Below are 114413 nucleotides of genomic sequence, written 5' to 3'. Positions count from 1 at the left end.
GGTCGAAGAACTCGCCCAGGCCGCAGCCGTGGTAGGTGTACAGGTGATGCGGCAGTTCGGCCACCAGTTCGGGCGGCACGGCCACCGTGCACGAATCGCCGTAGCCGGTCGTCACGCCATACACGTTGCCGTCCTCGCGCAGCAGGCGGTCGAGGAAGTCGGCGCCGCGCGCGATGGCGGCACGGAATGCCGGGTCGGGCGACAGCTCGGCGTTGGCGCGGCCCTGGGCGATATCGACGATGTCTTCGATGGTCAGCCGGTCGCGGTCGAAGCGGACGGTGCGTGGCGCGGCGTGCAGCACGGCAAAGTGTTCAGCGAGTTGCATCGTGGTTTTCCTGAAGTTCTTCCTGGGTGCGCTTCTGGGTATCGTGCTGGCCGGGACCAGCATCCGGCAGGTGCCAGAAGTCGTAAAAATTGAACCACTGCAGCGGCGCGCGCGCGGCATGGTGTTCCAGCCGGGCTGCGTAGCCCTGCGCCATCGCGGCCAGCGCCTCGGTGCGCCCCTTGCGCGGCAGCCGCACGCCATCCCGGAAGCGCTCGATATGCACTTCGGTCACGCCGTTGACGCGCACGGTGAACAGCAGGTACACCGGGCATTGCAGGATGCCGGCCAGCAGGTAGGGCCCGACCGGGAACGGCGCCGGTTCGCCCATGAAGTCGGCGGTGGCGACGTGTTCGTTTCCGGTGACGGGAACGCGGTCGCCGGCGATGACGACGAACTCGCCGCGGCCGATGCGTTCCGACAGCATCATGGCCGTGGCGGGCGTCATTTCCGTCACCTGCAGCAGGTTGGTCTGGCTTTCCGGATTGAGCTTGCCCATCAGCCGGTTGAAGGCCTGGGCGTGCTTGGTGTGCACCAGCACGGTGGACTTGATGTCGTCGCGCTGGCGCGACAGCAGGCGCGTAAGCTCCACATTGCCCAGGTGCGAGCAGACCAGCACGCCGCCGGTGCGCCGGGCGATAGCCTCCTCGATCACGTCGGCGCCATGGAACTGCACGCCGTCGAGCCGGTACAGGCCGCCCCACAGCAGCAGCTTGTCGAGCAGGTTTTCGCCGAAGCAGGCGAAGTGCGCCAGCACGCCGGCGACCGGCTTGCCCGTGTGGGCGCGCACGCGGCGCAGGTAGTCGCGCGAGGCGCGCCGTGCGCGGCCCTGCGTGAGCAGGTACCATGCCAGCACCGGGTACAGCGCCACGCGGAACGGCCAGCGGCCGAACATTCGGCAGATCCAGAACAGGAAGCGCATGCCGGCGACGAAGCTGACCTCGTCGATCGAGGCCCAGTGGCGGCGGCTGTCGTCCGCGGCCGTCGTCTTCGCGGCTGCCTTCGCGGTGGTCCTTGCGCTGCTCACCGGCGCCTCCACTTGCGGGCCAGCAGCAGCGGAATGCGCGGCAGCATGCCGAAGAACAGCGCCGTGTGCATGGCCGAGATCAGCACGTTGTCGCGCCAGACCAGGAAATGCGATACGCCATCTTCCGGGTAGCGCACGCGCGTGGGCAGGTTGACGATGTCCACGCCGCGCCAGTACAGCCGCACCAGCACGTCGGTATCGAAATTCATGCGGCGCCCCAGCTGCCTGCGCGCCGCCAGCGCATTGATCGCCGCCACCGGGTAGACGCGGAAGCCGCACATCGAATCGCGGATGTCGAACGAGAGCGTGTTGATCCACACCCAGACATGGGTGGCGTAGCGGCCGTACAGCCGCGCCTTGGGCACCGACGCGTCGTAGACCGGGCAGCCGCAGATCACCGCGCCGGGCCGCGCCCGGCCCAGCTCCAGGAAGCGCGGCACGTCGTTGGTATCGTGCTGGCCGTCGGCATCGATCTGCAGCACGTGGCTGTAGCCCAGCTGCGTGGCGCGGGCGATACCGGCCATCACGGCGGCGCCCTTGCCGCCATTCTCGGCCAGGCGCACCAGCGTGACGCGGCGCGGTTCGGCGGCGGCGATCCCGTCCAGCACGCGCGCGCAGGCGGCCGTGCTGCCATCGTCGACCAGCACGCAGTGCAGCCCATGCGCCAGCAGCCGCGCCGTGACGGCGCCGATGGCGCCTTCATGGTTATAGACCGGCACCACCACGCAAGGATTGAACAGGGCGTCAGCCATGCGCGGCCTCCGGGCGGAACAGGATACGGCCGCTGGCATGCTGGCCGGACGGCGAGCGGAAGGCGAACGCCAGCTGGCCCTTGGCCGGGTCGTGCAGCAGTTCCAGCTCCACCGGCTGGCCGGGCTGGATCACATGCTGGAACTTCAGCGCGTGCATGGCGCGAAACACGGGCGGCAGCGAAAAATGCTCGCGGCCATAGCGGATCGCCCATTCCACCTGCGCCACGCCGGGCAGGATCGGCGCCTGCGTGAAGTGGCCGTCGAAGTACACCAGGTTGGCGGGCGCGACGATTTCCAGCAGCACGCGGCGGCCATCGCCATCGCGCGCCAGCTCGCGGACCTGCGGCAGCCGTGGCGCGGCGGCCGGTGCCGGCAGCGGATCGGCAGGCCCCACATTCAGCAGCGCGAGCAGCGCGGCCACGGTGGTCTTGCCCTGGGCGTTGACGGGCAAGGCGTCGAGATAGCGCCAGCGGCGCGGCAGCGCGACCGCGTCCACCACGCCCGCCAGCACGGCGCGCAGGCGGGCGTTCAGCGCCAGCTTGCCTTCCTGCTCGAGCAGGCTGCGCCCGGCCGGTGTCGGCACCACGAAGGCAGCCAGCACCTGCCGATGGCCGGCATCCGGTTCGCACAGCGCCACGCGTGCTTCCGCCGCCAGGCCGCAGGCCAGCAGCGCCGCCTCGATGGCGTCGAGCGAGATGCGCTTTTCCTCGATCTTGGCGATGCGGTCGCCGCGGCCCAGCAGCTGGAAGCGCCGGTTGCCGTCGTTGCCCAGTTCCTGGGCATGGTCCGCCAGCGGCAGCCAGGCGTCGTCGGGCAGGTGCGGCGAGCGCACTTCCAGGAAGTTCTCGCGCAGGCGCCAGGCCACGGTGGGGAACGGCGTCCAGCCATCGTCGCCGATGGCCGGCATGGCGGCGCGCTGGCGCCATGCGATGCCGCCCGTTTCCGAACTGCCGAAGACTTCGACCGGCACGCAGCCCAGCAGGCTGCCGCAGGCGTGCGCCGTGTCGGCCGGCAGCGGGCCGCCGGACGAGAACACCGCGGCCACGTGGCGCCGCGCGCCCTGCCAGTCCAGGTGCGCCGGCAGGCGTTTCAGGTGCGCCGGGCTGGCGACCAGCACGCAGCGTTGCGCGGCCAATGCCGGCGCCAGCGCCTCCGGGAAGGCGATGCTGGCGGCGTGGATCGCCCGGCCGGTGTTCAATGCCCAGAGCACCTTGAACAGCAGGCCGTAGATGTGCTGGTGCGACACGGTGGCGATCACCGCGGCGTCGCCGGCAGGGGCGCCGAACAGCGTCTCCAGGGTGGCGACTTCGCTGGCCATCTGGCGCAGCTTCTTGGGAATGGCCTGCGCCGCGCCGGTACTGCCCGAGGTGAACACGACGAGCGCGTCGGCTTCGGGATCGAGTTCCAGCCATGGCGCGGCGTTGCCTTCCAGCGTGGCATCCACAGTGGAATCCACGGCGGGCACCAGCGGCGCGCACGCGGCCGGGAATTCGCCGAGGAAGCCGTGCACGTGTTCGCGCAGGTTGGCGCAGGTGGCGTCCAGGGTATCGGCGGCCAGCCAGACGGTCTTGCCGGCGTGCCAGGCGCCCAGCAGCGCTGCGGCGAATTCGATGCTGTCGTCGAGATACAGCGCGAAGCGGCTGCCGGGATGCCCGCCCAGCAGGGCGCGCCACGCCTGCGCGCGCGCCAGGAAGGCGGCCGTGCCGACAGCGGCGCCGGCGCGCACGCCAACGGGAATGGAAGGCGGCCGTGCGGCGAGCCGCACGGCCAGCGTGGTCAGTGAGTCAGACATGATGCAGCCGCTTGAAGCGCATCCGCACGAGGAATTCCCCGCCGAACAGCACCCCCATCAGGATGTAGGAAACCAGGCCCGTATACAGCGACCAGACCGCGTCGCTGGCCCACAGTGCCGTGCCCAGCGCCATGGCACCATTGAAAACAAAGAAGCCGCACCACACTTGCGTGACGGTGCGCATGTAGGCGCTGGCGACAGGCGGAAAGTCTCCCCCCGACAGCCGGGCCATCCGCTCGATCGCGGAGACGGGCGTGGCGAGGCTGGCGCCGAACGCGCCCAGCAGCGCCAGGTTGACCAGCACCGGGTACAGTTTCAGCGGCAGCAGCAGGTTGCTCCATACCGCGCAGCCGACCAGCACCAGGGCGCCGGCCACCGACCAGCGCGCCGGTGCCGAGATCTTCAATGCCGGCAGGCGCGCGGCGGCCGCCAGCAACAGCAGCAGCGCGAGCCAGCGCGGCTCGAACCGGCCATGGCCCAGCCAGATGGCCAGCGGATACAGCACCGTGAGGGCCACGGCCACGACATTGCTCAGCATCCGCTCAGGCCACCGGCTCCGTCATGCCGGCCAGCGCGTCGACCACGTCGCCGATCGTGCGGATCGTCTTGAACACTTCCGGCTGCAGGCGCTTGCCCGTCAGCTGCTTCAGCTTCACGGCCAGGTCGACGGCGTCGATGCTGTCGATGTCCAGGTCTTCGTACAGGTTCGAGTCGGCGGTCAGCGATGCCTTGTCCAGCTCGAACATCTCGGCCAGCAGGTCGATCACCCAGCTCTGCAGCTGTTCGCCGCTCATGGTGGTCAGGTCAATCATGTGCACTCCTCATTGCTTGCGATTGGTTTCGATCATCGCCGCCAGGGCCCGCACGGAGGCGAAATGGCGGCGTGTATCTTCCGAGTCTGCCGAGAGCGAAATGCCGTATTTCTTCTGCAGGGCCACGCCCAGTTCGAGCGCATCGATCGAATCGAGGCCCAGGCCGTCGACGAACAGCGGCGCGTCCGTGTCGATGTCCTTCGGGCTGATATCCTCCAGCTGGAGTACGTCGATGATCAGTTCTTTCACTTCTTGTTCAAGCATGGCCTTGGTACTTCCCCGTAAAATAGTTCTGTAAAAATTCCGTCAGCCGGCGCGCCGCCATTACGTCGCTGCTGTCGTGGATGAAGGGTTCCACCGCCACGTCGTCCTGCACTTCCAGCGAGAAGCGCACGCGGCGCGGCGGTACCCGCCACCATTTTTCGCCCTTGCCCAGCGTGGGCGGATCGCAGCGGATCACCACCGGCGTGATGGCGCGCGCGCCGCGCACCGCCACGTTGGCGGCGCCCCGCTTCATGCTGATGACGCCATTCGCAGGGGTGCGCGTCCCTTCCGGGAACACGATCAGGTTGTTGCCGCGCTCCAGCGAAGCGATGCAGGCCTTCACCAGGCCATCGCCGTCGCCGCCGCTGGTGCCGCCGCTCTGGCCACCATCATTGCTGATGTAGCCCGCGGCGCGTACCGGCCCCCGTGTAAACGGGTTGTTCCACAATGCGCCCTTGACGATGCAATCCGCATTGCGCACGAACGCCATCAGGAACACCGTGTCGATCAGTGTCGGGTGGTTCGCCAGGATCAGCAGACCGCGCCGCTCCAGCTTTTCCAGCCCGCGCACTTCATAGCGCAGCACGCCCAGCGCGCGCATCACGTCCACGTAGGCCCGGAATGCCAGGCGGATGATGGCGCGCGCCGCCGTGACGCGCCGCTCGCGCCGCCAGACCAGCAGGTACAGCAGCGGGAATACCACCAGCCGCAGCAGCAGGCCGCCCACGCCGAACAATGCGAAGGACAGGCCGGTGGCGCCTACGCGCCAGGCCCGCCCCAGGCCTTCAATCACCGCGGCTCCAGCGCCAGCGCCGCCGGCCGGCGACCCGCTCCAGCTGCGGCGCCCCGGCGGCGTAGAAGCGCAGCACGTCGAGCGTGCCGGGCAGGCCGCCATGGTCTTCCGCGGCATCGCTGGCGGCCCATTGCAGCGACAGGCGCTCCGTGCCGCCATCGGCCGCCATCAGCCATGCGAAGGCATGCGGCTGTTCGGCGCGGTCGGCGAACGGCGCGAACGCCTCGGGCAGCGGGCAATCGGCGGCCACCAGCAGCACCGCCGGTTCGCCATCGGCCAGCAGGCCGCAAGCCTCGATCACCGCGTGCTCCAGCGTGCCGCTGCCGGCCGCGAGCGCGATGTGGTTGGCCTGGTCGCTCCGCGCGATCGAAAACAGGCCGGCATTGGCATTGTGGACCGACATGCCGAACGCCGTCGGCGACAGCGGCACGCCGCGCGCCAGGTCATCCAGCAATGCGATCGCCCGCGCCGTTTCGCCGTGGCGCGAACAGAACACGGTGGGAACGCCGGTACGCTCGCCCAGCGCCGTGTAGGCGACATCGAGCGCCATCTTGCCCAGCTGGCCAAGGCGGCGCCGCAACATCGGCGGCATGGCGCGCACGCCCGGCTCGCCCGCATGGGCGATCGGTGCCGGCGCAGGCGCCGCGGCCCAGGCTACCCATTCTTCCGCTGCGGCCAGGCCAGGCGCCCAGGCGGCATGCCCGAGAATGGAAAAACTGACCCCTGCCCTGTACATTGACTATCCCCGTCGCGGTGGTGAAACTCTTTCGTGCGCCACTGCGAGTTATTCTGTGGCAGGAGTTAAGCGGAAATTATAAGCGAGCCCTGCAGCAAATAACAAAACTATCGGCCGTTGAGCGTTGCGTTTGGGTCATCCGCACCGGACTGTTGCTTGGATGAACCAGAGAAGCGGGAGTTTAACAATGCCCGGGCACTTAAAAGTCAGCGAATTGTCACCAACCCTGCCTTTTTTTGTAACAACGGGCCGTAAATGCGTGGATTCGCGTGGATTCTCACCAATTGTCACGCTATGATTCGCCCCCGCGCCTTGCAACCATGCCAGATTATTAATATCGGAAGAGCTGGTTATAATTGCTCGGCGGAATTGCAAACACTGTCACCTGAGCAATAAAGCAACAGCTCGGCAGTGAATTCAACTATTATTACTTGGTTAACATTCTCCGCGAGTGCCGCCCTTGCCAAAGCTATCGTTCCGACTGCTGTCGCTGATCGCCTTCCTGCTGATTGCGGCGCTGCTGAGCGCCACGTCGGTGCTCGCGCTGCTGACCCTGAACCAGCTTGCCGAGCATAGCCGCGAAACAGGCAACGACGCCATCGCCCTGACAGCCAATGCGCAGCGCGTGGCCGAACGCAGCGTGGCGATGGAACGCAGCGCGCGCCAGTACCTGGTGCTGGACGATGTGGCCTTCCTCGACCGGTTCCGCGAAGCCTGGCGCGATGCGCTGGCGGCGCTCGATGCGATCGCCGCCGAGCTGCCCGGTGAAGCGCCGTCCGCGTTCGCCGACTGGCGCCGCAATGGCGAGGCGGCGCGCGCCGCGCTGGGCATGCCGACCACCCACCGCGGCGCGGCGCAATTGCGGCTCGATGCCGCGCTGGCGCAACTGCCGGCGATCAACAGCGAACTGGCGCACCTGGCCCAGGCCGAGGTGGACCGCCGCAATGCCGCGATCACCGAAGAACTGGAGACCCGCCGCAACGTGCTGCGCGGCCAGCTGGCACTGTCGATCGCGCTGGCCGCCGTGCTGTCCATCGCGTTCGGCCTGTGGCTGGCGCGCCCGCTGCGGCAGATCGAAAGCGCGATCGGGCAGCTGGGCGGCAACCGCTATGACACGCCGATCGACGTGGCCGGCCCGGACGACCTGCGCCGCATGGGCCGCCACCTCGACTGGCTGCGCCAGCGGCTGGCCGACCTGGAAGCGGACAAGGCACGCTTCCTGCGCCATATCTCGCACGAACTGAAGACGCCGCTGGCGGCGATGGTCGAGGGCGTGGCCCTGCTGGAAGATGAAGTGGCCGGTCCGCTGGCGCCGAAACAGCGTGAAATCACCCACATCCTGCGGCAGAATACGGCATCGCTGCAAAACCAGATCGAGGACTTGCTGCGTTACAATGCCGCCAGTTTCGACGCCCAGCACCTGCTGCGCGAGCCGGTCGACATGGCGGCGCTGGTGCGCCGGGTGGTCGACAGCCAGTGCCTGCAATGGCAGGCGCGCAGCCTGCTCGTGATGGTCGAGGGCGGCGCACCGGATATCGCGGTGGATGCCGCCAAGCTGGTGATCGTGGCCAGCAACCTGCTGTCGAACGCCGTGCGGTTCTCGCCGGAAGGCGGCACGGTGCGCTTCATCGTGGCCCGGGAAAACGGCATGCTGCGGCTGGACTGCATCGACCAGGGCCCGGGCGTGGCGCCGGCCGACCGGCAGCGCGTGTTCGAACCCTTCTACCAGGGCGAACGCCAGCCGCCGGGCGCACGGCGCGGCAATGGCATCGGCCTGTCGATCGTGCGCGAATACGTGATCGCGCACGGCGGCACCCTGCAACTCCTGCCCTCCTCGCCCGGGGCCCACTTCCGTCTCGAACTGCCTTATGAAAACTGATCCAAGTCCATTTCGCGCGGCGGCGCCGTTGCCGCCATCGCGGCTGCTGCCGCTGCTGTCCCTGTTGTCCCTGGTACTGCTGCTGTCGGCCTGCGGCACGCAGCACGGCGTGCTGACGCAGACGCACTACGGCGCCCCGCTGGCCGTGGCGCCGCTGCCGATCAAGGTGGAACCGGTGGCGCTGCCCGACGAGGTGATGCCGCTGCTGGTGTACCACCAGTCGCTGCGCAAGATGACCCAGGGCGAGTTGCTGAAGGAGCTGTCCGGGCTGCTGCAGCAGCAGCGCACGCCGAAGGTGACGCTGCAGACCGGCATGATCCTGATGCTGACGCGGGGCGGCGGCGACCTGGCGCGCGCCCAGGGATTGTTCGATGGCGTGGCGGCGTCGAACGAATCCGGCACGCAGGGGGTGCGCGCGTTCGCGCAACTGCTGTCGAGCCACTGCGCGGAAGCGCGCCGGCTGTACGACCAGGCCGACCGCCTGTCCACCCAGCTGAAGGAAACCACCCGCAAGACCGAGCAGCTGAGCGACACGGTCGAGGCGTTGAAGGCAATCGAGCGGGGCTTGCCGGTACGCCCGGCCAACGGCGCGAACGGCGCCTCGACACCGGGAGCACGCTGATGGCCGCCACGGGAGCCCACCTGCTGCTCGTCGACGACGACGATGACCTGCTGCGCCTGCTGTCGATGCGCCTGATGGCGAACGGCTACCGCGTGACCGCCGTGGGCAGCGCCGAGGCGGCGCTGGCCCGGCTGTCGATCGAACTGCCGTCGCTGGTGATCAGCGACATCCGGCTGCCGGACCGCGACGGCATGGCGCTGTTCCAGCAGATCCGCAACCAGCACCCGGCACTGCCGGTGATCCTGCTGACCGCGCACGGCACGATTCCGGACGCGGTCGAGGCCACTACGCTGGGCGCCTACGCCTACCTGACGAAACCGTTCGACGCCAAGATCCTGCTGGACCGGATCAGCCAGGCGCTGGCGCTGACGGCGCCCGCCACGGCCGGGCCGGATGGCGACGACAGCTGGCGTGCCGAGATCATCAGCCGCAGCCAGGCGATGGCCGAACTGCTGGCCGAGGCGCGGCTGGTGGCCGCCTCCGATGCCAGTGTGCTGATCCGCGGCGAGAGCGGCACCGGCAAGGAACTGCTGGCGCGGGCGATCCACCGGGCCAGCCGGCGCGCGAACGCACCGTTCATCGCCGTCAATTGCGGCGCGATTCCCGAGCAGTTGCTGGAGTCGGAACTGTTCGGCCACGTGAAGGGCGCGTACACGGGCGCCGTCAGCAGCCGCGAAGGCCTGGTGCAGGCCGCCGACGGCGGCACGCTGTTCCTCGACGAGATCGGCGACATGCCATTGCTGCTGCAGGTGAAGCTGCTGCGCGTGCTACAGGAACGCGTGGTGCGCCAGCTGGGCTCCGACGTGGGCCGGCCGGTCGACGTGCGCGTGCTGTCGGCCACCCACCGCGACCTGGACGCGGCGATGGTCGAGGGCCAGTTCCGCGAAGACCTGTATTACCGGCTGAACGTGATCACGCTGACCCTGCCGGCACTGGCCCAGCGGCGCGAGGATATCGGCCTGCTCGCCACCCGCTTCCTGCAGATGCTGGCGTCGAAGTACGGCAAGACCGTCAACGGCTTCGCGCCGGATGCGCTGGAGGCGCTGACGCGGGCCGCCTGGCCGGGCAATGTGCGGCAACTGTATAACGTGGTCGAACACGTGTGCGCCCTTGCGACCGCGCCGCTGGTACCGTTGACGCTGGTGCACCGGGCGCTGCGCGTGCCGACGCTGGAAGTACTCAGCTATACGGAAGCCAAGCAGCGCTTCGAACGCAACTACCTGGTGCAGTTGCTGAAGCTCACGGATGGCAATGTCTCCGATGCCGCACGGCTGGCCGAACGCAACCGGACCGAGTTCTACCGCCTGCTGTCGAAGTACGACCTGAACGCGGCCCAGTTCCGCGAAGGCGGCACTGTCGCTGAAGAGCGACAGGACTAATCCCATAAGAATCAAATAGTTGGCTTAGCTGTACCGGGGCCCTGTCGCCGTTTCACGACAAAACGGCCCCGAATTGTCTCGAATTGTAATTCTTGTCGGCAAGATAACCTTGCCTGAATCTCCAAGCCCTTGATTCTGCTCGATTTTTTTGAGCTGGCACGGCGCTTGCAAGTAGTAGCGCAACGTCACACGGCGTTCCTTAAACTACGATGGAGATTCATACCATGACGAACACCAAACTGATCGCCTCCCTGCTGGCTGCCGCTTCCCTGTCTTTCGGTTCCGCCGCCTTTGCCGCCGAGCCGCAACAGGATGCCGCCATGGCAGGAGCCGCCGCTGCTGCCGGCGACTCTGCGCTGACCTCGAAAGTCAAGGCTGCGCTGGCTGACCAGAAACAGATCGGTGTTTCCGCCAACCAGGGCGTAGTGACGCTGACCGGCTCCGTGCCGAGCACCGACGAAGGCACCAAGGCCATCCAGGCTGCTTCGGCCGTCGAAGGCGTCAAGGAAGTGAAGAGCGAACTGACCGTCGCATCCAAGTAATCACCAGGAGAGCATCACCGATTTTTCGGCCCCGGAGCAGGGGCTTGTATGGAGTAGTAGTACCGGTAGTAAGTAGCATCTGAGAGTAGCAGAAGTACCTCCCCTTCCAGCGGGCGCACGCAAGTGTCGCCCGCTTTTTTTTGCCTCTACCAAACATTTCCAAAAACCGGGGTCAGACCCCGATTTTTGGAAATGTTCCGCCAAGGCAAGAGTAAAAAAAAACGGCCCGCAGGCCGTTTTTTACTGGAAGAGAAGCCGGATCAGGCCAGGTTCTCGAGGCGGATCTTGGTCACGCTGCCCAGCACGGTCGGCAAGCCTTCCATGCGGGCGATGGCGGCCAGGACTTTCTTTTCCTGCGTCTGGTGCGTCAGCATGATGATGTCGGCCTGGACTTCGCCTTCACCCGGCTCCTTCTGCATCATCGCGTCGATCGAGATGCCGCTGTCGGCCAGGATGCGGGTCAGGTCGGCCAGCACGCCCGGCTGGTCGGCCACGCGCATGCGCAGGTAGTAGCTGGTGGTGATCTCGGCCATCGGCAGGATGGCGATATCGGCCAGTTCGTCCGGCTGGAAGGCCAGGTGCGGCACGCGGTGTTCCGGGTCGGCGGTGGCCAGGCGGGTGATGTCGACCAGGTCGGCGATCACGGCCGACGCGGTCGGCTCGGCGCCGGCGCCCTTGCCGTAGTACAGCGTGGCGCCGATCGCGTCGCCCTGCACCAGCACGGCGTTCATCGCGCCTTCCACGTTGGCGATCAGGCGCTTGGCCGGGATCAGCGTGGGGTGCACGCGCAGTTCGATGCCGTCCGCCCCGTCGACGCGGGTGCGCTTGGCGATGCCCAGCAGCTTGATGCGGTAGCCCAGCTCCTCGGCGTAGCGGATGTCGATGGCTTCCAGCTTGGTGATGCCTTCCACGTGCGCCTTGGCGAACTGCACCGGGATGCCGAACGCGATCGCCGACAGGATGGTAGCCTTGTGCGCCGCGTCCACGCCTTCGATGTCGAAGGTGGGATCCGCTTCGGCGTAGCCCAGCGCCTGCGCTTCCTTCAACACCGTGTCGAAGTCCAGGCCCTTGTCGCGCATCTCGGACAGGATGAAGTTCGTGGTGCCGTTGATGATGCCGGCCAGCCATTGCACGCGGTTGGCCGTCAAGCCTTCGCGCAGCGCCTTGATGATGGGGATGCCGCCGGCGACGGCCGCCTCGAACGCCACCATCACGCCCTTTTCCTGGGCCGCCTTGAAGATTTCGTTGCCGTGCACGGCCAGCAGCGCCTTGTTGGCGGTGACCACGTGCTTGCCGTTGGCGATGGCGCGCATGACCAGCTCGCGGGCGGTGTCGTAGCCGCCGATCAGTTCGACGACGATGTCGATCGACGGATCGTCGACGATCTCGAAGGGATCGGCCACCACCCGCACTTCGCCGTGGGTACGGGTCCTGGCGCGTTCCAGGTTACGGGCCGACACGGCCACCACTTCGATGCCGCGGCCGGCGCGGCGGCGGATCTCTTCCTGGTTGCGCTTCAGGACGTCGAAGGTACCGCCTCCGACATTGCCCACGCCCAGCAAACCTACTTTGATCGAGTTCATGTTTCCAGTTTCATTGCTGGCGCGCGGTTCGCCGCGCGCCGGGTTGATCGGTCAGCCGATGTCGTCAGTCGTCTCGCTCAGCCATGCCCGTGCTTGCGGCGGTAGCCTTCGAGGAAGCGCGCGATGCGCCCGAACGCTTCCGTCATGTCGTCAGTATTCGGCAGGAACACGACGCGGAAGTGGTCCGGCGCGATCCAGTTGAAGCCGGTGCCCTGCACGATCAGCACCTTGGTCTCGGCCAGCAGGTCGTAGGCGAACTGCTGGTCGTCCGCGATCGGGTAGATCTTCGGATCGAGGCGTGGGAACATGTACAGCGCCGCCTTGGGTTTCACCACGCTGACGCCGGGGATATCGGTCAGCAGCTGGTAGGCCAGGTCGCGCTGCTTGAGCAGGCGCCCGCCGGGGCCGACCAGGTCCTGGATGCTCTGGTAGCCGCCGAGCGCAGTCTGGATCGCAAACTGGCCCGGTGCGTTCGCGCACAGGCGCATCGAGGCCAGCATGTTCAGCCCCTCGATGTAATCCCTGGCATGCCGCTTTTCGCCCGAGACGACCATCCAGCCGGCCCGGTAGCCGCAGGCGCGGTAGTTTTTCGACAAACCGTTGAAGGTCACGCACAGCACGTCTTCGCACAGCGAGGCGATCGACGTGTGGCGGGCGCCGTCGTACAGGACCTTGTCGTAGATTTCATCGGCGTAGATGATCAGCTGGTGCTGGCGCGCCAGCTCGATGATCTGCAGCAGTACCTCGTCCGGGTACAGCGCGCCGGTGGGGTTGTTCGGGTTGATGACGACGATCGCGCGCGTGTTCGGCGTGATCTTCTTGCGGATATCGTCGATGTCCGGGAACCAGTCCTGCTGCTCGTCGCAGATATAGTGCACCGGGCGGCCGCCGGACAGGCTCACGGCGGCGGTCCACAGCGGATAATCGGGCGCCGGCACCAGCACTTCGTCGCCGTTGTTGAGCAGTGCGTTCATCGACATCACGATCAGCTCGGAGGCGCCATTGCCCAGGTAGACGTCGTCGATCGTCACGCCGGCGATGTTCTTGCCCTGCGTGTAGTGGACCACCGCCTTGCGCGGGGCGAACATGCCTTTCGAGTCCGTGTAGCCGGCCGCGTTCGGCAGCTGGATCTTCATGTCCTGCACGATCTCGTCGGGCGGATCGAAGCCGAACACGGCCAGGTTGCCAATGTTGAGCTTGGTGATCTTGTGGCCTTCTTCCTCCATCTGCCGGGCCTTCTCCGGCACGGGACCACGGATCTCATAGCAGACTTCTGCCAGCTTGTTCGATTTCTGAATCGGTCGCAAAATCATCCCCGGAAACGCGAGTGTTGCACGCAGCGCGAAATACCAATGCTGCATTGCGAAAATGACCCATTCTGCCGAATAAAGTTCGATTAGGCAACCGCGCCGGGCCGATGGCGATGGCAAAACGTTACAATAGCGTCTCTTTCGCGAATCCAGATGAACATGAAGCGGCGAGTCCCATGAAGCTCCATTCCAGCAACACCCAGCAATACCAGACCGTCACCGGTTATTTCGCCGGCGGCGTGGAAATCAATGCCCAGCCGTTCGACTACAGCCTGCTCGTGCTGCCTGAAAAGGCGCCCCAGCCATGGCCGGTGGCGCGCTTCGAGGACCTGACCGTGGCGCATTTCGAGCAATTGCTGGCCGAAGGGCCGGACGTGGTGATCCTCGGCACCGGCGAACGGCAGCGTTTCGTGCACCCGCGCCTGTCGGCGCCGCTGACCTCGAAGCAGATCGGCGTCGAGTGCATGGACACCAACGCGGCCTGCCGCACCTACAACATCCTGATGGGCGAAGGGCGCAAGGCGCTGCTGGCCCTCATCATCGAGAAAGACGCGCCCCGGTAAGGACCCGGCCCGGCATCGGGCCATCCCTTGATTTACCGTATGGCGCCGCCATATCAAAGCTGCATCGCCCGACGCCCGCGTCGCCGGTGCATACCAATGCTTCCAGGAGAACCAGCGTGGCCGATAGCCCCGAACAAACCGATGCCCCCGTGGTGGCCGTAGCGCTCGCCGCGTCACTTCCCGACGCATCCTTGCCCAATTTCAGCGCCGCGATGACGAGCGGCCAGACGTTCACGCTGTCCGGGCGTCCCGCTCGCGCCACCGTGCTGTTCTTCTACCCGAAGGACAATACGCCCGGCTGCACCACGGAGAACATGGCGTTCCGCGACCTGCATGAACAGTTCACGGCGGCCGGGGTGGAAATCTATGGCATCAGCCGCGATTCGCTGCGCTCGCACGAAAGCTTCAAGGCCAAGCTGGGACTGCCGTTCGAACTGATTTCCGATCCCGAGGAAGCGGTCTGCCAGGCCTTCGGCGTGATGAAGCAGAAGAAGATGTACGGCAAGGAAGTCCGGGGGGTCGAGCGCAGTACGTTTGTCATTGACGCCCAAGGCAGGTTGGTGAAAGAATGGCGTGGCGTGAAGGTACCCGGTCACGTCGATGAAGTGCTGGAATTTGTAGCGCGCCGGGGCTAAGTATCGGACTCGGTTACAAGCCCGGCATCAAGCCCGGCACCAAGCTCGGTAGCAAACCCGGGATCGAAGCAGGTCCCGAACCAGGTTTCGAACCAGTTCTTGGACCAGTTCTTGAACCAGGTTTCGGACCAGGTCCTGAACCAGGCATCGAGTGCGGCGCGCACATTCCGGTTAACCCTAACCGTAGTACGTGCAGCCAGATTTTGAGTCGACAGCGTTCTCCTCTCCTTGTTGTAACCACTCCGGTGGTTCCGCTATCCGGGCACCCTGCTGCCCTCTTGGCATCCCCTGTATTCCCCATCGACCTGTCTGCGTGGCCCATCCGGCCGCGCGGGACATTTTTTAAGACGAGATCCTGATGCCACTGCCAAAATTGCCCACCAAGCCGGCCACCCTGCTGCTGGCAAAAGATTACCCGAAGGCGAGCGGCGCCAACCCGGTACCGTTCCCCGAACATGACGAAGTGCCGAAGAAGAAATCCGCGCGCGGCAAGTCCGCTTCCGAGCGCAGCGAGCAATCGATTCCTGTGCTCGATGTCGTGACGCCGACCGTGCTGGCCGAGCCGCTGCCGCCGGTGGCGAAGAAGACCGCCCGCAAGGGTGCCGCGAAGACCGCGGCCGAAACACCCGCCGTGGCGCCGCCCGCCCCGGCCAAGGTGAACTACCCGGCGCCGGTCGCCGCCGCCCCTGCCCCCGCTGCTGCGCCGGTAGCCGCCGAAGCCGCGCCGGCAACGGCCAAGGCACCGCGCGCGAAGGTCACGCCGATCAAGGCCGAGGCACCGCATCCGGCCAAGCACAAGCCGGTCGAGGTGACGATCAAGTCGTCGACCAGCCGCCATGCCGACCAGATCGGCGGCACCAAGCTGTTCGTGCTCGACACCAACGTGCTGATGCATGACCCGACATCGCTGTTCCGCTTCGAGGAACACGATGTGTACCTGCCGATGATGACGCTGGAAGAACTGGACAACCACAAGAAGGGCATGTCCGAGGTCGCCCGCAACGCGCGCCAGGTCTCGCGCACGCTCGATGCGCTCGTCGCCAACACGGATGACGATGCGATCGAACAGGGCATCCCCCTGTCCAAGCTGGGCAACAAGGATGCCAAGGGCCGCCTGTTCTTCCAGACCCGCCTGCAGATCGCCGACCTGCCGGAAGGCCTGCCGCAAGGGAAGGCGGACAACCAGATCCTGGCCGTCGTCCGCTCGCTGGAAGCGGACCAGGAAGGCCGCGCCGTGGTGCTGGTGTCGAAGGACATCAACATGCGCATCAAGGCGCGCGCGCTGGGCCTGCCTGCCGAGGATTACTTCAACGACCACGTGCTGGAAGATACCGACCTGCTGTACTCCGGCATCGTGCAGCTGCCGGACGACTTCTGGAACAAGCACGGCAAGGACATGGAGTCGTGGCAGGAAAACAAGAATGGCTACAGCACCACGTTCTACCGCGTGACCGGGCCGTTCGTGCCATCGCTGCTGGTGAACCAGTTCGTGTACCTGGAGCCGAACAATGGCGAAGCGTCGTTCTACGGCCAGGTCAAGCAGCTGAACGGCAAGACGGCCGTGATCCGCGTGCTGCGCGACTACTCGCACAACAAGAATAACGTGTGGGGCGTCACCGCGCGCAACCGCGAGCAGAACTTCGCGCTGAACCTGCTGATGGATCCGGAATGCGACTTCGTCACGCTGCTGGGCCAGGCCGGTACCGGTAAAACCCTGCTGGCGCTGGCTTCCGGCCTGGCCCAGGTGCTGGAGACGAAGCTGTACAACGAGATCATCGTCACCCGTGTCACCGTGCCGGTGGGCGAGGACATCGGCTTCCTGCCGGGTACCGAGGAAGAAAAGATGGGGCCGTGGATGGGTGCGTTCGACGACAACCTCGAAGTGCTGAACAAGTCCGACAACGACGCCGGCGAATGGGGCCGCGCGGCCACCCAGGACCTGATCCGTTCGCGCATCAAGATCAAGTCGCTGAACTTCATGCGCGGCCGCACGTTCGTCAACAAGTTCCTGATCATCGACGAGGCGCAGAACCTGACGCCGAAGCAGATCAAGACGCTGGTGACGCGCGCCGGCCCGGGCACGAAGATCCTCTGCCTCGGCAATATCGCGCAGATCGATACGCCGTACCTGACGGAAGGCTCGAGCGGCCTGACCTACGTAGTCGACCGCTTCAAGGGCTGGGCCCACAGTGGCCACGTCACGCTGGCGCGCGGTGAACGCTCGCGCCTGGCCGACCACGCGAGCGACGTGCTGTAAGCACTCCCGCTCCATCCAGCCCCGCCCGCGCAAGCCGGCGGGGCTTTTTACTGCCCGCAATGTTTCTTGAAACCGGGGTCAGACCCCGGTTTTTGGCAACTCCGGCCATTTTAGTGACGGAAGGAAATTTTTCCAAGAATCGGGGACAGGAAGGAGTAATGCCATGCATGGCATTACCGCTACGCCGGCAAGGAGCGATGCTCCTAGAAACCCCGGCTACGCCCCCGGTTTTTGGCAACTATTTCGTCGATTTCAGGTAGGCACGCAGCCCATGGGTGAAGACCAGCGGGAAGACGCTGGCGTGGTCTTCGTCGGCGAACACTTTCACGGTGGTGGACAGGCCGCGGTAGCGGTGCGCGGCGAGCGAGGCCTGGAACTCGCGCAGGTCGGCGACCATGTCGGCCTGCTCCTTGCTGCGCGAGCGCGTCTTGCCGGGCGCCAGCGTTTCTCGGGCGCCGATGCCGAAGAAGACCGAGGCCGGCATCTCCTTGTGCGCGGCGGCGTAGGCCTGCTCGCGGTCGAACATCACGCCGCGGTCGAACCACAGCGACGGGCTGCCGAGGATGTAGTGCTCGAAGGTGCGCGGATTCGTCAGCAGCACCTGCAATCCCAGCAGGCCGCCGTAGGAGTGGCCGACGAAGATCTTGCGGCCCATGTCGGCCCGGTAGCCCGCCGCGATCAGCGGGAAGACGTCGCTGGCGATGAAGCGGGCGTAGGCGGCCGCCTCGCCGAATGCGGGGGCCCGGCCCGGCATGTCGGAGTGGTAGCGGGTGGCGCTGGCGCGCGGCACGCTCGGCGTGTAATCGCGGCCGCGGCTGTACGAGCCCGAGTCGCCCTGCGCATACGACAGCCCGACCACGATCGCCTCCTCCATGCCCGCATGCCTGTGCAATCGCGAGGCGATATTGCGCGCGACCGGGAAGGCGTAGTTGGCATCGACGACGAAGACGACCGGATAGCGCCGGGTCGAGGTGCGATACGAGTCCGGCAGCGCCACGAACACCTGGTAGTCGCGCTTGAGCGCGGTGGCATGCACGTCGCGCACCTCGGTGTTATCGAGCGTGTAGGGGATGGATGGGGCGGATGGGGCGGATGGGGTGGCCGACGCGGCGGCGCAGCTCCAGCACAGGGTGAGCAAAGCAAGCAGCGTTTTCAATGCAAAGTCTCCTTCATGATCGGGTCGCCGATTGTGCCGCGCCCTGCCCGCGCCGCCGAGCCGCGTGGGACGGATTGCGGCATGCGCGGGACGGCCGGCCCCGGCGCGCCGCGGGGCCGCTGGTATACTTTTCGCCAATGACCATGCAGAGCGCTTCCCCTTTCCACCTTCCCAGGCCCGCCGCGCGGACCGTAATCCTCAGCGCGCTGGTCTGGACAGCCATCAGCGCCCTCGGCGCGCTGCAGACCTACAGCGACAACCTGCGCACCGGCGTGGCCAGCCGCTACCCGGTGCTGCTGGCCACCTGGTTCATCGAATACGCGGTTCCGCTGATGGTGCTGTCCGCGGTGCTGGTCACCGCGCTGGGCCGCTGGCCCGTGCTGGTGGCCCGGCCGCGCAACGTGGTGCTGCTGTTCATCGGCCTGGTGCTGCTGTTCCAGCCAGCGCAATGGCTGTACATCGCCTGGCTGCGCGACTACCTCGACATCGCCAGCTTCGCCGACGTGCGCCGCCTGCTGATGAAGATGCTGCTGGTCGGCTGGTTCACCACCACCGCCACCTTCGCCGCCATCCTGGCGATCCACTACTGGCGCCAGGCCAAGGACCGCGAACTGGCCTGGCAGCGCGCCCAGAACGACATGCTGAACCTGCGCCTGCAGCTGGAGGAACAGCGCATGCTGGCGCTGCGCGCGCAGCTGGAACCGCACTTCCTGTTCAACGCCCTCAATGCCATCAGCGCCCTGGTCCGCGCCGGCGACAAGCCCGTGGCGCTGGCCGGCATCGGCCGCCTCAGCACCCTGCTGCGCTATGCGCTGGCGGCCAGCACGGACAACACGGCGACCCTGGCGGCCGAACTCCAGTTCGTGCGCGACTACCTCGACCTGCAGCGCCTGCGCTACGGCGACCGGCTGCGCGTGGCCATCGAGGGAGCCGGCGACGCGCTGCTGGACGAAGTCGACTGCCCGCCCCTGTCATTGCAGCCACTGGTGGAAAACGCGCTGCGCCACGACATCGATTGCCACGATGGCCCGGGCGACATCACGCTGTCCTTCGCCCGCGACGGCGACGCCATGGTCGTCACCGTCACCAACCGCGTGCCCGCGCAAGCGTCGCCGAACCCCGGCGCCGGCCTGGGACTGGCCAACACGCGCGACCGGCTGCAGCGCATCACGCCCGGCGCCGCGCTGCATGCCGGCGTGCGCGGCGAACGCTTCGTGGCCGAGCTGCGGCTGCCGCTGGCGAAGGAATGACATGCCGATCCGCTACCTGATCGTCGACGACGAGGAACCGGGCCGCGCCAACCTGCGCCTGGCGCTGGCCGACCATCCCGGCTGGGAACTGGTGGCCGAATGCGACGGCAACGGGGCGGCCCGCGCCAGCCTGGCGCAGCACGAGGTCGACGTGATCTTCCTCGACGTGCAGATGCCCGGCGAGACGGGGCTGGTGCTGGCGCGCGAGCTGTCGCGGCTGCGCGAGCCGCCGCTGATCGTGTTCGTCACCGCCTATGGCGCGCATGCCGTCGACGCGTTCGAAGTGCATGCGCTGGACTACCTGCTGAAACCGCTGGACGATGCGCGGCTGGCCCAGGCCGTGGAACGCGCCGCGGCGATGCTGCGCCAGCGCCAGCGCGAAGCCTATGGCGCCGCACTGCGCGACCATGCCGAGGCCGGTGCATCGCCGTACCCGGAGCGCATCGGCGTACGCTCGGTGGGCCGCATCGAGCAAGTCATCGTCGACGAGATACTGTGGATGGAAGCGGCGGGCAATTATGTCGAGCTGCATCTGCCGGCCCGCACGGTGCTGCACAGGATCACGCTCAACCGCCTCGAAGCCCTGCTCGACCCGGCGTGCTTCCTGCGCGTGCACCGCGGCGCGATCGTGCGGCGCGACCAGATCGCCAGCCTGGTCAGCGGCGGCGAAGGCAGCCACAAGCTGATGCTCCGCTGTGGCGGCGTGGTGCCCGTCAGCGCCAGCTACGTGGCGGCGCTGAAGGCGGCGCTGCAGGCTTGACCTTCCCCCCGTGGGAAGGGTTACAGTGGCGCCATCGTCAATCGAGGAGTCATCATGTACGAACTGCAAGTTGAAAATATGAGCTGCGGCCACTGCGTCGCCGCGGTCACGAAAGCCGTCAAGGCCGTCGACGGCAATGCCCAGGTCGATGTCGACCTGGCAGCCAAGGGGGTGAAGGTGCAATCGGGCGCGCCGCTCGACGCGGTGAAGGCGGCCATCGTGGACGCGGGCTACCCGGTCACGAGCGCGCGCTGACCGCTACTTCTCCAGCTCCGGATAGCGGCGGAAGATCCCGTCCTCGTTGAAGGGAATCCGCCGCTTCGACTTCAGGTACGCGGCGATGTTCGGCCGCGCCGCCACCTCGTCGCGCAGCGCCACCAGCCGCGGCCACTGCGGTTCGAGCTGCGCCATCGTCTTGGGGAATGCGTAGCGCAAGCCTTCGAGCAGCTGGAACAGCGACAGGTCCACGTAGGTCAGCCGCGCGCCGACGGCGAAATTGCCGCGCGCCGGATTGGCCGCCAGCACGTTCTCGAAATAGCCCAGGAATTTCGGGATCCGTTCCGCGCGAAAGTCCTTGGAACGGGCGCGCGCTTCCTTCTTCTGGTCCTCGTAATAGCTGTTCACCGAGATCGGGTGGTGCGAGTCGTGCGCCTCGGCCACGATGTCGGCGATCGTCAGCTGCAGCTGGTTGCACCACAGCCGGCCCTTCTCGGTGCGCGGCGCCAGGCCATGGCGGGCGCCGAGGAACAGCAGGATGTTGGTGGTCTGCCCGATCAGCAGTTCGCCGGCGCGCAGCACGGGCGGCGCGAACGCGGCCAGCGGCTCGCAGCGGAAGTCCAGCGACGCGCTCACCTGCGGCATGCCTTTCGCGCCGCGCGCCACGTCGCGGTAGTCGATGCCGGCTTCTTCCAGCGCCAGCCGCACGAACTCGCCGCGGCCCTGGATGGTGGGCCAGTAATACAGGGTATAAGGTTCCACAGCGCCTCCTTGGTCGGTTGGCGGCGATTCTAGCCCGGCGCGGCAGAGTACGGCGCCATCGTGACGCTACGTCGCTTCGGTCCCGGCCGCGATGCCGCGCAGGATCGGGCAATCGGGCCGCTCGTCGCCATGACAGCAGGCGGCCAGCGTGGCGATCGTGTCGCGCATTTCCGTCAGTTCGCGGATGCGCTCTTCCAGTTCGGCCACGTGGTCCAGGGCGATGCGTTTCACGTCGCCGCTGGCGCGGCTGCCATCCTGCCACAGCGACAGCAGGCCGGCGATGCGTTCCAGGGAAAAACCCAGCTTGCGCGCGCGGCGGATGAAACGCAGCGTGTGGATTTCCCTGTCGCCGTAGACGCGGTAGCCGCTCTCCGTGCGCTGCGCCGCCGGCACCAGGCCGATGCTTTCGTAGTAGCGGATCATCTTCGCCGTGACGCCCGAGGCGGCGGCTGCCTGCCCGATATTCATGCCTTTTCCTCCCGCGATGCCCCATGCCGGGTGCCGGGTTGCCAGCGGCCGGGTTTCCAGCGCTTGAGCAGCAGCGCATTGGTGACCACGCTGACCGACGACAGCGCCATCGCCGCACCCGCCATCACGGGGCTCAGCATGCCCAGCGCCGCCAGGGGAATCCCGGCCAGGTTGTAGACGAAGGCCCAGAACAGGTTCTGGCGGATCTTGGCGAAGGTGCGCCGCGAGATGTCGAGCGCATCGGCCACCAGCGCCGGATCGCCCCGCATCAGCGTGATGCCGGCCGCCTCCATCGCCACGTCGGTGCCGGTGGACATGGCGATGCCCACGTCCGCCGCCGCCAGCGCGGGGGCATCGTTGATGCCGTCGCCGACCATCGCCACCCGCGCACCTTGCGCTTTCAGTTCCGCGATGTGCGCGGTCTTGTCGGCCGGCAGCAGGTTTGCCGCCACGCCGCCGATCCCCACCGCCGCGGCCACGGCTTGCGCGCTGCCGGCGTTATCTCCGGTCAGCATCGAGGTGGCGATGCCCTGCGCATGCAGCCGCGCCACCGCCGCCTGCGCCGTGGCCTTCGGCGGATCGTTGAACGCGAGGAGGCCCAGCAACTGCCGCCCGCCCGCGTCGGCCAGCCAGGACACGGTATGGCCGGAGCGTTCCAGCGCATGCGCGTCGGCCAGCAGCGGCGCCAGGTCGACATGGCGTTCCTCCATCAGCCGGGTACTGCCCAGCACGAGGTCGCGCCCGCCCACCGCCGCCGCCAGGCCGCGGCCGGGCAACGCCGTCACCGCCTGCGCCGCCGGGACCGCCGGCAGATCCGGCGCGCGCTCCAGGGCCACATCGATCACGGCGCGGGCCAGCGAATGCTCGCTGCCACGCTGCAGCGCGGCGGCCAGCGCCAGCAATTCCGGTTCCGCGATGCCGTGCGCGCGCAACGCGGCAAGCACGGGACGGCCTTGCGTCAGCGTGCCGGTCTTGTCTAAGACCACGGTGGTGATGCCGTGCGCGGTTTCCAGCGCCTGGGCATCCTTGATCAGGATGCCGTGGCGGGCCGCCACGCCGGTGCCGGCCATGATCGCCGCAGGCGTCGCCAGCCCCAGCGCGCACGGGCAGGCGATCACCAGCACCGCCACCGCGTTGATCGTCGCCGTTTCCAGGTCGCCGGACGCCAGCCACCAGCCGGCCAGCGTCAGCGCGGCGATCGCCAGCACGACCGGCACGAACACGGCGCTGACGCGGTCCACCAGGTGCTGTACCGGCGCCTTGGCCGCCTGGGCATCCTCGACCAGGCGGATGATGCGCTCGAGCGTGGTCTCGGCACCGGTGGCCGTAGTGCGCACCAGCAGCAGGCCGGCGCCATTGATCGCGCCGCCCGTCACGCGGTCGCCCGGCCGGCGCGCTACCGGCAGGCTTTCGCCGGTGACCAGCGCTTCGTCGACGTCGCTGGTGCCTTCCACCACCTCGCCATCGATGGCGATCCGCTCGCCGGGCCGCACCACCACGAGGTCGCCGGGGCGCACGGTATCGACCGGCACGTCGCTGTCGATGCCGTCGCGGCGCACGCGGGCCGATTCGGGCCGCAGCGTGCGCAGGGCGCGGATCGCCGACGTGGCCTGGCGCTTGGCGCGCGCTTCCAGCCACTTGCCCAGCAAGACCAGCGTGATGACGACGGAAGACGCTTCGAAGTACAGGTGGGCGGCATGGCCGGCCAGCATCAGGTAGACCGACAGCCCATAGGCCGCGCTGGTGCCCAGCGCCACCAGCAGGTCCATGTTGCCGGCCCCTGCCCGCACCGCCTTCCACCCGGCCCGGTAGAAGCGCGCGCCGAACAGGAATTGCACCGGCGTGGCCAGCAGCCATTGCAGCCAGGGCGGCGCCATCGCGTCGACGCCCAGCGGGGCAAGCAGCATCGGCGCGGCCAGCGGCAGCGATAACAGGGCCGCCAGCAGCACCGGCAAGCCCTCGTTGGCGCCGCGCAGCCAGCGCAGCGCGAAATTGCCGCGATCCGGCGCCTGCTCGGCGGGAGCGGCCGCCGCGGCGACCGGCCCCGCTTCATAGCCCGCGTGCTCGACGGCCGCGCGCAGCGTGTCGAACGGCAGCGGCGCGTCGGTCTCGACACGGGCGGTTTCGGTGGCCAGGTTGACGCTGGCGCTGCGTACGCCCGGCACGGCGGCCAGGGCCTTTTCGACGCGGCCCACGCAGGCCGCGCAACTCATGCCGCCAATGCGGACGTCGTGGGAAAGCTGATTGCTCATCGGGATACTCCTGCTGCCATGATGTCGCCATCATCAAGTATCCCATGATGGGAAGGTCAAGGCATTTCTGCTGCAGCCGTTCGACAGGCTCAGCGCAAGGACAGGCTCAGCGCAACGGCCGGCTCAGCGCACCTCGCAGTCGACACTGTTCGGCGCCGCGCTGCCGGGTCCGCTGTCGCCTGGACCGATCGGACTGTTGAACTTGACCGGCGGCGTGAACTGGATGCCGGGATTGGCCGGCAGCAGCTGCGGCGGCCGGGTAATGCCCGGCACGTAGCCGAACTGGCCGGCGTTGAAAGCGGCGCCGCCGGCACCGTTGGCGACGAAGATCATGCCGTCCAGTACCTGCACGTACAGGCCCGGTGGACGCGCGGGTTGGGCGCCGGACGGTAACGCGGGCGCGGCGCCATCCGGTGGTGCAACGAACTCGGCGATGAACGTGGTGCCGCGGATGCCGATCGTGGCAGCCGGCGTCTTCATCTCGAACTTTTCCTTGCTGCGCTTGCCCAGCAGGCCGGTGACCGAGCGCAGCCCGCCCTTGACGAGGTTGAACGTCGCCGCGTCGCCTTCCGGGCGGTCGGCGGCGAAGCTGAAGTTCTCGATCGTCATCGTGGAGCCGGGGCGCAGCGTGATTTCACTGTTGTCGATGAATTTCACCATCGCGTAGGTGTTCTTTTCCGTCACCAGCGTGTCGCCGTTCTCGACCTCGGATTTCAGCGCGAGGATCTTCACGGCGCCGTTGGCCTTTTTCGCCAGCAGCGGGCCGGACAGGCGCACCACGATGCCGGCCACCGGCGCCGCCCACGCCAGCTGCGCGCAGCCCAGCAGCAGGCACAGCCACAGGACATGCCAGGGCGACAGGCACCACGGCGCCGGCGCGGGCCGGCGGCCGATGGCCGTGTCAGTTGCAATAGTTCTTGACCACGGGTTTGTCATTTCTGGATCCTTGTTGCGCGGTGGCATTGCCTCCGCCGGTGTCTTCTACATCCTCGGCCGGCGCCGCGTCGCCGCTGCCTGGCGCGGCAGGAACGGAACGCGCGTCGCTTTTCTTCACGTCGCGGGGGACGGTCGCGATGAACTCGTTCAACGCCACCTGCACGGGCTTGACCGGTTCGGCCGCCGTCGGCGGCGCGATGGCCTGGCAAGCCGGCAGCTGCGGCGCCAGCCGGCATTGATCCACCGACACCGGCGACGGTGGCGGTGGCGGCTCCGGCGACGGTGCCGGTGCTGGCGGCGGCGGAGGTTCCGGTACCGGCACCGGTGCTGGCGTTGGCGGGGGTTCCGGTACCGGTGCCGGGGGCGGCGGAGGTTCCGGTGCCGGGACCGGCGGTGGTGGCGGAGGCTCCGGTGCCGGCGCTGGTGGCGGCGGGGGCGGCTCCGGCGTCGGCGCTGGCGGCGGAGGAGGAGGAGGAGGCTCCGGTGCCGGCACCGGCGGGGGCGGCGGCTCCGGTGTCGGCACCGGTGGAGGCGGCGGTGGTAGCGGTGGTTCCGGCGGTGGCGGTGGTGGTGGTGGCGACGGGATATTCGTGTTTTCCTGCAGCGTGAGCGTCCCGCGCGTGGCCAGGGTGGCGCCAGGCGACACCGTGATCCGGTCGCCGGCCGTCAGCCGGATCCCGCCCGTGTCGGAAGTCACGCTGGCGGTGTCGCCCACGGTCAGCCGGTCGTCCGGGGAACCGCTGCGGGCAGCTTCCAGCGCGATGTCGCCGCTGCGCGACACCACGGTACCATCCACCGTGAGCGGGCTGTGCGCGGTGATCGCGATGGCGCCGCTGCCGGACTGCACCAGCCCTGCCGCGCCGATCGTCGTTGCGCCATAGTTGCGCAGCGTGATCGCGCCGCCGTTGCCCAGGTCGAGTTTCAGGCGGTGCACGGTCAGCGCATTCGCGTAGCCGGGGCGGTTGTTGGTGATGACGATCGGCATGCTGCCCTCGGTGGCGGTGCCGGCGATGTCCAGCAGGCCGACCGCCGTCAGCAGCGGTGCCCCGGCCGCGCCGACGCTGCCGCCGGCCGTGACCGCGAGCGTTTCGCCGGCGATCGTGCCGCCGGCCGACGCCAGCGAGCCGGTCACCGCGAGGGCGATATCGGTGCCATGGATGCCGTCGATGCCGGCCAGCCGCGCGATGGCCAGGTCGCCGTCGTTGCGGAAGCCGACACTGCCCGCCGATGCCACGGCCAGCTGGCCGACGTGGTTGGCGGCATGGTCCAGCGCCACGGCGGTGCCCGAAACCGCCAGCGTGGCGGCCTGGATCGGCGCCGATTGGGCGACAGCCCCTCCGGTGGCCACCAGCGTGACGCCGTCCTTCACGCGCAGCGCGCCGTCGATCGCCACGCTGGCGCCCTGCAGCGCCAGCATGCCGCCGGCGATCGGCGTGCCGGACAGGTCGAGCGCGCCGGTGACCGTGAGTTTGCCGCGGTAGCCGTCGCGCGTGCCGACCGCCAGCCTGCCCGCCTGCACGGTGTTCAGTTCGGCGCTGTCCAGGTAGGCGGCGCCCGCGCCCAGCGTGATCGCGGCCGTGTCGGAATAGGTATCGATGGCCACGTCGCCGGCGCCGATGCCGGCGCCCGGGTCGATCGCCACGTCGTCCGAGCGCAGGATGACGCGCTGGCCGGCGAGCGCGGCGCCCGCCCCCAGCACAATGCGGCCGGCCGAGGTGGTGTTGGCGAGGTACAGGGTGCCGCCGGTGCGCATGGCCGAGGCCACCGAGATGTCGCCGCGCGATTCGAGGAACAGCGCGGTGTTTTCCAGCGCGATGGCATCGGCGACCGCGATGCCGCCCGTGTGGGCGCTGTTGCCGACGTTGATTTCCCACGCGTCCACATTGGCCAGGCCGGCCTGCGCCAGCACCAGGCTCGATGCGTCGCCGCGGCCCAGCGCGATGGGCCGGCCGGCGCTGGCCGTGGTGAAGGACACAAAGCCGTTGCCGCCCGTGTCCACCTTGCCACCCAGGCGCACGTGATCGGCCACGAACGATACCTGCGGCATGGCGCCTGCATCGCCGCCGGCATGCACCAGGGTGCCCGCATCCATGGCGACCTGCCCGCCGGCGGCGGCCTTCAGCAGCACGCCGGCGCCGGCGTCGATGCGCGCCTCGCCGGTGAGCGTCACCTGCCCGCCCAGCACCTGGACGTCGCCCCCGCCGGGGCTCCGGGCACTGGTCACGCTGCCCGCTTCGAGCAGCGCCGTGCGGCTGGCCTTCAGCACGATCCGGCCGTTGGCGCCGACCGCCGCGCTGTCCGCGTTGACGGTGCCGCGCTGGCTCAGCAAGGCGCCGTAGATGCCCACGCGGCCGCCCGCGGCAACGATACCGCCCAGGTTCAGCGCCTGGTCTTCCGGCGCCGACACCACCACGTGCACCGCCGGGTCGTTCGAGTCCACCAGCTGCACGCTGCGGCCGGCGGCCAGCAGCACGTCGCCGTTCGGCGCGCTGATGATGCCGGTGTTGTGCACGTTCGGCGCGACCAGCAGCACCTGCCCGCCCTGCGGCGTGGTGATGGTGCCCTGGTTGACGACACTGCCCCCGGCGCCCTCGAAGATGTGCTTGCCGGCCAGGAAGTCCCCGTTCGACAGGTTCAGCGCCGATGCCACCAGGCCGTTGACGTCGACCCGCGCATCGGCGCCGAACAGCACGCCGTTCGGGTTGACCAGGTAGACCTTGCCATTCGACTGCAGCGAGCCGAGGATGGTGCTGGGGTCGCCCCCGGTGATACGGTTCAGTACCCGGCTGTCGGCGCTTTGCTGGATGAAGCGGGTGATTTCGTCGCTGCCCACCGAAAAGCTCTGCCAGTGGATGATCGTGTTCGGCGCGTTGGTGATCGAGAACACCTTGCCGTCCTGGCTGAACGCGGCCTGGCCGGCCACCACCTGCGGCAGCGTGGGATTGGCCTGCGCGTGATGGACAGCGGACAGCCAGGTGGCGCAGCAGGCGGCGATGGTGGCGGCCAGCAGCTTGCGCCGCAAGGGCGCACGGGAAATGATGTGGTTCATGGTGATTCCGTTGCCTCAGTAGGAAAGGCCGAGCCGCACATGCAGGCGGTTCGCATCGTCGCGGCCGGTGGCGCCGCCGCGCAGCACGTGGCCGTAATCCAGTTGCAGGTTGACGTGGCCGGGCAGCATCACGCGCAAGCCCAGGCCGGCGCTGGCGATCGCGGTGCTTTGCAGCTCGCCGGGCAGCGCATGGTTGCGCTTCACGTACGCGGTGTCGTAGAAGGCCAGCGCGCGGCACTGCCAGGCCAGCTTGCCGCACAGGTTCGGCGTGTACAGTTCCAGGTTGCCGCCGGCGCCCGCGTCGCTGGCGATCTCGCGCTCGGCGAAGCCGCGCACCGAGGCCACGCCGCCGGCACCGAACTGCTCGCCCGGCACCAGCGCGGCGCCGGTCAGCTGCGCGTTGACGATGGCGCGCGCCTGCCATTCGCCCGGCAGCAGCCGGCTGTAGCTGCCGGACAGGCGCAGCAGCGTGTAGTCATCCCTGGCATGGCTGCGCGCGCGTGTGAAATCGGCCTGGCTGCCGCGCGAGCCGCCCGGCACGTTGCGCACCAGCGTGGCCGAGCCGGCCAGCTCGCCGTCCGGCAGCGTCCACGTGCCCAGGTACGCGGCGCTGAGCGGGCGCACCGTCACGTCGTTGCCCAGTTCCTGCCCCAGCAGCACGATGCTGTTGCGGAACGCCTTGTAGTCGATGCCGAATACCAGCCGGGCATCGTAGCGGCCGCGCCGGGCCAGGGCGTGCGTGTAGCGGGCGCCGTACACCGCACCCTTGCCGCTGACTGCCAGGTCGAACACGCCGGCCGTGACGCTGCCCGAATCGATGTTCGAATAGCTGCCGAACACGTCGAGCGAGCCGCCCAGCCCATACAGCGGCACGTGGTAGCCGACGCCGTACACCTTGACGCGCCCCGGCCGCTCGACCGTGGTGGTGTACTGCAGCGAGAGCACGTGGTCGCGGTTGAACAGGTTGGCATGCTGCAGCACGAAGCCGGCATGGGTCCTGCCGGTCTGGCTGGAGCCGGTGTTGTCGAGGTTGGCCATGACTTTCCACGGCTGCTCGTCGGCCACGTCCAGCACCGCGTCCACCTCGTCGCCGGCGCTGCCGCCCTGCAGCTTCAGCGCGGTCTTCCTGGCCGGATTCTCGTTGGCCAGTTTCAGGCTGGCGGAAATGGCGGCGATGTTCGGCGTCTGCCCGCCCTGCAGGCCCGGCACGCTGCGGCGGATGTTGGCCTCGTCGAAATAACGGTTGTTCTTCACGGTGACGCGGCCGATCTTCGCCTGCACCACGCGCAGCCGCACGACGCCGCCATCGAGTTCCTGTTCCGGCAGTTCGACGGTGACCACGCTGTAGCCGGCCTGCTGGTACGCCGCTTCGAGCGCCTCCAGCGCGCGCTGCACGTCGCCGAAATCGCGCTCCTTGCCGGCATGGGGCGCCACCGCCCGCTCCACCACGGCGGCCGGCAGCAGCGTGTTGCCGGTGACGTCGAAGCGGTCGATCTCGAAGCGGAGCGGCGCGGGGCCGGTGTCCTGCATGGCGCTGGCGGTACTGGGCGCGCCGGCTGCGGCGGCAAGGATCGCGCCTGCCAGCAGGCGCGCGGAGCGGTGATTCATGGTGTGCGTTGATTCCGGATATGGCTGTCGGCCCGCGCAGCGCTGCGCGGCCGCGGTTGAGCGCGCATTATCCGGTATTTATACAAAGAAATATCAATTTCGATATAGCACTGACCGGAAGTGCAACGAAAAAGCGACAGATTGCCAGCGGTTGATAAAACCAAGGCAACGAGAACCAAGGCAACGTTGCCGGGACTGCGCGCACGCGCGCCGGCCTTGGCCGAACCAGGACAACGTTGCGGGCATTTCGCGCAGGGATGGCGAGCTCCCGCCGGGCACGCTGTAACCTTACTTGCTGTCGAACGTCGTCACGCCATCCCAGTCAGCGCCCGGCGGGTGCTGCCGGTAGCGCGCCACGCGGCTGGCGTACAGCGTGTACAGCGCGCGTTCCGGGAAGCGCGCGTGCAGGTCGGCAAGGCGCGCCCCGGCATCGTCCCAGCGCTGTGCGCGCACCAGCGCCAGCGCCTCGTGCCAGTCGGCCAGTTCGGCCTGGACGGAACCGTCGATCCCGTCCAGCGGCGCCACCGGTTCGTGGATCGCCACCGGCTCCTGCTTGCCCTTCACGCGCACCAGGTCCAGCTCGCGCCAGGCGAATTGCGGCGCGGCGGCGCGCGTGGCGGCGCCTGCGCAAATGCCCACGCCGTAGATCCTGGTCAGGCCTTCCAGCCGCGCGCCCAGGTTGACCGCGTCGCCCATCACCGTGTAGGCGCGGCGGATCGACGAACCCATGTCGCCCACGTGCATGGTGCCGCTGTTGAGACCGATGCCGATCGCCAGTGGCGGCCAGCCGCGTTCGATGAACTCGGCGTTCAGCCGCGCCGCCGTGGCCTGCATCGCCAGCGCCGTCGCCACGCCACGGCGCGCATGGTCGGCGAACGGCACCGGCGCGCCCCAGAACGCCATGACCGCGTCGCCGATGTACTTGTCGAGCGTGCCGCGATGGCTGTCGCGGATGTCGGCCGACATGGCTGTCAGGTAGCGGTTGATGTACTCGCGCAGCACCTGCGGCGCCAGGCCTTCCGAGATCGTGGTGAAGCCGCGCACGTCGGCGAACAGCACGGTCAGCTCGCGGCTTTCGCCCTCCATGCCGTAGCGCCGCGGGTCCTCGGCCATTTCTGCCACCAGTTCAGGCGCCACGTATTCACCGAAGCGCGCCACCAGCGCGCGGCCGCGCCGCACTTCGAAGAAGTAGCCCCAGGCCAGGTTCAGGATGAACAGCGCGAGGACCAGCAGCAGCGCCATCGACACGTCGAGCGCCATGTCATGTATCGCGTACAGGTGGACATTGAGCCACCCCGCCGCCAGCGCGGCGCCCAGCGCCAGCACGATGGACGGGGCCGGCGCCAGCACGGCCAGCGCGAACGACAGCAGCACGCCCAGCGCCAGCACCTGCAGCAGTTCGGCGGCCGGCGCATAGTCGGGACGGGCCTTGAAGCTGCCATCCAGGATCGAGCGGATCAGGTTCGCATGGACTTCGACGCCGGGATACACCGCCGAGACGGGGGTGGCACGCAGGTCGTTCAGGCCGACCGCCGTGGTGCCGACCAGGACGATCGCGCCTTCCAGCACCCCGGCCGGCACGGCACCGCGCAGCACGTCGGCGGCGGATACATAGCGGAAGGCGCCGCCGCGCGGCCCGCCCGTGCCGCGAAACTGCACGGTGGTCGTCAGGCCTTCGCCGACCGGGATGCGGACGCTGCCATGCGGGTGGAACAGCGCGATCGCATCGAGGCCGCCGGCGGCGCGGCCGGCCGCGGACAGCGTGTCGACCGTACCTTCCCACAGCGGCGCGATGGCGCGCGCGTCGAGTGCCGCGGCCACCGTGGCCAGCGACAGCGCCGGGTAATAGCCGTTGCCGATCCTTTGCAGCAGCGGTGCCTGGCGCACCACGCCGTCGGCATCCGGCACCACCGAGTAGATGCCGGCACCGCGCGCGGCCGATTGCAGCCGGGCGATGTTCGCCTCGTAGCCGGGGGCGCGGTAAGCGTGCAGGGTGCGCCCGTTCAGCGCTTCCTCGGTAAACGCCGGCCGCGGCAGCACGCCCTTTGCCTGGGTGCTGCCGGTGGCGTAGCCCAGCACCACCGGCTGGCCGGCCAGCGCCGCCGCCAGCTGGCCGTCGTAATCGAGCCGCGGCCGCAGCCGCGCCAGCTGCGCGGCCAGGCCGGGGACGTCGCGCAATTCATTCCGCGCCAGCCCCTGCAGCACTCCGTAGCCGGAACTGTTGTCCGGTTCCGGGAACGCGATGTCGAAGCCGACCGCCGTTGCGCCATGGTGCCGGGTCAGTTGCGTGACGAGCCGCGCCATCACGTCGCGGCTCCACGGGAAGCGGCCCACCTCGGTCAGGCTGCGGTCGTCGATGTCGACGATGACGATGCGCGGATCGAGTTCGGCCGGCTCGATGCGCATGCGCAGGCCGGCGATGAAGGTGTCCATGCGCGCCACCGTGTCGAGGTGCAGCCAGCCGCCGGCCTGCAGCGCCGCGCCCAGCGTCAGCAGCAGGCCGGCCAGCGTGCGCGCCGCATGGCGGCGCACGCGCTGGCGCACGCGGCCCAGCCTGTCAGCAAGGGCCGGCATCGTCATCGCGGGGTGCCGCACGCGGCATGGGGAGGCGGAAGGAAGGCATCGGACGGGCAGTGTAACGGCACGGCGCGGCGGATGTACATGGGTAAATGGGTGTAGAAATCCAACACGGGCGAGGAAACACCAGCGCGTGCGATTTTGCCAACAGGAAATGATCGAGCGCGACGGAAAGGCGCCAGAAGCGGCAAAAAAACCGCTATCATCCGTTGAGACTTGCCGGCACGGCCGGGCCGCAAGGCACGGGAATAAACACAGGAACAAGCACAGGAACAAGCACAGGAATGAGCACAGGATGAGATTCGGATGAAATTCAGATTCTGGGGGGTACGCGGCTCGATCCCCTCGCCGGGGCCGCGCACGGTGCGCTATGGCGGCAATACCACCTGCATCGAGATCCGCAGCGACGACGATACCCTGATCGTGCTCGATGGCGGTACCGGCCTGTTCTGCCTGGCCCAGGCGCTGGTGGCCGCGCCGCACCGCCCCATCGAGGCCAATATCTTCATCACGCACAGCCACTGGGACCATATCCATGGCCTGCCCTTCTTCACGCCGCTGTTCATCAAGGGCAGCCGCGTGCGCCTGCATGGCGCGACCGACCCGGATACCGGCAACGGCATCGAGCACGTGATGGGCGTGCAATTGCAGAACAGCTATTTCCCGGTCGGCGAGGCGCAGATGGCGGCGACCATCGAATACCGCACGCTGGCGGTCGGCGAGGCGCTGCCGGTCGGCGACGCGCTGGTGCGCAACGTAGTGATGAGCCACCCGGTGACCGACCTGGGCTACCGCGTCGACTGCAACGGCAAGTCGGTGTTCTTCACCGGCGACCATGAACCGCTGTTCAACCTGTATCGCGAAGACCAGCCGGAACACGCGGCGTTCGCGCAGCATGTGGCGCAGCGCACGGCCGCCATCGACGACCTGGCGCGCGGCGTGGATGCGCTGATCGTCGACTGCTCGTACACGCGCGAGGAATATCCGTCGAAGGTCGGCTGGGGCCACGGCACCTTCGACGGCGCGCTGGCGATGGCCGTGCGCACCGGCGCCCGGCGCCTGTATTGCACGCACCATGAACCGACCCGCAGCGACGACGAGCTCGAAGCCGTGTTCGCCGAGGTGATGGCGCGCCACGCGCCGCTGCCCGGCGGCCTGCAGGTTTTCCTTGCATACGAAGGCCTGGAAGTCGATCTGGGATGAACACGCTGGCCGATGGCGACACGCACATGCCGTTCCTGCAGGCGCTGGCCGCGGTGGTGGCACGGCTGCGCGATGCCGGCAGCCTGGATGAAGTGATGGCCGATCCGGCCGGTACGGTGGCCGGCCTGTTCGCCTGCGACCGCTTCACGCTGTACGCGGTCGATGCCGAAGGCGATTACCTGGTATCGAAGGCGAAGAGCGCGGCGGGCGCGTGGCGCGACGTGAAGGTGGCGATCGCGCCGCACGGCATTGCGGGCCACGTGGCACTGGCGCGCCGGGCCGTCAACATTGCCGATGCGTACGACGATGCCGAACTGGCGCGGATCGCGCCGGGATTGCGCTTCCCGCGCGGCGTCGACCAGCGCACCGGCTACCGCACGCGGCAGGTGCTGGCCGTGCCCGTGCTGGCCCCAGGGTCGGGCGCGCTGCTGGGTGTGATCCAGCTGGTCAACACGCGCGACGGCGCGCCGTTCCCGGAACACGCGCTGGCGGGCGCCACGGATTTGGCCACAGCGCTGGCGGAAGCGCTGGCAGGCGCGCAGAAGGAAGGGTCACGCAGGACACCGCCGCCACCAGCCGCGCCATCTACCCGCCCCACCCCGCCGGCGGCAGCGGATCGGCCGGTCGCCACGCGCGCGGTGGTGCCCGCGCCCGCCGGCGACGATGGGGCCCGGCTGCTGGCGCGGATCGTGGCCGATGCGCAGCGGCTGGGCGCGGCCGCGATCCACGTGGAGGCTGCCGGCCGCGCCGGCAGCGCGATCCGCCTGCGCCGCGATGGCGCGCTGGCGCCCTATGCCACCCTGCCGCCCGCCCAGGCCGCGGCGCTGGCAATGCACCTCGACGCCGTCGTCCACTGGAGCGGCGCAGCGGCGGACACTCTGGCCGATAACAAACCCCGGGATGGCAAGCGCCATGATGGCCGGCCCCATGATGACAATCTCCGCCACGGGCAGCCGCGCTACGGCACGCTGCGCGGCGGCGCGCATGGCTTGCCGGACATGGTGCTGCACGCGGCCACGCTCCCGTCGACGGCCGGCGTGGACATGGTGCTGCGCATCGCCGCGCCCAACGCGGCGGTGCCGCTGGCGCGGCTGGGCATGGCGCCGGACGATCTGTCCCGCCTGCGCGGAATGCTCGACGAAGCGCGCGGCCTGTTGCTGGTGTGCGCCCCCGCCGATTCTGGCAAGAGCACGACGCTGCATGCGCTGCTGGCTGGCCTGAACCACCCGGAGCGCAAGATCTGCACCGCCGAGGACCCGGTGACGCTGGTGCAGCCCGGCCTGCGCCAGGTACACGCCGGCCGTGCGTCCGGCCTGGCGGTCGCCGCCGCCCTGGAAGCGTTCCGGCAGGCCGACGCCGATGTGATCATGGTCGACGCACCGTGCGATGCTCCGGCGGCTGGCCTGGCGGTCGAAGCGGCGCTGTCGGGCCGGCTGGTGCTGGCGGCGCTGCCGGCGCGGAACGCGGTGGAAGGAGCACGGCGCCTGCTCGACATGGCCGCCGATCCGTTCGGCGCCGCCGCCGCGCTGGCCGGCGTGCTGGCGCAGCGGCTGGCCAGGAAACTGTGCACGGCGTGCCGCCAGCCGTATCACCCCGGCGCGGCGGAGCTGGACCTGCTGCTGACGGAGTACTGTGCCGAATTGCAGCCCGGCGACGATGCCGCCGCCGACAACGACGCCCGCGTCGCCGCCTATGTCGCCGCGAACAATGCCGGCTTCGCGCGCGAGGAAGTGCTGGCCCGCTGGCGCGAGCGCCATGCCGATGCCGGCGGGCGCTTCACGCTGTACCGCGCGGTGGGCTGCGCCGAATGCCGCGGCGGCTACCGGGGCCGCGCCGGGCTGTTCGAACTGATGGCGGTGGGCGAGCGTACCGCACGGCTGCTGGCACGGCGCGGCGCGCCCGCGCCGCTCGCCGCGGCGGCGCTGGAAGACGGCATGCGCACGCTGAAGATGGATGGGATCGACAAGGTGTTGGCCGGCATTACCGACATCGGCATGGTGCGCGCGGCGTGCGCGCGGCAAGGAAGCGCATGGACAAACTGAAAGGTACCGTGACCGAACTGCGGCGCGGCAAAAGCGTGTCGTACAACCCGAAGACGGGCACCAGCGTGATCCACGCGGCGGTATTCCGGCTCGATGGCCAGCTGGTGAAGATCGTCTCGTCGACCCCGCTCGTGATCGCCGAGGGACAGGACATCGTGGTGGTCGGCCGGCGCCGCGCCAAGGTGTTCGTGGCCTACGCCCACCGCAACCTTACCACCGGCCACGAAGGCCATGAAGGCTGGGCCACGCGGCTGCTGGTGACGATCTTCGTGGTCACCGCCGCGCTGTGGCTGGGCTCCCTGATGGGCGGCCAGTATGCGGTGGTGTCCGGCATCGTGTTCGTGGCGCTCGGCTTCGCGATGGCGTGGCGCTCGCTGGAAGTGGTGCAGGCGCTGGTGCTGCTGCGCCGCTGAACACCTGGCGCCGGGCGAGCCGGAATAGTGACCAGCCTCGCCCCGTAACTCAGCGCGGAGCGCCGATCACCGCCAGCGTGTTGGCGGTCAGGCGCCCGCTGCGCGGGTCGGACGACAGCCCGGCGTCGACCGCGATGTCGCCGGAATGCAGCAGGTTACTGCGGTAGAAGATGGCGCGGTTGAACTTCGCCTCGACGCTTGCGGTGCGTTCGAACAGCGCCGTGTCGCCGCGGATGTAGCTCAAGCCGCGTCCCGGCTGCCGCCTTGCTTCCTCCATCACTTCCCGTTTCAGGCGCGGCGCATAATCGGCGAGGCGCTGCCCGTCGATGCTGTCGAAACCGGTGCTGCGATGGCGGTAGAACGAGGTGCCGCCGAACCGTTCATCGCACAGGTAATGCACGCTGGCGATCCGGTTGCGCTCGACGCTGTCGAAATGGGGCACGCTCTGGATCGGCCGCAGTGCTTCCGGCGGCGTGGTGGCCAGCGACAGCACGCAGGACAGCGGCGTGATCGCCGCATCGCCGCCGGCGCCGAAGGTGGACAGCAGGAGCTCGCGCAGCCGGGCATGCACCGCGCTTGCATACGCCATGTCCAGGGGCTTGCGGACGCCCGGATAGAAATCGCCGTCCTGCCGCTGGAACGCCGTTCCCGTTTCCGCCCAGCGCACGATGGCCTCGGGATCGAGCAGCAGGCCGTCGACGATCAGCACCGGCTCCCGGTCGGCCCCGACATGGAGCACCTGGTGCGCGGGGGAAGGATGCAGCGCGAACACCGCGTCATTCATGGCCGCATCCATGGCTACGCCGCGCGCTCGAGACGCTTGTTGCGCCGGTCGATCATGGCGTAGACGTGGCCGAGCGACGCCAGCATGGTATAGGCCGGGCCGAGGAAGCCATGCGCGTGCAGGCTGGCGATCGCTTCCGCGTCGAGCTGCTCCAGGCGGGCGTCGTCGATGGTGTACAGGCCCTGCACCTGGGTCGACTCCTGGTTCCCGAACGTGATCTCCAGCTGCATCGGCACCAGCAGCTTGTAGTGCAGCAGCGTGTCGATGAATTGCCGTGTCGGCGCCTCGCCGTTGAGGAGTTCGGCCAGCCGCCCCTTGGCTTCCTCCAGGTACGCCGTTTCCCGCCCGTCGGCGTCGAAGATGCGCTCGCCGTCGCCGCCGATGCTGGCGTGCCCGGTGTCGATGCACACGACGAAGTGGTCGCCCTCGCCTGGCTTGTCGGCGGCTTTTCCGAGGAAGAACGGCTGGCGCGACACTTGCAGCGGGACGTAGATGGCGTCCCACCGTCCATCGTCGACGAACAGGTTCTCGTTGTCGTGGAAGCCGAACAGGGCGACGCAGGCGAAGCGTCCCGTGTCCTTGTCCTTGGTGAAGGCGATCGGGTATTGGACGACGAGCTTCAGGAACTCGGTCAATACCACCGGCACCATGTTCAGCGCCGCGCCGGCCGCTTCCACCCGGCGGCTGTCGACGCGGACCTGCCGGTGCGCCGTGTTGTCCAGTGAAATCAGATGTGCCATGCCTGTGTCCTGTGTTCTGTGTCCTGTGTTCTGGGGAAGATGGCCTATACCGCCGGAAGGCCGTAGGCGTGGATCTTGGCGATCAGCTCGCGATGGGCCGGCAGCATTTTCAGCGCCTTCCTGACGGCCGCGCTGTTCTGCGACAGGTGCTCCTGCGCCGCGCGCTGCTCGCCTGGCGACGGCCGCAGGAATTCCGGGTCCGTCCTGAAGCCCATGCCGTACAGGACATACTGATAGCTGGCGGCCGGGAACACCTCGTTATTGCTGGTGAAGTCGCAGTTGCCGGGCGGGCGATGGCGCCACAGCCGCATCAGGTCCTTCAGGCTGTCGGGAATGGTTTCCGGCGCCCGGTTATCGGTCCAGAACGCATTGTCGGTACGCTTGCTGAGGATGTAATGCAGCTTCAGGAAATCGATGATCCGGTCCCAGCGGTACAGGAAGGTCTCGTTGAAGCGCCGGGCGACGATGTCCATGGTGTCGCGGGTCGCGGGCAACTGCTCGGCGAGCATGTCGGCCGACAGTTCCACCAGCACCAGCGCCGAGGCTTCCAGCGGCTCCAGGAATCCGGCGGCCAGGCCCACCGCGACGCAGTTGTTTTTCCAGAACAGCTGGCGATGGCCGGAGCGGATCGGGATACTGCGCGTGCCGACCGATTTTCCCGCCGGCCCGATATAGGCGCGCAGCGCGGCTTCGGCCTGCTCGTCGCTCGTGTGCCGGCTGGAATACACGTAGCCGATGCCGCGCCGGGTCACCAGGCCGATATCCCAGATCCAGCCGGCGGCCTGGCCGGTCGAGATGGTGTGCGAGGCGATCGGCGCATCCTCGCGCTCGTACGGCACCTGGGCGGCGATGGCCTTGTCGATGAACAGGACGTCGCCCCGGTCGACGAAGGGCACGCCCAGGTGCTTGCCCAGCAGGAGCGAGTTGAAGCCGGTGCAGTCGATGAACAGGTCGCCCGCGATTTCGCCCTGCTGCGCGGTGACGATGGCCGCGATATCGCCATTGGGCGTGCTGTTGACGGCAGTGACGTCGCCCTGGATATGCGTCACACCCAGTTTGGTGGTGCAATGGCGCGTCAGGAACCCGACGAATTTGCCGGCGTCCAGGTGGTAGGCGTAGTTGGCCACCGACGCGTATTCCGGCGTGGTGATCATCTTCGGCGCCAGCCCGTGTTCGCAGACCTGCTCCTGCAGGCACACGGTGTCGGAAAACGAGCGGCCGGCGCAGGCGGTCTGCCAGTAAGGCACCAGGTCCAGCTGGCCGAAGCCTTGCGGCAGCATCAGCGGGTGGTAATAAAAATCGTCGGCGGTGCCGTCGACCCAGCGTGCGAACTTGGCCCCCTGCTTGAAGGTCGCTTCGCATTCGCGCATGAAGTCGGTTTCCGAAATGCCCATTTTCATCAGCGTGCTGCGCATGGTGGGCCAGGTGCCCTCGCCCACGCCGATCGGGCCGATGGTGGGCGACTCGACCAGGGTGACGGTGATGCCGCTGTCCCGGGCGTGCCGGGCAGCGATGCGGCCCGCGGTAATCCAGCCGGCCGCGCCGCCGCCGACGATGACGATGTGTTTGATGTGCTGGTTCATGTCTGCCTTATCGATGTTGGGCATGAGACAGTTGAAACGGCGGGGCGCCGGCGCGGTTTTTGGCCCGCATTTGACCCACTTTCCGGCGCCCCTCCCGTCACGTCAGAACTTGGCGATCAGGCCGAGCGCGAAACGGCGGCCGGAATCTTCCGCCAGCAGGAACTGGTTGGTGTAGCGGCCATACTTCTTGACCACCGCTTCGTTCAGGTTGCTTGCCTCGAACACCACCGACAGGTTCTTCGACACTTCGTAGCTGCCGCTCAGGTCCCATTGGCCATAGGCCGCCACCTGGGTCACGCCGTCGCCGTTTTGCTGGGTCAGCGATTGCAGGAACTTGTCGCGCCAGTTGTAGGCCAGGCGCAGCTGGTACGGGCCCCGTTCGTAGAAGCCGACGACGTTGGCCGAATCGCTGATGCCGGTCACCGCGAACTTCTGGTTGACGTCGCCCGGGTTCAGGTTGGAGTCGCTGCGCACGATGGTGCCGTTGACGATGAAGCCCAGGCCGTTGTCGAACGTGTGCTGCACGGCCAGCTCGAAGCCGTGTACCACCGCGGATGGCCCATTGCTGGGCCGGGTCAGGGTGAACACGGCCGGGCCATCGGCCGGATCGGGCTTGAGCTTGTCGGTCCCTGTGCTGGGGTCGGTCAGCACGCCGGTACTGGTGTTGAATTGCCGCGTCGTGTTGCTGGAAACGATGAAATTGCTGACGTCTTTCCAGAAGAATCCGCCCGAGACATAGCTGGCCGGCTTGTAGTACCACTCCAGCGACAGGTCGAGGTTATTCGACTCGAAGGGCTTCAATGCCGGATCGCCCGAGGAGGCGGTCAGCGTGCCGGGACGCGTCGTGACGATGTTGGTGGCGGGAGACAGATCGTCGAGGCGCGGCCGCGTCAGCGAGCGGTAGGCGGCCACGCGCACCATCAGCGTGTCCGTCAGCTCGACATTCGCGCTGAAGTTGGGCAACACCGAGTAGTACGAATTGCTGACGTTGATGGCCGACTTGGCGCCATACACGGCGCTGAGCTCGGTGGCATCGAGCACGTTCAGCCGCTCGATATTGCCCTGGGTACCCGAGACCTTGATATCGGTGTGTTCCAGCCGCGCGCCGGCGGTCATCCGCACGGGCCTGTCGGCCAGCGTGCCGGCGAAGGCCAGTTCCAGGTAGCCCGAGGTGGTTTTCTCCTCGACCGCATAGGAGTTGTCGCGCACCACGGCGTCGAAGTTCTTGCCGCTCTGCTGCTCGACGAACGCGAACTGCTTCTCGCCGTCGTGGCGCAGCCAGGAAGTCGGCGTGCGGCCGCTGCCGCTGACGCCCTTCAGGAAGTCGCTGCCCGCGTTGAACACGCTGAGGGTGCCGGCCGGAATGACCGGGGTATCGGCATAGCCGCAGTACGTGCAGTGAATCCCCACGCCCTCGTTGTCCCAACGGGTCAGCGCCTTGGTTTCCTGCGAGCGCTGGAGGCCGAAGCGGGCCGAGACCAGCCCTTCGCCGCTGCCCTCCTTCCAGACGCCATCGACCTTGTACTGGCGCACCTCGTCGTCGACGGCCCAGCCACGGCGCAGCATCACGTGCGCGCGGGCGTTGGCCGGGTCGAGGTAATTGCCGACGGAATGGGTGATCGGCCGGCCCTGGGCATCGTTTTCGTACACCAGCCCGGTCGCCGGGGTGGCGAATTCGCTTACCCAGGGCAAGGTGGCGGAATCGGACTGGAAGCGCGCGCGGTTCTTGTAGCCGATCAGCGAAAGCTGGTCGCCGCCACCGTTGTTGGGCTCGCGGGTCGCATCGGATTTCCAGGCGTCGAAGACGAAATTGAGCTTGTTCGAGATTTTCCAGTCGGCTTGCAGGCCGAACGACCTGGTGTTGGTCAGGCGGTCGAATTTCTTGGCATGGAAGTCCGTCGCCAGGCCGGTTTCCTGGTACAGGTCCGTGATGGTACCGTTGGCGTCGGTGCGGGCGCGCTCCACGTTCGGCGCGGTAAACCAGTGGCCGTAGGAAGTGGCATCGGTCTTGATGTCGAAGTCGGAATACAGCGCGTCGGCGGTCAGGGTCAGGCTGCTCGACGGCCGGTACTGCAGCACCAGGTTGGCATTGGTGCGGGTGCGCTCTTCGAACGTCACCTTGGTGTCGTAGTTGCGGGGTGAAAACACGTTGCCCGCGAATCCGGCGCCGTCATTGAGTTCGCTGGTCAGGATGCCGGCGTTTTGCAGCCAGCCATCGGTTTGCGCCTGGTTCAGGCGCGTCCTGGCCTTCTTGCGCGAGACCGCCAGCAGCGCGCCGAACTTGCCGTTGGCGAAGGTATCGCTGACGAGCAGCGAGTATTCCGGCGTGGTCTCGCCGCTGTTATCGTCGTGCAGCGCCTTGACCGACCCGGCCACCTTGAAGCCGCCCAGGTTCAAAGGCCGGGCCGTGGTGATGTTGATGGTCGAGCCGATGCCGCCCGACTGCTGGGTCGCGGTGCCCGTCTTGAAGACATTGATGCTGTTGACCAGGTCGGCCGAGACGGTATCGAAATTAAAGGCGCGGTTTTCATTCTCGGAGGCGACCTGGCGACCGTTCACCAGCACGGTATTGAAGTCGGGGCCGAAGCCGCGTACGGTGACCTGCTTGCCCTCGCCGCCCGAACGGTCGATCGACACGCCGGTGATGCGCTGCAGGGATTCGGCCAGGTTCTGGTCGGGGAACTTGCCGATGTCTTCCGCCGAAATGGCGTCGACAATGCCGTTGCCTTCCCGCTTGGTGTCGAGCGAATTGATCAGGCTGCGCCGGATCCCCTTCACCACCACGGCATTGATCTTTGCGCCTTCGCCGGCCGGTTCGGGCGGCACCTCCTGCGCCGCGCTGTGCTGCGCGGTTGTCAACATTGCCGTGAAGGCCAACACGGCATTGGAAACGTTTCTATTTTTCATCTCGCTCCTCTACTCCTTGTATTGTTGTGCTTTGGGGTGGGAAGACTCTCGCGCTGCGGACGACGCGAGCACAGCGGGCCGGCAAGGGGCAGGACAGGCTGACGCGTGCCATGTGCCGGTGAAGAGCGATGGTATGTCAATACTGCAAGTTTAGAAAAATATAATGCGGAGCTGATGTAGTTTTGGTACAGCTTGTTCCTTTTCGCGGGAAGTTATGTTAATGGTTACACGTATCTACGCTTCGATGGTCGGGCGATGGTTGCCGGAAGACTAGAACGCTCCTGGCTTCGTGCCGCGTAGTTTGAGGAAAGTGGCGCGAAATTCCGCATGGGATACCTGGGCTGGAGAGAGGCTCCCGGCTGCCGATGGATCGATATGACGGGCGGGCCGGCGAGGCGTGAACGATGGTCGCGCCGCGTGCCATGGCGTGGATCCGCAAGTCGGAGAAGCGTTCCTGGGGCGGAGCGCTGCGGCGGGACTTGATGCCCCGCCGGTGAAAGCGGTCGTGCCGGGCGTGCTACAGCCGCTTGCCGAAGCAGGCCGCGGCGTCGTTGCCGGCATACCTGCCGAAGTTCGGGATGCGCAGGTAACCCAGTCCTTCATAGAAGCGCACCGCGCGCGTATTGACCTTGCGGGTTTCCAGCCACAGGCCGTGGTAGCCCAGCGCGGCGGCCTGCGCCTCGAGGAACGCCAGCACGGCCGAGCCGACCGCGGCGCCGCTGCCGGGCCGCGCATACATCCGCTTGATCTCGGCGATCCCGCTGAACTCGCCATCCAGCGGGCGCAGCGCGCCGCAGCCGACCGCCGTGCCCGCGCCGTCGCGGGCGATCGCGAACACCGTGCAGCCGGCGGGATCGAACGATGCGGTGCCGTCGTCGCCGGTGATGCCGCGCAGGACGCCGGACAGTTCACGCATCAGCGCCAGCGCGTCGGCCGAGGCGGGATCGGCGCTGGCCAATTCGACGGCGGGGCCGAGCAGCTTGTACATGACGCGGGTGGCGCCGAGCGTGGTGCCGGACAGGATGGCGAACTGGGGAATGTCGCCGGCCGTACGGTAACCCAGGCCGGCATACAGGTGCTGGGCACCGCTGCCGACCCACGTGTCGAGCACCAGCAGCGTGCGGCCCAGCGCCCGTGCGCGCGCCTCGGCCGCCTGCAGCAGGCGCCGGCCCAGTCCCAGGCGGCGGCAGCGCGTGTGCACCAGCATCTTGTTCACTTCGGCGCGGTGGGCGCCGTTCGCGGGCGTGGCCAGCGCCAGTTGCACGGTGCCGCGCACCACGCCTTCGCCGTCGCGGGCCACGAACAGCGTGCGCGCGCCGGCATCGACCTGGCTGGCGACATCGAGCCAGAAACGGCGCGCATCGGCCAGCGTGAACGGCGGCAGGAAGCCGACGCTGGCGCCATGCGCCACGCAGTCATGCAGCACATCGGCCAGTTCATCGGCGACGGCGCGCACGCCGTCGCCCGACAGTTCAGCAATCGTGGTCATGGTTCGCAGATGGCGATCAGGTAGTGGGCCCCGTCCGGCCCGGGGCAGGAAAAACGCGTGGCGCCATGGAGGCGGAAGCGCAGGCAGTCGCCCGGCTGCAGCCGGTACGTGACGCCGTCGAGCGTGTAGTCGAGCAGGCCGTCGAGCATCCAGATGTGCTGTTCCAGGCCCGCCTGGGGCGGCTGCTCGTAGTCGATCAGGGCGCCGGCCGGCAGCCTCCCCTCGATCAGTTCGGCGCGCAGGCCTTGCGAGGGCGGCGACACCATGCGCCGCGTGAACCCGCTGGCGGGATCGGTCCAGGTGGCCTGGTCGGCCGCCCTGACCAGTTGCGCCCCGCCCTCCTCGACGGCGGCGATCAGGCGCGACATCGGCAAGCCGTAGGCCGCGCACAGCTTGCCCAGCAGCGCGGCCGTGGGACTGGTTTCGCCCCGCTCCAGGCGCGACAGCGTGGCGCGGCTGATGCCCGCGCGTTGCGCCAGCTCTTCCAGCGGCCAGCCGCGCTCCATGCGCAGGGCGGCCAGCCGGGCGACCAGCCTCGCTTCGAAATGTTCGTGATTTCCCATATCCGAGAATATATCCCGGATCTGAGAAGATGGGAAGATCAGTCGGCCGTCCGTTCCGCGAAGCGTTGCGCCAGCACGGAGCACACCATCAGCTGGATCTGGTGGAACAGCATGATCGGCAGGATGACCATGCCCACCGACGACGTGGCGAACAGCACCTTGGCCATCGGTACGCCGGAGGCCAGGCTCTTCTTCGAACCGCAGAACACGATCGTGACTTCATCCTCGCGGGAAAAGCCCAGCTTGCGGCTGGCATACATCGTCAGCGCCAGCACGATCGCCAGCAGCACGCAGCAAACCACGCCCAGCGTGACCAGCACCTCGGGCGACAGCTTGTGCCACAGCCCTTCGTTGACCGCCGCCGAGAACGCTGTATAGATCACCAGCAGGATCGAACCCTGGTCGACATAGCGCAGCATCGGCTTGTGGCGATCGATCCAGTGGCCGATCACGGGGCGCAGCAGCTGGCCTGCCATGAACGGCACGAGCAGCTGCAGCACGATGGCCAGCACCGCGTCGCCGGTGGAGCGTTCGGCGTGGCCCTGCACGACAAAGGCGGACACCAGCAGCGGCGTGATGAAGATGCCGAGGAAGTTCGACGCCGAGGCGCTGCAGACCGCGGCCGGCACGTTGCCGCGGCCCATCGCGGTCAGCGCGATCGACGACTGCACGGTGGATGGCAGCATGCACAGGAACAGCAGGCCGACATACAGCTCGGGTGTCAGCACCCGCAGGGCGATCGGCTTGAACGCCAGGCCGAGGATGGGGAACAGCACGAAGGTGCTGCACAGCACCAGCAGGTGCAGGCGCCAGTGCGTGATGCCGGCGATGACGGCCTGGCGCGACAGCTTGGCGCCGTGCAGGAAGAACAGCAGGCCGATGATGAAGGTGGTGAAGTCGCCGAGCACCACGGCTACCTGGCCGGTGCAGGGCAGCAGCGTGGCGACACCGACGGTAACCAGCAGGACCAGCGTGAAATTGTCGGGCTTGAATCTGGAGAGGGTAGCGAGAACGGAAGACATGCGGCATTCTAGCCGAATACAAAAAAGGGAGCCTTGGCTCCCTTTCTTTACCGCATCAGTCTGCTTTACCCTGCTTCTACCCTGCTTACAGGATCTGCGTGCCGATCCACCAGCCGATGGCGGCCACGAAGGCGGACGCGGGGATCGTGAAGACCCAGGCCCAGACGATATTGCCGGCCACGCCCCAGCGCACCGCCGACAGGCGCTGCGCCGAGCCGACACCGACGATGGCGCCGGTGATGGTGTGCGTGGTCGAGACAGGCACGCCCCAGAAGGACGCCATCAGCAGGGTGATCGCGCCGCCGGTTTCGGCGCAGAAGCCGCCCACCGGTTTCAGCTTGGTGATCTTCTGGCCCATCGTCTTGACGATGCGCCAGCCGCCGAACAGCGTGCCGAAGCTGATCATGCCGTAGCAGGACACGATGACCCAGGTAGGCGGCTCGGTCGCATCGGCGGCCACGTGGCCGGAGGCGATCAGCAGCATCCAGATGATGCCCATGGTCTTCTGCGCATCGTTGCCGCCGTGGCCCAGGCTGTAGGCGGCGGCGGATGCCAGCTGCAGGCGGCGGAACCACGTGTCGATGCGGCGCGGCGTGGACTTCACGAACACCCACGACACGATCAGCATGATCAGCGTGCCGAGGAAGAAGCCCAGCAGCGGCGCCACGACGATGAACACCACCGTCTTGATCAGGCCGCTGGCGATCAGCGCGCCGGTACCCGCCTTGGCGACCGCGGCGCCGACCAGGCCGCCGATCAGCGCGTGCGACGACGACGAGGGAATGCCGTAGTACCAGGTGATCACGTTCCACACGATGGCGCCGACCAGCGCGCCGAAGATCACGTGGTGGTCCACCACGTGCGGGTCGATGGTGCCCTTGCCGATCGTCGTCGCCACATGCAGGCCGACGACGAAGATCGCCACGAAGTTGAAGAAGGCGGCCATGGCCACGGCGGTCTGCGGCTTCAGCACGCCGGTCGAGACCACCGTGGCGATCGCGTTCGCGGCATCGTGGAAGCCGTTCATGAAGTCGAAAACCAGCGCCAGGGCGATCAGGAGCCCCAGCGCGTAGATGCTGATTTCTAAGGTCTGCATGTTATTGTTTTACCCGTGCGGACGCTTACGCGTTCTCGACGATGATGCCTTCGATGATGTTGGCCACGTCTTCGCAGCGGTCGGTCACGGTTTCCAGGATCTCGTAGATCGCCTTCATCTTGATCAGGTTGCGCACGTCCGGTTCGTCGCGGAACAGCTTGGACATGGCGGCGCGCATCACGTGGTCGGCGTCCGATTCCAGGCGGTCGATTTCCTCGCAGATGCCGACGATGTCGCGGGCATTGTCCATGTTCGACAGCAGGGCCACCGCTTCCTTGACCTTCTCGCAGCAGGCCAGCACCAGTTCGGCCAGGCGCTTGGCTTCCGGCGTGACGGCGTGCAGGTCGTACAGCGACACGGTCTGGCCGGCGTCTTCCATCATGTCCAGGATGTCGTCCATCTTGGTGATCAGCTTGTGGATATCGTCCCGGTCGATCGGCGTGATGAACGTCTTGTGCAGCAGGTCCACCGTGGTGTAGGTGATCTTGTCGGCCTGTTTCTCGATGCTTTCGATCGCATGCACGCGGTTTTCCAGGTCATCGAAATTGGTCATCAGGCCCAGCATTTCTTTCGCGCCCTTGACGCACAGTTCAGCATGCTGGTTGAACAGGTCAAAGAATTTGCCCTCGGTGGGCATCAGGCGTCCAAACATTTTATTCTCCGTTGGTTGATTCGGGGGTGCTGCCAGGGCCGTTGCTCTATACGGCCCCTCTTGGTGCTGCCGGGTATCAGTCGCCCTGGTAGATCGACAGGTTACCGGTGTAGTTGCCGAACTTGGTGTACATGCCCATCCACGTGAGTCGGATCGCGCCGATCGGGCCGTTACGCTGCTTGCCGATGATGATCTCGGCGGTACCCTTGTCCGGCGAATCGGGGTTGTAGACTTCGTCGCGGTACAGGAAGATGATCACGTCCGCATCCTGTTCGATAGCGCCGGATTCGCGCAGGTCGGACATCACGGGACGTTTGTTGGGTCGTTGTTCCAGCGAGCGGTTCAGCTGCGACAGCGCGATCACCGGGCAATGCAGTTCCTTCGCCAGGCCCTTCAGCGACCGCGAGATTTCCGAGATCTCGGCGGCGCGGTTGTCGCCCGCCTGCGAGCCCGTCATCAGCTGCAGGTAGTCGACGATGATCAGGCCCAGCTTGCCACACTGGCGCGCCAGGCGGCGCGCGCGCGCGCGCATCTCGATCGGGTTCAGCGCCGGCGTCTCGTCGATGTACAGCTGGGCTTCATTCATTTTCTGGATCGCGTGCGTCAGGCGCGGCCAGTCTTCGTCGTTCAGCTTGCCGGTACGCAGGCGATGCTGGTCGAGCTGGCCAACGGAGCCCAGCATACGCATCGCCAGCTGCGCGCCACCCATCTCCATCGAGAAGACGGCGACGGGCAGGCCCGCTTCGATCGCGACGTTTTCACCGATGTTGACGGAAAATGCCGTCTTGCCCATCGATGGGCGGCCGGCCACGATGACCAGGTCGCCGGGCTGCAGGCCGGACGTCATCTTGTCCAGGTCGGCAAAGCCGGTCGGCACGCCGGTGATCTCGCTGCCGCTGTCGCGGCTGTACAGTTCATCGATGCGCTCGACCACCTGGGTCAGCAGCGGCTGCACCGCGGTCCAGCCGGACGAGCCGCGCGCGCCCTGCTCGGCGATCGCGAAGATCTTCGACTCGGCTTCGTCGAGCATCTGCTTGACTTCCTTGCCCTGCGGGCTGAAGGCGTTGCCGGAGATTTCATCGGCCACCGTGATCAGCTGGCGCAGCACGCCGCGGTCGCGCACGATCTCGGCATATCGGCGGATGTTCGCCGCCGATGGCGTGTTTTGCGCCATCGCATTCAGGTATTGCAGGCCGCCCACTTCATCGGCCTTGCCCAGCATCGTCAGCGCTTCGAACACGGTGATCACGTCCGCCGGCTTGCCGGCATTGATCAGGCGGACCATCTGTTCAAAGATGATCCGGTGGTCGTAGCGATAGAAATCCTCCGCGTGCATGAAGTCGGCGATGCGGTCCCATGCGGCGTTATCGCGCAGCAAACCGCCGATCACCGATTGTTCGGCTTCGATGGAATGGGGCGGGATACGGAGGGAATCGACTTGCGGGTCGGATGGGGCATTCATGGCGCGCATTATACCTGCATAAGCAGGCCAAAGTTCATAATGGTTGGCAAGATCGCTGCCCTGCGGGCAGCTTTCGCGACGGCCTTGCAGCGGCCGTGCATCGTCGCTCTACCTGTCTGTTATAGCAGCCAAATGGCGGGCCTGTCGCCCTTCATGCGGCAGCGCGGACGGTGGCGAAAACGACACGGACGATGGTGGAGACAGCGCGAATGTGGTGGAAACAGGGCGAATCCTGGTGGAAACGGCACAGGCTTGCGCGAGGCGCTCCGGGTTCGCTCCGAAACGGTTCGTGGAAACCATTTGCGGTCGCGATTGGCGAATCTGCATGCGCGGTATCGCTGCGTGTTCCGGTGCAGCGCGGCGCATCGCGCGGCCTGTCACAGCATGACGGCTTCCGTGCATGCAATCGAGCCGATAACTGAGCCGATAAGCGGGCCGATAACCGAGCCGATAAGCGGGCCGATAAGCGGGCCGGCAATAAAAAAGCCGGGCGAACCCGGCTTTTTTACATGCACGACTGTCTTACCGAGGAAAAGATCCCGATAATTAAGCAGCTTCGCCCACGACGGCGACGGTCACGTCGACCACCACGTCCGTGTGCAGCGACACCGACACCGGGTGCTCGCCGGTGGTCTTCAGCGGGCCGTTCGGCAGGCGCACGGCGGCTTTCTCGACCGGGAAACCGGCCTTGGTCAGCGCTTCGGCGATGTCGAAGTTGGTGACGGAGCCGAACAGGCGGCCATCGACACCGGCTTTTTGCGCCACGGTCACGGTCATGCCGTTCAGCTTTTCGCCCTGGCCTTGTGCGGCAGCCAGCTTTTCAGCGGCGGCTTTTTCCAGTTCGGCGCGCTTGGTTTCGAACTCGGCCACTGCGGCCGTGGTGGCGCGGCGTGCCAGTTTTTGCGGGATCAGGAAGTTACGTGCGTAGCCGTCCTTGACCTTCACCACGTCGCCCAGGTTGCCGACGTTGATAACTTTTTCCAGCAGAATGATTTGCATAATGTTCTCCAGTTCTATCTGTACTGCTGCCGATTAGGCGTGGTGCAGATCGGTGTACGGCAGCAGGGCCAGGTAGCGCGCGCGCTTGATCGCGGTATCCACTTGACGCTGGTAGTGCGCCTTCGTGCCGGTCAGGCGTGCCGGCATGATCTTGCCGTTTTCCTGGATGAAATCTTTCAGGGTGTCGACGTCTTTGTAATCGACTTGCTCAACGCCAGCGGCGGTGAAGCGGCAGAACTTCTTACGCTTGAACAGCGGGTTCTGCTGTTTGCGCTTTTCTTTCAGCTTGGCTTTGTTTTTGTCGAACTTTTTACCGAATGCCATTTTAGGCTCCTGTATCTAAATATTGTGTCGCTCTCAGGCGGCACGAAAATCAATGATGTGAAAAACCAGGCTCTTGCTGTTGCGGCTTTTCCTGGCAAGGAACCCCGAAAATTCGTAGGCACCTCCCAGTGGCGCGGCGCTGAAACGGCCTGAAATCTCTCCCGCGGCGACCGCGGCGATTTCAAATTCCGTCTGGCGGGCAATGCCTGCCTCGACCTGCTGCGAACTGTGCTGCAATACTGCATTCACGATTGGCAGCCCGGCGGGGGTGTAGCGAATGACTTCCCGCTCGGCGATCAGGCCGGTGAACCTCAGCTCGTTCAGCAAGACTCCCCGGATTTAGGCTGCAGCTGCTGCAGGAGCGGCCGCGGCTTCAGCGCGGTGGCTCTTGGCGGCGTCTTCACGCTGGACCGACTTCATCATCGGCGAAGGAGCGGTTTCCGCTTTCTTCATCTTGACGGTCAGGTGGCGCAGCACGGCATCATTGAATTTGAACGCGGTTTCCAGTTCGACCAGAGTGTCGTTGTCGCACTCGATGTTCATGCAGATGTAGTGAGCCTTGGCCAGCTTCTGGATGGAGTACGCCATTTGACGGCGGCCCCAGTCTTCCACGCGGTGCACGTTACCGCCGCGCGAGGTCACGCTGGCTTTGTAACGTTCGATCATCGCGGGCACTTGCTCGCTCTGGTCCGGATGGACGATAAATACGATTTCGTAGTGACGCATGCAAACTCCCTTAAGGACTGTTGATAGCCCACCCTGGCGTCAAGACAGGTGTGGGAAGAGGTAAGCCCGCAAGCATAGCAGGAATTTTCAGCGATTGCTAGCCACCGGGAAGGCCCGCACCCCTGCCGCGGGGCCGTGAATGCGCGCTCCGCCGCGCTGCGCGGCAGGGCTGAAACCCCAGGGCAGGCGCCCTTTTTTCGACTATTTCCGCCGCTCACCGTGCCCTTCGGCCGGATTCCGCAAATATTTCATGTTCCAGCGGTGTTTTCCCTTGCATTCCCTTTAGCACTGTACAAAAATACAGACTGTTCATATCCACAGCTAATTTCACGGCTATTCGCATCATGATCAAGCTCACCGCTAGGCAGGAACAAATTCTCAACCTGATCAGGGATGCCATCGAGTCCACCGGCTTCCCGCCAACCCGCGCCGAGATCGCCGCCGAGTTGGGGTTCAAGTCGGCCAACGCGGCCGAGGAGCACCTGAAGGCGCTCGCGCGCAAGGGCGCGATCGAAATCACCGCCGGCACTTCGCGCGGCATCCGCCTGCTGGGCGATCGGGCGGCGCGCCCGGCATCGTCCACGGCATCAGCCGCGGCATCGCAGTCCGGCTTCGACTCCCTGCCGCAAGTGCCGGCGGCATTGCTGATGCAGTTGCCGCTGATCGGCCGCGTGGCCGCGGGCTCGCCGATCCTGGCGCAGGAAAACCTGGAAAAAACCTACAGCGTCGATCCGGCCCTGTTCTCGGCGAAACCGGATTTCCTGCTGAAGGTGCGCGGCGAATCGATGCGCGATGTCGGCATCATGGACGGCGACCTGCTGGCCGTGAAGAAGGTGGACAGCGCCAAGAACGGCCAGATCGTCGTGGCCCGCATCGGCAGCGAGGTCACCGTGAAGCGCTATCGCCGCACCGGCTCCACCATCGAACTGCTGCCGGAAAATCCCGACTTCAAGGTGATCACTGTGACGCCGGAAGACGAGTTCGCGCTGGAAGGGCTGGCCGTCGGGCTGCTGCGCACCTGGCATTGATGGCCACTGGGTGGCCGGGTATCAGTTACCCGGGCTGCCCTTCTCGTCCATCATCCGCTTGAACAGGCTCGTACTTGGACAGGCTCAGATTTGGACAGGCTGAGGCTTGGACAGGCTGAGGGTTGGACAAGCCGACGCTTGGACAGGCTGAGGCTGGGACAGGCTGAGGCTTGGACACGGTGAATACACTGCCCGGAAAACCCTGCTGAAGCACGGCGGCACCGGGCTGCAGCCGGCGCGACGGTTGCGGCATCCAGCCGCGGCCGTCGCGCCGGCGCATCATGCGTCCAGCGCCTGCCGGAAATCCTCGACCAGGTCGGCGGTATCCTCGATGCCGACCGATACGCGGATCAGCGATTCCGCAATCCCCATCGACGCGCGGCGCTCGGCGCCCATCTCGTAGAAGATCGTGTGCGCGACGGGAATCACCAGCGTGCGCGTATCGCCCAGGTTGGACGCCGGCACGGCGATCCTCAGGCGGTTCAGGTAATCGAAGCAGTCGATGCCCTCGCGCAGTTCAAAGCTGAACAGCGAGCCATAGGCCTTGAACAGGTCGGTGGCGATACCGTGCTGGGGATGCGACGGCAAGCCTGGATAGTGCACAGCCGCCACGCGTGGATCGGCCGCGAGCATGTTCGCCACGGCCACGGCGTTGGCGCAGGTGCGCTCCATGCGCAGCGCCAGCGTTTCCGCACCCACCGCGATGTGGTGCGCCGCCTCCGGCCCCAGCGAGGCGCCGAAGTCCCGCAAGCCCTTGGCGCGCACTTGGGTGATGCCCCACATCGCCGGCGCCGCCTTCTTGTAGTTCTCGAAAATGTTCGGGAAGCGCTGCCAGTCATAGGCGCCGGTATCGGTCAGCGCGCCGCCCAGCGCATTGCCGTGGCCGGCGATCGACTTCGTCAGCGAATTGACGACCAGGCCGGCACCCACGGTTTTCGGCTGGAACAGGTACGGCGTGGTCATCGTGTTGTCGACGATGTACAGGATGCCCTTCGCGGCGCACAGCGCGCCGATACGCTCCAGGTCGGCAATCTGGGTGCGCGGATTGGCGATCGTTTCCACGAACACGATGCGCGTATTGTCCTTCAGCGCGCTTTCGACATTGGCGACATCGGTCGCATCGACGAAATCGACGCCGACGCCCTGCCCCGCCACCGTCTGCCACAGCGAATTCGTGTTCCCGAACAGGAAGGACGACGACACCACGTGGTCGCCGGCACGCAGCAGCGCCTGGAACACGGCACCGATCGCCGCCATGCCGGTGGCGAAGCACAGCGTGGCCACGCCGCCTTCCATCTTGGTGATCTTTTCCTCCAGCGCGGAGACGGTCGGATTGCCCTGGCGGCCGTAGCGGAAGCCCGGCTCGCGGCCCTGGAACACCGACGCCAGCTGGCGCGCATCCGTATAGCCGAACGCCACGGACGTGTGGACGGGCTTGTGCAGCGAACCCTGCTCGATGGTTTTCTGGCGGTCGCCGTGCAGGATCGTGGTCGTGAAACCGTAGGTTTTTTTATCGTTCATGTCTCACCGGGATAGTTGCCGAAAACCGGGGTCTGACCCCGATTCCTGGAAATATTGCCAAATCTTGGGGTCTGACCCCGCCCTCCCCCGAATCGGAGAAAGGTTTCCGAAAAAAGGGGACTGTCCCCGATTCCTGGAAATATTTCCTGAAAAAGGGGACTGTCCCCAAATTCCGGAAACAAAAAAGTTGCCGAAAACCGGGGTCTGACCCCGATTTCTGGAAACAAAAAGGGCTCCGCGAGGAGCCCTGGTGCTTACGCTTCGGTGGTGGCCGCGTTCAGGTTCAGCTGGGTGCGCGCGGCGTCCTCGACCTTCACCTTGGGATTGTGCCGGGCGTGCTCGATGCGGTCGAGGTAGTCGGCCGATACGTCGCCGGTGATGTACTTGCCGTCGAAGCACGATGCCTCAAAGCTCGTCAGCGCCGGGTTGACGTCCGAGATGGCACGCTTCAGGTCGTCCAGGTCCTGGTACACCAGCGCGTCGGCGGTGATTTCCTTGCACACCTCCTCGACGGTGCGGCCGTGGGCGATCAGCTCGTCGCGGGTCGGCATGTCGATGCCGTACACGTTCGGATACAGCACCGGCGGCGCGGCCGAGGCGAAGATCACTTTCTTGGCGCCGGAATCGCGCGCCATCTGCACGATCTCGCGGCTGGTGGTGCCGCGCACGATGGAATCGTCGACCAGCAGCACGTTCTTGCCCTTGAACTCGTCGCCGATGGCGTTCAGCTTCTGGCGCACCGATTTCTTGCGCAGTGCCTGGCCCGGCATGATGAAGGTGCGGCCGATGTAGCGGTTCTTGATGAAGCCTTCGCGGTATTCCTTGCCGAGGCGCAGCGCCAGCTGGATCGCAGCCGGGCGCGACGAATCGGGGATCGGCATGACGACGTCGATGTCGTCGGCCAGGCCTTCGCGCTTGATCTTCTCGGCCAGGTATTCGCCCATCTTCAGGCGGGTGCTGTAGACGGAGGCGCCGTCGATCACGGAATCGGGGCGGGCCAGGTACACATACTCGAACACGCACGGGTTCAGCGTGGGATTGTCGGCACAGATGCGCGCGTGCAGCTTGTTGTCGGCATCGATGAACACGGCTTCGCCCGGTTCCACGTCGCGCACGAAGTGGAAGCCGGCGCCTTCCAGCGCCACCGATTCCGAAGCCAGCATGTATTCGGTGCCGTTCTCGGTTTCATTGATGCCCAGGCACAGCGGACGGATGCCGTGCGGATCGCGGAAGCCCAGCAGGCCGACATCGGCGATCTGCGCCACGGCCGCGTAGCCACCGCGCACGCGGCGGTTCAGCACGGTGACCGCGTCGAACAGCGTGCCGGCGTCCAGCGAATAACCGGTGGTGGCGCGCATGATTTCGTGGGCCAGCACGTTCAGCAGCACTTCCGAGTCGGAATCGGTGTTGATGTGGCGGCGATCGTTCTTGAACATCTCGGTCTTGAGCTGTTCCCAGTTGGTCAGGTTGCCGTTGTGGGCCAGCGTGATGCCGAACGGCGCGTTGACATAGAACGGCTGCGCTTCCTCTTCCGACGACGAGCCGGCCGTGGGGTAGCGGCAATGGCCGATGCCCGAATTGCCCATCAGCGAACGCATGTTCCGTGTACGGAACACGTCGCGCACGAGGCCATTGGCCTTGTGCATCGAGAACATGCTGCTGTGATTCGTTGCGATACCGGCCGCATCCTGGCCGCGGTGCTGCAACAGCAGCAGCGCGTCATACAGCAGCTGGTTGACAGGTTGATGGGAAACGACGCCGACAATGCCACACATATTGTGCTCCTGAACAGGGTGCTACTTGATGTAAGAAACTCTAAAATTGCACATGCTGCGCCACGGCAGCGGGAAGGAACGGTTTCACGGTGCGCACGCCCGTTTCCGCGATGGGGGAGAACATGGCCTCCCGCCAGAAGTCCTGCTGCGGGATCGACGTCATGCCGCACAATATGACGCCCGCCAGCACGATTACAAGGCCGCGCCCCAGGCCGAACAGGCCGCCCAGTCCGCGGTCCGCCAGCGACATGCCGCCCGCCTCGATCAGTGCCGACACGGCCATCGACAGCAGCCCCATCAGCATGCGCACGCCGATGAACAGCGCCAGGAACGCCACGATCAGCCGCACGATCTCGCCGGGAATCACGGCCGGCAACAGCACCGCCAATGCCGCGCTGTACGCATTGGCCACCACGAAGGCCACGATCCAGCCCAGCAAGGACAGCATTTCCTTGACCAGGCCGCGCAGCGTGCTGACGATGATGGAAGCGATCAGCACGAACAGCACCACGTAATCAAAAATCGTCACAGGAGCAATGAAAAGGTCAATGCCACGGCATCACGTCACGCCGGGCTCAGGCTGCCGGACAGGCCGATCTTCTGCAACTTCGCCTTGGCCTTCTCGGCTTCCTCGCGGCTGCCGAACGGCCCCACTTTTACGCGGGTCAATTCACCGGAGGGCGATTTCTGCGTGAACGACTTGATGCCCGCATCGCGCAGCTTGCCCTGCAATTCCTCGACCTTGTCCTTGGCGGCCAGCGCCGCCACCTGGATCACGTAGCGGCCGCTGTCGGCGGGCGCCGCGGCCGGCGCGGCCTTCCCTTCCAGCAGCGCCAGGGCGCGTGCCGCGTCGTCCGTCTTCGGCACCGGCTTCGCTTCAGGCTTGGCTTCCGCCTTCGGTTCCGGTTTCTTCGGTTCCGGCCTGGCCTCGGCCAGCTTTTTCGGCTCCACCTTGGGCTCGTCCCAGCCGGCCGCTTTCGGCTCGTGCTTCGGCTTAGCTTCCGGCTTGGGTTCGGGCTTGACTTCCAGCTTGGCCACTTTCGGCGGCTCGGTTTTCACCGGCACGGGCCGTTCTTCCAGCTTCGGCAGCGGCCGCGGCGGTGCGGCAACGACCGGTGTATGGTCTTCCGGCTCGACGATTTCCTCGCTCTGGTCGAGCGCCTCGGCCTGGGCGGTCTTGGCATCGGCCAGGGATTCTTCCGGTTCCTTGGCGTCGGCGGCGGCAGCGGCGTCCTCGGCTGCAGTGTCGTCCGCGGCGGCCTTGGCACTGTTGTCGGGTTTGTCGCGCGGCGGAATCTGGATGGCGATGTCGTTGTTCAGCGGCTTCGGCTCGGAATCGAGCACCATCGGCAGGCCGATCGCCACGGCCAGCGCCAGCGCGATCGCCCCCACCAGGCGGCGGCGCGCGCGCTTCTTTTCAGGCAATACGGGATCGGGAGCATCCTTGCGGGCGCGGCCACGGGTGGCGCCGGCGCTGTCGGCGGACGAGGCGCGCTTGGAGCGGGCCCGCTCCGTGATGGCGCGGTCATCCGCGGCGCGGTAGTAGCCGCTGTCTTCTGGGGACTGCTGCTTGTTTTTACCGAATTTCGAGAACAAGCCCATGCGTGATTTCAGTGAAGGGAAGATTTTCGGGCGGCCATGACGCCAGCCACCGTCAGGAACGAGCCAAAGACCACAATTCTATCATTCTCGCCCGCGCGGCTCATTGCATTTGCAAAAGCTTGTGCCGGGGTATCGAATATATGCACGGTTTTTTCATGCAGATCGGGCGCCAATGCCTGCACTTTCGCGGCAAGTTCCGATGCGCTGGCGGCGCGCGGCGATGGCAGCGTGGTCACGCACCAGTGATCGATGGAGCCGCCGATGGCCTTGATGACGCCATCGATATCCTTGTCGTGCATCGAGCCGAACACGGCGAACGTGTACGGGTGGAAGCCCATATTGCCCAGGTTCTGGTTCAGCGCCGAGGCCGCATGGGGGTTGTGCGCCACGTCGAGGATCACGGTGGGGCGGCCCGGCAGCACCTGGAAGCGGCCCGGCAGCTCGACGGTGACCAGGCCGTGTCGCACTTCCTGCGCGCCGACCGGCAATTCGTTCTTCAACACTTCCAGCGCGGCCAGCGCGGCCGAAGCGTTCAGCAACTGGTTGGCGCCGCGCAGGCTGGGGTAAGCCAGCGCGTTGCGGCGCTGGCCGCGGCCGCCGTAGTTCCACTGCTGCTTGTCGCCGGAATAGTTGAAGTCGCGCCCCATCAGCCACAGGTCGGCGCCGATCGCGGTGGCGTGCTCGACCAGCGCCTGCGGTGGCACCGGGTCGCTGCAAATGGCCGCCTTGCCGGGGCGGAAGATTCCGGCCTTTTCAAAGCCGATCTGTTCGCGCGTGCCACCCAGGTAATCGACGTGGTCGATATCGACACTGGTGACGATGGCCACGTCGGCATCGATGACGTTGACGGCATCGAGCCGGCCGCCCAGCCCCACTTCGAGGATCGCCACGTCGAGCGAGGACTTGCTCATCAGGTGCAGGATGGCCAGCGTGGTGAACTCGAAATAGGTCAGCGGCGTATCGCCGCGCACCGCCTCGACGGCATCGAAGGCCTCGACCAGCATGCTGTCGGAGGCCAGGTCGCCATTGACGCGGGCGCGCTCGTTGAAGTCGAGGAAGTGCGGCTTGATGTACAGCCCGACCCGGTAGCCGGCGCGCAGCAGGATCGATTCCAGCATCGCGCAGGTGGACCCCTTGCCGTTGGTGCCGGCCACCATGATCACCGGGCAGGTGAACTGCAGTTGCAGGCGTTCCTTGACGGCGCGCACGCGGTCGAGGCCCATGTTGATGACGGTTTCGGCGTGGCGCGATTCCAGCAGCGCGAGCCATTCAGGCAAGGTGGACGGGGTGGACATGTGAGTTGGAGAAAAGCGGGGAGTAAGCGCAAAGACGTGATTCTAGCGCACGACGCGAAACGGGGCCGGGTCCCTGCGGACCCGGCCCCGTTCACATGATGCCGCGGAGCGGCGGACTGCTGTCAGGCGGTCATGCCAGCACTTCGGCGGCCTGGTTCTGCAGCAGTGCCAGCAGGCGGGCGATTTCCTCGCGCATCTTGCGGCGGTCGACGATCATGTCGATGGCGCCCTTGGTCAGCAGGAACTCGCTGCGCTGGAAGCCTTCCGGCAGCTTCTCACGCACCGTGTTCTCGATCACGCGCGGGCCGGCAAAGCCGATCAGCGCTTTCGGCTCGGCCATCACCACGTCGCCCATGAAGGCGAACGAAGCGGACACGCCGCCCATCGTCGGGTCGGTCAGCACGCTGATGAACGGCAGCTTCTTTTCCGACAGCTTGGTCAGCATCGAGGTGGTCTTGGCCATCTGCATCAGCGACAGCAAGCCTTCCTGCATGCGCGCGCCGCCGGTGGCGGTGATGCAAATGAATGGTACCTTCTGCTCGAGCGCCACCTGGGCCGCGCGGGCGAAGCGTTCGCCGACCACGGAACCCATCGAGCCGCCCATGAATTCGAACTCGAAGCAGGCGACCACGACCGGCAGGCTCATGATCGAACCGCCCATGCACACCATCGCATCGGTTTCGCCGGTGGCTTCCATGGCCTGCTTCAGGCGATCCGGGTATTTCTTGCTGTCCTTGAACTTCAGCGTATCGACCGGCAGCGTTTCCTGGCCGATTTCATAGCGGCCACCGGCATCGAGCAGGGCATCGAGGCGCTCGCGGGCGCGGATGCGCATGTGGTGATCGCATTTCGGGCAGACATGCAGGTTCGACTCGAGGTCGGTACGGTACAGGACCGCCTCGCAGGAGGGGCACTTGACCCACAGCCCTTCCGGCATCGTCTTGCGGGCGGCGGCTTCCGAGCGCTGGATGCGGGGGGGAAGCAGTTTTTCCAACCAGCTCATATTTTCTCCTGTTGCTCTAACTGAGGGGCGAAGTGTAGCCGTTTATGCCAGTCGTGTCGAACATTCAAAATTGACAATTTTCCGAACGAACGTAAGCTTTCATGCGGCCTGCGCGCGAACGCCTGCGGAGAATTGATGAGCCCGTGTCATGGGGGGAGCGGGGAATTCGCGAAGCATGCTTCGCGCCCGCACAACGGTGCGGCCATGCAGGGCCGCACTCCCTCCAGGCACGCTGATACGGGCTAGGCAGCACGGCTTATTCGCACGGCTTATTCGTCCAGCGCCTGCCGGATGCCGGCGACGAACGCCTGCACGGCGGCCGGCGCCTGCGCGGGCTCGGCCGCCTCGATTTCCTGGATGATCCGGCTGCCGATGACGACGGCGTCCGCCACGCCGGCAAGTGCCTTCGCGGTGGCCGCGTCGCGGATGCCGAAGCCCACGCCGATCGGCAGGCTGACATGCCGGCGGATCTCCGCGATCCGCTCGGCCACCTCGGCGGTATCGATATGGCCGGCACCCGTCACGCCCTTCAGCGACACGTAATACGAGAAGCCGCTGCCGACCTTGGCCACTTGCGCGATGCGCGCCTCGGTCGAGGTGGGCGCCAGCAGGAAGATCAGGTCGAGGCCGGCGGCGCGCATCTTGGCGGCGAATTCTTCGCATTCCTCGGGCGGGTAGTCGACGACGATCGCGCCATCGGCGCCCACTTCGCGCGATTGCTCGACGAAAGCGTCGACGCCGATGCGCTCGATCGGATTGGCGTAGCCCATCAGTACCACCGGGGTGTGCTGGTTGGTCTTGCGGAACTCGCGCACGTACTCGAACACGTGGCGGATGCCGACGCCATGCACCAGGGCGCGCTCGCAGGCGCGCTGGATGACGGGGCCTTCGGCCATCGGGTCGGAAAACGGCACGCCGAGTTCCAGCACGTCGGCGCCGCCCGCCACCAGGGCATGCAGCAGTGGCACCGTGGATGCCGGCGCGGGATCGCCAGCGGTGATGAAGGTCACGAGACCGGTCTTGTTGTGCGCTTTCAGCGCGTCGAACGTCTGGGCGATACGGGACATATTATTCTCGGCAAATGTTTCTCAAATTCGGGGACAGTCCCCGATTTTTGGAAATGTTTCTTCAAATCGGGGTCAGACCCCGATTTCTGGAAACATTTCGCGGCGGGGACCGCCATGTTCAGGCAACGATCAGCCGAAATTCATGCCCATGCGCTCGGCCACGGTATGCATGTCCTTGTCGCCGCGGCCGGACAGGTTGACCAGCACGATCTGGTCCTTCGGCAGCGTGGCGGCCAGCTTGGCGGCGTAGGCCAGCGCGTGCGACGATTCCAGCGCGGGGATGATGCCTTCGATGTGGCAACAGTCGTGGAATGCCTTTAGCGCTTCCTCGTCCGTGATCGACACGTACTGCGCGCGGCCGGAATCCTTCAGCCAGGCATGCTCGGGGCCCACGCCCGGGTAGTCGAGGCCGGCGGACACCGAGTGCGTTTCGATGATCTGGCCATCGTCGCTCTGCAGCAGGTAGGTGCGGTTGCCGTGCAGCACACCCGGGTAACCCTTCGTCAGCGAAGCGGCGTGCTTGTTCGTGTCGAGGCCCTCGCCGGCCGCTTCCACGCCGATCAGCCGGGTGTCCTTCTGGTCGATGTACGGGTAGAAGATGCCCATCGCGTTCGAGCCGCCGCCGATGCAGGCCAGCACGTAGTCGGGCTGGCGGCCCGTCATCTCGGGCATCTGCACCAGGCATTCCTCGCCGATCACGGACTGGAAGTCGCGCACCAGCATCGGGTAAGGGTGCGGGCCGGCCACCGTGCCGATGATGTAGAAGGTGTTTTCAATGTTGGTGACCCAGTCGCGCATCGCTTCGTTCAGCGCATCCTTGAGCGTTTTCGAACCGGATTCGACGGGCACGACGGTGGCGCCCAGCAGTTTCATCCGGTAGACGTTCTGGGCCTGCCGCTTGACATCCTCGGCACCCATGTACACCACGCACTCGAGGCCGAAGCGGGCGCAGATAGTGGCCGTGGCCACGCCATGCTGGCCAGCGCCGGTTTCGGCGATGATGCGCGGCTTGCCCATGCGCTTGGCGAGCAGCGCCTGGCCGATCACGTTGTTGATCTTGTGCGCGCCGGTGTGGTTCAGGTCTTCGCGCTTGAAGTAGATTTGCGCGCCGCCGGCCAGTTCGGACCAGCGCTTGGCGTGGTAGATCGGCGATGGCCGGCCGACGAAGTGCTTCAGCTCGTAACGGAATTCTTCGAGGAATTCGGGATCCTGGCTGTAGCGGGCATAGGCTTCGTTCAGCTCGGCCAGCGCATAGGTCAGGGTTTCGGCAACGAAGGAGCCGCCGTACGGGCCGAAGTGGCCGGTCGCGTCGGGCAGCTGGTAATCGGTGGCGTGGAACAGGGGTACGGCAAGATCGGATGGGGAATTCATGGCGTTTTCTCGAAAGGGGAACGCCGCCGCCGTACCAGCCGAATACCGGTTGAACATCCAGCCTGGAACTTCGCGCCGATGAAATCAAGCCGAAGAGTCAGGCCGGGCATTCAAGCCGAGCATTCACGCAGGGCAATAAAGCCGAACGGGCACTAAAGCCGAACGGACAATAAAGCCGAACGGGCAATAAAGCCGGATGGTCGAACTATGCGTCGTTCCCGGGGGTCGCATCGCCAGCCTTCACCGCGGCAATGAATTGCGCGATCAGGCTGGCATCCTTGATGCCTTTCGCGGCTTCGACGCCGGAACTGACGTCAACCGCGAACGGGCGAACCTGCGCCACCGCGCCAGTCGCATTTTGCACGCTCAAGCCACCACTCAAAACGGCCCGATGCGCGAGTTCTTTTGGAATGACAGACCAATCGAAAACCTTTCCTGCGCCGCCATAGGCATCGACATAGGTGTCGAACAGAAGCCCGGCGAACAGCCGCGAAGAGGCGCGGCATTGAGCTTCGTATTCTAGCAGCTCGCTGCCGGTCGTGGACGGTTTTACCCGGAAGGCGCGCAGGTACGTGCGGTTGGCCGCGGCGGCGGCCTGGGCGCACTGCCCGGCCGTTTCATCGCCGTGGAATTGCAGCAGGCCCACCGGCGCCACGCGCACGATGTCCGCCACTTCCTCCGCCGAGGCGTTGACGAACAGGCCGACCGCCGTGACGAAGGGCGGCAAGGTGGCGATCAGTTCGGCCGCGCGGGCCGGCGCCACGTAGCGCGGACTCTTCGGGTAGAACACGAAGCCGATCGCGTCGGCCCCGGCGGCCACGGCGGCGGCCACGTCTTCTTCGCGGGTCAGGCCGCAGATCTTGATGCGGGTACGGTGCATGGTCATGTCCTCGATCGGGTCTCGGTGGTGCGTCAGAAAGCCGGCAGGATGCGCGGCGTTTCCTGCGGCAGGCCCCACTTGGCGTCGTATTCGATCTGCGCCAGGTACAGGCCGTCCGGCATGAAGGTGGGCGCGGCCAGCGTGCGGTTGCGGGCGGCCAGCAGTTCGCCCAGCCACCCGGTATGCTCGCGGCCCTGGCCCACGTAGACCAGCGAACCGACCAGGTTGCGCACCATGTGGTGCAGGAAGGCGCTGGCCCGCAGCGTGAACAGGATCATGTCGCCGTGGCGCTCGATGCCGATCTCGTACATGTCCTTGACCGGCGTTTTCGCCTGGCAGCCGGCGGCGCGGAACGCGGAAAAATCATGTTTGCCCAGCAGCGGCTGGACGGCTGCGCGCATCCGCTCCACGTCCAGCGGGCGGTGCGTGAAGCCGGCACGGCCGGACAGCAGCGGCGCCCGTACCGCATTGTTGTACAGCAGGTAGTGGTAAGTGCGCGACCGTGCCGAAAAGCGCGCATGGAAATCCTTGTCGGGCTGGAATTCGTCGGCACTGGACGGGTCGAACGGCGGCCCTACCTCGTGCAATTCCTTGGCCCAGCGAACGCCGATCGAATCGGGCAGGAAGGCGTTGATGCCGCGCACCCAGGCATGCGGCTCGCGCTGCAGGGGGGTATCGAAATGCACGACCTGCCCCAGCGCATGCACGCCCGCATCGGTGCGGCCGGCACAGGTGGTGCCGATGCGGACGCAGGCGAAACGCTCGATCGCCTGCTCCAGCTTGTCCTGCACGGTCTGGCCATGCGGCTGGACCTGGTAACCCTGCCAGTCGGCGCCGTTGTACTGGACGCCCAATGCGATGCGTTTCAATGCCTGCCCGATCATGATGAAAGAGCGGGCATTATAGCGTTCAAATGCGGCTGGCAAATATGGCTGGCGATGCCGCTGGCGATGCGGCTGGGACGGCAGCTGCATCACAGGCCCGGCGGCATGGCCGCGATGGCTACGCCGCCGCCGGGCGCCGTCAGCCCAGCTGCGCCAGCATCTGGTTTGCGCGCGCCACCTGTTCGCTGCTGCCGCCGCGCAGCACTTCGTCGAGCAGTTCGCGGGCACCTTCCTTGTCGCCGATTTCCTGGTAGGCGACAGCCAGGTCCAGCTTGGTGTCCATCTCCATTTGCAGCGGCGTCAGGGGTGCCGGGGTGTCGGCCGCTCCGCCTTGCGGCGTGGCCGTTTCATCCAGGTCCAGGTCGATGCCCGACAGGTCGAATTCCGGTGGCGGCGGCGCCGCGGCCGGTGGTTCCGGCAAGTCCGGCAGCGCCATGTCCGGTTCGTCCAGCGTGGGCGCCGCCGCGCTGGACGGCGTTGCGGCCGGCGGCGGCATGTCGAAGTCCATCAGGTCCAGCTCGGCCAGCGGATCGGCGCCGGGGGCCGCCGCGGCAGGCGGGGTCTTGTCGTCCGGGCCCAGGTCGAAGTCGAAGTCCGCGTCGGCCCGCGCCGCTGGCGCGGCTGGCGTGGCTGAAGCGGCAGGCGCATCGAACGCCAGGTCGAACGGGTCGGCTGCCGCATCGGCGCCCTTGTCGGCAGGCTTGTCGAGGCCGCCCGCGGCCGGCGGCGGTGGATCGAAGTCCAGGCCGCCCAGGTCGAAGTCGAGATAATGTTCCGCATCGGCCGTATCGCCCATTTTGGGCTGCGCCGGCGTGGCGGGCGGTTCGGCGGCCGCCACGTCCGGCTGGGCCGTGGCATCGCTGAAATCGAAGTCCGCCAGGCGGTCTTCCGCCACCGGCGGCTCCACCGCCGCCGGGGTATCGGCGAAATCGAAGTCGAGCGCGCTGACGGCCGCTTCCGGAGCAGGTTCCTGGCTCAGGTCGAGATCGAGCCCTTCGTGCGGGGCGGGCTCGGCGGCACGGGCGCGCGCGGCATCGTCCAGCACGGCGGAAAAGTCGGCCGGCGGCGCCGGGGAATGGACAGCGTCCGCAGCCAGCGCCGCGGCGCCCGCCGCCGCCGCGGTGGCCGCCAGCGGACCGGCACCGCCCTGCGCGCCATACAGCGGATTGCCCGGATCGAACGAACGGCCCAGCGCGGCGGCCTGCGCCCACTCGTCGCCCTGCCCTTTCGTCAGCGCATACAGTTCATTGGCCTGCCCCTCGAAGGCGCGCAGGTCCTTCCGGTTGGCGTAGATTTCCATCAGCTTCAGCCGCACCGCGTGCCGCTCCGGATGGGTGCGCAGCGCTTCCTTCAGGATTTCCTCGGCTTGCGCATCGCGGCCATAGGCGATATAGACATCGGCCTCGGCCACCGGGTCGACTTCGTTCATGTCGAGCTGGCTGGCGGAAGGCGCGAAGTTCGAATTGAACACGCTGTTGCTGGTGTCCACGCTCTGGCCGCCCGGTTCGGCGATCAGCGACTGCGTGGCCGGTTCGACGGGGGCGGCCACCGGCACTTCCCGCTCCACCACCGTGGCCGCGGCCTTGCGGCGGCGCGCCAGGATCAAAGCGGTGCCGCCGAGGATCGCCGCCAGCGCGATGCCGAGGGCGGCCATGTTGTCCTTGATCGCATCCATGATGCCGGGCTCGGCCGGGGATGGCGCCACTGTCGGTGGCGGTGCCGCCGGCTTCGCGGCCGGCCTGGCTGGCGGCGCTGCCGGCGCGGCGGCCGGTGCCATCGGTTGCGGCGCGGCCGCGACGGGCGCGCCCCGGTTGTCCATTTCCGGCACGGCGCCCTGCTGCGCTTCCACGCCGGCCTGGCTCTTCACCGCCATCAGCTTTTCCAGGTCGCTGACATTCTTTTCCAGTTCCTTGACGCGCGCGGCGGCATCGGCGACCTGCTGTTCCTTGGCGATCTTTTCCTCGGTGGCACCGCCCTGGCCAGCCTTGCCGGACGCTTCACCCGCCTTCGACAGCTTGAGCCGGTCCTGCGCTTCGTTGACGGCGTTCGGCCGCTCTTCGACCTGGGCGGTGATCTTGCCGCCGGCGCTTTGCTGCGGCGCCGGCGCCTGGGCCGGCGTGGCCGCTTCCACCTGGCCAGCCAGGCGATTGCGGTAGGCATTGAAGTCCGCCGCATGCGCGATGACGACGCGGCGCGCCTCGGAACGGTCGGTGGCGCGCACCGTGTCCCCGCTCGGCACGGACAGGATGCGGCCCGATTTCAGGCGGTTCATGTTGTTGCCGCTGAACGCCTCGGGATTGGCCCGGTACAGCGCGACCAGCATCATGTCCAGCGATACGTCGGCCGGCTTCACGTCGCGGGCGATGCCGGACAGCGTATCGCCCCGCTTGACGCGGACGTTGTCGGTCTCCGTTGCCGCCGGGCGCTCGCGCTCGGCCGTGGCGGGACGCTCGCGTGCCGGCGCGGGAGCGGCCGGGGCTGCCGGAGCGGCCGGGGTAGCCGAAGGCGCCGGAGCGCCGGCCTGGGCGGCGGCGCGGTTCACTTCCACCGGTGCCGCCACCTGCGGCGACTGCGCATTGCGCATCTCGGCCGGGTCGAGCAGGAACGTGTATTCGCGCACCAGGCGGCCGTTGGCCCATGACAGCTCCAGCAGCATGTCGACGAAGGGCTCGTTGACCGGCTGCGCCGACGTCACGCGGATGAAGCGCCGCCCGTCGCGCTGTTCGATGTCGAAGCGCAGGTTCACCAGGGCGGGGTTGAATTCGATGTTGGCCGCCCGGAAGGCTTCCAGCGGTGCCAGCTTGACTGCCAGGTCGGCCGCTTCTTCCGGGGTCACCGCTGTCAGCTCGATCTCGGCGCGCAGCGGTTGCCCCAGGGCGGACAGCACGGTGAGTTTGCCGAGGCCGGCGGCATGCGCCGGCGGGAGGATGGCCGCGCCGATGATGGCGCTGGCCAGTGCAGACAACGCGAATGAAGCAACCCTGGAGCGTTTTTGTACGGGCATATTTTATGGTGTTAAGTTGGCAACGGGCGTCCGGGGGTTTCCCGGGCATCCCAACATATCATCATGCCCCGGAGCATGCAAGCGACGCCCGGCTATGGGACAGGGCCGGCAAGGATGGCCCGGCAGCCGGCGGCCGGCACCTGGCCGCTTTCCGCGCCGGCCGCTTGCGGATCGCCAGTTGTATCCGCAATGCAACAAACAACCCGTGCTGGCCATCCAGGCATCACGCACAAAAATTCACGCACATAAATTCACGCGCATAAAAAAAGCCGGCCCTGTCGAGGGCCGGCTTCCTGTCGCCGGGACCGGGGCACGTGCCCCGTTTTTTTCCCAGGCGCAGCGCTTACTTGTCCAGCACGATGCGCAGCATGCGGCGCAGCGGCTCGGCGGCGCCCCACAGCAGCTGGTCGCCCACCGTGAAGGCCGAAATGTATTCCGGGCCCATCGACAGCTTGCGCACGCGGCCGACCGGAATCGTCAGGCTGCCGGTGACGGCGGCCGGCGTCAGGTCGCGCACCGACGCTTCGCGCGTGTTCGGCACGAACTTCACCCACTGGTTGTCGTTGGCGATGATGTCGTTGATCTCGTCCAGCGGCACGTCCTTGTTCAGCTTGATGGTCAGCGCCTGCGAGTGGCAGCGCATCGCGCCGATACGCACGCACAGGCCGTCGACCGGAATCGCTTTCGAGCCGAAGCCCTCGCCGCGGCCCAGGATCTTGTTGGCCTCGGCGCCGCCCTTCCACTCTTCCTTCGACTGCCCGTTGTTCAGGTCCTTGTCGATCCACGGGATCAGGTTGCCCGCCAGCGGCACACCGAACTGCTTGGTTTCTTCAGCCGACAGGCCATGCTGGGTAGCCAGCACCTGGCGGTCGATTTCCAGGATGGCCGATGCCGGGTTGTCCAGCAGCGGCTTGACGGAAGCGTTGATGGTGCCGAATTGCGTGAGCAGTTCGCGCATGTGCTGCGCGCCGCCGCCCGATGCGGCCTGGTACGTCATCGACGTCATCCAGTCCACCAGGTTGGCCTTGAACAGGCCGCCCAGGCCCATCAGCATGCACGACACGGTGCAGTTACCGCCGATGAAGTTCTTGACGCCCTTGGTCATCGCATCCTTGATGACGTTCAGGTTGACCGGATCCAGCACGATGACGGCATCCTTGTCCATGCGCAGCGTGGAGGCCGCGTCGATCCAGTAGCCGTTCCAGCCGGCCGCGCGCAGCTTCGGGAACACCTCGCTGGTGTAGTCGCCGCCCTGGCAGGAGATGATGATCTCGCAGCGCTTCAGTTCCTCGATATCGGTGGCGTCCTTCAGCGTGGTTTCGTTCTTTGCCATCGCCGGGGCCTTGCCGCCCGTGTTGGACGTGGAGAAGAAGACCGGCTCGATGTGCTCGAAATCGCCCTCTTCCTGCATGCGCTGCATCAGCACGGAACCGACCATGCCGCGCCAGCCTACCAGACCTACTAATTTCATGTGAATACCCTCGGATGTTTTGGATGTTCTATGGGAACGCGCCAGCGGCGCGTTCCGTGTACACGTTGTTTACTTCGCCAGCGCCTTGACCACGGCGTCGCCCATCTGCTCGGTGCCCACCTTGGTGGTGCCTTCCTCGTAGATGTCGGCGGTGCGCAGGCCCTGCGCCAGCACGGCCTTGACGGCGTTCTCGATCCGGTCGGCCTGTTCGGTCTTGCCCAGCGAGAAGCGCAGCATCATCGCCGCGGACAGGATGGTGGCCAGCGGGTTGGCGATGCCCTTGCCGGCGATATCCGGCGCCGAGCCGTGCGACGGTTCGTACAGGCCCTTGTTGTTCGCGTCCAGCGAGGCCGACGGCAGCATGCCGATCGAACCGGTCAGCATGGCCGCCGCGTCGGACAGGATGTCGCCGAACATGTTGCCGGTGACGATCACGTCGAATTTCTTCGGCGCGCGCACCAGCTGCATGGCGGCGTTGTCGACATACATGTGGTCCAGTGCGACGTCCGGATATTCCTTGTGCACGTCGGTGACGATGTCTTTCCAGAACTGGAAGGTTTCCAGTACATTGGCCTTGTCGACGGAAGTCAGGCGCTTGTCGCGCTTTTGCGCGGCCTGGAACGCCACGTGGGCGATGCGGCGGATTTCGCCTTCCGCATAGCGCATCGTGTCGAAGCCTTCGCGCTGGCCCTTGAAGGGGCCGTCCGGGCATTCGCGCACGCCGCGCGGCTGGCCGAAGTAAATGTCGCCGGTCAGTTCGCGGATGATCAGGATATCCAGGCCCGACACCACTTCGGGCTTGAGCGTGGAGGCGCCGGCCAGTTCCGGGTACAGGATCGCCGGACGCAGGTTGGCGAACAGGCCCAGGTTCTTGCGCAGGCCGAGGATCGCCTGTTCGGGGCGCAGCGGGCGGTCCAGCGTGTCGTACTTCCAGTCGCCGACGGCGCCGAACAGCACGGCGTCGGCCGCCTTCGCCAGTGCCAGCGTGGCTTCCGGCAGCGGATGGCCGGACGCTTCGTAGCCGGCACCGCCGACCGGGGCGGTCTCCAGTTCGAACTGTTCGTCCAGTGCGTTCAGCACCTTGACGGCCTGGGTGACGATCTCGGGGCCGATACCGTCGCCCGGCAGGATTGCGATTTTCATGGTTGTTTTCAGATCGAGTTGGCCAGCCAGGGCTGGCTTGCCAGATGACGCTCTTCGAAGGCACGGATGCTGTCGGCATGGCGCAGCGTCAGGCCGATGTCGTCGAGGCCGTTCATCAGGCAGTATTTACGGAAGGCGTCGACCTGGAATGGGTAGGAGATCTTGCCGTCCTGGGAGCGGATGACTTGCTGCTCAAGGTCCACCACCAGGCGATAACCCGGGAAGGCCTTGACTTCGTCGAACAGATGATCGATCTGCGCTTCGGTTAAGACGACCGGCAGCATGCCGTTCTTGAAGCAGTTGTTGAAGAAGATATCGGCGAAGCTGGGCGCCAGGATGGCGCGGAAGCCGTATTGCTCGAGGGCCCACGGCGCGTGCTCGCGCGAGGAGCCGCAGCCGAAGTTCTTGCGCGTCAGCAGGATCGACGCGCCCTGGTAGCGCGGCTGGTTCAGCACGAAGTCGGGATTGACCGGACGCTGGGAATTATCCATGCCGGGCTCGCCGTGATCGAGGTAGCGCCATTCGTCGAACAGGTTGGGGCCGAAGCCCGTGCGGCGGATCGATTTCAGGAACTGCTTCGGGATGATGGCGTCGGTATCGACGTTCGAGCGGTCGAGCGGGGCGACAAGGCCCTCGTAGATCGTAAATTTGTCCATGCTGCTCTCTTGGTGGGACGCGGCACCAGGCCGCGCCGCGGTGTTATTTTTTGCCGCCGCGTTCGACGGCCTGGCCAACCTTCTGTACGTCCTTGCCGAAGCCGGCAACGGTGTTGCAGCCGGTGAGGACGATGGTGGCGAGGGCGATGGCGAACAGGGTTTTCATGTTTCTGTCTTCTTTTGAAAGCGTTGAGGACTCATGCTTCAACCCCAGGTGCAAAACCTGGGGGCGGAGCAGGGTTTCGAGGAGCATGCTCCTCGCTGCGTAGCGGGAGGCGGCATACCTGCCATCTCCCGCTTCAGACCCTGCCCCCCCGGCATTTGCCGTTGGGGTCAAACACGTCCACGGCGCGCGATCAGCGCAGGCCGCGGATGTCGACGAAGTGGCCGGCGATACCGGCGGCGGCCGCCATGGCCGGCGACACCAGGTGGGTGCGCCCGCCCTGGCCTTGCCGGCCCTCGAAATTGCGGTTCGAGGTGGACGCGCAGCGCTCGCCCGGATCGAGGCGGTCGGCGTTCATCGCCAGGCACATCGAGCAGCCCGGCTCGCGCCATTCGAAACCGGCGGCCTTGAAGATCGTGTCCAGCCCTTCGCGCTCGGCCTGTTCCTTGACGAGGCCGGAGCCCGGCACCACCATGGCCAGCTTCACGTTCGAGGCGCGCTGCTTGCCGCGCACCACGGCGGCGGCGGCGCGCAGATCCTCGATGCGAGAGTTGGTGCAGGAACCGATGAATACCTTGTCGATGCGGATATCCTCGATCGCCGTGTTCGGCTTGAGGTCCATGTAGACCAGCGCCTTTTCCATCGCCTCGCGCTTGACCGTGTCTTTTTCCTGGTCGGGATCGGGCACGCGGCCATCGACCGGCACCACCATCTCGGGCGAGGTGCCCCAGGTGACCTGCGGCTTGATCTCGGCGGCATCGAGGGTGACGACCATGTCGAACTTCGCGCCCGGTTCGGTGTGCAGCGTGCGCCAGTACTCGACGGCGCGCTCCCAGTGCGGACCCGCGGGCGCGAACGGACGGCCCTTCACGTAGTTGATCGTGGTGTCGTCCACGCCGACCATGCCGGCGCGCGCGCCTGCTTCGATCGCCATGTTACAGACTGTCATGCGGCCTTCCATCGACAGTGCGCGGATCGCCGAGCCGCCGAACTCGATCGCGTAGCCGGTGCCCCCGGCGGTACCGATCTTGCCGATGATGGCCAGCACGATATCCTTCGCGGTCACGCCGGGCAGCAGGTCGCCGTCGACCTGCACCAGCATCGATTTGGACTTTTTCGCCAGCAGTGTCTGCGTGGCCAGCACGTGCTCGACCTCGGACGTGCCGATGCCGTGCGCCAGTGCGCCGAACGCGCCGTGGGTGGAGGTGTGCGAATCGCCGCAGACCACCGTCATGCCGGGCAGCGTGGCGCCCTGCTCCGGGCCGATCACGTGGACGATGCCCTGGCGCTTGTCGTTCATGTTGAAGTACGTGACGCCGTACTCCTTGGTATTGTTGTCCAGCGTTTCCACCTGCAGGCGGGAAACGGGATCCTCGATACCGTGCGAGCGGTCGGTGGTCGGCACGTTGTGGTCGGCCACCGCCAGGTTGGCGGACAGGCGCCACAGAGCGCGGTTGGCGGCGCGCAAGCCGTCGAAGGCCTGCGGGCTGGTGACTTCATGCACGAGGTGGCGGTCGATGTACAGGATGGCGGTGCCGTCTTCCTCCGTGCGCACCACATGCGATTCCCAGAGTTTGTCGTAAAGCGTCTTCATAATGCTGCTTGCTGCCTGTGTGTAGAAAGTTCCGTTTTGATTATGCCACAGTTTGTGCGCTGCAAAACAAGCCGACTTTCCGCCTCGTGGGCCGCTGTCCCTTGCATTTCCCTGCTGCGCGCCTAGGGCGCCGTGTTGCTAAAATTGCTCCGAAAATGGCGGTCCGGCGATGCGGCGGACCCCATTTCTCGGGAATGTTTCCTGAAACCGGGGTCTGACCCCGGATACAGGCAATATTCTAGTCGTAAAAAAAGCCTGCGATGCGGTCGCAGGCTTTTTTGGGTGACTTGCTTGGCGAACTTGTTATGCTGCCATGCGCACGCTGCTCCTGCAACCATCCATCAGGAACGATAGGCCGACCACCAGCACCAGCTCGCCCTCGGCCGAGCGCGCGGTACCGGTCACGCCTTCCACGGTCAGGGCCGTCATCGGCTTGATGACCAGGTCGGCGGTGCCATCCACGGCACCCACGGCCAGGATGTACGGCTGCGGCGCGTTGATGACGATGCCCACCCGTTCGGTCGACAGTTCGTAGCCCAGCGCATTGGCCAGCGAACGCACCGGCAGCGGCCGCCCCTGGTCCTTCATCACCGGGGCACCACCCACTTCGTTGAAGGTTTCCGGCAGTTCCACCACGCGCTCGACGACGGCCATCGGCAGCGCCAGCAGCGCGCCCGAGGTCGACACCAGCATGGTCGGCACGATCGACAGCTCGATCGGCAGGCGGATGGCGAACTTGGTGCCCTTGCCCAGCGCGGATTCGATGTGGATCGCGCCACGGTTCTTTTCCACCGCGGTCTTCACCACATCCATGCCCACGCCGCGGCCGGAAACGGACGAAGCCACTTCCTTGGTCGAGAAGCCCGGCAGGAAGACCAGCTGGTACGACTCGTCGTCCGTCATGTTCGCGGTCGGCGAGATCAGGCCCTTTTCACCGGCCTTGCGGCGCAGCGCGACCGGGTCCATGCCCTTGCCGTCGTCCTGCAGCACGATCATCACGCTGTTGGCTTCCTGCCACGCTTTCAGCAGGATGGTGGCCTTTGGATTCTTGCCGGCGGCCACGCGGGCATCCGGACCTTCCACGCCGTGGTCGAGCGCGTTGCGCAGCATGTGCACCAGCGGATCGTACAGGCTGTCGACAACCACGCGGTCCACTTCCGTTTCCGCGCCTTCGATGACCAGTTCGACTTCCTTGCCCAGGTCCTTCGCCAGTTCGCGCACCAGGCGCGGGAACTTCTGGAACAGGCGGCCGACCGGCTGCATGCGGGTCGCCAGCGTGGCGCGCTGCAGTTCGGTCGAGTAGCGCGAGGCACGCTCCAGCGTCTCGGTCAGGGCCGACATCAGCGTGGCGGCCTGGCCTTCGAACTTGAACTGTTGCAGGCGCTCGAGCAGCACGGCGGCCTGGTTGGCGGCCTGCACGGATTCGCCGGCCACTTCCAGCAGCGCGTCCAGCTTGACCGCGTCGATACGGATGCTTTCCTCTTTCGCCGGCGCCGCGTGGACGGCCTTGGCTTCATCGCGGCGCTCGACACCATCCCACTTCTTGGCGGGAGTGGCATCACTGGCAGGGGCGGCGGCCGGCGCTTCGGCAGCCGGGGCGGCGACAGGTGCCGCGGGCGTGGCGGGCACGCTGGCCGCGGCAGCGACCGGGGCCGGCGCGCTGGCCGCACGGCTGTACGTACCCGGCGGCACGACCGCCTCGTACATCGATTCCCAGTCGATACCGTCGGCCGAGGGCGCGCGCGGCGCCGCCGCGGCTGCCGGGGCAGCCACGGGAGCAGGTGCGGCGGGCGCAGGCGCGGGAGCCGGCGCAGCCTTCGCCGCCGGCTTGGCCGAGCTTTCCTTGCCTTCGATGGCCTGGTTCAGGATCGCTTCCAGGTCGGCCGGCATCGGCCCCATGCTGTCCGGCGACGCACCGTTATTCAGTTCCGCCAGCTGGTCGGCCACGAAGCCGGACGCCTGCAGCGCCGCCTCGATCGACAGCGGCGTGACGGGCGCGGCGCCGGTGCGCAGCGCGTCGAACAGGTTTTCCGTCAGGTGGCAGGCGGACACCAGCGCGCCGAGGTTCATGAAGCCCGCGCCACCCTTGATGGTGTGGAACGAACGGAACACGGCGTTCAGCGTTTCCTTGTTGTCGGGGTCGCGCTCGAGGCGCAGCAGGTGCTCCTCGACATTGACCGCCAGGTCCATCGCCTCGACGACGAACTCCTTGAGCATATCGTCCATCAGAACCCCAGGTCGGCAAGCAGGTCGTCCACGTTGTCCTGGTTCAGGGCCACGGACGGGGCCGACGGGCCACTCATCAGCGACACCTCCAGGGCCTCTTTCTGCGCAATCAGTTCGCGCTTGTCGGGCGGTGCATTATCCTTCAGCAACTGTGCCAGCTCCTGCTCGACCGTCTTGGTGATGATCACGACCTTCTTGATCAGCTGGCCCGTGATGTCCTGGAAGTCCTGCGCCATCATGATTTCCAGCAGGCGCGCCTTTTCCGCTTCGGTGGCTTCGGACACGGCATGCGCGAACGCACGCGAATCGCCGGCCAGCGCCTTGAATTCTTCAATGCTGAGCTTGCCTTCGAACAGCGCGGCCCAGCGGTCTTCCATTTCCTTCGACTTCTTCGACAGCACGTCCTGTGCCGGCATGCCGTCGTCGAGGGTGTTCAATACCTTGTTGGCGGCCTGCTCGGTCAGCGAAGCCACGTATTCCAGGCGGTCCTGGGCATCCACGATCTGGCTCGAGGCCTCGGTCAGCGCCTTGTCGTAGCCCAGTTCGCGCAACGAGTCGTGCAATAGCCGGACGATGCCGCCCAGGCGTTCGAACATCGTGCCATCCTGCGCACCCTCCTCGGCGACCGGCGCATCCGCGATCTGGGCAGCGGCCTGCGCTGCGGTGGCTACAGGAGCCGCGGTTCGGGTCGAGGCGATTTCGTCGAACAGATTTTCCAGGTCGTCATCGGCGGCGGCCGCGGCCGGCGCGGGGGCCGGAGCCGGTGCCGGTGCCGGGGTGGCGTTGGCACGCTGCGCGGACACTTCCTCGAATAATGCGTCGAAATCATCAGCGGCGTCGGTCATATCCCTGCTTCTCCATATTCAAAAAATGCTTTCGTATCAACTACCTGTGTGTCTTGCTTGATGACTCACGGCAATATTAACGCACTTCCGCGAGTGTAGCAGGGGCCCGTCCGCTTGTTCAATCTCGGTTGGTTCAATCCTGCGCGGCAACTGGAAAAAAAGGGTTTCTGTTGTATTTGGGTCGCGATGCCTGCCGCGATGTTTGTCATGTACAAAGATAGTATCGACAGCAATGTTGTGCCGAGCTCATCTCTCCCTCATCTCTCCATTGAGGAAGATCAAGTGTTTGCATCCAGACAAGGGCGTGAATCGGGACTACAATGCGGGTGCGCATGCATTCAAGGAGCGGGTATGTACCGGAAAATTCTGATTACCACCGATGGTTCCGCCGTGTCCCGGATGACTGCCTGCGCCGGTGTATCGTTCGCCCAGCAACTCGGCGCCGAAGTGCTGGCCCTGTTTGTCGCGCCCGAATACCAGTATCCGATCTATGTCGAGATCATTCCGCCCAGCTATCCCAGCGAAGAGGAATACCGTGCCGCGATGGGCCGCGCCGGCCGCGACCACGTGCAGTCGATCGTGACATCGTGCGACAAGAAAGGCGTGCCGTGCGAAAGCATGACGGCATTTTCCGAAAGCGCGGCGCTGAAGATCGTAGAAATCGCCGAACAGAAGGGTTGCGACCTGATCTTCATCGGCTCCCATGGGCGCAGCGGCTGGGGCCAGCTGTTGCTGGGCAGTGTCACGAACAAGGTGTTGTCCCACTCGAAGATCCCGGTGCTCGTGCACCGCCTGCTGAAAGAACCCCTGCCTGAATAGGTCTTGCAACACCCGCCACCGCCGCACTGAATGCTTTCGCCCCTGATGCCCTTGCCCTCGATGCCGTCTTGCCTGCCGCACCCCATGCTCGCGCGTGGTGTTGCGCCGCAGGGTGCCATCGGGATGACGATAAGCAATACCGGAGTGTCACCGAACCATCCATGATCAGAATAGTCATCGCAGACGACCATACCATCATGCGCGAGGGCCTCAAGCGCATCCTCGATGGCGCCCCCGACATCGACATCGTTGGCGAAGCCGTCGACGGCTTCGAGGTCCTGCGCCATGTGCGCCAGGGTGGCTTCGACCTGTTGCTGCTCGACCTGTCGATGCCAGGCCGCAGCGGTGTCGACCTGATCCGCCAGATTCGCAGCGAAGCCCCCAAGCTGAACGTGCTGATTCTCACGATGCACGAAGAAGAACAGTATGCCGTGCGGGCCATTCGCGCCGGCGCCCAGGGTTACCTGACCAAGGAAAGCGCCGGAACGCAGCTGGTGGGCGCCATTCGCAAGGTGGCCTCCGGACGGCCTTATATCAGTACCGAGGTCGCCGAGCAGCTGGCCCTGAATATCATGATGCCCAATGAAAGCCTGTTGCATAAACAGTTATCGGACCGTGAATTCGAGGTTTTTTCGCTGCTCGTTTCAGGCAAGTCGATCACCGAAATCGCCAATAGCCTGCACTTGTCGGTAAAAACCGTCAGTACCCATAAAACCCGGATCATGCAGAAAATGGGGATGAGTTCACTGTCGGAAATGGTTCAATACGCCGTAGCGCACAAACTGCTGTCTCCCTTCAAGTCCTGACCCTGCCTGGCCCCGCTCGGGGCCTCTTTCCCACTCTGACGCATGATATCGATCAGTAGGAATATTCCTACAGATCTGCGCCGGCTCCTACGAGCATATTCAGCGCATACCGATATCCTTCCCCACCCCTCGTTGGCATACTGAAACCATTCAAGGCGAGTTGCCGTACATCTACTCCGATTGAAGGCGATTTGAAGGCGATTTGAAGGCGATTCGAAGGCGATTTGAAGCCGATTTGAAGCCGATTGATAGCACGACCGATGGCGGCGGAAAAATATAACCGGCAGTTTCAAACCAGGGCCGGTTTCCTGCACACCTCGGAGAAGTCCCGGCAACAAGCCCGACAACAAGCCATAAAACAGGCCGCAAACGAGTTTTGAATAGCTGAAAACAAGCTGCAAACAAGCTGCAAACAAGCTGCAAACAAGCTGCAAACAAGCTGCAAACAGGCTGAATGCAAGCCGCAAGATAAGTTTTGAATAGTTTTAAACGAACCAAAAATTATACGTTTTTTAATCCGAACTACATGACCTGAAATCAGGAGATCAGCATGCTCCCTACGCAAATGTCCGAAGCCCGAGTCGCCGCCCCGGCCGCCCAAACACCCGCCATGGAGGCGGGTCGCCAGCGCCAGGGCCGTCTCTGGTCGAACCTGAAGGAAGTCTGCGACCTCCTGCACATCCCGGCGGCCTGTTCCGTCAACGCCGAAGAACTGCTGTTCCAGCATGTGCAGTTCAAGACCGGCCAGCGCATCCACACGATCGGCCAGCCGTTCGACACGCTGTACATCGTCAACTCCGGCTTCCTGAAAACCGTGCTGATCGATGAATTCGGCAACGAACAGGTGCTGAGTTTCCCGATGAAGGGCGACATGCTGGGCGTGGATGGCATCCACAGCCGCCATTACGCGTCGGAAGCGGTGGCCTTGTCCGATTGCGACCTGATCCTGCTGCCGTTCAAGAAGCTGACGGCATTGGGCCGCGTCCATGTGGAACTGGAACACATGATGTACGGCGTGATGAGCCGCGAACTGGTGCGCGAACAGGCGATGATCGGCATGCTGGGTGCGCTGAGCGCCGAAGCCCGCGTGGCGCGCTTCCTGGTGTCGCTGGCCGACCGCTTCGCCCAGATGGGTTACTCGAGCAAACTGTTCAACCTGCGCATGACCCGCCATGAAATCGGCAGCTACCTGGGCCTGACGCTGGAAACGGTGAGCCGCACGCTGTCCGCCTTCAACGAAATCGGCTTGATCACGGTCGACCAGCGCACGATCGGCATCAAGGATGCGGATGCATTGAAAACCCTGCGCCGCCTGCCGCCGTCCCGCTCGCGCAGCAAGGCCACCGCCAACCGGGCCAAGGCCGCCGCGGAAGCCGCAGCCACGCCGCCGGTGCAGCTCGTGGCCACGGTCTGACGTTCCACACCTGTTTGCCTTACCCAGCTTGGGCCCGCTTCGGCGGGCCTTTTTTTATGCCTCCGGCTTACCTTTTATGCCGCCGGCCTGGCACGCGCGGGCTGTCGATTTCCTGCACGCGCGGGCTGTCAATTTCCTGCACGCGCGGGCTGTCGATTTCCTGCACGCGCGCACCAAAAAAACGCTTGCATTTCTTACAGCCCTGACCAATAATGCAAATGCGAATCATTCTTATTTAAGGCAAAATGACCATGCAGACCCAAGCCAACCAATCGAAGCCGGTGCCTGCTGCCCGGCAGCCCGCGCCAGTACGCCGCCTGACCACCGCAGGCCTGATGCAGGACCAGCGTGAAGTCGAGATCGAGCATGCGGGCCGGATCTATCGCCTGCGCATCACCCAGCTGAACAAGCTGATTCTCACTGCCTGAACCTGAACCAGCGGGAAACCCGGCACCGATCGTGGCATGAAGGCGCGGCTGTCCTGTTCCTCCCCGCCAGTGTCATCGCAGGCACCCGGCATGGCTGGCTCTTCCGCGGCGTTCGCCCGGCCAGCCCGAGGAACGATCGCCTCATCCGCCACGCTGTCGCCAGGCACCCACTCATCATCCCAGCCAGCCGCCGCCAGCTGATCGTTTCCGAGGAGAGTACGATGGCTTTCGACCATACCGACCCGATCTACCTGGCGCCCACCACCGGCGGGCAGCAGCCGGAACTGATGTTGTCCGCCGTGCTGCACCTGATGTCCCACTACACGGCCGACGGCAAGGGCTGCGTGAAGCTCGCTTCCGTCATCGAACGCCACCTGAAGGCACTGGCCGGCCTGCCGGGCCTGTCGCCCGTGCTGGCCGCGACCTGCCAGCAGTTGTCCGAACAATGGGCCGTCGTTGTCGAGCGTTCGCTGCCACCGCCGAAGAAGGACGATGGCTTCCTGGCCCGGCTGATGACCAGGGGCCGCGCGGCGCCACAGGTGGTCTGACCATGTGCGACAAGCATGCCGCCACCGAGCCGCAGGAAGCGCAGACGTCGCGCCGCCGCCGCATCTGGGAACTGGGCCACACTTGCCACTGCCCGCTGGTCGGCGTTTCGCTGCCGATCGGCACCTTGCGCAAGCTGGTCGGCAAGGTTACCGGTGGCAAGATATTGGCCGACGACTATGAAATCCACGTGGGCGCCGTTAGCGAATGCGGCACGCGCAACCGGCTGTCCGAGGTGTTGCAGAAGGAACTGGAACGCCGCTACGCCGCGGTGATCACGCGTTTCCGCACCGCGCGCACCACGGAGGGCGTGGCCGAACTGTGGCAGGGCGCGGTGGCTGGCGGCGACGTTGCCGGCGCCTTCTGGGCGGGACTGACGCATCCCCGCTGCGCACCGGAACTGGAAGAACGGATGTGCCGCGACTTGCACATGATCCAGCACCAGGCCGGCGCCTGCGCCCGTGCCGACATCAACCGCTTCAATGCCGTCGTCGAGGAAAACGGGCAGCTGGCGCGCGAGCTGGCCAGGCTGCAGCAGCGCAGCGCCGCCATGCAGCTGGAACGCAACGCCGAACTGGAACGCGATGCCAGCGCGCTGATGCAGTTGCGCGCCCAGCTGGTCAGCCGCGACAGCATGATCGATGCGCTGCGCCTGGAACTGGAACAGTTGCGCGACTCCATCCCTGACCTGGCCTCGCGCGAGCGGCTGGCGCAGCGGCTGGAGCAAAGCGACGAGCGGGAGCGGCAGTTGCGCGAACAGGTGGCCGAGCTGCGCCGCGAACTCGTGCAGGCGCAATCGCAGCCGGCGCCGCGCGAGGAGGAACCGGCATCACCGGCAGCGGTCGAGCACATCATCCGCATGCCCATCCGGCTGGCGGAACGCAGCATCCTGTGCGTGGGGGGCCGCAGTGGCAACGTCGCTTCATACCGGACCCTGATCGAACGCGCCGGCGCCCAGTTCGCCCACCATGACGGCGGCCTCGAAGACAACGCCGGCAAGCTCGAAGCCAGCCTGGCCGCCGCCGACCTGGTGATCTGCCAGACCGGCTGCATCAGCCACAGCGCCTACTGGCGCGTGAAGGATTTCTGCAAGCGCACCGGCAAGCGCTGCGTGTTCATCGACAATCCCAGCATCTCCAGCCTGCAGCGCGGGCTCGAGGAACTGGCACCCTGAGTACTGAGTACCTCTCATCCGCAACCTCGCGGAACTCCCCAGCCCCGCCTCGCGCGGGGCTTTTTTTGTGAGTTGCCAGACATCGGGGTCAGACCCCGGTTTTGGGAAACATTGCCATACATCGGGGTCAGACCCCGGTTTTGGGCAACATTTGCTGGTGATGCGCGGCCCGGTACCGGGAAACGGTGGCCGGGGAATGGTAGCTGGTCAGTAGACGTCGCGACGGTAGCGCCCGCCAGCGGCCAGGGCCTCGACGGCGTCATCGCCGAGGATGCCGCGCAGCGCCTGGTCGACGCCGCCGGCCATGCCTTCCAGGCTGCCGCAGACATACACGGCGGCACCGTCGGCGATCCACGTGCGCAGCAGGTCGGCGGCGGGCGCCAGCAAGTCTTGCACATAGCCGCGCCCCGCCCCGTCACGGGAGAACGCGAGGTCCAGCCGGGCAAGCATGCCCTGCTCTTGCCAGGCCATCAACTCGTCGCCGTAGTGCAGGTCATGGGCGCGCTGGCGTTCGCCGAACAGCAGCCAGTTGCGGCCCTGGCCCGCCGCCACGCGGGCACGCAGGTGGCCGCGCAGGCCGGCGATGCCGCTGCCATTGCCGATCAGGATCAAGGGACGGGCGGCGTTGTCTTCCAGGCGGAAGCGGCGGTGAGGCCGCAGGCGCAGCGGCACCAGCGCGCCCTCTTCCGCGTGTTGGCAAAGCCAGCCGGAAGCGATGCCGGTGCTGCCGTCATCGTGCCGGTGCAGGCGCACCAGCAGGTGCACGCAGCCATCGGCCGGCACCGAGGCGATCGAATATTCACGCGGCCGGTCGGCCTGTGCCGGCGGCACCACCTGCACCAGGTCGCCGGACTGCCAGGCCGGCAGCGCACCGGCCGCGGGCTCCAGTTCGATGTGGTACACGGGCGCGCCGGCGCTGCCCGGATTCAGCACCCGCCGGCGGGCCAGCCGCCACGGCGTGAATGCCGGCGCTTCCCAATCCGGCGCATCGCTGGTGCCGGCCAGGTGGGAAAGCTGCTGGCGCCACGGCGCCAGGTCGGCCGTCGCCCCCCGGTCCACTTCCACCCGAGGGAACAGTGGCTGCGCACCCTGCGCCGCCAGCCAGCCGTCGAGGGCACGGCCGAAACCGCAGAAATGCGCATAGCTGCTGTCGCCCAGCGCCAGCACGCCATAGTGCAGGCGTGGCAACGGCAGCGACCGCGTCATCAGCTTGCCGGCAAACGCGGCACCGCCATCCGGCGCATCGCCTTCGCCGTAGGTGCTGGCGATGAACAGGGCCCGTTCGGCGCCCTGCAAGGCCTGCGCGGAGACATCGCCCAGTTCCATCACGCGCACGCCGATGCCGGCCAGCCGCAGCGTGGCCGCGGTCTGCTGCGCAAGTTCCTCGCCGTTGCCGGTCTGGCTGGCATAGGCGACGATCCAGCCTGCCGGGTCGGCGGTGCCGGCGGCGGCGCGCTTGCGGCGCATGCGCAGCCATGGCAGGAAACAGGTGACGCCGTAGGCGGCGAAACAGGCGGCGGTCAGCGCCAGCCGGGTCGTATCGTTGGTCAGGATCATGCTTGTTCGAGCATCGCCCGCATGTGCGAGCTCAGGTGTTCGACGAGGCCGCCGGCCGTGCGCACCACGAAGCGGGCCGCGATGCCGCGGCGTTCTGCCAGCGCCAGGCCATCCACGGGGCCCAGCACGGTCAGCGCGGTCGACCAGGCGTCGCACGCCATGCAACTGGCGGCAACCACGGTCACGGAAGCGAGGCCATTCTCGATCGGCATGCCGCTGCGCGGGTCGATCGTGTGCGCATGGCGCCGGCCATCGTGCAGGAAAAAACGGCGGTAGTCGCCGGAGGTGGCCACGGCGAGGCCGTGCAAGGCGGCGACGATGCCATCGTCGCCGGAAGGTGCATCGTCCACTCCTTCCAGCGCCACCCACCAGGGCTGACCATCGGGCTTCAGGCCGGCACCGCGCAATTCGCCGCCCACTTCCACCAGGTAGTCGCGGATGCCCTGCCCTTCCAGCCAGCGTGCCAGCCGATCGACTCCATACCCCTTGGCGACGGCGGACAGGTCGAGCTGCACGCCACCGGGCTGCAGCGCGCTGTGGCTGACGGGATCGAGCCGCACGCGCGCGGCCGGCAGCGCGCCATGCGCCTGTTCGGGCGTGGGCGCCGTGAAGCCCGGCTCGTCGTAACGGTTGACGGGGCCGAAGCCCCACAGGTTGACCAGTGCCCCGGCGCAGGGATCGCAGGCGCCGCCGCTGTCGCGGCAGACGTCCAGCGCAAACGCCAGCACCTGGAAGAACGCCGGCGGCAACACCTGCCAGGTGCCGGCCGGGGCGCGGTTGAAACGGCCCAGGTCGGAAGCGGGGTCCCAGTGGCTCATCTGCGCCACCACATCGTCCAGCTGCGCCTGCAACCCCACATGCAGGTCATCGGACAAATGCACAGCTGAATGTGCAGATGAGTGCGCAGATGAATGTGCAGCTGAATGTGCAGATGAGTGCGTAGAGAGATGCGCAGGCGGATGCGGCGCGGCGGCCGGCTGGGCCACCCGCGCCGACCAGCTCGTGCCCATGCTGAGGCCGCGGTACTCGCGCACCTGCGCCCCGGCGGGCGGCGGTTCGGGCGAGATCGCGTGCGGCAGCAGCGTTCGACGCAATCCCGGGCCCATTACTCGGGCAGCACTTCCACCGTACCCGAGTACGTCACGCGGCGTGCCGGCGGCTGCGCCTGTCCACCCTGAGCGCCCTGTGCCTGCGGCGCCGGCCAGCTGGCCGTGGCCACGTACATGCCGGCCGCCGGGATCGTGAACGTGATCTCGCCCTTGGCGTCGGTACTGAAGCGCACTTCGTTCAGCGTGCCGCGGTAGCGCACGCCGCCCGGGATCAGGCTGAACGGCAGGTTGGCGGCGGGCTTGCCATCCAGCAGGAAGCGCCAGGTGGCCTTCTCGCCGGCGCGCAGCTCGGTCGGGTTCGTCACCGGCACCAGTTCCAGGCCGCTGCCGGTCGGTTTCAGCACCGCGTCGCTGGGCTCGTTGGCCGTCACGAACGTCTCGATGCGCGAGCTGGTGCGCGTCACCTTCAGGTCTTCGGCATTGGCCGGCACTTCCTTGGCCATGCTGGCTTCGAGGCCGCGCCAGCGCTTCATTTCACCGTTGACCTTGTAGCTGGCGAACACGTTCTGGTTGACCAGCGCGATCTTGTAGGTACCGTTCTTGGCCATCTTCACGTCGAACGAATTGCGCAGCTTGCCGTTCGCCACATTCTGCGGCTCCAGCGTGGCGCCATCCGGGCCGATGATCGTCAGGCCATCCAGCTTCAGGGGCACGTGGTCGATGTCGAACAGGCCTTCCGAGATGGCGGCGTCGACCGTCACCCATGCTTCCCTGTCATTCTCGACGAACGTCGACGATGGCAGCACCCACGGCTTGTGCGCCTGGGCGCCGAATGCTGCGCCGGCCAGTGCCAGCGCGATCACGGTTTTTTGAATACGCATCATGTTTTCCTTATGGCTTGACCTGAACGACGACATTGCCCAGCTCTTCCTTGCCCTTCGCGGAGAATTCCTTGGCACCCTTCGGCGGCCATGCCACCGGCACTTTCACCAGCTCGCGGCCGCCCGCCTCGCGGGAAGCTTCCACCACCACCGTGTACTGGCCGGCCGGCAGCTTGCCCAGCGCATCCTTCGCGGCCGGGAACGTCAGCGTATGCTCGCCCGGCGCACGCGTCGCACCCGACACGCCATCCACCGGCATCGCCAGGTCGCGGCCGGACTTGCGCCACCACTGGCGCATGTCCTTCAGCCACTTCTCGCCGGCCTTGTCCTTCTTCTTCACGTCATACAGCACGGCCAGGTTCGTCACTACCTTCTGGTCGGCGTTTTCCAGCCACGCGGCGATGTAGGGCTTGTGGTACTCGGCCACGTTCAGCTGCGGAATGTCGAGCTTCAGGGCCAGGTCGGCGGCCATCGCCTGCGCACTGGCCAGCGGGATGCCGAGCGCGATGGAATAGCGTAATTTCATGGTATGCCTTTTTTATTAATGGATGAACAACAGGGCGATCACGATCGGCACCAGCATCCCCAGCCCGATCACCGGCCAGGTGGATGGCCGGTTGGCCGCGTGGAATTTCAGGATCAGGAAACCGGTAATGCAGAACACCAGGCAGATCACGGCGAAGATGTCGATGAACCAGTTCCATGCCGTGCCGGTATTGCGGCCCTTGTGCACGTCGTTCAGCCACGAGATCCAGCCGCGGTCGGTGTGTTCGAATTCGGCCGCGCCATCCTCGAAGCCGATGCGCACCCAGGCATCGCCGCCCGCCTTCGGCATCGGCAGGTAGACTTCATCGACAGACCACTCGGCTTCGCGGCCGCCGGCCTTGACCGACCAGGTATCGCGCAGCCAGCGTTCGGCCGCCTCGGGCAGCGGCGCTTTTTCACCGTCGCGTTCTTCGCCCAGCGCCTTCAACTGCGTGACCAGCGCGGCCGGCGCCTCGGCCTGCTTGCGCACGACGGTCGGCTTGGCCTCGATCTGCGCAGCATGGTTGAGCGTGATGCCCGTAATCGTAAACAGGAACATCCCGAGCAGGCACAGCGCGGAAGAAATCCAGTGCCACTGGTGCAATTGCTTCAGCCAGACAGCCCGGCCGGCATTTTTCGCCGTGGCTTGCAGGTCACTTTGCCGCGCTTCTTCCTTGGTGCTCACTTTTCCCCGCTGCCGTTTTGATGGTGTCATGCCTGTAGTAATCAGTAGATGATAATGATTATCATTTGAAGCGTCAACCGGCGCCCCCCTCCCCTGTTACAAACGAAACAAATCTCCGACGGCTTTCATGTACGGCAGCGAACAGAGAGGCCCGCCACGGACGGCTATGCTGTTGACTTGTTCAGGACAATCTTGAAAGGAGGCATCATGGACACGTTCACCACCGACGAACTGCACGATTTGCGCGACCGTATCAAGGATGTGAAGTTCGGCATGTTTACCACGCAGGATGCGCACGGCGCATTGACCAGCCGCCCGCTGACGGTCCAGCAACTGGATGACGCCGGCAACCTGTGGTTCTTCGTGTCGGACAAGGAAGCATTCACGCACGAGCTGCTGGACAACCCGTCGATCAACGTGTCCTTTGCCGATGTCGATGATCACCTGTACGTGTCGGTGTCGGGCCGGGCCGAGCTGCTGCGCGATCGCGTGAAAGCCGAGGAGCTGTGGAACCCCGCGGTCAAGGCCTGGTTCCCGCAGGGCCTGGACGATCCGCACCTGGCACTGCTGCGCGTGGACATCCATGGCGCAGAATACTGGGATACCGCTAACAGCAAGATGGTCACGCTGTTCGCCATGGCGAAGGCCGCGATCACCGGCAAGCCGCCCACCAATGTCGGCGAGCATCGTCACCTGGGGCATTGATCACGCGGCGCCTTCCGGGCGCCCAAACAAAAACCCCGGCACGCGGCCGGGGGTGTCGTCATACACCGGAACTGGCTTCCGGCCCAGGGGCACCGCCTTCGGTGCCCGGGGGTTCCCCGCCCTGGCGGGACGAGTAGTCTCCGCTTTGGCGCGAACCCTGGTCCGCCGTCTGGCGGTTGCCGGGAATTGGCTTGTCCAGGCGGCGTACTTCCGTCTCGGGCACATCGACATTGCCGATGCCCGGATGTTCCGTATCTACCAGAACGAAGGTGTCTTCACTGTTGTTCTTGCGGGAGTTGTCAGGTGGAGTCATGCAATATCTCCTGAGCCCTGTGGTTACCCTGCTGTTGCGGTGGAATCAGCCCTGGCGGTTTTCGCTGCGGCTGTCTGACTGGCCGGCCTGGTTGCCCTGGTCGCTGTCACTGTTGCTGGCGGCGCGCGAGGCGCTCTGGCGGTTGCCATTTTTATGGCTCATGGCACCGGCGCGGCGTGCCTCTTCCGAGGTGAACTCGTGCGCGGTACCCTTGGCATGCGCGGCGCGGCCACCTTCGGACGCGATTTCACGCTGGCGCTGCGGGTCCATCGATGCGAAGCCCCGGTTGCGGGTAGTGCTCTGCTTGTTTCCTTGTCCTTCGCCTTGTCGAGTGCCGCGATTGTTACCCTGATTTGAAGCCATGGTGGTCTCTCCTGAAGTGACGCATTGGGGGAACGCTGACGTGGGTACAGTAAGGAGGGATCCCGGTGCCCGAGCGGGATACCGACCAGCGACGATCTTTTGTAATAACGTTCGGGCAACAGGAGACTTCATGGTAGTGGAAGCACTGAACAGCAAATATAGGACGGCTACATGTCTGACTGTAGGAGAACGCCTACTGTAAGCTTAGCCTCGACTTATCTTCGACTTATCCCGGGCCGATAGCGAAAATCCGGTCCTCCGCGACGAGAAAAAAACGCTCGCCGGCGGAGGGTTCGACCGGGTGGCCGCCGGTGAACGCGCCGAAGGACGGCAAGATGGCACGCCGCGCGCCGGCCACGAAGCAAGGCAGGCGCAAGGCATCGCGGCGCCCCGCCAGCCGGTATACGGGATGCACATGGCCGGCCAGGACATAGGCTTCGTCCGCCGGCAAGTCCGGGTGGTGGCAGAACGCGAACGGCCCGATGCGGTGCGGTTCGTCGACCAGGTCGATCCGCAGCAGGCGCGACGGATCGCCGGCATGCTTGTCGTGGTTGCCCCGCACCAGCGTCAGCGCCAGCGCGGGGTGGCGTTCGCGCCAGGCCAGCATGGCCTGCAGCGTGGCGCTGGCATGCGCGGCCTTCGCATGCAGAAAATCGCCCAGGAACAGGATATGGCCGATATCGTGGGTTGCCAGCAGCGCGTCGAGGCCGGCCAGGTTCTCGCTTGTCGTCCCGCGCGGCACCGGCACGCCGAGCGCCCGGAACGAGGCCGCCTTGCCGAAATGGATGTCGGCCACCACCAGCATGCGCGCGCGCGGCCAGTACAAGGCTTTTTCCGGCAGCAGCAGCACGGCTTCGCCGGCCAGTTCGATGGCCATCGCCCCGCCTGTGCCACCTGCCTTGTTGTCCACCTTGGCGTCCGCGTTGTCATCCACCTTGCCGCTCATGGCCCGGCCGCCTTCTCCAGCTCGCGCAGCACGCGCGCCACCCGGTCCGACAGCTTTTCGGTACTGAGTTTTTCGCGGAACCGCTCCACCATCAGCGCGAAGCCGAACGGCGTGGCGCGCTTGGTTTCATGGTAGCTGACCGAGCGGGCCTGCAACGCTTCCAGCGTGGCGCGCAGGCGCTTCAGTTCCAGTTCCTGTTCCAGCACCTCGCGCTGCGCCTGCGTCAGCAGCAGGTTGCCGGCATCGTGCTTGCGGAACACCTCGAAGAACAGCGAGGACGAGGCCTGCAACTGGCGGTTGCTTTTCGGCTGCCCCGGATAGCCCTGGAAGATCAGGCCGGCAATCCGGGCGATCTCGCGGAAGCGCCGCTGCGACAGCTCGGTGGCATTCAGGCTGGCCAGCACGTCTTCCAGCAGGCCGTCGGTGGTAAACAGCGCCACGTCGCTGCCGGCCTCCGCATCGAACACGGACGCCCACGGCACCTCCTCCGCCGCCAGCAACTCAAACCCGTAATCGTTGACGGCGATGGAAAACGTGGCCGGCCGCAGCCGCCCCATGCGCCATGACAGCAGCGACGCCAGCCCGATATGCACGGAACGGCCAGCGAACGGATACATGAACAGGTGGTGGCCTTCACGGCTGTGCACGCTTTCGATGACGGTGCGCTGCGGTGTCGGCAGTGCGGACCAGCGCGCCTGGATTTCCAGCAGCGGCCGCACGGCTTCCATCTCTGGCCCGCGGAAGATGCCCTCCGTGGCCAGCCGCATCTGTTCCAGCGCCGCGTGCGCCAGCTCGGACGACATCGGCATCTTGCCGCCCTGCCAGCGGGGTACCGCCCCCCTGGCACCGGTGGCCCGCTTCACATAGGCCGTCATTTCATGCACGCGCAGGAATTCGAGCACGCGCCCGCCGAACAGGAAGTGGTCGCCCTTGTTGAGCCGGGCAATGAAGCCTTCTTCCACCGTGCCGATCCGCCCGCCGCTCTGGAATTTCACCTGGATCATGGCTTCCGACACGATGGTGCCGATGCCCATCCGGTGCCGCCGCCCGATCGCCGCGTCCGGCACGCGGTAGACGCCCGCCTCGTCCGGCAGCACGCGCCGGTATTCCGGGTACACGGTCAGGCTCTGGCCGCCACGGGCGACGAAATCCAGCGCCCACTGCCACTCCTCGGGCGTCAGGTCGCGATACGACCAGGCCGTGCGCACCTCCTCGTACAGCGCCGCTGACGTGAAGCCGCCGCCCAGCGCCACTGTCACCAGGTGCTGTACCAGTACGTCGAGCGGCTTGTCCGGCACCGGGCGCGACTCGATATCGCGGTCCTTCACCGCCTGGATCGCGGCGGCCGCTTCCAGCAATTCCAGGCTCTGCGTCGGCACCAGGGTCACGCGCGACACGCGCCCCGGGGCATGGCCGGACCGCCCGGCACGCTGCAACAGCCGGGCGATGCCCTTGGCGCTGCCGATCTGCAGCACCCGCTCGACAGGCAGGAAATCGACGCCCAGGTCGAGGCTGGAGGTACACACCACCGCTTTCAGCGACCCCTTCTTGAGCCCCAGTTCCACCCAGTCGCGCACTTCCTTGTCCAGCGAGCCGTGGTGCAGCGCAATCAGGCCGGCCCAGTCCGGCCGCGCTTCCAGCATGTTCTGGTACCACAGTTCGGCCTGCGAGCGGGTGTTGCAGAACACCAGCGTGGTGGCGTGCCGCTCGATCTCGCCGATCACCGGGCCGAGCATCTGGATGCCCAGGTGGCCGGCCCACGGAAAGCGCGACGGATTGGCCGGGATCAGCGTATCGATGACGATTTCCTTGCGCAGGCTGCCTTCGACGATCGTGCCGGCGGGTACGCCACTACGGCCCGGACCCAGCAGGACTTCCTGCGCCCGCTGCAGGTTGCCCAGCGTGGCGGACAGGCCCCACACCACCAGGCCGGGATTCCAGTGGCGCAGCCGCGCCAGCGCCAGTTGCGCCTGCACGCCGCGCTTGCTGCCCATCAGTTCGTGCCACTCGTCGACGATCACCATGTCCAGCATGGAGAATTGCTCTTGCGCGTCGGCCTTCGACAACATCAGCGACAGGCTTTCCGGCGTCGTCACCAGCGCTTCGGGCAGGCGTTTCGCCTGCCGCGCCCGGGCCGCCGACGACGTGTCGCCGGTGCGGGCATCGATGGTCCAGCCCGGCACCAGGTCGGCCGCCGAGTCGGACAAGGCCCGCAGCGTGTCCGCCGCCAGCGCGCGCATCGGCGTCAGCCACAGCACGCGCAAGCCGGCCGCCTTTCTCTTGTCCTTGCGCGCCGTTGCCGCCATGGTCCGCAGCAGCGCGGCGAACCACACGGCGTAGGTCTTGCCCGAGCCGGTGGTGGCATGCAGCATGCCCGATTCTCCGGCCAGCGCCGCTTCCCACACGGCGCGCTGGAACGGGAAGACCGTCCAGCCGCGCACGGCAAACCAGTCGTCGACCGCCGTCATGCGCCGGATGCCCCCGCCAGCAAGCCTTTCAGCATGTCGAGCGTATCGGCTTCCTCCACAGCCTTGTCGTCGCGCCGGCGCAGGATGCGCGGGAAACGCACGGCGATGCCGGACTTGTGCCGGGGCGAGGCCTGGATGCCTTCGAAGCCGATCTCGAACACCATGGTCGGCCGCACGCTGCGCACCGGACCGAAGCGCTCGACCGTGGTGCGGCGCACCGCGTTGTCCACCTGCGCGATCTCGGCATCGGTCAGGCCCGAGTAGGCCTTGGCGAACGGCACCAGGTGGCGGCCGCCGTTGCCGTCGCTGTCCCACACGGCAAACGTGTAGTCCGTGTACAGCGAGGCGCGGCGGCCGTGGCCGGCCTGGGCGTAGATCAGCACCGCATCCACGCTGTAGGGATCGATCTTCCACTTCCACCACGTGCCCACGTCCTTGGTGCGGCCCACGCCGTATTGCGCATCCTTCGCTTTCAGCATCATGCCCTCCACGCCGCGCATGCGCGATTCCTCGCGGATGGTGGCCAGCGCCTCCCAGCTGTCGGCCTTGACCAGCGGCGAGATGCGCAGCTGCGGCGAAGCCACCTCCGCCACGAGCTGTTCGAGCAGGGTGCGGCGCTCGCATTGCGGCAGCTTGCGCAGGTCCACGCCGTCGCGTTCCAGCAGGTCGTAGGCCACCAGCACGGCCGGGTACTCGGCCAGGAACTTGGGCGACAGCGCCTTGCGGCCGATGCGCTTTTGCAGGTCGGCGAACGGCGCCGGCGCATCCGCTTCGCCTTCGCCGCCGCGCCAGACGAGGATTTCGCCGTCGACCACGGTGCCATCCGGCAGCGGAAGCGCGGCCAGTTCGGGGAAGCGCTCGGTGATCAGGTCTTCGCCGCGCGACCATACCCAGCTGCCATCCCGGCGCACCACCTGGGCGCGCATGCCGTCGTATTTCCACTCGACTTGCCAGCGCTCCAGCTCGCCGAGCGTGGCGGGGTCGGCGTTGAGCTGGTGCGCCAGGAAGAATGGGTAAGGCTGGCCGCCGCGCTGCGCATGTTCGTCCGGCGATTCCTGCGCGATCAGTTGCAGGAACCCTTTCGCCGTGGGGCTGACGCTGCCATCGGTCCAGCCCATCAGCCGCTGCGCGATCAGCTTGGCGTCCACGGCGGCAATGCCGGACAGCGCCCGCGTCACCAGCAGCCTGGACACGCCGACGCGGAAGCCGCCGCCGATCAGCTTCACCAGCAGGAAGCGCTCGCCTGTCTCCAGTTCATCCCAGTACTGGAACAGCGCGGCGCGGATGGTTTCCGGCGCGGCGCCCCGCAGCGGCGCGATGCGCTGTTCGATCCACTCGGCCAGCCCCACGTCACTGCGGTGCTTCGGTTCAGGAAGGATGTGGGCAATGGTTTCGGCCAGGTCGCCCACCGCGTGGTAGCACTCGTCGAACAGCCATTCGTCGAGCATCGCGTATTCGGTGGCATATTGGCGCAGCAGTTTCACGGGAATCGCCTGGCGCGGCTTGCCGCCGGCCAGGAAATACACGGCCCACGCGGCGTTTTCCGGTGCCGCGCTGCTGAAATACGCCTTCAGGGCATCGAGCTTGCGGTTGGTGGCGGTGGTCTCGTCGAGTTCCGCGTACAGGCGCGCGAATTCACGCATCGCCTTCCTCCTCGCCGCCTGCCGCGCGCTCGCCGGTACCTGCTGCGCGGGCGGCCTCGGCTTTCTCGGGGGAGACCCAGCGTTTCGCATCCGGGTGCGGTTCCGGCGCACTGGGGGTGTCCCCTTCCGTCGCGGCGGCTTCCTCGGCCTCGTCGTCGCCGTATTCCGTATCGAAGCCCTTGGCATCGTAGCCGTTCTGGCACAGCCAGCGCACCATGATCGGGATCGACCCGTGCGTGACGACGACGCGTTCGGCGCCGGTGCCCTTGATGGCCGCCATCAGCCCCGGCCAGTCGGCATGGTCGGACAGCACGAAGCCCCGGTCGACGCCGCGCCGCCGCCGCGCGCCGCGCAGCAGCATCCAGCCGCTGGCGAACGCGTCGGAGAAATCGCCGAAGCGGCGCACCCACGGCGAACCGCCCGCCGAGGGCGGGGCGATGATGATGGCGCTTTTCAGGTCGGCCTTGTCCACCTCGCTGACCATCCGGGTCGGCGGCAGCGCCACGCCGGCTTCGCGGTACACGCGGTTGAGAGGCTCGACGGCGCCATGGCAGACGATCGGCCCGATGCTCGGATCGAGGCCGGACAGGATGCGCTGCGCCTTGCCGAACGCATAGCTCAGCATCAGGCTGGCGCGGCCCTGTTCGGCGTTGCGGCGCCACCAGGCATTCATGTCGTCGAAGGTTTGCTGCTGCGGTTCCCAGCGGTAGATCGGCAAGCCGAAGGTGGATTCGGTGATGAAGGTATGGCAGCGCACCGGTTCGAACGGCGCGCAGGTGGCGTCGGCCTCCACCTTGTAGTCGCCGGAAGCCACCCACACTTCGCCGCCGCACTCCATGCGCACCTGCGCGGAACCCAGCACGTGCCCGGCCGGATGCAGCGAGATGCGCACGCCGTTGTGTTCGACGGTGTCGCCGTACTCGAGCCCCTGCACGGTGATGTCGCCAAGGCGCGACTTCAGGATGCCGACACCGGGCGCCGCCGCCAGGTAGTGGCCATGCCCCACGCGCGCATGGTCGCCATGGCCATGCGTGATGACGGCGCGATCGACGGGCCGCCACGGATCGATGTAGAAATCTCCCGGCACGCAGTACAAGCCTTCCCTGCGCACCACGACCATGTCCCCGGCCATATGCATTCCTCCTTCAGGCCATTCTAGCCAGCCGGAGGCGGGTGCTCTGTCCGCCAGCGCACAAAGTCCGGCGGGCAAGGGTTTGACTGGATACGTGGCCAGGTCAACAGCGGGTCAGCCCCGCCATTTAGCTATGAGTTACACGACGCATTGAAAGCTGATGCATTCACCCCAACAGCGAAAGGCTGGGGTCAGGAAGGAGTGCTGGCCTGCATGCCAGCACCGTTCCGCAGGCGCGAAGCATGCTTCGCGAAACCCCTGCGTCACCCCGCCGGGGCGGAGTCGGGGTTTCAAGGAGCATCGCTCCTTGCCGACGTAGCGATACTGGCCTGCAAGCCAGTATTCCTCCCTGACCCCGGAATTTGCAGTTGGGGTGGACCTCAGACGGGTTGCACGAACTCCGCCATGAAGGTCTTGGTCGTGTTTTCCGGGAACTCGATGGTGATCTGGTCGCCTGCCACGGACAGTACGGTGCCGATGTCGAATTTCGGTACCTTGACCTGGCTGCCGACGGCGAACACGGGCAGCTGCGGCACCATCGGCCCGGGAACGTCCTCGAACAGCGGATCCTCATCCTCGACCGGCTGCACGGCCGGTGGCGACACGCAATTGTCGCAGCAGCCGCAGCCCCAGGAGCCGGGCGTACGCGCACCCGCCGCCGCCGCGGCCAGGGGCCTGGAAGAAGACTTGGCCGATGCGCCCTCCGCCCCGCCCTCCGCCACGCTGGCCGAATCGTCGCCGAAGTAATCGAGCAGCAGCTTCCAGCGGCAATAGCCGCTCTGCGCGTAGGCGACCATCTGTTCGAGCGCCTGCTGGTCGCGCTCCTGCTTTTCCTCGTAGATGGCGGCCAGCTGCGCGAAATCGGCGGCCTTCGCGTCGCGGGTCGTCAGCAGCCAGTCGAGCTTGCGGTTTTGCCGCAGCAGCTTGCCATCCTTGAGCAATTTCAGGCAGACCTTCAACTGGCTGTCGGGAATATGCGCCACCGCCTCGCAGATCACAGCCGCCTGGCATGGCACGCGCGCCGCGGCGGCTTCGTATACGTCGCGCAATTCCTGCGCCGTCGGGTAATGCTTGACGAGGAAGAATTGCTGCAGGCGCTTGTCGTCCTGGAAGTACAGCAGCGTGCAGTCGGCCGGTTCGCCATCGCGGCCGGCGCGGCCCGATTCCTGGTAATACGCTTCCAGGTTGGCCGGTACCTGCAGGTGGATCACGAAGCGCGTATCGCTCTTGTCGATGCCCATGCCGAAGGCGTTGGTGGCCACCATCACGCGCCGCTCGCCGGCCATGAACAGGTCCTGGTTTTCCTTGCGCTCCCTGGCGGGCAGCCGGCCGTGGTACAGCGCCACGCTTTCGCCGGCTTCTTCCAGCGCCGCGTGCATTTTCTCGGCGGCCTTCACGGTGGCCGCGTAGACGATGCCCACGCCGGCCGTCTCGCGCACCAGGCGCAGCGCCTGCGCGGTTTTCTCGGCCGGATTGGTGACCTGGATCACCCGGTAGCGCAGGTTCGGCCGGTACACGCCCGTGTTGATCACGTTCATGCGGTGCGCGCCGAGCTGCTGGGAGATGTCCTTGATGACATCCTCGGTCGCGGTGGCCGTCAGCGCCAGCACGGGCGGCTGGCCCAGCGCGCGCAGCGCGGCGCCGATCTCCAGGTAGGCCGGGCGGAAATCGTGGCCCCATTGGGAGATGCAGTGGGCTTCGTCCACCACGAGCAGCGAGATATGGGTTTCCTGCAGCACGGCCAGGAACTCGGGCGTGGCCAGCCGCTCGGGGGTGCAGAAGACAATGCGGCTGAGGTTGTTGCGTATGCTGTCCAGCGCCTCGACTTCTTCCTGGCGCGACAGGCTGCTGTTCAGCTGGGCCGCGCCGATGCCGATCTCCTCGAGCTTTTCCAGCTGGTCCTTCATCAGCGAGATCAGCGGCGACACCACCACCGTGGTGCCCTTGAAGATCGAGGCGGGAATCTGGTAGCACAGGGACTTGCCGCCGCCGGTCGGCATGATGGCAAGCGTGTCGCGCCCTTCCAGCACGCTGTCGATGACGCGCTGCTGGCCGGCGCGCAGGTGATCGACGCCGAACACGTTGTGGAGCAGGTTGCGGATGCGCCGGGTCAGCGCCGCCCCTGCCCGTTGTGCGCCGCGCAGTTCGCCGGCGCTCAGGTTTCTGGTAACCATGTGGATGTGCGCCCGAGGCGCCCGTGGACTATCGTAATCAGTACGATAGGAGCCTTACGGTCCAGCCGCCATAGGACGCCGCCTACTCTGCATGTAGGAGTGCCCACTTGGCCAATTTCAGGTAGTGCCGAGCAGCGCGTACAGCACCATGCCGAGCCCCACCATGGACACCAGCCACACCAGCGAGCGCACCATCGGCACGCCGAACGCATACAGCGGCAGGTAGACGACGCGGCCGCCGAAATACAGCCAGCAGCCCCACCAGGTGAGCGTGCCTTGCACGCCGGCGAGGTGGGCGGCCAGCACGGCGCCGATGAACAGCGGCAGGGTTTCAAACAGGTTCAGCTTGGCGCGCTCGAGCCGCGCCGTGATCTTGCCCGGCGGCGGCGGCTCGCCGTCGCGCGCGCCGGTATTGAATTCCGGGCCCGTTTCTCGAGAACGCAGCGTGGAGTGCAGCAGGATCTGCACGATCGCCAACACCAGGGTCCAGCCCAGCAATGCCAGTTCGGTTGTCATGTCGCTCCTTTCAGCCGGGGCGCGGAACGTTGTCCAGCGCCGCCTGCAGGTCCATCAAGTCGTAGGGTTTGCGCAGGCACGCGGCGGCGAATTCCAGGTGGTCCAGCGCTTCCTTGCCATAGCCGGTCGAGAAGATGATACGCACCGGCTTTTCCTTCGCCACCTTGCGCGCCAGGTCGATGCCGGACATGCCGGGCAGGCTCACGTCGGTGAACAGCACGTCGAATTCCTGGCTCTGCATCAGCTGCCAGGCCGACTCGCCATCGCCCACGCCGGACACTGTATGCCCCAGCATCCCCACCAGTTCGCACACCATCTGCAGCGAATCCTGGTTATCCTCCACCACCAGCACGCGCAGCGACGAATGGTGCAGATGCGCTTGCGCATGCTGCGGCTGCGGTTCCAGCAGGTGATGGCTGGCCGACTGCTGCCGCTCGCGCGCCTGGATCTGGTGCATGCGGTTGTTCAGCACGTGGCGCAGCTTGCGCGCCAGGTCTTCGCGGCGGTAAGGCTTGCTCAGCAGTTCCAGCCCGGCGTCCAGCCGCCCGCCGTGCACGATGGCATCCTGCGGATACCCGGACGTGAACAGCACCGCCAGGTTCGGCAGCACCTGCTGGGCGATGCGCGCCAGTTCCGGGCTGCGCAGCGGACCAGGCATGACCACGTCGGTGAACAGCAGGTCGACATGCTCGCCGGATTCGATGATGCGCAGCGCCTGTTCGCCGTTCTCGGCCGCCAGCACACGGTAGCCGAGCGCGGACAGCATGTCCAGCACCACGGTGCGCACGCCTTCGTCGTCTTCCACCGCCAGGATGGTTTCCGTGCCGCCGATGATCGAGCCATCGTGCCGGCCATCCTGGCCGGTATCGGCGGCTTCGGCCAGCATCGTGCGCGGCAGGTAGATCTTCACGCTGGTGCCCTGCCCGGGCTCGCTGTAGATGCGGATGTGGCCGCGGCTCTGCTTGACGAAGCCGTACGCCATCGACAGCCCCAGACCGGTGCCCTCGCCTTCCGGCTTGGTGGTGAAGAATGGCTCGAAGGCGCGCTGCAGCACCTCGGGCGTCATGCCGCAGCCGGTATCGGTCACCGACAGCATCACGTACTGGCCGGCCGGCACGTCGGCCAGCTGGCTCACGTAATGCTCGTCGAGCACCGCGTTGCCCAGTTCGATCGTCAGGCGCCCGGCGCCCTGCATCGCATCGCGCGCATTGATCGCCAGGTTCAACACCACATTCTCGATCTGGCCGGGATCGACCAGCGTATTCCACAGGCCGCTGCCGACCACCGTCACCAGGTCGACCGCCTCGCCCAGCGCGCGGCGCAGCAGCTCGTCCATGTTCGAGACCAGGCGGCCCAGGTCGGTGACGACGGGCTGCAGCGGCTGCCGGCGGGCAAACGCCAGCAACTGCGACGACAGCTTGGCGCCCCGCTCCACCGCGGCGATCGCCATGTCCAGCCGCCGGCGCACCGCCTCGTCGCCGCCCACCTGCTGGGCCAGCAGGTGCAGGTTGCCGGAAATGATCTGCAGCACGTTGTTGAAGTCGTGCGCCACGCCGCCCGTCAGCTGGCCCACCGCTTCCATCTTCTGCGCCTGGCGCAGCGCTTCCTCGGCCTTGTCGCGTTCGGCGATTTCACGGCTCACGCGCTGTTCCAGCGTATCGTTCAGGTCGCGCAGCGCCACCTCGATGCGGCGGCGCTCGGTGATGTCGGTCTTCACGGCGATCAGGGCCACCGGCTGGCCGGCCTCGTCGTCCAGCCGGCTCATGCTGCTGGCGATCCACACCCATTCGCCATCCGGCCGCGCATAGCGCTTCTCGAGCGTGAACGGAACCCCGGTTTCCTTCAGCCGGGCCACCTGGGCGCGGTTTTCCGCCAGGTCGTCCGGGTGGATCAGGTCTTCCATGTGCAGGCCCAGCAAGCCTTCCTCGCTGCGGCCCAGCATGTGGCACAGCGCGCCGTTGACGCGCGTGTAGCGCCCTTCCAGCGACAGTTCGGACAAGCCGACCGAGGCTTGCCCGAAGATCGCCGCCAGCCGGTCCTGGCTGGTGCGCAGCTGCTGCTCGATCCGCTTGCGCCCGGTGATGTCGAAGGCCACGCCCATGTAGCGGCGCTGCGCCGGCGTGGCGCCTTCGACCACTTCCCCCTGCCGGGCCAGCCAGCGCACTTCGCCGGTATCCGGGCGGCGGATGCGGTATTCGGTGTAGGCCAGCGGATTCGGGTCGCGGTCCAGCCGGTGCGGCCCCACGCGGTCGCGGTCGCGCGGATCGACCAGCGAGACCAGCAGCTGCTCGGTCACCTCGACATCCGGCCCCAGGCCCCACACGCGCCGGTATTCGGGCGAGACCACCAGCTTGCCGCTGGCGGGGAACCATTCGAAACTGCCGATGCCGCCGGCCTGCTGCGCCATGCGCAGCCGCTCCTCGGTGAGGATGTGTTCGGTGACGTCGACGCCTTCGACGAACACGCCCGTTACCGCGCCGCCGGGCGCGCGCAGCGGCTGGTAGACGAAATCGAGGTAGCGCGGCTCGAGCAGGCCGTCGTCGCCGAGCAGGTCGATCTTCAGCTGACGCCCCACGTAGGGCTCGCCGCTGGCATAGACCCGGTCGAGCAGGTCGACGATGCCCTGGCCGCGCACTTCCGGCAGTGCCTCGCCGACCGGCTTGCCGATGATGTCGCGCCCGCCCACCAGGCGCTGGTAGGGCCTGTTCGCCAGTTCGAACACATGATCCGGCCCGCGCAGCACGGCCATGAAGCCGGGCGCCTGCTCGAACAGCTCGCGCAGCAGGCCGGTTTCCTCGCGCAGGCGGCGGTTCTGCTGGTCCAGCTGCGCGCGGTCCTGCTCGCGCGCCCGTTCCGCCTGCACCCGCCGCGTCACGTCGACCACCGTGCACAGCACGCCGCCCACCGTACCGCAGGTATCGTGGACCGGCGTGTAGAACAGGTCGAACCAGACGTCTTCCGGCACGCCGTTGCGCATCAGCGTCAGCAGCTTGCCGCTGTGTTGCTGGGTTTCGCCGCGCAGCCCCGCTTCCAGGATCGCCCGGTTCCAGTCCCAGATCTCCGGCCACGTTTCCGGCACCGTGCCGCCCAGCGCCGCGGGGTGGCGCGCGCCGGCGATCTCGATGTAGCCGTCGTTGTAGACCATCACGTGCCGCGGGCCCCACATCAGCACCATCGCGATCGGCGAATTGAGCAGGATGTCGACGGTCGTGCGCAAGGCCGGGGTCCACCCGGCGAGCGGGCCCAGCGCGGTGCCGGCCCAGTCGAACGCGCGCACCAGGTCGCCCATGGTGCCGCCGCCGCGCGGCTGGTAGCCGGGCGCGGGCGCCATCGCCACGCTGCCCGCGCTCATGCGGCGGCCCGCGCGGCCGCGCGCGGCAGCGTCACAGTGACCACGGTGGTGCCCATTGCCTCGTCCGAGGCGATGTCGATCTCGCCGCCATGCGCGTGCACGAAGGTGCTGGCGGTGTACAGTCCCAGGCCGAGGCCCTGGCCGGCCTTGCGCGCGCCGTCGCGGTGCTGGTAGGGCTCGAAGATCCCGGCCAGCCGGGCGGCCGGGATCACGCCGCGGTTGCCGATCGTCAGGCGCAGCCGCTCCGGCGCCGTGCCGTCCACGTTCACCAGCACCGCGTGCTCCGGTTCGCCGTGCTGCAGCGCATTGCCCACCAGGTTGGCGATCACCTGCGCGAAAATGCCGGCATCGACCTGCGCCGCGGGATCGCCGCGCGCTTCCACCTGCACGCGCGCGGGCTTGTCCGGCACCGCGAACTCGTCGGCGATCGCGCGGCACAGCTCGGCCACGTCGCGGCTGGCCTTCTTCAGCTGCATGTCACCGGACCGGATGCGGGCCAGGTCGAGCAGCTGGTCGACCATCTGCGCCATCCGCTTCGCGCTGCCGCCGATGCGCTGCGCGGTGACGGCCACTTTCGGGTGGTCCGTCATCATCGGCAGCAGCATGGCGCCGTTCATCACCACCGACAGCGGCGTGCGCAGGTCGTGCCCCAGCACGGCCATGAACATCTCGTTCATGTGCAGCGCGCGCTGCAGTTCGTCGAGCTGCTGGGACAGCTGCTTGCGCTGCTGGTACAGCTCGACGAACACGTTGACCTTGCTGAGCAGCGCCTGCGCATCGATCGGCTTGAACATGAAGTCGACGGCGCCCGCTTCGTAGCCGCGGAAACGGTAGTTGGTCTCGCGCGAGGCGGCTGTGAGGAAGATCAGGGGGATGGCACGGGTACGTTCGCTGCCCCGCATCAGCTCGGCCAGCTCGAAGCCATCCATGCCGGGCATCTGCACGTCGACCAGCGCGAGTGCCACCTCGTGCACCAGCAACAGTTCCAGCGCCTCGGCGCCGGACGCGGCCTTCAGCAGCGCGAGGCCGGGCCGCGCGAGCAGCGCCTCGAGGGCGATCAGGTTTTGCGGAATGTCGTCGACGACGAGGATGTTGATCGGTGCGGTCACTGCGGTACGGTCATGTAGGGTCTATTCGGGCCGGAACGCGGCATATCAATAGCCATAATGCTACAACGTTTGCCAAAATGACAGCGCATAGTTGAAACGACAACACCGGCGCACCGGCTGCCCGCCCCCGGCGGCGGCGCGTTCGAACGGGTAGAATGCGCTCTTTGCCAGACAGGATCGCACGATGACTTTCTCCCTCTCCGACACCGCCTACCGCACCGACAGCCGTGAAGCCAAGGAAACCATGTACGCCGACCTGCGCTCGCAGCTGACCGGCCTGCTGCACGGCGAGACGGACTGGATCGCCAATACCGCCAACTTCAGCTCGCTCGTGTTCAATACCATGCCGGACCTGAACTGGGCCGGCTTCTACTTCCTGCCGACGCCGGACGAACTGGTGCTGGGCCCGTTCCAGGGCAAGCCGGCCTGCATCCGCATCAAGCGCGGCCGCGGCGTGTGCGGCAGCACCGTCGAGAAAGGCGAGTCGATCGTGGTGGCGGACGTGCATGCGTTCCCGGGCCACATCGCCTGCGATGCCGCTTCCCGCTCGGAGCTGGTGGTGCCGGTCTTCGTCGGCGGCCAGGTCGCCGGGGTGTTCGACCTGGACAGCCCGCTGCCGAACCGTTTCGATGACGTCGATGCGCGCGGCATCGAGTCGCTGGTGAAGATCCTCGAACAGACGCGCGCCTGACGCGGCCACGCCCGGGCGGTCAGGTCGACAGTCACGTTGACAGTCACGTTGACTGCATGGCCCGGGCCGGTCGGGTTGCCGGCACGAGTCGGCAAAAGGAATTGGCTACGCGAGTTAGTTGCGCGGGTTGATTCCGCAAGGTGACTATACGAGCAGAGCCGCGCTCATCGACTTGGCCTGATCGGCCGCCTCGTCCAGCAGCACGGCGATCTGCGGATGCTGTTCCAGGTAGCCGGACAATGCCGCGGTGCGCGCCAGCACGTGGTCCTGCGCTTGCGGCAGCGGCGACGGCACCGGGCACAGGTAGCGCGCCACCAGCAGCGTATCGCGCAAGCCTTCCGGCGGAATGCCCACCGCGCCGCCGCGCAGCGACACGATCGCCAGCGCCACCGGTTCGGGCACCTGCAGCTTCTTCATGATTTCGCGCGCGATGATTTCCTGCGCCGCGCCCATCCATTCTTCCGGATCGTCCAGCAAGCCGGGAATCGCATCGGCCCGGCCGAGCAGGTAGAAGCCGCCCACCTCGTGCATGATGCCCGCGAACAGCGCGGTGTCCGGCTCCACGCGGGTGATCCGGCCGGCGATCACATACGCCAGCGCGGCGACGTGCGCCGTATATTTCCACAATTGCTCGGCCCGCATTCGCAGCTGCGGATCGCGGATGCGGGCACCGAACTGGCGCACCACCATGGCCGCCGTGAGCGAATACAGGTTGCGGTAACCCAGCCGCATCACGGCCGTGCGCACGCCCGTCGCCAACGCCGCGCCATTGGAGCGGAACACGGCCGAGTTGGCCAGCGCCACCGCGCGCGCGGCCAGGATCGGCTCGGCCAGCAGCTTGCGGATCACGTCCTCGTCGTGGCAGTCCGGGTCGGCCAGCGTCATCTGCAGCGACAGGGCGGCATTGACGCTGGTGGGGAACACCAGTTCGCCACGCTGGGCTTCGGCGACGATCTGCGCGAAATCTTTGAGCTTTTCCATGACTGAACTATACCTGTTCCGGCCCCGGCACGGTGCGCACACTCCATCCACTCGGCAATATTTTGTGCTCTACGGATCAGTTCAGCGCGGTCTCGCCCACTTCCTCAGGCCAGCTTTGTCAGCCCAGCTTCCTCAAGCCAGCTTCGTCAGCTTCGCGATCTCGATAGTGGCCACGCCGCCGATCGCGGCCGCCAGCGTCTTGAAATGCGGCGTTGCTTCATGCTCCGTCAGCGCGGCCTGGCCGGTCCACTCTTCCAGCATCACGAACCGGTTCGGCGCGGCATTGTCGACGTGCAACTCATAGCGGCGGCAATCCGCTTCCGCACGGCTGGGCGGCACGACCTGCTCGAGCGCGCTGCGCACGGCGGCTTCGTGGCCCGCATGGGCGGTGATGGTGGCGACGACGATCAGGGCTTGGGTCACGTGCTGTCCTTTCTGGATGGGTGAAATGCATAGTGTAAGTGGGAACGGCGCATCGTGCAGGTGACCGGGGCAGCGACCCCGCACGCTGTCAGGCGGGGTGGCTATCCGGTCGATGGTCCGACTGGTACAGTGGTAGAACAACACGGTGCGGCGCCGCACAAACCGGGTAAAATGCACGCCCGACCGCAGCGCTTCTCAGCCGTACCGAACACATGAACGTCCCCGCAGAAATCAACGCCGCCGCCGTCAAGAACGGCCCCGCTGAAAAAGTCACGCCGATGATGCAGCAATACCTGCGCATCAAGGGCGAACACCCGACGATGCTGGTGTTCTACCGCATGGGCGACTTCTATGAACTGTTCCATGAGGATGCCGAAAAGGCGTCGCGCATCCTCGGCATCACGCTGACGGCGCGCGGCCATGCCAATGGCGTGCCGATCAAGATGGCCGGCGTGCCGTTCCATTCGCTGGACGGCTACCTGGCCAAGCTCGTCAAGCTGGGCGAGTCGTGCGCCATCTGCGAGCAGATCGGCGATCCGGCCACCAGCAAGGGCCCGGTCGAGCGCAAGGTGGTGCGCATCGTCACGCCCGGCACGCTGACCGACTCGGACCTGCTGCCGGAAAAATCGGAACGCCCGCTGCTGGCGCTGTCGATGCTGAACGTGCGCAAGCAGGTCACCTGCGGCCTGGCCTGGCTGTCGCTCGCCTCGGGCAACCTGAAGCTGATGGAATTTTCCGGCGATGCGCGCGCCGTCAACGGCCGCCTGCAGCAGGAACTGGAGCGCATCGCGCCGGCCGAGATCCTGCGCGCCGATGGCGGCGACCTGTTCGACGCGATCACCATCTGCCACGTGAACGGCGTGCCCGAATGGCACTTCGACGTGGTGCACGGCCACAAGGCGCTGCTGGACCAGCTGGGCGTGGCCACGCTGACCGGCTTCGGCGCCGATGGCATGGGCCCCGCGTTCGGCGCCGCCGGCGCGCTGCTGCGCTATGCCCAGGCAACCCAGGGCCGCGGCCTGCAGCACGTGAAGAACCTGTCGTGCGAGACCGAGTCCGAGTTCATCGGGCTGGACGCGGCCACCCGGCGCAACCTGGAACTGACGGAAACCATCCGCGGCCAGGAAGCGCCCACGCTGTTCTCGCTGCTGGACGGCTGCCGCACCGCGATGGGCTCGCGGCTGCTGCGCCACTGGCTGCACCATCCGCGGCGCGACCAGGCCGTGGCGCGCGGCCGGCATGACGCGATCGCCGCGCTGATGCAGGACGACGCCACCGGCTCGCTGGGCTTCCACCTGCAGCAGGTGCCGGACATCGAGCGCATCACCACGCGTATCGCCCTGCTGACGGCACGGCCACGCGACCTGGCGGCGCTGCGCGACGGCCTGCAGCAACTGCCCAAGCTGCAGAAGTCGCTGGCCCGGGTGGCCGGCCCCGAGAGCGAAGCGGCGCTGCTGCGCTGCATCCACGAGCAGCTGGCCACGCCGGAAAGCTGCGTCGACCTGCTGGTCAGGGCGGTGATGCCGGAGCCGGCCACGATGGTGCGCGACGGCGGCGTGATCGCGCGCGGCTTCGATGCCGAGCTCGACGAACTGCGCGGCCTGTCGGAGAACGCCGGCCAGTTCCTGGTCGACCTGGAAGCGCGCGAACGGGCCCGCACCGGCATCGCCAACCTGCGCGTCGAGTACAACCGCGTGCATGGCTTCTACATCGAAGTCACCAACGGCCAGGCCGACAAGGTGCCGGAAGACTACCGCCGCCGCCAGACGCTGAAGAACTGCGAACGCTACATCACGCCGGAACTGAAGGCCTTCGAGGACAAGGCCCTGTCCGCGCAGGACCGCGCGCTGGCGCGTGAAAAAGTGCTGTACGACGTGCTGCTGGCCGACCTGGCGCCGCACATCGGCTGCCTGCAGAAGATCGCCCAGGGCATCGCACAGCTGGACACGCTCACCGCACTGGCGGAACACGCCATGCGCAATAACTGGTGCGCGCCCCGGCTGGTGGCCGAATCGTGCATCGATATCCACGAAGGCCGGCACCCGGTGGTGGAAAACCAGATCGAGCGCTTCATCGCCAACGACTGCCGCCTGCTGGCCGAACGCCGGCTGCTGCTGATCACCGGCCCGAACATGGGCGGTAAATCCACGTTCATGCGCCAGGTCGCGCTGATCACGCTGCTGGCCTACGTGGGCAGCTATGTGCCGGCGGCCAGCGCCACGATCGGCCCGATCGACCGCATCTTCACGCGCATCGGCGCCACCGACGACCTGGCCGGCGGCCGCTCCACGTTCATGGTGGAGATGACGGAAGCGGCCACCATCCTGAACGGTGCCAGCGAGCAGTCGCTGGTGCTGATGGACGAGATCGGCCGCGGCACCTCGACCTTCGACGGCCTGGCGCTGGCCTGGGCGATCGCGCGCCACCTGATCGACACGAGCCGCAGCTTCACGCTGTTCGCCACCCACTATTTCGAGCTGACGCAGCTGCCGGAAAGCCATCCGACGGCGGCCAACGTGCACCTGTCGGCCGTCGAGCACAAGGACAGCATCGTGTTCCTGCATGCGGTGCAGGATGGCCCGGCATCGCAAAGCTACGGCCTGCAGGTGGCCCAGCTGGCCGGCGTGCCGCAAGGCGTGATCAGGGCGGCGCGCAAGCACCTGGCACGCCTGGAAGCGCAGGCGCTCGATGCCACGCCGCAGCTGGACCTGTTCTCCGCGCCGGCAACCGATGCCGACGACCAGCCCGCCATGGCCGCCGCCGGCGCTGCCGAGGCGGCGCAGGATCCGAAACTGGCGGCACTGCTGGCCGCGCTGGACGAGCTGGATCCGGATGCGCTGTCGCCGCGCGAAGCACTGGACCGGCTGTACCAGCTCAAGCGTCTCGTGCCGGCATGACGCGGCCCGCCCGCCTGGCCTTGCTGGTGCTGGGCGCCGCCTTGCTGGCGGCGGCCCGGGCCGCGCCGGCGGACGAACAGCCGTTCGACATCGCTGTCGTCGGCCACACCTTTCCCGACGAGCTGGGCGACGCCGACCTGAAGCGCACGATCGCCCGCGCCGACCGGGAAAAGCCGGCCTTCGTGATCGCCGTGGGCATCAAGTCGGCGGACGAACCGTGCAGCGACAAGCTGTACCTGCAGCGCAAGGCCCTGCTGAACAAATCCGACCAGCCGCTGGTGCTGGTACTGACGGGCGACGACTGGACCGGCTGCCGCAATTCGGCGGGCCGCTCCAATGCGATCGAGCGGCTGAACCGCATCCGCGAGATCTACTACGATGGGCAGGAAGCGCTGGGCCGCCGCGAGCTGGACCTGAACCGCCAGTCGACCATCACCAAGTTCCGCAGCTACTCCGAAAACGCATACTGGGAAATGCACGGCGTGCTGTTCGCCACGATCAACCTCCCCGCCCGCAACAACCACTACCTGCTGGAAGCGGGCCGCAACAGTGAATACGAAGACCGGCTGGTCGCCAACCGTGCCTGGCTGCAGCGGCTGTTCGGCATGGCGAAACGGCGCCAGCTGGCCGGCCTCGTGCTGTTCTCGGACGGCGATGTGCGCATCCATGCCGAACCCGGCTTCTCGCTGCTGGCGGGATTTTCCACCAAACAGGATGGCTTCGCCGAAACACGCCGGCTGGTGCGCACGCTGGCCGAAAAGTACACCGGCAAGGTGCTGCTGGTCGATGCCAACCGCGAGCCGCCGGTCAAGGGCGATCCCGCGCCGGGCACCGTGACTTGGCGCGGCAACCTGGGCCACGTGACCCTGCAGGGCGAGTGGAATGTGCTGCGCGTGGCGCCGGGCAGCGAAGCGCTGTTCGCGCTGCGCCATGAAGAAGGCGCCAAAGCAAACGGGCAGCCGAAGCTGCCCGCGCGCTGATCGAGAAGGCACAAAAGCACACGGGCAGCCGAGGCTGCCCGTGTGCTAACGACGCTCCCGCCAACGGCCTGCCGGTTGACGCACTGGTATCCCGGCACCGCCAGGTGGCGGGCCGGAAAGCCAGTTAGTGGATCGGCTGGGTGCGGAACTGGTCGCCCGCGTCGCCTTCGTCGTCCTCGTCGCCATGGTGGTGGCCATGCGCGCCATGCACGTGTTCGTGGGCGATTTCCTCGTCGGTGGCTTCGCGCACTTCCAGTACCTTCAGCTCGAAGCGCAGCGCCATGCCGGCCAGCGGGTGGTTACCGTCCAGCACGACCTTGTCTTCGGCGATATCGGTCACGGTGAAGATCATCGCTTCATCGTCGCTGTCGCCGTCCGGCATGCCTTCGAACTGCATGCCCACCTCGAGCGGCTCCGGCAGGCGCGAACGCGGCTCCACTTTCACCAGGTTCGGGTCGTAGTCGCCGAACGCGTCATCGGGTTCGATCTGGATCGTGTTCGCATAGCCCACTTCCTTGCCGTCCAGTTCTTCCTCGATCTTCGGCAGGGTGTTTTCATACCCGCCATGCAGGTACACCATCGGCTGGCGGCCGTCCTCGATCAGGTTGTTCTGAGCGTCGGACAATTTGTATTGCACGGTGACGACGGTGTTCTTGGCGATCTTCATGTGACTTCCTTTCTGGTCTGATGGCGCCGATTATACCTCCACGCCGCGAGCGCCATCGCCATGCTGGTGCCGGGCGCAGGAAACCGTGGACAGCCAAAACGGAATAACTGACAATCGGTATCAAACAAGCTTTTCATTATGTTATCAACGCCGCCGCGCACGGAGGAATTACATGAAGAAAACAGCACTGGTTGAAACAGAACTGGTTAAATCAGCACTGGGTAAAACTGCACTGGTCCTCGCAGCGGCGCTGCTGGCCGCCGGCACCGCCCGGGCCGCGCTCGTCACCGTCGACTACGCGGTACCGATTGCCGCGATCGCGGAGGAATACCTGGACCCATATTCGTACGAAGAAGTCGGCACCACATTCCTTGGCGGCATCCAGGCCTCGGTCGGCGATGTCCTCACGGGCCGCTTCACCTACGACGACGCGGCGCCCCTGGCGGCTGGCTTTGGCGGCTACTTCACGCAGGTCGTCTCGCATTCGGTCAGCTTCGACCTGATCGGCGCCACGATCACGCTGGACAACTCGCTGCTCATCACTTCGCGCACCGCCGCCGCCGATGGCCTTGGCCTGAATGGCAGCGGCAACATCGGCGGGGAAACCGACCCGCTGGCCGTGGTGGATTTCGCCTTCGCGGCGCCAGCCGGCACGCACGCGCCGGAAACCTTGCCGTCAGCCGCGGACTGGCAGCACTATGGTGCCAGCTCTGCGAATCCGTTCCGGATGACGATCCATGGCCTCGGCTATAACGCCTACCTGACCGGCGGCGAGATGCAGTTCAGCGTATCGGCGGTTCCCGAGCCGGCCACTGCGGCAATGCTGCTCGCCGGCCTGGCCACCGTGGCCGCGGCGAGGCTGGGGTCGTCGTCGGCGATGCGGCGCCGCAAGGCGATCGGCGCCTGAGCGCGGCACGCGCCGGGCGTGATGCCGCTCGTGCCTGACGCCGGCGGCCGCTGCGGATGGCCTATAATCCGGGCATGAAAAAACCCGCACCGCTCCGCCTCCTGGGCGACATCACGCCCGCGCAGTTCATGCGCGATTACTGGCACAAGAAACCGCTGCTGATCCGCCAGGCCATTCCCGGCTTCCAGCCGCTGCTGCCCTTCGACCAGCTGGCCGAACTGGCCACCAAGGATTACGTCGAATCCCGGCTGGTCAGCCTGACCGATGGCGAATGGAACATGCGGCACGGCCCGCTGCATGACCTGCCGCCGCGCACGCAGCGCGAGTGGACCATGCTGGTGCAGGGCGTCAACCTGCAGGACGACGCCGCCGACGCGCTGCTGCGCCAGTTCCGCTTCGTCCCCGATGCCCGGCTGGACGACCTGATGGTCAGCTTCGCCACCGATGGCGGCGGTGTCGGTCCCCACTTCGATTCCTACGACGTGTTCCTGCTGCAGGCCGAAGGCCAGCGGCGCTGGAAGATCGGCCCGCAAAAGGACCTGTCGCTGGTGGAAGGCTTGCCGCTGAAGATCCTCAGCAAGTTCAAGCCCACCGAGGAGTTCGTGCTCGAGCCGGGCGACATGCTGTACCTGCCGCCGCACTATGCCCACGACGGCGTGGCGATCGGCGATTGCCAGACCTATTCGATCGGCTTCCGCTCGCCGTCCTACCAGGAACTCGGCGAAGCGTTCCTGCAGTTCATGGCCGACTCGATCGACCTGCCCGGCCGCTATGCCGACCCCGAGCTGGAACCGTCCACCAAGCCGGCGGAAATCCCGAAGGACATGCTGGGCCGGCTGGCGGACGAGCTGAACAAGATGCAGTTCACCGAAGACGACTTCGCCATCTTCCTCGGCGAATACCTGTCCGAACCCAAGCACAACGTGTTCTTCACGGGCCCTGAAAAGCCGCTGCCGGCCGGCCGCTTCGCGCAAACGGCGGGGAAGAAGGGTGTCAAGCTGTCGCGCAAGACACAGATGCTGTATCGCGGCAAGCATGTGTTCATCAATGGCGAGTCGTTCGCGATCGGCCGGGCCGACAAGGCGGCGCTGGAAGCGCTGGCCAACAACCGCGTGCTCGAGGGTGCCCAGGTGGCGGCCGCGTCGGAAGACGTGATGGAAGCGCTGTACGCCTGGTATACCGACGGCTGGCTCGACCTGGATAAATAGGAGCCGGCGATGGACAGGCAGATCCCCAGGGAAGTGTTCGATACCCGCGCCGGGTTCCAGGCCCAGCTGGAAGCCTGCCTGTCCCGCTCCCGTGTCTCGCTGGCGATGTTCGATCCGGACTTCGGCTGGTGGGAACTGGGCAGCACCGGCAACGACGCGCTGCTGCGTGCCTTCCTGCGCCATGGCGGTCGCCTGCAACTGGTTGCCCACGGTAATGCGCGGCTGGAGCGGGATGCACCGCGCTTCCTGCGCATCCTGCACGACTACAGCCATCTGGTGGAATGCCGGCTCACCAACGCCTCGATCCGGCACCTCACCGACTCCTTTTGCATCGGCGACGAGCATCACCTGGTGCGGCGCTTTCACAGCGACCACTTCCGCGGCGAAGCAATTTTTCAATCGCCCTCGTCAACCCAATCGTATCTCGAGCGTTATCAGTCTATCTGGGCCGAAACCCGGCCCGGCCTGCAAGCTGGCGTGACAGGTTTGTAACGGGTTCATAACGGGTTTATAACCTCGTTCAGGTCGCGCGCTTCGTGGTGCCGTCCGGGTTGCGGTTCAACTCTGCCGACGCTCTTGCGCAGGCTGTTTGGTTGCTTGCCTCCGGTAAGTATGGGTCAGGCAGCAAAAACTAGACTCAGTAGCAATATTGTACGTACGAAAAACTTGCGAAACTGTCTGGTGTTGCTATTGCGACTCATTTAAATTCGCTATAATATTCTGTTAGGAAGTTTCCGTTGTCTGGGGCACCATATGGTCCGAATGACCACGAAACGCCCTAGTGAGCGATAATTACCGGTAATTATTCATCGCAACTGTCATCAATTAGTGTATTAATAAAGGAAAACAAATGAAAAAGTCCCTGCTGATCGCCTCCCTGCTGGCTGTTGCCCTGGCTGCTTGCTCGAAGAAAGAAGAAGCGCCTGCTGCTCCTGCTGCTGAAGTCACCGCACCAGCTGCTGACGCAACCGCTCCTGCCGCTCCTGCTGCTGACGCAACCGCTGCTCCTGCTGCTGACGCAGCTGCTGCTCCGGCTGCTGACGCTGCTGCTGCCGCTTCGGACGCTGCTGCTGCCGCTTCGGCTGCCGCTTCGGCCGCTTCGGAAGCCGCTTCGGCCGCTGCTGCTGCCAAGTAATCGCTTCACGGCTGCCGTCTCCGGACGGCAACCTGCTCAACCGCCCCTCGTGGGCGGTTTTGTTTTTGGGGCCATGTTTTTTCCTGGGCACGTTTTCCCTGGCCATGTTTTTTCCCGGGCACGTTTTCCCTGGCCATGTTTTTCCTGGGCACGTTCTCCCTGGCCACGTTTTTCCTGGCCACGTCGTTTGAAACCATCCTGTCGTGGCCAGGTGTTCCGGAGCCGCGTCCGGCCCTGGCAGACGGCGTTCCGGGCGGCCGGCTCCCCAGCCGTCCGCTTCAGCGTCTCCGCGTCGCCAGCCGCGTCAATACGCCACCGAAAAACGCCGCCGCGAGTGGGCCGGCTGCTCCAGCTCGTCGATCATCGCCACCGCGTAGTCTTCCAGCGAGATGCGGCTGTTTCCGGAAGCATCCGTCAACAGCTGGTCCGCTCCCAGGCGGAAGACACCGGTACGGCTGCCCGGCTCGAGGTGTGCCGCCGGGCTCAGCATCGTCCAGTCCAGCGCTTCCTCCGCGCGCAGCAGGCGCAGCGCCTCGCGTGCCCCTTCCGCGGTGGCCTTCCACTGCGCCGGGAATGCCGGGGTATCGACCAGTTGCAGGCCGGGCGCCACTTCCAGGCTGCCAGCGCCGCCGACCACCAGCAAGCGCGGCACCCGTGCCGCCCTGGTTGCCGCGATGATCGCCTCGATGCCCCGCACGTAATAACCCTGCACGTCCTGCTGGGCGTGGCCGCTGAAGGCGCTGACCACGGCATCGAGGCCCGCCAGTTGCGCCGCCAATGCGTCGCGGTCGTGCACATCCACGCGCACGGCATGCACGCCCGGGCGCTCAGGTACGTTCGCCGGTCGCGAGACGATGGCTTTCACGTCGTGGCCACGGCTCGCGGCTTCGGCCAGCAATGCCGAGCCGACATAGCCGGTGGCGCCGATCAGTGCGATGTTCATGGGATTCCTTTCAGTTGATGGGTACAGCGCCATCATGCGCTTCGGCATTGCCCTGATAAATCCATAAGGTCATAATTCATTCATCAGGAATTCTAAATAATGCAATGGCCATCCCTGGACATGTGGACCTCAACGACCTGGTCGTGTTTGCCGCCGTGGTGGAAACGGGCGGCTTTTCAAAGGCCGCGCTGCGGCTCGGCGTCGCGCCGGCCAAGGTGAGCCTGGAGGTGGCCCGGCTGGAAGCGCGGCTCGGCACCGCGCTGCTGACACGCACCACCCGCCGCGTGGTGCCCACCGTCGCCGGCCAGGCCCTGCATGAAGAGTGCGCCCCGCTGCTGCGGCAATTGCGTTCCGCGGTCGACGAAGTCCACGCCGCCGCCGCCACGCTGACGGGCAGCCTGCGCGTGACGGCGCCGACCGACTTCGGCGCCCATTTCGTCGCCCCGGCGCTGGCGCGCTTCGCCGCCCTGCATCCGGCGCTGGCGATCGAGTTGCAGACGGGCGACCGGATCGCCGACCTGGTGGGGGAAGGGATCGACATCGCGATCCGGATGGGCTGGCTGCGCGACTCGACGCTGCGGGCCGTCAAGCTGGCCGACTTCGGGCAATATGCGGTGGCGGCGCCCTCCTACCTGGCGCGGGCCGGCACGCCGCGCACGCCGCAGGAGCTGGCCGCGCTGGACTGGATTGCCTTGACGCGCCTGCCCGCACCGCTGAAATGGACCTTCGCCGGCCCTGGCGGCGCGAGCGAGACGGTGCAGATGCGGGCGCGCATCCGCACCGATTCCGCCGGCGCCCTGCGCGCGCTGGTCCTGGATGGGGCCGGCGTGTCGATCCTGGACGAGTACAGCGTGCGGCGCGATCTGGCCAGCGGCGCCCTGGTACGGCTGCTGCCCGGGTGGACCCTGCCCTCCGGCGGCACGTTCGCCGTATTCCCGCCCGGGCGGCATGTCTCGCGCAGAGTGAGGGCCTTCGCCGAGCACTTCCAGGCGTGGCTGGCGGCCGGCGCCCCATAAAAAAACCGGCCTCGTGGGCCGGTTCTCGGTGGCGTGAACGCCGGTTATTTCAGTTCGTCCTGCAGCAGCGTCAGGATCTTTTCCGCGGTCGGCGACGTATCCGCCTCGCCTTTGTTGTTCTGCACGCTGACCTGGCTGGTGTTGCCGGTCGGCGCAGCCTTGACGATGATGCGGTAGCGTTGCGCTTCCTTGTCGGCGTCCGACGAGCCCCACGTGAACAGGCGCTTCAGGAAACCGGGCTTCTCGACCTGGTCGGCCACGTAGCGCACGTAGTAGATGCCCTGCACGCGGTCGCGGTCTTCCACGGTAAAGCCGGCGCGGTCCAGCGCCAGGCCGACGCGGCGCCACGAGCGGTCGAAGCCTTCGTCCGTTTCCACGTGGCGGTTGGCGCCCTCGCCTTTCAGGAAGGCATGCAGCGGTTGCACGATCGCGTTGTCGACGGCGGTGCGGGCCGCCGTGGCTTCGGTGCCGCCCAGCTTGGTCAGCAGGCGCGCCAGGAATACCGCTTCCAGGTTCGGATCGGAAGGCCGCGGCGTCCACGTCACGATTTCCTTTTCCGGCCCCTGGGCGATTTCCGCCGCGCCGCGGTGGCTGATGTAGATCTCGGTGGTGCCATCGGCATTGCGCTCGACACGCGTGCGGTACTTGTCGCGCTCGCCGGTGGAATAGGCCGAATCGAACACCTTGCCGATGGTGCGGCGGATGATGTCCTGCGGGATCTTCGCGCGGTTCTCGTTCCACTCGGTTTCCATCACGCCGGCGGTGGCGTCGTCGAGCGACATCGTGAAGCCGGCGTCTTCCCAGAACGACTTCAGCTGCGGCCACAGTACGTCGGGAGAAGCCTTGACGACCAGCCAGCGCTGGTTGCCGGCCCGCTCCACGCGCACCTTGTCGTTGCCGGCGCTGGCCACTTCATTGCCGCCGGCGGCCGCTGCCGGCGCGGCCAGCGTTCCGCCGCCGCCCGCCATGCTGGCGCGCTGCGCCGCGTAGCCGGAAGCGGTGGCGACACCGCTGCCGCTGTCCGGCAGCGCGTAGCGATTATCCCTCTGCAACTGGGTGAGGTCCGGCGGTACGTCCAGCGTGCTGGCTTTCTTGGCCGACTTGTAGTCTACCGTGGTCTTGCCGACCACGGATTCAACCATGCCGCAGCCAGTCAGGCTCAGCATCAGGACGCCAAGCGCGAGGCCGCTTTGCGGAGTAAGGGAAGCTTTCTTGATCATGTGGTGACAGAGATAAAAGCTGAAGGAACCAGCTGGGTGATCGTCGCGGCGGCGCCGGAACCGGGCCGCCACACTCCGGAATTACGCCAGCACGCCGGCTTCGACCAGGGCGGTACGTACCGTCTGGTGGAATTCGGAGGCGAGCGGAACCAGCGGCAGGCGGATGCCGGCTTGCATCTTGCCCATTTCCGCCAATGCCCACTTGGCGGGCACCGGGTTCGGCTCGACGAACAGTTTCTGGTGCAGGGGGAAAACCTTGTCGTTGATCTCGATGGCGCGGGCGATATCGCCCGTCATGGCCGCGGCGCACATCTCGGCCATGGCACGCGGCGCCACGTTGGCGGTCACGGAAATATTGCCCTTGCCGCCAGCCAGCATCAGCGCCATCGCGGTCGGATCGTCGCCGGAATACACGGCGAATTCCTTCGGCACCGCGCGCAGCAGGCGCAGCAGGTCCAGGCCCCGGCCGATATTGCCGGTGGCATCCTTGATGCCGATGATGTTCTCGATGGCCGCCAGGCGCACCACGGTGTCGTTCGCCATGTCCGCCACGGTGCGGCCAGGCACGTTGTACAGGATGACCGGCAGGTCCACCGCTTCGGCGATCGCCTTGAAGTGCTGGTACATGCCTTCCTGGGTCGGCCGGTTATAGTAAGGCACTACTTGCAAGGTCGCATCGGCGCCGGCTTCCTTGGCATAACGGGTCAGCACGATGGCTTCGGCGGTCGAGTTGCCACCGCTGCCGGCGATCACGGGAATACGGCCGGAAACCCGGTCCACGCAAGCCTTGATCAGTGCACAGTGCTCGGCCACCGTCACGGTAGCGGACTCACCCGTGGTGCCGACGATGACGATGCCATCCGTACCTTCGGCAATATGCCAATCGATCAGGCGGTTCAGGCTGTCATAGTCCAGACTGCCATCCGCGTGCATCGGCGTCACGATTGCAACAATGCTGCCCTTAATCATATATTGAACCAATTGCAAATAGATTGAAAACGTCGATTGTAGACGATCGCCTGCGCCCGTGGGGTATTTCGCGGCGGTATCAACTCCCGATACGGCCGAGCAGCGCGGCTTCCCGCGGGAACTCGGCCTTGACGGCGCACACCCGCTGAACCATGGCCCGGACGCTGCCCTGCTGACCATCCTCATTAACGATGCCATCCTCGAAAGCGATGACACGCAAGCCCTGCTGGCGCGCCAGTTCCAGCAATTCGCCCGGCTTCAACAGGAAGTCGGGATTGCTGGGCTTGCCGAATGCCGCATTGCCGTCGGCGAAGGTTTCATAGATCAGCACGCCATTCGGCGCCAGGCTGCCGATCATGTCGGCCAGCAGCGGCCGGTGCAGGTAATTGGTGACCACGATGCCGGCAAACCGGTTCGGTCCGAATGGCCACGGCGCATCGTCCACCTCCAGGTCGATGTCGCTGGTCACGATGCCGGGCCCGGCCGTGGCGGCCAGCGCGTCCGGCCGCCGGTCGACGGCAATCACCGCATGCCCCAGCGTGACAAGGTGGCGCGAATGGCGGCCGTTGCCGCACGCGAGGTCGAGTACCTCGCCACCGGGAATCAATGGTGCAAAGCGTTGCACCCAGGGAGAAACCACGTCGCTCATCTGTTCCTTCACTCACAGTCAGGTATTACTCGATCCCATGGCCGCGCGCAGCCGCGCACCGGCCGATCCATGCTTCATAAGCCGAGCAGCAGCTGCAGCGGCAGCACCAGCAAGCCCAGCACACCGATGAAGATGCCCACCATGCTCGTCAGCAGCGGCGTCAGCAGGTTGAAATACATCGCCACCAGCAAGCCGATGAAGATCCACGGGGTATACAACTCGATCCGGGCATAGCGCCGCGCCAGTTCGTTCGGCAGCAGCGCCGTCATGATACGGCCGCCGTCGAGCGGCGGCACCGGCAGCAGGTTGAACACGCACATGATCGCGTTCACATTTACGCCGGCAACGGCCATCTTGACCAGGAACGGTTCGGACACGCCCATGCCGGTCATCAGCTCCAGCCAGATCATCCAGGCCAGGCCCATCGCGAAATTGGCCATCGGGCCGGCGGCGGCCACGAAACCCATCTGCTTCTTCGGATTGCGCAAGCGGCTGTAGTCGACCGGTACCGGCTTGGCATAGCCGAACGGCATGTGGATCGTCAGGTACAGGATCAGCGGCAGGATGATGGTGCCGAAGGGATCGATATGCCGGGTGGGATTGACCGACAGGCGCCCCTGCTCGTGCGCGGTCGGGTCGCCGAAATACCGGGCCACGTAGCCATGGGCCGCCTCGTGCAGCGAAATCGCGAACAGCACGGGGATCGCATACACCGCGATGGTCTGGATGGCTTGGCTGAATTCATTCATGGGCAAAATTTTACCAGACTGCAATGACAGCCCTGGCGGGTCGAAAGAGGGAGGAAGGTAAAGAAAGGAAAAGAAGCCGGCGGAGGATGGCCGGCGCAGCTTTCATTGGCCGGCTTTCACAGGCCCACCATGGCTGGATCGCCGCGGCCCAGGCGAACCAGCTCCGGCTCGGAACCCGTCAGGTCGACGACGGTCGTCATCTCCATGCTGCAAGCCCCGCCGTCGATGACCAGGTCCAGCTGCTTGCCGATGCGGGCATTGATCTCTTCGGGATCGTTCAGTGGTTCGGTCTCGTCCGGCAAGATCAGCGTGGACGAGATCAGCGGCTGGCCCAGCTCGGCCATCAGCGCCTCGACGATCGGCGTTTCCGGCACACGCAGGCCGATGGTCTTGCGCGACGGGTGCGACAGCCGGCGCGGCACTTCCCGCGTGGCTTCCAGGATGAACGTGAACGGCCCCGGGGTGGCCGCCTTCAGCAGCCGGAACTGCTTGTTGTCGACGCGGGCATACACGCCGATCTCGGACAGGTCGCGGCACA

Annotated in this window: 104 protein-coding genes (2 of these 104 only partly in view); 29 read left to right on the top strand and 75 right to left on the bottom strand. The window is 66.4% G+C overall.

All coding sequences use genetic code 11. The features are described 5' to 3' along the window. The 9 genes in view from EYF70_RS05605 to EYF70_RS05565 are tightly spaced (at most 9 nt apart) and all read right to left on the bottom strand, a layout consistent with a single transcriptional unit that may run on beyond the window. A protein-coding gene (locus tag EYF70_RS05605) for an HAL/PAL/TAL family ammonia-lyase (protein WP_131144526.1) crosses the window boundary here: on the bottom strand, nt 1-325 show its start. Its footprint begins 1238 nt before the window's first position; 325 of the gene's 1563 nt are visible here — the first part of the coding sequence; the start codon lies at nt 323-325; the stop codon falls past the left edge of the window. Further along, a complete protein-coding gene (locus EYF70_RS05600; RefSeq protein WP_443094097.1) occupies nt 312-1349 on the bottom strand; it encodes a lysophospholipid acyltransferase family protein in 1038 nt (345 codons plus the stop codon). The genes EYF70_RS05605 and EYF70_RS05600 overlap by 14 nt, the downstream gene beginning before the upstream one ends. Continuing rightward, the gene (locus EYF70_RS05595) at nt 1346-2101 is read right to left on the bottom strand and encodes a glycosyltransferase family 2 protein (RefSeq protein WP_131144525.1); all 756 of its coding nucleotides are present in this window, start codon (nt 2099-2101) and stop codon (nt 1346-1348) included. The genes EYF70_RS05600 and EYF70_RS05595 overlap by 4 nt, the downstream gene beginning before the upstream one ends. Beyond that, entirely contained in the window at nt 2094-3893 is a 1800-nt protein-coding gene (locus EYF70_RS05590; RefSeq protein ID WP_131144524.1) for an ApeI family dehydratase, read from the bottom strand. The genes EYF70_RS05595 and EYF70_RS05590 overlap by 8 nt, the downstream gene beginning before the upstream one ends. Next, on the bottom strand, nt 3886-4431 hold the full coding sequence (locus EYF70_RS05585) for a COG4648 family protein (protein WP_131144523.1): 546 nt from the start codon (nt 4429-4431) through the stop codon (nt 3886-3888). Before EYF70_RS05585 ends, EYF70_RS05590 begins: the two co-directional genes overlap by 8 nt. A gap of 4 nt (nt 4432-4435) precedes the next feature. Next, entirely contained in the window at nt 4436-4705 is a 270-nt protein-coding gene (locus tag EYF70_RS05580; RefSeq protein ID WP_229420716.1) for an acyl carrier protein, read from the bottom strand. Nucleotides 4706-4714: 9 nt separating this feature from the next. Beyond that, nucleotides 4715-4969, bottom strand: coding sequence for a phosphopantetheine-binding protein (locus EYF70_RS05575; protein WP_130188152.1), 255 nt, complete (start codon nt 4967-4969; stop codon nt 4715-4717). Further along, nucleotides 4962-5762: a lysophospholipid acyltransferase family protein gene (locus EYF70_RS05570; RefSeq protein WP_229420715.1), complete on the bottom strand. Its 801-nt coding sequence runs from the start codon at nt 5760-5762 to the stop codon at nt 4962-4964. Before EYF70_RS05570 ends, EYF70_RS05575 begins: the two co-directional genes overlap by 8 nt. Beyond that, nucleotides 5755-6498, bottom strand: coding sequence for a beta-ketoacyl synthase chain length factor (locus EYF70_RS05565; protein ID WP_131144521.1), 744 nt, complete (start codon nt 6496-6498; stop codon nt 5755-5757). Before EYF70_RS05565 ends, EYF70_RS05570 begins: the two co-directional genes overlap by 8 nt. Nucleotides 6499-6958: 460 nt before the next feature. Here EYF70_RS05565 and EYF70_RS05560 point away from each other — a divergent pair, with 460 nt between their 5' ends. The 4 genes from EYF70_RS05560 to EYF70_RS05545 all read left to right on the top strand — a co-directional run bounded on the left by EYF70_RS05560 (nt 6959) and on the right by EYF70_RS05545 (nt 10920). Then, complete coding sequence (locus tag EYF70_RS05560) at nt 6959-8377, top strand: HAMP domain-containing sensor histidine kinase (protein WP_131144520.1); 1419 nt, start codon at nt 6959-6961, stop codon at nt 8375-8377. Next, nucleotides 8367-8999: a hypothetical protein gene (locus tag EYF70_RS05555; protein ID WP_131144519.1), complete on the top strand. Its 633-nt coding sequence runs from the start codon at nt 8367-8369 to the stop codon at nt 8997-8999. Before EYF70_RS05560 ends, EYF70_RS05555 begins: the two co-directional genes overlap by 11 nt. Next, complete coding sequence (locus EYF70_RS05550) at nt 8999-10378, top strand: sigma 54-interacting transcriptional regulator (protein ID WP_131144518.1); 1380 nt, start codon at nt 8999-9001, stop codon at nt 10376-10378. The genes EYF70_RS05555 and EYF70_RS05550 overlap by 1 nt, the downstream gene beginning before the upstream one ends. A gap of 224 nt (nt 10379-10602) precedes the next feature. Continuing rightward, entirely contained in the window at nt 10603-10920 is a 318-nt protein-coding gene (locus tag EYF70_RS05545; protein WP_131144517.1) for a BON domain-containing protein, read from the top strand. A gap of 260 nt (nt 10921-11180) precedes the next feature. Here EYF70_RS05545 and EYF70_RS05540 read toward each other — a convergent pair whose 3' ends face one another. Together EYF70_RS05540 and EYF70_RS05535 are read right to left on the bottom strand one after the other, a co-directional pair. Then, on the bottom strand, nt 11181-12503 hold the full coding sequence (locus EYF70_RS05540) for a homoserine dehydrogenase (RefSeq protein WP_131144516.1): 1323 nt from the start codon (nt 12501-12503) through the stop codon (nt 11181-11183). A gap of 77 nt (nt 12504-12580) precedes the next feature. Then, nucleotides 12581-13810 carry a pyridoxal phosphate-dependent aminotransferase gene (locus tag EYF70_RS05535; RefSeq protein WP_131144515.1) on the bottom strand — a complete coding sequence of 410 codons (1230 nt, stop codon included), beginning with the start codon at nt 13808-13810 and terminating at the stop codon, nt 12581-12583. A gap of 179 nt (nt 13811-13989) precedes the next feature. Here EYF70_RS05535 and EYF70_RS05530 point away from each other — a divergent pair, with 179 nt between their 5' ends. The 3 genes from EYF70_RS05530 to EYF70_RS05520 all read left to right on the top strand — a co-directional run bounded on the left by EYF70_RS05530 (nt 13990) and on the right by EYF70_RS05520 (nt 17268). After that, on the top strand, nt 13990-14376 hold the full coding sequence (locus EYF70_RS05530; RefSeq protein WP_131144514.1) for an Mth938-like domain-containing protein: 387 nt from the start codon (nt 13990-13992) through the stop codon (nt 14374-14376). Nucleotides 14377-14588: 212 nt separating this feature from the next. Then, complete coding sequence (locus EYF70_RS05525; protein ID WP_229420882.1) at nt 14589-15011, top strand: peroxiredoxin; 423 nt, start codon at nt 14589-14591, stop codon at nt 15009-15011. 358 nt (nt 15012-15369) lie between these two features. Continuing rightward, nucleotides 15370-17268, top strand: a complete 1899-nt coding sequence (locus EYF70_RS05520) for a PhoH family protein (RefSeq protein ID WP_131144513.1) — start codon at nt 15370-15372, stop codon at nt 17266-17268. Nucleotides 17269-17506: 238 nt separating this feature from the next. Here the strand turns inward: EYF70_RS05520 and EYF70_RS05515 are convergent, their stop codons facing one another. Further along, the gene (locus EYF70_RS05515; protein WP_131144512.1) at nt 17507-18424 is read right to left on the bottom strand and encodes an alpha/beta hydrolase; all 918 of its coding nucleotides are present in this window, start codon (nt 18422-18424) and stop codon (nt 17507-17509) included. A gap of 143 nt (nt 18425-18567) precedes the next feature. On the opposite strand from EYF70_RS05515, the gene EYF70_RS05510 reads away from it, so the two are divergent. From EYF70_RS05510 to EYF70_RS05500, 3 genes are read left to right on the top strand one after another with little or no spacing between them, the layout of a single operon-like run. Beyond that, nucleotides 18568-19674, top strand: coding sequence for a sensor histidine kinase (locus tag EYF70_RS05510; RefSeq protein WP_229420714.1), 1107 nt, complete (start codon nt 18568-18570; stop codon nt 19672-19674). A gap of 1 nt (nt 19675) precedes the next feature. Continuing rightward, the gene (locus tag EYF70_RS05505) at nt 19676-20434 is read left to right on the top strand and encodes a LytR/AlgR family response regulator transcription factor (RefSeq protein ID WP_131144511.1); all 759 of its coding nucleotides are present in this window, start codon (nt 19676-19678) and stop codon (nt 20432-20434) included. A gap of 54 nt (nt 20435-20488) precedes the next feature. Next, on the top strand, nt 20489-20689 hold the full coding sequence (locus EYF70_RS05500; RefSeq protein ID WP_131144510.1) for a heavy-metal-associated domain-containing protein: 201 nt from the start codon (nt 20489-20491) through the stop codon (nt 20687-20689). A 3-nt stretch (nt 20690-20692) separates the two neighbouring features. Here EYF70_RS05500 and EYF70_RS05495 read toward each other — a convergent pair whose 3' ends face one another. The 7 genes from EYF70_RS05495 to EYF70_RS05460 all read right to left on the bottom strand — a co-directional run bounded on the left by EYF70_RS05495 (nt 20693) and on the right by EYF70_RS05460 (nt 32299). Further along, nucleotides 20693-21412, bottom strand: a complete 720-nt coding sequence (locus EYF70_RS05495; RefSeq protein WP_131144509.1) for a glutathione S-transferase — start codon at nt 21410-21412, stop codon at nt 20693-20695. Nucleotides 21413-21478: 66 nt separating this feature from the next. Then, nucleotides 21479-21880 (bottom strand): Cu(I)-responsive transcriptional regulator, encoded by a 402-nt coding sequence (gene cueR / locus EYF70_RS05490; protein ID WP_131144508.1) that lies wholly within the window; start codon nt 21878-21880, stop codon nt 21479-21481. Further along, nucleotides 21877-24132: a heavy metal translocating P-type ATPase gene (locus EYF70_RS05485; protein WP_229420713.1), complete on the bottom strand. Its 2256-nt coding sequence runs from the start codon at nt 24130-24132 to the stop codon at nt 21877-21879. Before EYF70_RS05485 ends, cueR begins: the two co-directional genes overlap by 4 nt. A gap of 123 nt (nt 24133-24255) precedes the next feature. Further along, the gene (locus tag EYF70_RS05480) at nt 24256-25068 is read right to left on the bottom strand and encodes a FecR family protein (protein WP_131144507.1); all 813 of its coding nucleotides are present in this window, start codon (nt 25066-25068) and stop codon (nt 24256-24258) included. Continuing rightward, a complete protein-coding gene (locus EYF70_RS31345; RefSeq protein WP_218943755.1) occupies nt 25034-28117 on the bottom strand; it encodes a two-partner secretion domain-containing protein in 3084 nt (1027 codons plus the stop codon). Before EYF70_RS31345 ends, EYF70_RS05480 begins: the two co-directional genes overlap by 35 nt. 15 nt (nt 28118-28132) lie before the next feature. After that, entirely contained in the window at nt 28133-29725 is a 1593-nt protein-coding gene (locus EYF70_RS05465; protein WP_131144506.1) for a ShlB/FhaC/HecB family hemolysin secretion/activation protein, read from the bottom strand. A gap of 288 nt (nt 29726-30013) precedes the next feature. Further along, nucleotides 30014-32299, bottom strand: a complete 2286-nt coding sequence (locus EYF70_RS05460; protein WP_131144505.1) for a CHASE2 domain-containing protein — start codon at nt 32297-32299, stop codon at nt 30014-30016. A gap of 309 nt (nt 32300-32608) precedes the next feature. Between EYF70_RS05460 and EYF70_RS05455 the strand changes: the two genes are divergently transcribed. Genes EYF70_RS05455 through EYF70_RS05445 form a run of 3 tightly spaced genes read left to right on the top strand, consistent with a single transcriptional unit; the run spans nt 32609 to nt 35960 of the window. After that, nucleotides 32609-33505 carry an MBL fold metallo-hydrolase gene (locus EYF70_RS05455; RefSeq protein WP_131144504.1) on the top strand — a complete coding sequence of 299 codons (897 nt, stop codon included), beginning with the start codon at nt 32609-32611 and terminating at the stop codon, nt 33503-33505. Beyond that, nucleotides 33502-35547 carry a GspE/PulE family protein gene (locus tag EYF70_RS05450; RefSeq protein ID WP_131144503.1) on the top strand — a complete coding sequence of 682 codons (2046 nt, stop codon included), beginning with the start codon at nt 33502-33504 and terminating at the stop codon, nt 35545-35547. Before EYF70_RS05455 ends, EYF70_RS05450 begins: the two co-directional genes overlap by 4 nt. Further along, nucleotides 35535-35960, top strand: coding sequence for a hypothetical protein (locus EYF70_RS05445; protein ID WP_131144502.1), 426 nt, complete (start codon nt 35535-35537; stop codon nt 35958-35960). The genes EYF70_RS05450 and EYF70_RS05445 overlap by 13 nt, the downstream gene beginning before the upstream one ends. Nucleotides 35961-36009: 49 nt before the next feature. Here EYF70_RS05445 and EYF70_RS05440 read toward each other — a convergent pair whose 3' ends face one another. From EYF70_RS05440 to rpsF, 14 genes are all read right to left on the bottom strand, one after another. Beyond that, a complete protein-coding gene (locus tag EYF70_RS05440) occupies nt 36010-36744 on the bottom strand; it encodes a DUF6445 family protein (RefSeq protein WP_131144501.1) in 735 nt (244 codons plus the stop codon). A 14-nt stretch (nt 36745-36758) separates the two neighbouring features. Further along, complete coding sequence (locus tag EYF70_RS05435; protein ID WP_131144500.1) at nt 36759-37484, bottom strand: SapC family protein; 726 nt, start codon at nt 37482-37484, stop codon at nt 36759-36761. Between the two features lie 44 nt (nt 37485-37528). Continuing rightward, nucleotides 37529-39067: a tryptophan halogenase family protein gene (locus EYF70_RS05430; protein WP_131144499.1), complete on the bottom strand. Its 1539-nt coding sequence runs from the start codon at nt 39065-39067 to the stop codon at nt 37529-37531. 102 nt (nt 39068-39169) lie between these two features. Further along, the gene (locus EYF70_RS05425) at nt 39170-41974 is read right to left on the bottom strand and encodes a TonB-dependent receptor (protein WP_218943754.1); all 2805 of its coding nucleotides are present in this window, start codon (nt 41972-41974) and stop codon (nt 39170-39172) included. Between the two features lie 517 nt (nt 41975-42491). Continuing rightward, complete coding sequence (locus tag EYF70_RS05420) at nt 42492-43463, bottom strand: GNAT family N-acetyltransferase (protein WP_131144498.1); 972 nt, start codon at nt 43461-43463, stop codon at nt 42492-42494. After that, nucleotides 43460-44026: a helix-turn-helix domain-containing protein gene (locus tag EYF70_RS05415; RefSeq protein ID WP_131144497.1), complete on the bottom strand. Its 567-nt coding sequence runs from the start codon at nt 44024-44026 to the stop codon at nt 43460-43462. The genes EYF70_RS05420 and EYF70_RS05415 overlap by 4 nt, the downstream gene beginning before the upstream one ends. Before the next feature lie 38 nt (nt 44027-44064). After that, nucleotides 44065-45048: a bile acid:sodium symporter family protein gene (locus tag EYF70_RS05410; RefSeq protein ID WP_131144496.1), complete on the bottom strand. Its 984-nt coding sequence runs from the start codon at nt 45046-45048 to the stop codon at nt 44065-44067. 85 nt (nt 45049-45133) lie between these two features. After that, nucleotides 45134-46144, bottom strand: coding sequence for an inorganic phosphate transporter (locus EYF70_RS05405; protein WP_131144495.1), 1011 nt, complete (start codon nt 46142-46144; stop codon nt 45134-45136). A 25-nt stretch (nt 46145-46169) separates the two neighbouring features. Next, nucleotides 46170-46796, bottom strand: a complete 627-nt coding sequence (locus tag EYF70_RS05400; RefSeq protein WP_131144494.1) for a DUF47 domain-containing protein — start codon at nt 46794-46796, stop codon at nt 46170-46172. 76 nt (nt 46797-46872) lie between these two features. Continuing rightward, nucleotides 46873-48258 (bottom strand): replicative DNA helicase, encoded by a 1386-nt coding sequence (locus EYF70_RS05395; RefSeq protein WP_131144493.1) that lies wholly within the window; start codon nt 48256-48258, stop codon nt 46873-46875. 546 nt (nt 48259-48804) lie between these two features. Further along, complete coding sequence (gene rplI, locus EYF70_RS05390; RefSeq protein ID WP_131144492.1) at nt 48805-49257, bottom strand: 50S ribosomal protein L9; 453 nt, start codon at nt 49255-49257, stop codon at nt 48805-48807. 33 nt (nt 49258-49290) lie between these two features. Next, nucleotides 49291-49581, bottom strand: coding sequence for a 30S ribosomal protein S18 (gene rpsR / locus EYF70_RS05385; RefSeq protein ID WP_107143310.1), 291 nt, complete (start codon nt 49579-49581; stop codon nt 49291-49293). A gap of 33 nt (nt 49582-49614) precedes the next feature. After that, nucleotides 49615-49905 (bottom strand): primosomal replication protein N, encoded by a 291-nt coding sequence (gene priB / locus EYF70_RS05380; protein WP_131148905.1) that lies wholly within the window; start codon nt 49903-49905, stop codon nt 49615-49617. 15 nt (nt 49906-49920) lie between these two features. Further along, a complete protein-coding gene (gene rpsF, locus EYF70_RS05375; protein ID WP_131144491.1) occupies nt 49921-50307 on the bottom strand; it encodes a 30S ribosomal protein S6 in 387 nt (128 codons plus the stop codon). Nucleotides 50308-50651: 344 nt separating this feature from the next. Here rpsF and lexA point away from each other — a divergent pair, with 344 nt between their 5' ends. Continuing rightward, the gene (gene lexA / locus EYF70_RS05370) at nt 50652-51335 is read left to right on the top strand and encodes a transcriptional repressor LexA (RefSeq protein WP_131144490.1); all 684 of its coding nucleotides are present in this window, start codon (nt 50652-50654) and stop codon (nt 51333-51335) included. Nucleotides 51336-51614: 279 nt separating this feature from the next. Here the strand turns inward: lexA and EYF70_RS05365 are convergent, their stop codons facing one another. The 18 genes from EYF70_RS05365 to EYF70_RS05280 all read right to left on the bottom strand — a co-directional run bounded on the left by EYF70_RS05365 (nt 51615) and on the right by EYF70_RS05280 (nt 73835). Beyond that, the gene (locus tag EYF70_RS05365) at nt 51615-52856 is read right to left on the bottom strand and encodes a cystathionine gamma-synthase family protein (RefSeq protein WP_131144489.1); all 1242 of its coding nucleotides are present in this window, start codon (nt 52854-52856) and stop codon (nt 51615-51617) included. 254 nt (nt 52857-53110) lie between these two features. Continuing rightward, nucleotides 53111-54631 carry an amidophosphoribosyltransferase gene (gene purF / locus EYF70_RS05360; RefSeq protein ID WP_131144488.1) on the bottom strand — a complete coding sequence of 507 codons (1521 nt, stop codon included), beginning with the start codon at nt 54629-54631 and terminating at the stop codon, nt 53111-53113. A gap of 40 nt (nt 54632-54671) precedes the next feature. After that, on the bottom strand, nt 54672-55160 hold the full coding sequence (locus tag EYF70_RS05355; protein ID WP_131144487.1) for a CvpA family protein: 489 nt from the start codon (nt 55158-55160) through the stop codon (nt 54672-54674). 35 nt (nt 55161-55195) lie between these two features. Then, the gene (locus tag EYF70_RS05350; RefSeq protein ID WP_131144486.1) at nt 55196-56233 is read right to left on the bottom strand and encodes an SPOR domain-containing protein; all 1038 of its coding nucleotides are present in this window, start codon (nt 56231-56233) and stop codon (nt 55196-55198) included. A gap of 8 nt (nt 56234-56241) precedes the next feature. Beyond that, a complete protein-coding gene (gene folC / locus EYF70_RS05345) occupies nt 56242-57528 on the bottom strand; it encodes a bifunctional tetrahydrofolate synthase/dihydrofolate synthase (protein WP_131144485.1) in 1287 nt (428 codons plus the stop codon). A 130-nt stretch (nt 57529-57658) separates the two neighbouring features. After that, nucleotides 57659-58531, bottom strand: coding sequence for an acetyl-CoA carboxylase, carboxyltransferase subunit beta (gene accD, locus EYF70_RS05340; RefSeq protein ID WP_131144484.1), 873 nt, complete (start codon nt 58529-58531; stop codon nt 57659-57661). A 269-nt stretch (nt 58532-58800) separates the two neighbouring features. After that, nucleotides 58801-59598 carry a tryptophan synthase subunit alpha gene (gene trpA / locus EYF70_RS05335; RefSeq protein ID WP_131144483.1) on the bottom strand — a complete coding sequence of 266 codons (798 nt, stop codon included), beginning with the start codon at nt 59596-59598 and terminating at the stop codon, nt 58801-58803. A gap of 129 nt (nt 59599-59727) precedes the next feature. Further along, the gene (gene trpB, locus EYF70_RS05330) at nt 59728-60969 is read right to left on the bottom strand and encodes a tryptophan synthase subunit beta (protein WP_131144482.1); all 1242 of its coding nucleotides are present in this window, start codon (nt 60967-60969) and stop codon (nt 59728-59730) included. A gap of 205 nt (nt 60970-61174) precedes the next feature. After that, a complete protein-coding gene (locus EYF70_RS05325) occupies nt 61175-61849 on the bottom strand; it encodes a phosphoribosylanthranilate isomerase (RefSeq protein WP_229420712.1) in 675 nt (224 codons plus the stop codon). 32 nt (nt 61850-61881) lie between these two features. Further along, on the bottom strand, nt 61882-62718 hold the full coding sequence (gene truA, locus EYF70_RS05320; RefSeq protein ID WP_131144480.1) for a tRNA pseudouridine(38-40) synthase TruA: 837 nt from the start codon (nt 62716-62718) through the stop codon (nt 61882-61884). 154 nt (nt 62719-62872) lie between these two features. After that, nucleotides 62873-65737 (bottom strand): motility hub landmark protein FimV, encoded by a 2865-nt coding sequence (locus tag EYF70_RS05315; RefSeq protein ID WP_131144479.1) that lies wholly within the window; start codon nt 65735-65737, stop codon nt 62873-62875. Between the two features lie 343 nt (nt 65738-66080). After that, the gene (gene asd / locus EYF70_RS05310) at nt 66081-67208 is read right to left on the bottom strand and encodes an aspartate-semialdehyde dehydrogenase (RefSeq protein ID WP_131144478.1); all 1128 of its coding nucleotides are present in this window, start codon (nt 67206-67208) and stop codon (nt 66081-66083) included. A 69-nt stretch (nt 67209-67277) separates the two neighbouring features. Further along, complete coding sequence (gene leuB, locus EYF70_RS05305; protein ID WP_131144477.1) at nt 67278-68351, bottom strand: 3-isopropylmalate dehydrogenase; 1074 nt, start codon at nt 68349-68351, stop codon at nt 67278-67280. 8 nt (nt 68352-68359) lie between these two features. Then, complete coding sequence (gene leuD / locus EYF70_RS05300) at nt 68360-69007, bottom strand: 3-isopropylmalate dehydratase small subunit (RefSeq protein WP_131144476.1); 648 nt, start codon at nt 69005-69007, stop codon at nt 68360-68362. Nucleotides 69008-69050: 43 nt separating this feature from the next. Beyond that, nucleotides 69051-69173 (bottom strand): entericidin A/B family lipoprotein, encoded by a 123-nt coding sequence (locus EYF70_RS05295; protein ID WP_131144475.1) that lies wholly within the window; start codon nt 69171-69173, stop codon nt 69051-69053. Between the two features lie 190 nt (nt 69174-69363). Then, the gene (leuC, locus tag EYF70_RS05290; RefSeq protein WP_131144474.1) at nt 69364-70767 is read right to left on the bottom strand and encodes a 3-isopropylmalate dehydratase large subunit; all 1404 of its coding nucleotides are present in this window, start codon (nt 70765-70767) and stop codon (nt 69364-69366) included. A 300-nt stretch (nt 70768-71067) separates the two neighbouring features. Beyond that, the gene (locus EYF70_RS05285; RefSeq protein ID WP_131144473.1) at nt 71068-72990 is read right to left on the bottom strand and encodes a chemotaxis protein CheA; all 1923 of its coding nucleotides are present in this window, start codon (nt 72988-72990) and stop codon (nt 71068-71070) included. Then, the gene (locus EYF70_RS05280; RefSeq protein WP_131144472.1) at nt 72990-73835 is read right to left on the bottom strand and encodes a protein phosphatase CheZ; all 846 of its coding nucleotides are present in this window, start codon (nt 73833-73835) and stop codon (nt 72990-72992) included. The genes EYF70_RS05285 and EYF70_RS05280 overlap by 1 nt, the downstream gene beginning before the upstream one ends. 351 nt (nt 73836-74186) lie before the next feature. Here EYF70_RS05280 and EYF70_RS05275 point away from each other — a divergent pair, with 351 nt between their 5' ends. The 6 genes from EYF70_RS05275 (at nt 74187) to EYF70_RS05250 (ending at nt 79022) form a co-directional block, all read left to right on the top strand. Next, nucleotides 74187-74654, top strand: coding sequence for a universal stress protein (locus EYF70_RS05275; protein WP_131144471.1), 468 nt, complete (start codon nt 74187-74189; stop codon nt 74652-74654). 161 nt (nt 74655-74815) lie between these two features. Continuing rightward, the gene (locus EYF70_RS05270; protein ID WP_131144470.1) at nt 74816-75460 is read left to right on the top strand and encodes a response regulator; all 645 of its coding nucleotides are present in this window, start codon (nt 74816-74818) and stop codon (nt 75458-75460) included. Between the two features lie 610 nt (nt 75461-76070). Continuing rightward, complete coding sequence (locus tag EYF70_RS05265; protein ID WP_131148904.1) at nt 76071-76874, top strand: Crp/Fnr family transcriptional regulator; 804 nt, start codon at nt 76071-76073, stop codon at nt 76872-76874. Nucleotides 76875-77119: 245 nt separating this feature from the next. After that, nucleotides 77120-77302 carry a hemin uptake protein HemP gene (gene hemP, locus EYF70_RS05260; RefSeq protein ID WP_131144469.1) on the top strand — a complete coding sequence of 61 codons (183 nt, stop codon included), beginning with the start codon at nt 77120-77122 and terminating at the stop codon, nt 77300-77302. A 221-nt stretch (nt 77303-77523) separates the two neighbouring features. Further along, nucleotides 77524-77850 carry a hypothetical protein gene (locus tag EYF70_RS05255; protein WP_131144468.1) on the top strand — a complete coding sequence of 109 codons (327 nt, stop codon included), beginning with the start codon at nt 77524-77526 and terminating at the stop codon, nt 77848-77850. 2 nt (nt 77851-77852) lie between these two features. Then, nucleotides 77853-79022 carry a DUF2325 domain-containing protein gene (locus EYF70_RS05250; RefSeq protein ID WP_131144467.1) on the top strand — a complete coding sequence of 390 codons (1170 nt, stop codon included), beginning with the start codon at nt 77853-77855 and terminating at the stop codon, nt 79020-79022. Between the two features lie 207 nt (nt 79023-79229). Here the strand turns inward: EYF70_RS05250 and EYF70_RS05245 are convergent, their stop codons facing one another. The 5 genes from EYF70_RS05245 to EYF70_RS05225 all read right to left on the bottom strand — a co-directional run bounded on the left by EYF70_RS05245 (nt 79230) and on the right by EYF70_RS05225 (nt 83686). Further along, entirely contained in the window at nt 79230-80579 is a 1350-nt protein-coding gene (locus tag EYF70_RS05245; RefSeq protein ID WP_131144466.1) for a sulfite reductase subunit alpha, read from the bottom strand. Beyond that, nucleotides 80576-81460: an FAD:protein FMN transferase gene (locus tag EYF70_RS05240; RefSeq protein WP_307722121.1), complete on the bottom strand. Its 885-nt coding sequence runs from the start codon at nt 81458-81460 to the stop codon at nt 80576-80578. The genes EYF70_RS05245 and EYF70_RS05240 overlap by 4 nt, the downstream gene beginning before the upstream one ends. A 224-nt stretch (nt 81461-81684) precedes the next feature. Continuing rightward, nucleotides 81685-82509 (bottom strand): DUF4198 domain-containing protein, encoded by an 825-nt coding sequence (locus EYF70_RS05235; RefSeq protein ID WP_131148903.1) that lies wholly within the window; start codon nt 82507-82509, stop codon nt 81685-81687. 10 nt (nt 82510-82519) lie between these two features. Next, the gene (locus EYF70_RS05230; protein WP_131144464.1) at nt 82520-83035 is read right to left on the bottom strand and encodes a DUF2271 domain-containing protein; all 516 of its coding nucleotides are present in this window, start codon (nt 83033-83035) and stop codon (nt 82520-82522) included. 15 nt (nt 83036-83050) lie between these two features. Further along, a complete protein-coding gene (locus tag EYF70_RS05225; protein WP_371861728.1) occupies nt 83051-83686 on the bottom strand; it encodes a PepSY-associated TM helix domain-containing protein in 636 nt (211 codons plus the stop codon). A 240-nt stretch (nt 83687-83926) separates the two neighbouring features. Here EYF70_RS05225 and EYF70_RS05220 point away from each other — a divergent pair, with 240 nt between their 5' ends. After that, the gene (locus EYF70_RS05220) at nt 83927-84424 is read left to right on the top strand and encodes a pyridoxamine 5'-phosphate oxidase family protein (RefSeq protein ID WP_131144462.1); all 498 of its coding nucleotides are present in this window, start codon (nt 83927-83929) and stop codon (nt 84422-84424) included. 58 nt (nt 84425-84482) lie between these two features. Here the strand turns inward: EYF70_RS05220 and EYF70_RS05215 are convergent, their stop codons facing one another. From EYF70_RS05215 to EYF70_RS05170, 10 genes are all read right to left on the bottom strand, one after another. Further along, entirely contained in the window at nt 84483-84737 is a 255-nt protein-coding gene (locus EYF70_RS05215; RefSeq protein ID WP_131144461.1) for a hypothetical protein, read from the bottom strand. A 45-nt stretch (nt 84738-84782) separates the two neighbouring features. Next, nucleotides 84783-85100, bottom strand: coding sequence for a KGG domain-containing protein (locus tag EYF70_RS05210; RefSeq protein WP_131144460.1), 318 nt, complete (start codon nt 85098-85100; stop codon nt 84783-84785). Nucleotides 85101-85326: 226 nt separating this feature from the next. Continuing rightward, on the bottom strand, nt 85327-85977 hold the full coding sequence (gene pdeM / locus EYF70_RS05205; RefSeq protein ID WP_131148902.1) for a ligase-associated DNA damage response endonuclease PdeM: 651 nt from the start codon (nt 85975-85977) through the stop codon (nt 85327-85329). Nucleotides 85978-86042: 65 nt separating this feature from the next. Further along, nucleotides 86043-88514: a ligase-associated DNA damage response DEXH box helicase gene (locus EYF70_RS05200; RefSeq protein ID WP_131144459.1), complete on the bottom strand. Its 2472-nt coding sequence runs from the start codon at nt 88512-88514 to the stop codon at nt 86043-86045. Further along, complete coding sequence (locus EYF70_RS05195; protein ID WP_131144458.1) at nt 88511-90157, bottom strand: ATP-dependent DNA ligase; 1647 nt, start codon at nt 90155-90157, stop codon at nt 88511-88513. Before EYF70_RS05195 ends, EYF70_RS05200 begins: the two co-directional genes overlap by 4 nt. Beyond that, the gene (locus tag EYF70_RS05190; protein ID WP_131144457.1) at nt 90150-91295 is read right to left on the bottom strand and encodes a ligase-associated DNA damage response exonuclease; all 1146 of its coding nucleotides are present in this window, start codon (nt 91293-91295) and stop codon (nt 90150-90152) included. The genes EYF70_RS05195 and EYF70_RS05190 overlap by 8 nt, the downstream gene beginning before the upstream one ends. A 374-nt stretch (nt 91296-91669) precedes the next feature. Beyond that, complete coding sequence (locus EYF70_RS05185) at nt 91670-93463, bottom strand: RecQ family ATP-dependent DNA helicase (RefSeq protein ID WP_131144456.1); 1794 nt, start codon at nt 93461-93463, stop codon at nt 91670-91672. 117 nt (nt 93464-93580) lie between these two features. Continuing rightward, nucleotides 93581-93979 carry an MAPEG family protein gene (locus tag EYF70_RS05180; RefSeq protein WP_131144455.1) on the bottom strand — a complete coding sequence of 133 codons (399 nt, stop codon included), beginning with the start codon at nt 93977-93979 and terminating at the stop codon, nt 93581-93583. Between the two features lie 10 nt (nt 93980-93989). Continuing rightward, complete coding sequence (locus EYF70_RS05175) at nt 93990-97331, bottom strand: hybrid sensor histidine kinase/response regulator (RefSeq protein WP_229420709.1); 3342 nt, start codon at nt 97329-97331, stop codon at nt 93990-93992. Beyond that, nucleotides 97328-98440: a hybrid sensor histidine kinase/response regulator gene (locus tag EYF70_RS05170; RefSeq protein WP_131144454.1), complete on the bottom strand. Its 1113-nt coding sequence runs from the start codon at nt 98438-98440 to the stop codon at nt 97328-97330. Before EYF70_RS05170 ends, EYF70_RS05175 begins: the two co-directional genes overlap by 4 nt. A 184-nt stretch (nt 98441-98624) precedes the next feature. Between EYF70_RS05170 and msrC the strand changes: the two genes are divergently transcribed. Then, complete coding sequence (msrC, locus tag EYF70_RS05165) at nt 98625-99131, top strand: free L-methionine (R)-S-oxide reductase MsrC (RefSeq protein ID WP_131144453.1); 507 nt, start codon at nt 98625-98627, stop codon at nt 99129-99131. Nucleotides 99132-99275: 144 nt separating this feature from the next. On the opposite strand, the gene EYF70_RS05160 is transcribed toward msrC, so the two are convergent. Next, nucleotides 99276-100112 (bottom strand): HDOD domain-containing protein, encoded by an 837-nt coding sequence (locus EYF70_RS05160; protein ID WP_131144452.1) that lies wholly within the window; start codon nt 100110-100112, stop codon nt 99276-99278. Nucleotides 100113-100244: 132 nt separating this feature from the next. Next, nucleotides 100245-100535: a putative quinol monooxygenase gene (locus tag EYF70_RS05155; protein ID WP_131144451.1), complete on the bottom strand. Its 291-nt coding sequence runs from the start codon at nt 100533-100535 to the stop codon at nt 100245-100247. Between the two features lie 212 nt (nt 100536-100747). On the opposite strand from EYF70_RS05155, the gene mutS reads away from it, so the two are divergent. After that, the gene (gene mutS, locus EYF70_RS05150; protein ID WP_229420708.1) at nt 100748-103432 is read left to right on the top strand and encodes a DNA mismatch repair protein MutS; all 2685 of its coding nucleotides are present in this window, start codon (nt 100748-100750) and stop codon (nt 103430-103432) included. Further along, a complete protein-coding gene (locus EYF70_RS05145) occupies nt 103429-104412 on the top strand; it encodes a hypothetical protein (protein WP_131144450.1) in 984 nt (327 codons plus the stop codon). Before mutS ends, EYF70_RS05145 begins: the two co-directional genes overlap by 4 nt. A gap of 124 nt (nt 104413-104536) precedes the next feature. On the opposite strand, the gene EYF70_RS05140 is transcribed toward EYF70_RS05145, so the two are convergent. Continuing rightward, nucleotides 104537-105079 carry an FKBP-type peptidyl-prolyl cis-trans isomerase gene (locus tag EYF70_RS05140; protein WP_131144449.1) on the bottom strand — a complete coding sequence of 181 codons (543 nt, stop codon included), beginning with the start codon at nt 105077-105079 and terminating at the stop codon, nt 104537-104539. Nucleotides 105080-105251: 172 nt separating this feature from the next. Here EYF70_RS05140 and EYF70_RS05135 point away from each other — a divergent pair, with 172 nt between their 5' ends. From EYF70_RS05135 to EYF70_RS31530, 4 genes are all read left to right on the top strand, one after another. After that, a complete protein-coding gene (locus EYF70_RS05135; protein ID WP_131144448.1) occupies nt 105252-105986 on the top strand; it encodes a PEP-CTERM sorting domain-containing protein in 735 nt (244 codons plus the stop codon). 74 nt (nt 105987-106060) lie between these two features. After that, on the top strand, nt 106061-107194 hold the full coding sequence (locus tag EYF70_RS05130) for a ribosomal protein uL16 3-hydroxylase (protein ID WP_131144447.1): 1134 nt from the start codon (nt 106061-106063) through the stop codon (nt 107192-107194). 9 nt (nt 107195-107203) lie between these two features. Then, entirely contained in the window at nt 107204-107686 is a 483-nt protein-coding gene (locus tag EYF70_RS05125) for a DUF7931 domain-containing protein (RefSeq protein ID WP_131144446.1), read from the top strand. 358 nt (nt 107687-108044) lie between these two features. Beyond that, the gene (locus tag EYF70_RS31530; protein WP_131144445.1) at nt 108045-108329 is read left to right on the top strand and encodes a hypothetical protein; all 285 of its coding nucleotides are present in this window, start codon (nt 108045-108047) and stop codon (nt 108327-108329) included. A gap of 304 nt (nt 108330-108633) precedes the next feature. Here EYF70_RS31530 and EYF70_RS05115 read toward each other — a convergent pair whose 3' ends face one another. Further along, nucleotides 108634-109272, bottom strand: coding sequence for an NAD(P)-dependent oxidoreductase (locus EYF70_RS05115; RefSeq protein WP_131144444.1), 639 nt, complete (start codon nt 109270-109272; stop codon nt 108634-108636). Between the two features lie 104 nt (nt 109273-109376). Here EYF70_RS05115 and EYF70_RS05110 point away from each other — a divergent pair, with 104 nt between their 5' ends. After that, complete coding sequence (locus EYF70_RS05110) at nt 109377-110288, top strand: LysR family transcriptional regulator (protein WP_131144443.1); 912 nt, start codon at nt 109377-109379, stop codon at nt 110286-110288. A 44-nt stretch (nt 110289-110332) separates the two neighbouring features. Here the strand turns inward: EYF70_RS05110 and bamC are convergent, their stop codons facing one another. From bamC to EYF70_RS05085, 5 genes are all read right to left on the bottom strand, one after another. Next, nucleotides 110333-111454 carry an NlpB/DapX family lipoprotein gene (gene bamC, locus EYF70_RS05105; protein ID WP_131144442.1) on the bottom strand — a complete coding sequence of 374 codons (1122 nt, stop codon included), beginning with the start codon at nt 111452-111454 and terminating at the stop codon, nt 110333-110335. A 135-nt stretch (nt 111455-111589) separates the two neighbouring features. Next, on the bottom strand, nt 111590-112477 hold the full coding sequence (gene dapA / locus EYF70_RS05100) for a 4-hydroxy-tetrahydrodipicolinate synthase (protein WP_131144441.1): 888 nt from the start codon (nt 112475-112477) through the stop codon (nt 111590-111592). A 79-nt stretch (nt 112478-112556) separates the two neighbouring features. Next, nucleotides 112557-113126 (bottom strand): class I SAM-dependent methyltransferase, encoded by a 570-nt coding sequence (locus EYF70_RS05095; protein WP_131144440.1) that lies wholly within the window; start codon nt 113124-113126, stop codon nt 112557-112559. A 74-nt stretch (nt 113127-113200) separates the two neighbouring features. Next, on the bottom strand, nt 113201-113875 hold the full coding sequence (locus EYF70_RS05090; RefSeq protein ID WP_131144439.1) for a site-2 protease family protein: 675 nt from the start codon (nt 113873-113875) through the stop codon (nt 113201-113203). 116 nt (nt 113876-113991) lie between these two features. After that, nucleotides 113992-114413 carry the 3' portion of an L-threonylcarbamoyladenylate synthase gene (locus tag EYF70_RS05085; RefSeq protein ID WP_131144438.1) on the bottom strand. 202 nt of this gene lie beyond the right edge of the window, so only the last 422 of its 624 coding nucleotides appear in the window; its start codon lies beyond the right edge, outside the window — the gene reads right to left on this strand; the stop codon is at nt 113992-113994.

This window comes from Pseudoduganella albidiflava, assembly GCF_004322755.1.
GTDB lineage: Bacteria > Pseudomonadota > Gammaproteobacteria > Burkholderiales > Burkholderiaceae_D > Rugamonas > Rugamonas albidiflava.
The sequence above is the reverse complement of the archived record's forward strand: the minus strand, read 5'-3'. Positions and strand labels throughout refer to the sequence as shown.

Bases quoted from the DNA above. Each gene is read 5' to 3' on its own strand.
- EYF70_RS05595 (WP_131144525.1), bottom strand. From the start codon at position 2,101: ATGGCTGACGCCCTGTTCAATCCTTGCGTGGTGGTGCCGGTCTATAAC.
- EYF70_RS05590 (WP_131144524.1), bottom strand. From the start codon at position 3,893: ATGTCTGACTCACTGACCACGCTGGCCGTGCGGCTCGCCGCACGGCCG.
- EYF70_RS05585 (WP_131144523.1), bottom strand. From the start codon at position 4,431: ATGCTGAGCAATGTCGTGGCCGTGGCCCTCACGGTGCTGTATCCGCTG.
- EYF70_RS05580 (WP_229420716.1), bottom strand. From the start codon at position 4,705: ATGATTGACCTGACCACCATGAGCGGCGAACAGCTGCAGAGCTGGGTG.
- EYF70_RS05575 (WP_130188152.1), bottom strand. From the start codon at position 4,969: ATGCTTGAACAAGAAGTGAAAGAACTGATCATCGACGTACTCCAGCTG.
- EYF70_RS05565 (WP_131144521.1), bottom strand. From the start codon at position 6,498: ATGTACAGGGCAGGGGTCAGTTTTTCCATTCTCGGGCATGCCGCCTGG.
- EYF70_RS05555 (WP_131144519.1), top strand. From the start codon at position 8,367: ATGAAAACTGATCCAAGTCCATTTCGCGCGGCGGCGCCGTTGCCGCCA.
- EYF70_RS05550 (WP_131144518.1), top strand. From the start codon at position 8,999: ATGGCCGCCACGGGAGCCCACCTGCTGCTCGTCGACGACGACGATGAC.
- EYF70_RS05545 (WP_131144517.1), top strand. From the start codon at position 10,603: ATGACGAACACCAAACTGATCGCCTCCCTGCTGGCTGCCGCTTCCCTG.
- EYF70_RS05540 (WP_131144516.1), bottom strand. From the start codon at position 12,503: ATGAACTCGATCAAAGTAGGTTTGCTGGGCGTGGGCAATGTCGGAGGC.
- EYF70_RS05530 (WP_131144514.1), top strand. From the start codon at position 13,990: ATGAAGCTCCATTCCAGCAACACCCAGCAATACCAGACCGTCACCGGT.
- EYF70_RS05525 (WP_229420882.1), top strand. From the start codon at position 14,589: ATGACGAGCGGCCAGACGTTCACGCTGTCCGGGCGTCCCGCTCGCGCC.
- EYF70_RS05520 (WP_131144513.1), top strand. From the start codon at position 15,370: ATGCCACTGCCAAAATTGCCCACCAAGCCGGCCACCCTGCTGCTGGCA.
- EYF70_RS05510 (WP_229420714.1), top strand. From the start codon at position 18,568: ATGCAGAGCGCTTCCCCTTTCCACCTTCCCAGGCCCGCCGCGCGGACC.
- EYF70_RS05505 (WP_131144511.1), top strand. From the start codon at position 19,676: ATGCCGATCCGCTACCTGATCGTCGACGACGAGGAACCGGGCCGCGCC.
- EYF70_RS05500 (WP_131144510.1), top strand. From the start codon at position 20,489: ATGTACGAACTGCAAGTTGAAAATATGAGCTGCGGCCACTGCGTCGCC.
- cueR (WP_131144508.1), bottom strand. From the start codon at position 21,880: ATGAATATCGGGCAGGCAGCCGCCGCCTCGGGCGTCACGGCGAAGATG.
- EYF70_RS05485 (WP_229420713.1), bottom strand. From the start codon at position 24,132: ATGAGCAATCAGCTTTCCCACGACGTCCGCATTGGCGGCATGAGTTGC.
- EYF70_RS05480 (WP_131144507.1), bottom strand. From the start codon at position 25,068: ATGACAAACCCGTGGTCAAGAACTATTGCAACTGACACGGCCATCGGC.
- EYF70_RS31345 (WP_218943755.1), bottom strand. From the start codon at position 28,117: ATGAACCACATCATTTCCCGTGCGCCCTTGCGGCGCAAGCTGCTGGCC.
- EYF70_RS05465 (WP_131144506.1), bottom strand. From the start codon at position 29,725: ATGAATCACCGCTCCGCGCGCCTGCTGGCAGGCGCGATCCTTGCCGCC.
- EYF70_RS05460 (WP_131144505.1), bottom strand. From the start codon at position 32,299: ATGCCGGCCCTTGCTGACAGGCTGGGCCGCGTGCGCCAGCGCGTGCGC.
- EYF70_RS05455 (WP_131144504.1), top strand. From the start codon at position 32,609: ATGAAATTCAGATTCTGGGGGGTACGCGGCTCGATCCCCTCGCCGGGG.
- EYF70_RS05450 (WP_131144503.1), top strand. From the start codon at position 33,502: ATGAACACGCTGGCCGATGGCGACACGCACATGCCGTTCCTGCAGGCG.
- EYF70_RS05445 (WP_131144502.1), top strand. From the start codon at position 35,535: ATGGACAAACTGAAAGGTACCGTGACCGAACTGCGGCGCGGCAAAAGC.
- EYF70_RS05440 (WP_131144501.1), bottom strand. From the start codon at position 36,744: ATGAATGACGCGGTGTTCGCGCTGCATCCTTCCCCCGCGCACCAGGTG.
- EYF70_RS05435 (WP_131144500.1), bottom strand. From the start codon at position 37,484: ATGGCACATCTGATTTCACTGGACAACACGGCGCACCGGCAGGTCCGC.
- EYF70_RS05430 (WP_131144499.1), bottom strand. From the start codon at position 39,067: ATGAACCAGCACATCAAACACATCGTCATCGTCGGCGGCGGCGCGGCC.
- EYF70_RS05425 (WP_218943754.1), bottom strand. From the start codon at position 41,974: ATGAAAAATAGAAACGTTTCCAATGCCGTGTTGGCCTTCACGGCAATG.
- EYF70_RS05420 (WP_131144498.1), bottom strand. From the start codon at position 43,463: ATGACCACGATTGCTGAACTGTCGGGCGACGGCGTGCGCGCCGTCGCC.
- EYF70_RS05415 (WP_131144497.1), bottom strand. From the start codon at position 44,026: ATGGGAAATCACGAACATTTCGAAGCGAGGCTGGTCGCCCGGCTGGCC.
- EYF70_RS05410 (WP_131144496.1), bottom strand. From the start codon at position 45,048: ATGTCTTCCGTTCTCGCTACCCTCTCCAGATTCAAGCCCGACAATTTC.
- EYF70_RS05405 (WP_131144495.1), bottom strand. From the start codon at position 46,144: ATGCAGACCTTAGAAATCAGCATCTACGCGCTGGGGCTCCTGATCGCC.
- EYF70_RS05400 (WP_131144494.1), bottom strand. From the start codon at position 46,796: ATGTTTGGACGCCTGATGCCCACCGAGGGCAAATTCTTTGACCTGTTC.
- EYF70_RS05395 (WP_131144493.1), bottom strand. From the start codon at position 48,258: ATGAATGCCCCATCCGACCCGCAAGTCGATTCCCTCCGTATCCCGCCC.
- rplI (WP_131144492.1), bottom strand. From the start codon at position 49,257: ATGCAAATCATTCTGCTGGAAAAAGTTATCAACGTCGGCAACCTGGGC.
- rpsR (WP_107143310.1), bottom strand. From the start codon at position 49,581: ATGGCATTCGGTAAAAAGTTCGACAAAAACAAAGCCAAGCTGAAAGAA.
- rpsF (WP_131144491.1), bottom strand. From the start codon at position 50,307: ATGCGTCACTACGAAATCGTATTTATCGTCCATCCGGACCAGAGCGAG.
- lexA (WP_131144490.1), top strand. From the start codon at position 50,652: ATGATCAAGCTCACCGCTAGGCAGGAACAAATTCTCAACCTGATCAGG.
- EYF70_RS05365 (WP_131144489.1), bottom strand. From the start codon at position 52,856: ATGAACGATAAAAAAACCTACGGTTTCACGACCACGATCCTGCACGGC.
- purF (WP_131144488.1), bottom strand. From the start codon at position 54,631: ATGTGTGGCATTGTCGGCGTCGTTTCCCATCAACCTGTCAACCAGCTG.
- EYF70_RS05350 (WP_131144486.1), bottom strand. From the start codon at position 56,233: ATGGGCTTGTTCTCGAAATTCGGTAAAAACAAGCAGCAGTCCCCAGAA.
- folC (WP_131144485.1), bottom strand. From the start codon at position 57,528: ATGTCCACCCCGTCCACCTTGCCTGAATGGCTCGCGCTGCTGGAATCG.
- accD (WP_131144484.1), bottom strand. From the start codon at position 58,531: ATGAGCTGGTTGGAAAAACTGCTTCCCCCCCGCATCCAGCGCTCGGAA.
- trpA (WP_131144483.1), bottom strand. From the start codon at position 59,598: ATGTCCCGTATCGCCCAGACGTTCGACGCGCTGAAAGCGCACAACAAG.
- trpB (WP_131144482.1), bottom strand. From the start codon at position 60,969: ATGAATTCCCCATCCGATCTTGCCGTACCCCTGTTCCACGCCACCGAT.
- EYF70_RS05325 (WP_229420712.1), bottom strand. From the start codon at position 61,849: ATGCACCGTACCCGCATCAAGATCTGCGGCCTGACCCGCGAAGAAGAC.
- EYF70_RS05315 (WP_131144479.1), bottom strand. From the start codon at position 65,737: ATGCCCGTACAAAAACGCTCCAGGGTTGCTTCATTCGCGTTGTCTGCA.
- asd (WP_131144478.1), bottom strand. From the start codon at position 67,208: ATGAAATTAGTAGGTCTGGTAGGCTGGCGCGGCATGGTCGGTTCCGTG.
- leuB (WP_131144477.1), bottom strand. From the start codon at position 68,351: ATGAAAATCGCAATCCTGCCGGGCGACGGTATCGGCCCCGAGATCGTC.
- leuD (WP_131144476.1), bottom strand. From the start codon at position 69,007: ATGGACAAATTTACGATCTACGAGGGCCTTGTCGCCCCGCTCGACCGC.
- EYF70_RS05295 (WP_131144475.1), bottom strand. From the start codon at position 69,173: ATGAAAACCCTGTTCGCCATCGCCCTCGCCACCATCGTCCTCACCGGC.
- EYF70_RS05285 (WP_131144473.1), bottom strand. From the start codon at position 72,990: ATGGACGATATGCTCAAGGAGTTCGTCGTCGAGGCGATGGACCTGGCG.
- EYF70_RS05280 (WP_131144472.1), bottom strand. From the start codon at position 73,835: ATGACCGACGCCGCTGATGATTTCGACGCATTATTCGAGGAAGTGTCC.
- EYF70_RS05275 (WP_131144471.1), top strand. From the start codon at position 74,187: ATGTACCGGAAAATTCTGATTACCACCGATGGTTCCGCCGTGTCCCGG.
- EYF70_RS05270 (WP_131144470.1), top strand. From the start codon at position 74,816: ATGATCAGAATAGTCATCGCAGACGACCATACCATCATGCGCGAGGGC.
- EYF70_RS05265 (WP_131148904.1), top strand. From the start codon at position 76,071: ATGGAGGCGGGTCGCCAGCGCCAGGGCCGTCTCTGGTCGAACCTGAAG.
- hemP (WP_131144469.1), top strand. From the start codon at position 77,120: ATGACCATGCAGACCCAAGCCAACCAATCGAAGCCGGTGCCTGCTGCC.
- EYF70_RS05255 (WP_131144468.1), top strand. From the start codon at position 77,524: ATGGCTTTCGACCATACCGACCCGATCTACCTGGCGCCCACCACCGGC.
- EYF70_RS05250 (WP_131144467.1), top strand. From the start codon at position 77,853: ATGTGCGACAAGCATGCCGCCACCGAGCCGCAGGAAGCGCAGACGTCG.
- EYF70_RS05245 (WP_131144466.1), bottom strand. From the start codon at position 80,579: ATGATCCTGACCAACGATACGACCCGGCTGGCGCTGACCGCCGCCTGT.
- EYF70_RS05235 (WP_131148903.1), bottom strand. From the start codon at position 82,509: ATGCGTATTCAAAAAACCGTGATCGCGCTGGCACTGGCCGGCGCAGCA.
- EYF70_RS05230 (WP_131144464.1), bottom strand. From the start codon at position 83,035: ATGAAATTACGCTATTCCATCGCGCTCGGCATCCCGCTGGCCAGTGCG.
- EYF70_RS05220 (WP_131144462.1), top strand. From the start codon at position 83,927: ATGGACACGTTCACCACCGACGAACTGCACGATTTGCGCGACCGTATC.
- EYF70_RS05215 (WP_131144461.1), bottom strand. From the start codon at position 84,737: ATGACTCCACCTGACAACTCCCGCAAGAACAACAGTGAAGACACCTTC.
- EYF70_RS05210 (WP_131144460.1), bottom strand. From the start codon at position 85,100: ATGGCTTCAAATCAGGGTAACAATCGCGGCACTCGACAAGGCGAAGGA.
- pdeM (WP_131148902.1), bottom strand. From the start codon at position 85,977: ATGGCCATCGAACTGGCCGGCGAAGCCGTGCTGCTGCTGCCGGAAAAA.
- EYF70_RS05200 (WP_131144459.1), bottom strand. From the start codon at position 88,514: ATGACGGCGGTCGACGACTGGTTTGCCGTGCGCGGCTGGACGGTCTTC.
- EYF70_RS05195 (WP_131144458.1), bottom strand. From the start codon at position 90,157: ATGCGTGAATTCGCGCGCCTGTACGCGGAACTCGACGAGACCACCGCC.
- EYF70_RS05190 (WP_131144457.1), bottom strand. From the start codon at position 91,295: ATGCATATGGCCGGGGACATGGTCGTGGTGCGCAGGGAAGGCTTGTAC.
- EYF70_RS05185 (WP_131144456.1), bottom strand. From the start codon at position 93,463: ATGGTTACCAGAAACCTGAGCGCCGGCGAACTGCGCGGCGCACAACGG.
- EYF70_RS05180 (WP_131144455.1), bottom strand. From the start codon at position 93,979: ATGACAACCGAACTGGCATTGCTGGGCTGGACCCTGGTGTTGGCGATC.
- EYF70_RS05175 (WP_229420709.1), bottom strand. From the start codon at position 97,331: ATGAGCGCGGGCAGCGTGGCGATGGCGCCCGCGCCCGGCTACCAGCCG.
- msrC (WP_131144453.1), top strand. From the start codon at position 98,625: ATGACTTTCTCCCTCTCCGACACCGCCTACCGCACCGACAGCCGTGAA.
- EYF70_RS05160 (WP_131144452.1), bottom strand. From the start codon at position 100,112: ATGGAAAAGCTCAAAGATTTCGCGCAGATCGTCGCCGAAGCCCAGCGT.
- mutS (WP_229420708.1), top strand. From the start codon at position 100,748: ATGAACGTCCCCGCAGAAATCAACGCCGCCGCCGTCAAGAACGGCCCC.
- EYF70_RS05145 (WP_131144450.1), top strand. From the start codon at position 103,429: ATGACGCGGCCCGCCCGCCTGGCCTTGCTGGTGCTGGGCGCCGCCTTG.
- EYF70_RS05140 (WP_131144449.1), bottom strand. From the start codon at position 105,079: ATGAAGATCGCCAAGAACACCGTCGTCACCGTGCAATACAAATTGTCC.
- EYF70_RS05135 (WP_131144448.1), top strand. From the start codon at position 105,252: ATGAAGAAAACAGCACTGGTTGAAACAGAACTGGTTAAATCAGCACTG.
- EYF70_RS05130 (WP_131144447.1), top strand. From the start codon at position 106,061: ATGAAAAAACCCGCACCGCTCCGCCTCCTGGGCGACATCACGCCCGCG.
- EYF70_RS05125 (WP_131144446.1), top strand. From the start codon at position 107,204: ATGGACAGGCAGATCCCCAGGGAAGTGTTCGATACCCGCGCCGGGTTC.
- EYF70_RS31530 (WP_131144445.1), top strand. From the start codon at position 108,045: ATGAAAAAGTCCCTGCTGATCGCCTCCCTGCTGGCTGTTGCCCTGGCT.
- EYF70_RS05115 (WP_131144444.1), bottom strand. From the start codon at position 109,272: ATGAACATCGCACTGATCGGCGCCACCGGCTATGTCGGCTCGGCATTG.
- EYF70_RS05110 (WP_131144443.1), top strand. From the start codon at position 109,377: ATGGCCATCCCTGGACATGTGGACCTCAACGACCTGGTCGTGTTTGCC.
- bamC (WP_131144442.1), bottom strand. From the start codon at position 111,454: ATGCTGAGCCTGACTGGCTGCGGCATGGTTGAATCCGTGGTCGGCAAG.
- dapA (WP_131144441.1), bottom strand. From the start codon at position 112,477: ATGATTAAGGGCAGCATTGTTGCAATCGTGACGCCGATGCACGCGGAT.
- EYF70_RS05095 (WP_131144440.1), bottom strand. From the start codon at position 113,126: ATGAGCGACGTGGTTTCTCCCTGGGTGCAACGCTTTGCACCATTGATT.
- EYF70_RS05090 (WP_131144439.1), bottom strand. From the start codon at position 113,875: ATGAATGAATTCAGCCAAGCCATCCAGACCATCGCGGTGTATGCGATC.